105 protein-coding genes, 2 tRNA genes and 1 other RNA gene (1 of these 108 only partly in view) are annotated in these 114,857 nt (G+C 55.1%); 57 read left to right on the top strand and 51 right to left on the bottom strand.

Annotation, left to right across the window (positions count from 1 at the left end):
• Nucleotides 1-90 precede the first annotated feature (90 nt).
• Nucleotides 91-2,463: a glycoside hydrolase family 2 TIM barrel-domain containing protein gene (locus tag D5270_RS02790; RefSeq protein WP_166542644.1), complete on the top strand. Its 2,373-nt coding sequence runs from the start codon at nucleotides 91-93 to the stop codon at nucleotides 2,461-2,463.
• A 117-nt stretch (nucleotides 2,464-2,580) separates the two neighbouring features.
• Here the strand turns inward: D5270_RS02790 and D5270_RS02785 are convergent, their stop codons facing one another.
• Nucleotides 2,581-3,768, bottom strand: coding sequence for a phosphopentomutase (locus tag D5270_RS02785; protein ID WP_166542643.1), 1,188 nt, complete (start codon nucleotides 3,766-3,768; stop codon nucleotides 2,581-2,583).
• Nucleotides 3,769-3,776: 8 nt separating this feature from the next.
• Entirely contained in the window at nucleotides 3,777-4,490 is a 714-nt protein-coding gene (deoD, locus tag D5270_RS02780; protein ID WP_166542642.1) for a purine-nucleoside phosphorylase, read from the bottom strand.
• A gap of 306 nt (nucleotides 4,491-4,796) precedes the next feature.
• On the opposite strand from deoD, the gene D5270_RS02775 reads away from it, so the two are divergent.
• Nucleotides 4,797-5,474: an ABC transporter ATP-binding protein gene (locus tag D5270_RS02775; RefSeq protein ID WP_166542641.1), complete on the top strand. Its 678-nt coding sequence runs from the start codon at nucleotides 4,797-4,799 to the stop codon at nucleotides 5,472-5,474.
• A gap of 79 nt (nucleotides 5,475-5,553) precedes the next feature.
• On the opposite strand, the gene D5270_RS02770 is transcribed toward D5270_RS02775, so the two are convergent.
• Together D5270_RS02770 and D5270_RS02765 are read right to left on the bottom strand one after the other, a co-directional pair.
• Nucleotides 5,554-6,420 carry an EamA family transporter gene (locus tag D5270_RS02770; RefSeq protein WP_166542640.1) on the bottom strand — a complete coding sequence of 289 codons (867 nt, stop codon included), beginning with the start codon at nucleotides 6,418-6,420 and terminating at the stop codon, nucleotides 5,554-5,556.
• A gap of 11 nt (nucleotides 6,421-6,431) precedes the next feature.
• Nucleotides 6,432-7,976: an LTA synthase family protein gene (locus D5270_RS02765; RefSeq protein WP_166542639.1), complete on the bottom strand. Its 1,545-nt coding sequence runs from the start codon at nucleotides 7,974-7,976 to the stop codon at nucleotides 6,432-6,434.
• Nucleotides 7,977-8,105: 129 nt separating this feature from the next.
• Between D5270_RS02765 and D5270_RS02760 the strand changes: the two genes are divergently transcribed.
• Nucleotides 8,106-10,076 carry a DUF2142 domain-containing protein gene (locus tag D5270_RS02760; RefSeq protein WP_166542638.1) on the top strand — a complete coding sequence of 657 codons (1,971 nt, stop codon included), beginning with the start codon at nucleotides 8,106-8,108 and terminating at the stop codon, nucleotides 10,074-10,076.
• Between the two features lie 2 nt (nucleotides 10,077-10,078).
• Here D5270_RS02760 and D5270_RS02755 read toward each other — a convergent pair whose 3' ends face one another.
• From D5270_RS02755 to D5270_RS02735, 5 genes are read right to left on the bottom strand one after another with little or no spacing between them, the layout of a single operon-like run.
• Nucleotides 10,079-11,557 carry an MBOAT family O-acyltransferase gene (locus D5270_RS02755; RefSeq protein WP_166542637.1) on the bottom strand — a complete coding sequence of 493 codons (1,479 nt, stop codon included), beginning with the start codon at nucleotides 11,555-11,557 and terminating at the stop codon, nucleotides 10,079-10,081.
• Complete coding sequence (locus D5270_RS02750) at nucleotides 11,554-12,666, bottom strand: hypothetical protein (RefSeq protein WP_166542636.1); 1,113 nt, start codon at nucleotides 12,664-12,666, stop codon at nucleotides 11,554-11,556. Before D5270_RS02750 ends, D5270_RS02755 begins: the two co-directional genes overlap by 4 nt.
• A 7-nt stretch (nucleotides 12,667-12,673) precedes the next feature.
• The gene (locus tag D5270_RS02745) at nucleotides 12,674-13,765 is read right to left on the bottom strand and encodes an ethanolamine utilization protein EutH (RefSeq protein WP_166542635.1); all 1,092 of its coding nucleotides are present in this window, start codon (nucleotides 13,763-13,765) and stop codon (nucleotides 12,674-12,676) included.
• 35 nt (nucleotides 13,766-13,800) lie between these two features.
• A complete protein-coding gene (locus D5270_RS02740) occupies nucleotides 13,801-15,057 on the bottom strand; it encodes an aminopeptidase P N-terminal domain-containing protein (protein WP_166542634.1) in 1,257 nt (418 codons plus the stop codon).
• A 29-nt stretch (nucleotides 15,058-15,086) separates the two neighbouring features.
• Entirely contained in the window at nucleotides 15,087-16,640 is a 1,554-nt protein-coding gene (locus tag D5270_RS02735) for a cellulase family glycosylhydrolase (protein ID WP_166542633.1), read from the bottom strand.
• 163 nt (nucleotides 16,641-16,803) lie between these two features.
• Between D5270_RS02735 and D5270_RS02730 the strand changes: the two genes are divergently transcribed.
• Nucleotides 16,804-17,022, top strand: a complete 219-nt coding sequence (locus tag D5270_RS02730) for an AbrB/MazE/SpoVT family DNA-binding domain-containing protein (protein WP_166542632.1) — start codon at nucleotides 16,804-16,806, stop codon at nucleotides 17,020-17,022.
• A gap of 9 nt (nucleotides 17,023-17,031) precedes the next feature.
• A complete protein-coding gene (locus tag D5270_RS02725; protein ID WP_166542631.1) occupies nucleotides 17,032-18,090 on the top strand; it encodes an acyltransferase family protein in 1,059 nt (352 codons plus the stop codon).
• On the opposite strand, the gene D5270_RS02720 is transcribed toward D5270_RS02725, so the two are convergent.
• Nucleotides 18,077-18,751, bottom strand: coding sequence for an MgtC/SapB family protein (locus D5270_RS02720; protein ID WP_166542630.1), 675 nt, complete (start codon nucleotides 18,749-18,751; stop codon nucleotides 18,077-18,079). The two genes, D5270_RS02725 and D5270_RS02720, sit on opposite strands and share 14 nt — an antisense overlap.
• A 396-nt stretch (nucleotides 18,752-19,147) precedes the next feature.
• Between D5270_RS02720 and mgtE the strand changes: the two genes are divergently transcribed.
• The 3 genes from mgtE to D5270_RS02705 all read left to right on the top strand — a co-directional run bounded on the left by mgtE (nucleotide 19,148) and on the right by D5270_RS02705 (nucleotide 22,637).
• Nucleotides 19,148-20,506, top strand: coding sequence for a magnesium transporter (gene mgtE / locus D5270_RS02715; RefSeq protein ID WP_166542629.1), 1,359 nt, complete (start codon nucleotides 19,148-19,150; stop codon nucleotides 20,504-20,506).
• A 117-nt stretch (nucleotides 20,507-20,623) separates the two neighbouring features.
• Nucleotides 20,624-21,745, top strand: coding sequence for a Gfo/Idh/MocA family protein (locus D5270_RS02710; RefSeq protein WP_166542628.1), 1,122 nt, complete (start codon nucleotides 20,624-20,626; stop codon nucleotides 21,743-21,745).
• Nucleotides 21,732-22,637: a nucleoside hydrolase gene (locus tag D5270_RS02705; RefSeq protein WP_166542627.1), complete on the top strand. Its 906-nt coding sequence runs from the start codon at nucleotides 21,732-21,734 to the stop codon at nucleotides 22,635-22,637. The genes D5270_RS02710 and D5270_RS02705 overlap by 14 nt, the downstream gene beginning before the upstream one ends.
• Nucleotides 22,638-22,697: 60 nt before the next feature.
• On the opposite strand, the gene ssrS is transcribed toward D5270_RS02705, so the two are convergent.
• Together ssrS and D5270_RS02695 are read right to left on the bottom strand one after the other, a co-directional pair.
• A non-coding RNA gene (gene ssrS, locus D5270_RS02700) (6S RNA) lies at nucleotides 22,698-22,902 on the bottom strand.
• A 15-nt stretch (nucleotides 22,903-22,917) separates the two neighbouring features.
• On the bottom strand, nucleotides 22,918-23,217 hold the full coding sequence (locus tag D5270_RS02695) for a DUF1292 domain-containing protein (RefSeq protein ID WP_166542626.1): 300 nt from the start codon (nucleotides 23,215-23,217) through the stop codon (nucleotides 22,918-22,920).
• Nucleotides 23,218-24,093: 876 nt separating this feature from the next.
• On the opposite strand from D5270_RS02695, the gene D5270_RS02690 reads away from it, so the two are divergent.
• The 10 genes from D5270_RS02690 (at nucleotide 24,094) to D5270_RS02645 (ending at nucleotide 36,039) form a co-directional block, all read left to right on the top strand.
• Nucleotides 24,094-24,576, top strand: coding sequence for a hypothetical protein (locus tag D5270_RS02690; protein ID WP_166542625.1), 483 nt, complete (start codon nucleotides 24,094-24,096; stop codon nucleotides 24,574-24,576).
• A gap of 218 nt (nucleotides 24,577-24,794) precedes the next feature.
• Nucleotides 24,795-25,244 (top strand): GtrA family protein, encoded by a 450-nt coding sequence (locus D5270_RS02685; RefSeq protein WP_166542624.1) that lies wholly within the window; start codon nucleotides 24,795-24,797, stop codon nucleotides 25,242-25,244.
• Entirely contained in the window at nucleotides 25,225-26,400 is a 1,176-nt protein-coding gene (locus D5270_RS02680; protein ID WP_166542623.1) for an LCP family protein, read from the top strand. The genes D5270_RS02685 and D5270_RS02680 overlap by 20 nt, the downstream gene beginning before the upstream one ends.
• A gap of 38 nt (nucleotides 26,401-26,438) precedes the next feature.
• Entirely contained in the window at nucleotides 26,439-27,662 is a 1,224-nt protein-coding gene (locus D5270_RS02675; RefSeq protein WP_166542622.1) for an LCP family protein, read from the top strand.
• A gap of 14 nt (nucleotides 27,663-27,676) precedes the next feature.
• A complete protein-coding gene (locus D5270_RS02670; RefSeq protein ID WP_161473749.1) occupies nucleotides 27,677-28,609 on the top strand; it encodes a sugar phosphate nucleotidyltransferase in 933 nt (310 codons plus the stop codon).
• A 281-nt stretch (nucleotides 28,610-28,890) separates the two neighbouring features.
• On the top strand, nucleotides 28,891-30,921 hold the full coding sequence (gene glgB, locus D5270_RS02665; protein WP_166542621.1) for a 1,4-alpha-glucan branching protein GlgB: 2,031 nt from the start codon (nucleotides 28,891-28,893) through the stop codon (nucleotides 30,919-30,921).
• Between the two features lie 81 nt (nucleotides 30,922-31,002).
• Nucleotides 31,003-32,214 (top strand): glucose-1-phosphate adenylyltransferase, encoded by a 1,212-nt coding sequence (locus D5270_RS02660; protein ID WP_161473751.1) that lies wholly within the window; start codon nucleotides 31,003-31,005, stop codon nucleotides 32,212-32,214.
• Nucleotides 32,215-32,260: 46 nt separating this feature from the next.
• Entirely contained in the window at nucleotides 32,261-33,376 is a 1,116-nt protein-coding gene (glgD, locus tag D5270_RS02655) for a glucose-1-phosphate adenylyltransferase subunit GlgD (RefSeq protein ID WP_243150057.1), read from the top strand.
• A 40-nt stretch (nucleotides 33,377-33,416) separates the two neighbouring features.
• A complete protein-coding gene (glgA, locus tag D5270_RS02650; protein ID WP_166542620.1) occupies nucleotides 33,417-34,844 on the top strand; it encodes a glycogen synthase GlgA in 1,428 nt (475 codons plus the stop codon).
• Nucleotides 34,845-35,001: 157 nt separating this feature from the next.
• Nucleotides 35,002-36,039, top strand: coding sequence for a lipid II:glycine glycyltransferase FemX (locus D5270_RS02645; RefSeq protein WP_166542619.1), 1,038 nt, complete (start codon nucleotides 35,002-35,004; stop codon nucleotides 36,037-36,039).
• On the opposite strand, the gene D5270_RS02640 is transcribed toward D5270_RS02645, so the two are convergent.
• On the bottom strand, nucleotides 36,036-37,142 hold the full coding sequence (locus D5270_RS02640) for an anaerobic sulfatase maturase (RefSeq protein WP_166542618.1): 1,107 nt from the start codon (nucleotides 37,140-37,142) through the stop codon (nucleotides 36,036-36,038). The genes D5270_RS02645 and D5270_RS02640 overlap by 4 nt on opposite strands.
• 114 nt (nucleotides 37,143-37,256) lie before the next feature.
• Between D5270_RS02640 and D5270_RS02635 the strand changes: the two genes are divergently transcribed.
• The 4 genes from D5270_RS02635 (at nucleotide 37,257) to D5270_RS02620 (ending at nucleotide 42,080) form a co-directional block, all read left to right on the top strand.
• The gene (locus tag D5270_RS02635; RefSeq protein WP_166542617.1) at nucleotides 37,257-38,720 is read left to right on the top strand and encodes a sulfatase family protein; all 1,464 of its coding nucleotides are present in this window, start codon (nucleotides 37,257-37,259) and stop codon (nucleotides 38,718-38,720) included.
• A 165-nt stretch (nucleotides 38,721-38,885) separates the two neighbouring features.
• A complete protein-coding gene (locus D5270_RS02630; RefSeq protein WP_166542616.1) occupies nucleotides 38,886-39,266 on the top strand; it encodes a GntR family transcriptional regulator in 381 nt (126 codons plus the stop codon).
• Nucleotides 39,263-40,165: an ABC transporter ATP-binding protein gene (locus D5270_RS02625; RefSeq protein WP_166542615.1), complete on the top strand. Its 903-nt coding sequence runs from the start codon at nucleotides 39,263-39,265 to the stop codon at nucleotides 40,163-40,165. Before D5270_RS02630 ends, D5270_RS02625 begins: the two co-directional genes overlap by 4 nt.
• Nucleotides 40,140-42,080: a hypothetical protein gene (locus tag D5270_RS02620; RefSeq protein WP_166542614.1), complete on the top strand. Its 1,941-nt coding sequence runs from the start codon at nucleotides 40,140-40,142 to the stop codon at nucleotides 42,078-42,080. Before D5270_RS02625 ends, D5270_RS02620 begins: the two co-directional genes overlap by 26 nt.
• Nucleotides 42,081-42,138: 58 nt before the next feature.
• On the opposite strand, the gene D5270_RS02615 is transcribed toward D5270_RS02620, so the two are convergent.
• From D5270_RS02615 to D5270_RS02605, 3 genes are read right to left on the bottom strand one after another with little or no spacing between them, the layout of a single operon-like run.
• Nucleotides 42,139-42,753 (bottom strand): hypothetical protein, encoded by a 615-nt coding sequence (locus tag D5270_RS02615; RefSeq protein WP_166542613.1) that lies wholly within the window; start codon nucleotides 42,751-42,753, stop codon nucleotides 42,139-42,141.
• Entirely contained in the window at nucleotides 42,750-43,238 is a 489-nt protein-coding gene (locus tag D5270_RS02610) for a flavodoxin family protein (protein WP_166542612.1), read from the bottom strand. Before D5270_RS02610 ends, D5270_RS02615 begins: the two co-directional genes overlap by 4 nt.
• 38 nt (nucleotides 43,239-43,276) lie before the next feature.
• The gene (locus D5270_RS02605) at nucleotides 43,277-44,881 is read right to left on the bottom strand and encodes a peptide chain release factor 3 (protein ID WP_166542611.1); all 1,605 of its coding nucleotides are present in this window, start codon (nucleotides 44,879-44,881) and stop codon (nucleotides 43,277-43,279) included.
• Nucleotides 44,882-45,114: 233 nt separating this feature from the next.
• Here D5270_RS02605 and D5270_RS02600 point away from each other — a divergent pair, with 233 nt between their 5' ends.
• From D5270_RS02600 to D5270_RS16685, 13 genes are all read left to right on the top strand, one after another.
• Nucleotides 45,115-45,819 carry a hypothetical protein gene (locus D5270_RS02600; protein ID WP_166542610.1) on the top strand — a complete coding sequence of 235 codons (705 nt, stop codon included), beginning with the start codon at nucleotides 45,115-45,117 and terminating at the stop codon, nucleotides 45,817-45,819.
• Nucleotides 45,816-46,376 carry a hypothetical protein gene (locus D5270_RS02595; RefSeq protein WP_166542609.1) on the top strand — a complete coding sequence of 187 codons (561 nt, stop codon included), beginning with the start codon at nucleotides 45,816-45,818 and terminating at the stop codon, nucleotides 46,374-46,376. Before D5270_RS02600 ends, D5270_RS02595 begins: the two co-directional genes overlap by 4 nt.
• A gap of 221 nt (nucleotides 46,377-46,597) precedes the next feature.
• A complete protein-coding gene (locus D5270_RS02590) occupies nucleotides 46,598-47,521 on the top strand; it encodes a stage III sporulation protein AA (RefSeq protein WP_166542608.1) in 924 nt (307 codons plus the stop codon).
• The gene (locus D5270_RS02585; protein WP_166542607.1) at nucleotides 47,521-47,997 is read left to right on the top strand and encodes a stage III sporulation protein AB; all 477 of its coding nucleotides are present in this window, start codon (nucleotides 47,521-47,523) and stop codon (nucleotides 47,995-47,997) included. The genes D5270_RS02590 and D5270_RS02585 overlap by 1 nt, the downstream gene beginning before the upstream one ends.
• Nucleotides 47,998-48,018: 21 nt before the next feature.
• Entirely contained in the window at nucleotides 48,019-48,213 is a 195-nt protein-coding gene (gene spoIIIAC, locus D5270_RS02580) for a stage III sporulation protein AC (RefSeq protein ID WP_161473763.1), read from the top strand.
• Nucleotides 48,210-48,428: a stage III sporulation AC/AD family protein gene (locus D5270_RS02575; RefSeq protein WP_161473764.1), complete on the top strand. Its 219-nt coding sequence runs from the start codon at nucleotides 48,210-48,212 to the stop codon at nucleotides 48,426-48,428. Before spoIIIAC ends, D5270_RS02575 begins: the two co-directional genes overlap by 4 nt.
• Entirely contained in the window at nucleotides 48,425-49,531 is a 1,107-nt protein-coding gene (locus D5270_RS02570) for a stage III sporulation protein AE (protein ID WP_166542606.1), read from the top strand. Before D5270_RS02575 ends, D5270_RS02570 begins: the two co-directional genes overlap by 4 nt.
• A 20-nt stretch (nucleotides 49,532-49,551) precedes the next feature.
• Nucleotides 49,552-50,016, top strand: a complete 465-nt coding sequence (locus D5270_RS02565; RefSeq protein ID WP_166542605.1) for a hypothetical protein — start codon at nucleotides 49,552-49,554, stop codon at nucleotides 50,014-50,016.
• Nucleotides 50,006-50,554, top strand: coding sequence for a hypothetical protein (locus tag D5270_RS02560; RefSeq protein ID WP_166542604.1), 549 nt, complete (start codon nucleotides 50,006-50,008; stop codon nucleotides 50,552-50,554). Before D5270_RS02565 ends, D5270_RS02560 begins: the two co-directional genes overlap by 11 nt.
• A 36-nt stretch (nucleotides 50,555-50,590) precedes the next feature.
• Nucleotides 50,591-51,163, top strand: coding sequence for a SpoIIIAH-like family protein (locus D5270_RS02555; RefSeq protein WP_166542603.1), 573 nt, complete (start codon nucleotides 50,591-50,593; stop codon nucleotides 51,161-51,163).
• Between the two features lie 189 nt (nucleotides 51,164-51,352).
• The gene (locus D5270_RS02550) at nucleotides 51,353-52,069 is read left to right on the top strand and encodes a ClpP family protease (protein WP_166542771.1); all 717 of its coding nucleotides are present in this window, start codon (nucleotides 51,353-51,355) and stop codon (nucleotides 52,067-52,069) included.
• Between the two features lie 37 nt (nucleotides 52,070-52,106).
• Nucleotides 52,107-53,048 (top strand): undecaprenyl-diphosphate phosphatase, encoded by a 942-nt coding sequence (locus D5270_RS02545; RefSeq protein WP_166542602.1) that lies wholly within the window; start codon nucleotides 52,107-52,109, stop codon nucleotides 53,046-53,048.
• Between the two features lie 59 nt (nucleotides 53,049-53,107).
• On the top strand, nucleotides 53,108-55,816 hold the full coding sequence (locus D5270_RS16685) for an FtsK/SpoIIIE family DNA translocase (RefSeq protein WP_243150055.1): 2,709 nt from the start codon (nucleotides 53,108-53,110) through the stop codon (nucleotides 55,814-55,816).
• Between the two features lie 115 nt (nucleotides 55,817-55,931).
• Here the strand turns inward: D5270_RS16685 and D5270_RS02535 are convergent, their stop codons facing one another.
• Nucleotides 55,932-57,959 (bottom strand): methyl-accepting chemotaxis protein, encoded by a 2,028-nt coding sequence (locus D5270_RS02535; protein ID WP_166542601.1) that lies wholly within the window; start codon nucleotides 57,957-57,959, stop codon nucleotides 55,932-55,934.
• 250 nt (nucleotides 57,960-58,209) lie between these two features.
• Here D5270_RS02535 and D5270_RS02530 point away from each other — a divergent pair.
• From D5270_RS02530 to D5270_RS02505, 6 genes are all read left to right on the top strand, one after another.
• Nucleotides 58,210-58,296 (top strand) — tRNA-Leu (locus D5270_RS02530).
• A gap of 472 nt (nucleotides 58,297-58,768) precedes the next feature.
• Nucleotides 58,769-59,404 (top strand): corrinoid protein, encoded by a 636-nt coding sequence (locus tag D5270_RS02525; RefSeq protein WP_166542600.1) that lies wholly within the window; start codon nucleotides 58,769-58,771, stop codon nucleotides 59,402-59,404.
• A 15-nt stretch (nucleotides 59,405-59,419) separates the two neighbouring features.
• Nucleotides 59,420-60,430: a uroporphyrinogen decarboxylase family protein gene (locus D5270_RS02520; RefSeq protein ID WP_166542599.1), complete on the top strand. Its 1,011-nt coding sequence runs from the start codon at nucleotides 59,420-59,422 to the stop codon at nucleotides 60,428-60,430.
• 17 nt (nucleotides 60,431-60,447) lie between these two features.
• Nucleotides 60,448-60,987 carry a DUF2284 domain-containing protein gene (locus D5270_RS02515; RefSeq protein WP_166542598.1) on the top strand — a complete coding sequence of 180 codons (540 nt, stop codon included), beginning with the start codon at nucleotides 60,448-60,450 and terminating at the stop codon, nucleotides 60,985-60,987.
• Nucleotides 60,988-61,010: 23 nt separating this feature from the next.
• A complete protein-coding gene (locus D5270_RS02510; protein ID WP_166542597.1) occupies nucleotides 61,011-62,501 on the top strand; it encodes an ASKHA domain-containing protein in 1,491 nt (496 codons plus the stop codon).
• Between the two features lie 52 nt (nucleotides 62,502-62,553).
• Nucleotides 62,554-63,807, top strand: coding sequence for a hypothetical protein (locus D5270_RS02505; protein WP_166542596.1), 1,254 nt, complete (start codon nucleotides 62,554-62,556; stop codon nucleotides 63,805-63,807).
• Between the two features lie 45 nt (nucleotides 63,808-63,852).
• Here the strand turns inward: D5270_RS02505 and D5270_RS02500 are convergent, their stop codons facing one another.
• From D5270_RS02500 to D5270_RS02490, 3 genes are read right to left on the bottom strand one after another with little or no spacing between them, the layout of a single operon-like run.
• A complete protein-coding gene (locus D5270_RS02500) occupies nucleotides 63,853-64,785 on the bottom strand; it encodes a uroporphyrinogen decarboxylase family protein (protein WP_166542595.1) in 933 nt (310 codons plus the stop codon).
• Nucleotides 64,734-64,913 (bottom strand): hypothetical protein, encoded by a 180-nt coding sequence (locus tag D5270_RS02495; RefSeq protein WP_166542594.1) that lies wholly within the window; start codon nucleotides 64,911-64,913, stop codon nucleotides 64,734-64,736. The genes D5270_RS02500 and D5270_RS02495 overlap by 52 nt, the downstream gene beginning before the upstream one ends.
• A gap of 32 nt (nucleotides 64,914-64,945) precedes the next feature.
• Entirely contained in the window at nucleotides 64,946-65,725 is a 780-nt protein-coding gene (locus D5270_RS02490) for a tyrosine-protein phosphatase (protein WP_166542593.1), read from the bottom strand.
• Nucleotides 65,726-65,962: 237 nt separating this feature from the next.
• On the opposite strand from D5270_RS02490, the gene recQ reads away from it, so the two are divergent.
• Together recQ and D5270_RS02480 are read left to right on the top strand one after the other, a co-directional pair.
• Nucleotides 65,963-67,813, top strand: a complete 1,851-nt coding sequence (gene recQ / locus D5270_RS02485) for a DNA helicase RecQ (RefSeq protein ID WP_166542592.1) — start codon at nucleotides 65,963-65,965, stop codon at nucleotides 67,811-67,813.
• Nucleotides 67,810-69,153: an MATE family efflux transporter gene (locus tag D5270_RS02480; protein ID WP_166542591.1), complete on the top strand. Its 1,344-nt coding sequence runs from the start codon at nucleotides 67,810-67,812 to the stop codon at nucleotides 69,151-69,153. Before recQ ends, D5270_RS02480 begins: the two co-directional genes overlap by 4 nt.
• Nucleotides 69,154-69,257: 104 nt before the next feature.
• Here the strand turns inward: D5270_RS02480 and D5270_RS02475 are convergent.
• A tRNA-Leu gene (locus D5270_RS02475) sits at nucleotides 69,258-69,343 on the bottom strand.
• Nucleotides 69,344-69,531: 188 nt separating this feature from the next.
• On the opposite strand from D5270_RS02475, the gene D5270_RS02470 reads away from it, so the two are divergent.
• The 3 genes from D5270_RS02470 (at nucleotide 69,532) to D5270_RS02460 (ending at nucleotide 72,023) form a co-directional block, all read left to right on the top strand.
• Entirely contained in the window at nucleotides 69,532-70,488 is a 957-nt protein-coding gene (locus D5270_RS02470; RefSeq protein ID WP_166542590.1) for an ROK family protein, read from the top strand.
• A gap of 4 nt (nucleotides 70,489-70,492) precedes the next feature.
• Complete coding sequence (locus tag D5270_RS02465) at nucleotides 70,493-71,539, top strand: aldose epimerase family protein (RefSeq protein WP_166542589.1); 1,047 nt, start codon at nucleotides 70,493-70,495, stop codon at nucleotides 71,537-71,539.
• Nucleotides 71,540-71,600: 61 nt separating this feature from the next.
• Nucleotides 71,601-72,023 carry a bis(5'-nucleosyl)-tetraphosphatase gene (locus tag D5270_RS02460; RefSeq protein WP_207709277.1) on the top strand — a complete coding sequence of 141 codons (423 nt, stop codon included), beginning with the start codon at nucleotides 71,601-71,603 and terminating at the stop codon, nucleotides 72,021-72,023.
• Here D5270_RS02460 and D5270_RS02455 read toward each other — a convergent pair whose 3' ends face one another.
• The 11 genes from D5270_RS02455 to D5270_RS02405 form a co-directional block, all read right to left on the bottom strand.
• On the bottom strand, nucleotides 72,024-72,671 hold the full coding sequence (locus tag D5270_RS02455; RefSeq protein ID WP_166542588.1) for a sugar O-acetyltransferase: 648 nt from the start codon (nucleotides 72,669-72,671) through the stop codon (nucleotides 72,024-72,026).
• A 72-nt stretch (nucleotides 72,672-72,743) separates the two neighbouring features.
• A complete protein-coding gene (locus D5270_RS02450; protein WP_166542587.1) occupies nucleotides 72,744-73,463 on the bottom strand; it encodes a Type 1 glutamine amidotransferase-like domain-containing protein in 720 nt (239 codons plus the stop codon).
• 7 nt (nucleotides 73,464-73,470) lie between these two features.
• Entirely contained in the window at nucleotides 73,471-74,208 is a 738-nt protein-coding gene (locus D5270_RS02445; RefSeq protein ID WP_166542586.1) for an energy-coupling factor ABC transporter ATP-binding protein, read from the bottom strand.
• 4 nt (nucleotides 74,209-74,212) lie between these two features.
• Nucleotides 74,213-75,028, bottom strand: a complete 816-nt coding sequence (gene cbiQ, locus D5270_RS02440; protein ID WP_166542585.1) for a cobalt ECF transporter T component CbiQ — start codon at nucleotides 75,026-75,028, stop codon at nucleotides 74,213-74,215.
• A complete protein-coding gene (locus D5270_RS02435) occupies nucleotides 75,025-76,080 on the bottom strand; it encodes an energy-coupling factor ABC transporter permease (protein WP_442858585.1) in 1,056 nt (351 codons plus the stop codon). Before D5270_RS02435 ends, cbiQ begins: the two co-directional genes overlap by 4 nt.
• Nucleotides 76,081-76,423: 343 nt before the next feature.
• A complete protein-coding gene (locus D5270_RS02430; protein ID WP_166542583.1) occupies nucleotides 76,424-76,927 on the bottom strand; it encodes a hypothetical protein in 504 nt (167 codons plus the stop codon).
• 22 nt (nucleotides 76,928-76,949) lie between these two features.
• Nucleotides 76,950-77,378, bottom strand: coding sequence for a hypothetical protein (locus D5270_RS02425; RefSeq protein ID WP_166542582.1), 429 nt, complete (start codon nucleotides 77,376-77,378; stop codon nucleotides 76,950-76,952).
• 93 nt (nucleotides 77,379-77,471) lie between these two features.
• Nucleotides 77,472-78,746, bottom strand: coding sequence for a sensor histidine kinase (locus tag D5270_RS02420; RefSeq protein ID WP_166542581.1), 1,275 nt, complete (start codon nucleotides 78,744-78,746; stop codon nucleotides 77,472-77,474).
• Between the two features lies 1 nt (nucleotide 78,747).
• A complete protein-coding gene (locus D5270_RS02415) occupies nucleotides 78,748-79,485 on the bottom strand; it encodes a LytR/AlgR family response regulator transcription factor (protein WP_166542580.1) in 738 nt (245 codons plus the stop codon).
• Between the two features lie 73 nt (nucleotides 79,486-79,558).
• A complete protein-coding gene (locus D5270_RS02410) occupies nucleotides 79,559-80,026 on the bottom strand; it encodes a GAF domain-containing protein (protein ID WP_166542579.1) in 468 nt (155 codons plus the stop codon).
• Nucleotides 80,013-81,284 carry an S-layer homology domain-containing protein gene (locus D5270_RS02405; RefSeq protein ID WP_166542578.1) on the bottom strand — a complete coding sequence of 424 codons (1,272 nt, stop codon included), beginning with the start codon at nucleotides 81,282-81,284 and terminating at the stop codon, nucleotides 80,013-80,015. The genes D5270_RS02410 and D5270_RS02405 overlap by 14 nt, the downstream gene beginning before the upstream one ends.
• A gap of 142 nt (nucleotides 81,285-81,426) precedes the next feature.
• Between D5270_RS02405 and ilvD the strand changes: the two genes are divergently transcribed.
• Genes ilvD through D5270_RS02390 form a run of 3 tightly spaced genes read left to right on the top strand, consistent with a single transcriptional unit; the run spans nucleotide 81,427 to nucleotide 86,114 of the window.
• Nucleotides 81,427-83,187 carry a dihydroxy-acid dehydratase gene (ilvD, locus tag D5270_RS02400; protein ID WP_166542577.1) on the top strand — a complete coding sequence of 587 codons (1,761 nt, stop codon included), beginning with the start codon at nucleotides 81,427-81,429 and terminating at the stop codon, nucleotides 83,185-83,187.
• Between the two features lie 20 nt (nucleotides 83,188-83,207).
• A complete protein-coding gene (locus tag D5270_RS02395) occupies nucleotides 83,208-83,855 on the top strand; it encodes a bifunctional 4-hydroxy-2-oxoglutarate aldolase/2-dehydro-3-deoxy-phosphogluconate aldolase (protein WP_166542576.1) in 648 nt (215 codons plus the stop codon).
• The gene (locus tag D5270_RS02390) at nucleotides 83,856-86,114 is read left to right on the top strand and encodes a beta-galactosidase (RefSeq protein ID WP_166542575.1); all 2,259 of its coding nucleotides are present in this window, start codon (nucleotides 83,856-83,858) and stop codon (nucleotides 86,112-86,114) included.
• 126 nt (nucleotides 86,115-86,240) lie between these two features.
• Here the strand turns inward: D5270_RS02390 and D5270_RS02385 are convergent, their stop codons facing one another.
• From D5270_RS02385 to D5270_RS02355, 7 genes are all read right to left on the bottom strand, one after another.
• A complete protein-coding gene (locus tag D5270_RS02385) occupies nucleotides 86,241-88,007 on the bottom strand; it encodes an ABC transporter ATP-binding protein (protein ID WP_166542574.1) in 1,767 nt (588 codons plus the stop codon).
• Nucleotides 88,008-88,011: 4 nt separating this feature from the next.
• Nucleotides 88,012-89,745, bottom strand: coding sequence for an ABC transporter ATP-binding protein (locus D5270_RS02380; RefSeq protein ID WP_166542573.1), 1,734 nt, complete (start codon nucleotides 89,743-89,745; stop codon nucleotides 88,012-88,014).
• Nucleotides 89,745-91,688 (bottom strand): glycosyltransferase family 2 protein, encoded by a 1,944-nt coding sequence (locus tag D5270_RS02375; protein WP_166542572.1) that lies wholly within the window; start codon nucleotides 91,686-91,688, stop codon nucleotides 89,745-89,747. The genes D5270_RS02380 and D5270_RS02375 overlap by 1 nt, the downstream gene beginning before the upstream one ends.
• Nucleotides 91,689-91,826: 138 nt before the next feature.
• Nucleotides 91,827-92,801 carry a sensor histidine kinase gene (locus D5270_RS02370; protein WP_166542571.1) on the bottom strand — a complete coding sequence of 325 codons (975 nt, stop codon included), beginning with the start codon at nucleotides 92,799-92,801 and terminating at the stop codon, nucleotides 91,827-91,829.
• Nucleotides 92,798-93,565, bottom strand: coding sequence for a LytR/AlgR family response regulator transcription factor (locus D5270_RS02365; RefSeq protein ID WP_166542570.1), 768 nt, complete (start codon nucleotides 93,563-93,565; stop codon nucleotides 92,798-92,800). The genes D5270_RS02370 and D5270_RS02365 overlap by 4 nt, the downstream gene beginning before the upstream one ends.
• On the bottom strand, nucleotides 93,562-95,310 hold the full coding sequence (locus tag D5270_RS02360; protein ID WP_166542569.1) for a glycoside hydrolase family 2 protein: 1,749 nt from the start codon (nucleotides 95,308-95,310) through the stop codon (nucleotides 93,562-93,564). Before D5270_RS02360 ends, D5270_RS02365 begins: the two co-directional genes overlap by 4 nt.
• 41 nt (nucleotides 95,311-95,351) lie before the next feature.
• Nucleotides 95,352-96,248, bottom strand: a complete 897-nt coding sequence (locus D5270_RS02355) for a TolB family protein (protein ID WP_207709276.1) — start codon at nucleotides 96,246-96,248, stop codon at nucleotides 95,352-95,354.
• A 161-nt stretch (nucleotides 96,249-96,409) separates the two neighbouring features.
• On the opposite strand from D5270_RS02355, the gene aroA reads away from it, so the two are divergent.
• The 4 genes from aroA to D5270_RS02335 are packed head-to-tail and all read left to right on the top strand — an operon-like array spanning nucleotide 96,410 to nucleotide 100,444.
• A complete protein-coding gene (gene aroA, locus D5270_RS02350; protein ID WP_166542568.1) occupies nucleotides 96,410-97,678 on the top strand; it encodes a 3-phosphoshikimate 1-carboxyvinyltransferase in 1,269 nt (422 codons plus the stop codon).
• Nucleotides 97,659-98,756: a chorismate synthase gene (aroC, locus tag D5270_RS02345; RefSeq protein WP_166542567.1), complete on the top strand. Its 1,098-nt coding sequence runs from the start codon at nucleotides 97,659-97,661 to the stop codon at nucleotides 98,754-98,756. Before aroA ends, aroC begins: the two co-directional genes overlap by 20 nt.
• A gap of 30 nt (nucleotides 98,757-98,786) precedes the next feature.
• The gene (locus D5270_RS02340) at nucleotides 98,787-99,935 is read left to right on the top strand and encodes a bifunctional chorismate mutase/prephenate dehydratase (RefSeq protein ID WP_166542566.1); all 1,149 of its coding nucleotides are present in this window, start codon (nucleotides 98,787-98,789) and stop codon (nucleotides 99,933-99,935) included.
• Nucleotides 99,935-100,444 carry a GNAT family N-acetyltransferase gene (locus tag D5270_RS02335; RefSeq protein ID WP_166542565.1) on the top strand — a complete coding sequence of 170 codons (510 nt, stop codon included), beginning with the start codon at nucleotides 99,935-99,937 and terminating at the stop codon, nucleotides 100,442-100,444. The genes D5270_RS02340 and D5270_RS02335 overlap by 1 nt, the downstream gene beginning before the upstream one ends.
• A gap of 47 nt (nucleotides 100,445-100,491) precedes the next feature.
• On the opposite strand, the gene D5270_RS02330 is transcribed toward D5270_RS02335, so the two are convergent.
• On the bottom strand, nucleotides 100,492-101,391 hold the full coding sequence (locus D5270_RS02330; protein WP_166542564.1) for a hypothetical protein: 900 nt from the start codon (nucleotides 101,389-101,391) through the stop codon (nucleotides 100,492-100,494).
• A 163-nt stretch (nucleotides 101,392-101,554) separates the two neighbouring features.
• Between D5270_RS02330 and D5270_RS02325 the strand changes: the two genes are divergently transcribed.
• From D5270_RS02325 to lysS, 4 genes are all read left to right on the top strand, one after another.
• Nucleotides 101,555-102,016, top strand: a complete 462-nt coding sequence (locus tag D5270_RS02325; RefSeq protein ID WP_166542563.1) for an S-ribosylhomocysteine lyase — start codon at nucleotides 101,555-101,557, stop codon at nucleotides 102,014-102,016.
• 178 nt (nucleotides 102,017-102,194) lie between these two features.
• Complete coding sequence (locus D5270_RS02320; RefSeq protein WP_166542562.1) at nucleotides 102,195-102,893, top strand: cell wall hydrolase; 699 nt, start codon at nucleotides 102,195-102,197, stop codon at nucleotides 102,891-102,893.
• A 119-nt stretch (nucleotides 102,894-103,012) separates the two neighbouring features.
• Nucleotides 103,013-103,495 (top strand): transcription elongation factor GreA, encoded by a 483-nt coding sequence (gene greA, locus D5270_RS02315; protein ID WP_161473915.1) that lies wholly within the window; start codon nucleotides 103,013-103,015, stop codon nucleotides 103,493-103,495.
• A gap of 44 nt (nucleotides 103,496-103,539) precedes the next feature.
• On the top strand, nucleotides 103,540-105,021 hold the full coding sequence (gene lysS, locus D5270_RS02310) for a lysine--tRNA ligase (protein WP_166542561.1): 1,482 nt from the start codon (nucleotides 103,540-103,542) through the stop codon (nucleotides 105,019-105,021).
• Nucleotides 105,022-105,086: 65 nt separating this feature from the next.
• Here the strand turns inward: lysS and D5270_RS02305 are convergent, their stop codons facing one another.
• The 11 genes in view from D5270_RS02305 to D5270_RS02255 are tightly spaced (at most 36 nt apart) and all read right to left on the bottom strand, a layout consistent with a single transcriptional unit that may run on beyond the window.
• A complete protein-coding gene (locus D5270_RS02305; RefSeq protein WP_166542560.1) occupies nucleotides 105,087-106,373 on the bottom strand; it encodes a Gfo/Idh/MocA family protein in 1,287 nt (428 codons plus the stop codon).
• A gap of 26 nt (nucleotides 106,374-106,399) precedes the next feature.
• Entirely contained in the window at nucleotides 106,400-107,092 is a 693-nt protein-coding gene (locus D5270_RS02300; RefSeq protein ID WP_166542559.1) for a Type 1 glutamine amidotransferase-like domain-containing protein, read from the bottom strand.
• Nucleotides 107,093-107,116: 24 nt separating this feature from the next.
• A complete protein-coding gene (locus D5270_RS02295; RefSeq protein ID WP_166542558.1) occupies nucleotides 107,117-107,905 on the bottom strand; it encodes a TraX family protein in 789 nt (262 codons plus the stop codon).
• An 18-nt stretch (nucleotides 107,906-107,923) separates the two neighbouring features.
• Complete coding sequence (purD, locus tag D5270_RS02290; RefSeq protein ID WP_166542557.1) at nucleotides 107,924-109,198, bottom strand: phosphoribosylamine--glycine ligase; 1,275 nt, start codon at nucleotides 109,196-109,198, stop codon at nucleotides 107,924-107,926.
• A 31-nt stretch (nucleotides 109,199-109,229) separates the two neighbouring features.
• On the bottom strand, nucleotides 109,230-109,913 hold the full coding sequence (locus D5270_RS02285; protein ID WP_166542556.1) for an HAD family hydrolase: 684 nt from the start codon (nucleotides 109,911-109,913) through the stop codon (nucleotides 109,230-109,232).
• Nucleotides 109,913-111,088, bottom strand: a complete 1,176-nt coding sequence (locus D5270_RS02280; RefSeq protein WP_166542555.1) for a phosphoribosylaminoimidazolecarboxamide formyltransferase — start codon at nucleotides 111,086-111,088, stop codon at nucleotides 109,913-109,915. Before D5270_RS02280 ends, D5270_RS02285 begins: the two co-directional genes overlap by 1 nt.
• A gap of 36 nt (nucleotides 111,089-111,124) precedes the next feature.
• The gene (locus D5270_RS02275) at nucleotides 111,125-111,847 is read right to left on the bottom strand and encodes an IMP cyclohydrolase (RefSeq protein ID WP_166542554.1); all 723 of its coding nucleotides are present in this window, start codon (nucleotides 111,845-111,847) and stop codon (nucleotides 111,125-111,127) included.
• Between the two features lie 14 nt (nucleotides 111,848-111,861).
• Nucleotides 111,862-112,347 carry a GyrI-like domain-containing protein gene (locus tag D5270_RS02270; protein ID WP_166542553.1) on the bottom strand — a complete coding sequence of 162 codons (486 nt, stop codon included), beginning with the start codon at nucleotides 112,345-112,347 and terminating at the stop codon, nucleotides 111,862-111,864.
• Between the two features lie 10 nt (nucleotides 112,348-112,357).
• A complete protein-coding gene (gene purN / locus D5270_RS02265; protein ID WP_166542552.1) occupies nucleotides 112,358-112,984 on the bottom strand; it encodes a phosphoribosylglycinamide formyltransferase in 627 nt (208 codons plus the stop codon).
• A complete protein-coding gene (gene purM, locus D5270_RS02260; protein WP_166542551.1) occupies nucleotides 112,981-114,129 on the bottom strand; it encodes a phosphoribosylformylglycinamidine cyclo-ligase in 1,149 nt (382 codons plus the stop codon). Before purM ends, purN begins: the two co-directional genes overlap by 4 nt.
• A gap of 15 nt (nucleotides 114,130-114,144) precedes the next feature.
• Nucleotides 114,145-114,857 carry the 3' portion of an aminopeptidase gene (locus D5270_RS02255; protein WP_166542550.1) on the bottom strand. It continues 505 nt past the right edge of the window, so the window shows 713 of its 1,218 coding nt (coding positions 506-1,218); the start codon falls outside the window, past its right edge — the gene reads right to left on this strand; the stop codon is at nucleotides 114,145-114,147.

Below are 114,857 nucleotides of genomic sequence, written 5' to 3'. Positions count from 1 at the left end.
GTGATTGGACATTGAAGAAAAAGCCTGTCTGGATTATACTAAAGCTATTCCAATACTCTTACTCCTGAATTTGAAAGGAAGGACAGCAATATGAAAAAAATACCCTTTAACTTTGGCTGGGAGCGCACCATGCAGGAGCGCCTGCCCTGGCAGGAGCCCGACGACATTGTAAAGGTTGACCTCCCGGACGACTGTGCCATCGACCTGCACCGTGACCCCAATGCCGTGAGCAAGGCCAGCGTGGGCTTTGTGCCCGACGCCGTGGCAACCTACATAAAGAGCTTCGACATGCCCGAGGACTGGAAGGGCAGGACGGTGCTTTTAAACCTTGACGGCGCGTATATGAACACTCGGGTGACCTTCAACGGCGACAATATAGCCATGCACCCCTACGGCTACACCCCGCTGGTGGTGGATTTGACCTCCAGGATTCGCTCCGGCGTTAAGAACGAGCTCAGTATCCGCACCAGCGCAAACCAGCCCTCCAGCCGTTGGTACTCAGGCACAGGTATATATCGCAGCGCAGAGCTCTGGATTGGCGAGCCCTGCTACCTGGACCCCCGGGACCTGTTTGTCACTACGCCTGTCGCCGGGACAGACCGCGGCGAGGTGCTTGTAAGCGCCGGCATTACCAATACCCTTCATGAGGACAGGGAGGCGGTGCTTTCCGTCAGGCTGGAGCGGGATGGCAAAATCTGTGGGGAGGGCTCGGTAAAGGCCAAGCTTAAAGCCTGCGGCAAGACCAACTGCCAGCTTTCCATAAGCATTGACTCCCCGGCTCTCTGGGACGATATCACCCCCAATCTGTATAAGGCAACTATCTCAGTAGAGGCCGAGGGCCAGGAGCCGGACGTAAATACCGTGAATGTGGGTATCCGCAGGATTGAAGTCAGCGCAGGGGACGGCTTCAGAGTGAACGGGCGTAAGACCAAGCTCTATGGCGGCTGTATCCACCACGACAACGCCATGATAGGGGCCCGGGCCATGCCCAAGGCTGAGGAGCGCAAGCTGCGGCTGCTGAAGGAGGCGGGCTATAACGCCGTGCGCACCGCCCATAACCCGCCGTCAGAGGCATTCCTCGACGCATGCGACAGGCTGGGGCTCTTTGTGATAGATGAATTCTTCGACTGCTGGCGCACAGGCAAAAACCGCAACGACTATAACCTATGGTTTGAGGACTGGTGGCAGAGGGACACGGAGTATACCATCAGGCGAGACCGCAACCATCCCAGCATATACTGCTGGTCCTTCGGCAACGAGATACCCGAGACCAACGGCTACAGCGACTGTGAATACTGGACAAAGCTCCAGGCCGACTATATCCGCACCCTTGACAGCACCAGGCTGGTGACCTGCGGCGGCATGTTTATGCCCAAGTGCATTACCGTGGACGGCTCCATGGCCGGACCGCCTCAGAAGCCTGACTTATATGTGAGTGATGAGGAGCATTTCCGGCTCTTTAAGAGCATGATAGATAATCTTGACATAGTCTCAATCAACTACCAGTTCCAGAACTATGAGAGATTCCACGAGCTGTTCCCGGACAAGCCCCTACAGGGCACCGAGACCCAGGGGAGCAAGAGCTGGGGCAACTGGATGGCGGTAAAGGGCAACGAGCATGTTATCGGCGACTTCATCTGGACATGTATAGACAATCTGGGCGAGGCCGGAGCCGGACGCTGCTTCTATAATGAGGACGAAATGAAGCACGGCCTCACAGCCTACTGGCCCTGGCTCAGCTGCTTCCAGGGGGATTTGGCCCTGGATGGCGAGTGGCTCCCAAGGGCGTATTATCGCAATGTTATATGGGGCAATGATAAGGGAGTGCACCTGTTTGTAAACCATCCGGAGCACGCCGGGCAGACCCAGTACGGCACAGGCTGGCACTGGTACGACGTGCGCCCAAGCTGGACATACGACGAAAGCTACAACGGCAAGCCCATCGACGTGGAGGCCTACGCCGACTGTGACGAGGTGGAGTTTTTTGTCAACGGTGAGTCCTGCGCCAAAGTCAGGCCCGAGGAGATGAGGGCAAAGGCCAGCGTCACATACCATCCAGGGGAGATAAAGGCCGTAGCCTACCGTGGCGGTAAGGTCGTGGCTGAGGATACGCTTATTACCACCGGCCCCGCGGCCCAGGTGGTTCTGGAGCCTGAGACCGCCGTGCTTTGCGCCGACGGCATGGACCTGTGTTATGTTTCCGTCACCCTTGCGGACAGGGAGGGCCGCAGGGTCTACGACCAGGACGTGGAGCTCACTGCCGCCGTCAGCGGCCAGGGAACCCTGCTTGGCTTCGGCTCCAATAACCCCTGCACCGAAGAAGATTACGGCACCGGCAGGAGAAGGACCTGGAACGGCAGGGCCATGATTGTCCTGCGTGCCGGTACAGAGCCTGGAGAGATTGAGCTGACAGTTTCCGGAGGCGGCTTTAAGGCCCAGCAGCTGAGTATCAGTGTGAAATAAAAATAGTATACAGGCTTCCGTAACACTCCGGGTTTGGTTCTAACAGTAAATAAAAGGATAGCAGACAAGAATCATAAGTCTGCTATCCTTACTTTATTTTTTACCGTGCAGGGTGCCCTAAACAAGCCTGTCCAGCAGAGAGCTACCAATCGTCCCTACTGGCATGGGCACCCCGAAGTTTTCAGCCACAGTAACCCCAATAACCCCAAAGGATTTCCCTGTATCAAGCTGCCCGCCCCCGGTCATTCCCGGGGAATACATCAGCAGCGGCACCCGCTCTCGGGTGTGGTCTGTCCCCCTGAAGGTGGGGTCATTCCCGTGGTCGGCAGTTATCATAAGAAGGTCGTCCTCTCTCAGCAGCGGCAGAGCCTCTCCCAGCTTCACATCAAAGCGCTCCAGCTCTTCGGCATAGCCGTATGGGTCCCGCCGGTGCCCCCAAAGGGCGTCGAAGTCCACCAGGTTCACAAAGCATAGCCCGGTAAAGTCCGAACCCATCAGCTCGATAGTCTGCTCCATGCCGTGGACCGAGCTCTTGGAGCGGTTGGCCATAGTAAGGCCCTCGCCGTCGAAGATATCATAGATTTTGCCCACGGATATCACATCCAGGCCAGCCTCCTTAAGGGCATCCAGGCAGGTCCTGCCGTAGGGCTTCAGGGCGTAGTCATGTCGGTTGCTGGTGCGCTTGAACTCGCCGCGCTTCATTCCCACATAGGGCCTCGCTATCACCCGGCCCACCCGCCAGTCCTCACGCATGGTGAGCTCTCGGGCCAGTTCACAGTAACGGTATAGGGTCTCAAGGCCCATTGCCTCCTCGTTGCCGCAGATTTGCAGCACCGAGTCGGCGGAGGTGTACACAATAAGGTGCCCCTTCTCAAGCTCCTCCTCGCCCAGCTCCTCCAGTATCTCCGTGCCGCTTGCGCTCTTATTGCCGACTATCTTCCGACCGGTAAGCCGCTCCAGCTCAGCTATAAGCTCAGGGGGAAAGCCGGTATCAGTGAAGGTGCGAAAGGGCGTGGTGATATGCAGGCCCATCATCTCCCAGTGGCCTGTCATGGTGTCCTTGCCGTTGCTAGCCTCCTCCAAAACCATGCGGTATCCAAGGGGGATGTCATAGGGCGGGAGCCCCAGGAGGGGGCGGAGATTGGCAAGCCCAAGGCGGCAGAGATTGGGTATGCTGAGCCCTGCAGTTCCGGCGATATGTCCCAGGGTGTCGGCACCCTCGTCGCCAAACTTACCGGCGTCCGGCATTGCCCCTATTCCCAGGGAGTCTATCACAACGATAAAAACACGCTTATACTTTCTCATATACGGCCTCAGGCAAGCTCAAGGGCCAGCTTCATCATATCGGTAAAGCTGTTCTGACGCTCCTCAGCGGAGAGGGCCTCGCCGGAGTCGGGGGAGTCTGAAATCGTCAGCAGGCAGAGGGCCCTTTTGCCGGCTCGGGCGGCGTTCATATAGAGGGCAGCGGCCTCCATCTCTACAGCTAGAATCCCCATCTTGTGCCATTTTTTCAGGCTCTCTTTGTCATCGGAGTAGAACACGTCCGAGGAGAGGATGTTCCCGGCAACGGTCTTTATCCCCAGCCTTTCGCCGGCCTCAGCCGCGGCCCGGGCCAGGTCAAAGTCGGCAATGGGGGCGAAGGTGCCGGGTAGGCCGTACTGGTGGGCGTAGTTTGAGTCGGTGCTGGCGCCAACGCCTATCACCACATCACGCAGGCCAGCGCGGGGGTTTAATGTGCCAGCAGAGCCGATACGGATTATCTTCTCCACGCCGTAGAAGTTGAAGAGCTCATAGGTATAGATACCCACGGAGGGCATACCCATGCCGCCGCCCATGACTGTGACGCGCCTGCCCTCATAATCGCCGGTATAGGCCAGCATATTGCGCACGGTGTTCACGCACACCGCGTCTGTGAGGAAATTCTCAGCGATGAACTTGGCCCGCAGGGGGTCACCGGGCATGAGGACGGTTTTGGCAATCATATCCGGGGTGGCGGCGTTATGGGGGGTAGGGGTTAGGTTAGGCATAGCTATCTCTCCTTTGGCAATTTATTTAAGCTGATTCTACCATATTTCCCGTTTTGAAGCAAGACTATATTGGCCTTTACCGGTGCAAAACATACCCATACACCTATAAGAAGCAATATTTTCTCGGTTTGGTTGCATATTTTCTGAAAAAATTTTTAGAATTTTAAAATTTCTCTTTTTTGTACAATCGAGGCCAGTGCGGGGGTATATGTTAATGTATTTTGTGGTATTGCACAAACAGCAAAAAACTGGTACAATATACTCAGTAAAGAACAAGGCCGGAGGGCCGGAAATGGAGTGACTGAAATGAGTGTTCTTAAAGCTGAAAACGTGACCTATGTATACCAGAGCAAATACCAGCAGGTGAAGGCCCTCGACGAGGTTTCCTGCGATTTTGAGGCGGGGAAGTTCTACGCCATAGTGGGACAGTCCGGCTCGGGCAAGACCACTCTCCTGTCCATGCTTGCGGGCCTTGGCACCCCAAACGAGGGGGAGGTTGTGGCTAACGGCCAGTCAGTTAAAGAGTTCGGCAGCGAGCGCCACCGCCGGGAGAATGTGTCTGTTATCTACCAGGCCTTCAACCTTTTCCCAAGCCTCAATATTTTGGAGAATGTAATGTACCCCATGATGATACAGAAGTCCCAGACCGGCAAGCCAAAGGAGCGGGCAAAGGAGCTTTTAGCCGCTGTGGGCCTTGAGGACGTGGACCCTAGGAAGCTCCCCGCAATGCTCTCCGGCGGACAGCAGCAGAGGGTGGCTATAGCCAGGGCCCTTGCCAGCAACAGCCCGGTGCTGCTTGCCGACGAACCCACCGGCAACCTGGACTCTGAGAACGGGCAGATGGTGATAGACCTCCTCAAGCGTCTGGCGAAGGAGGAAAACCGCTGCATAATCGTCGTCACCCACGACCAGGGAATCGCAGCCCAGGCCGACGTTATCTACCATATGCGCGACGGCAGGCTGAATGAGGAGAAGATAGGCTGACCTTCAGAAAAGTAAAACAGTGAAACCCCCGGAGCTTTAAAGCCCCAGGGGTTTTTATTTCTCCCATAAGAACGCTCCCTCAGCAGAACACAGCCATACCCACAGCTGACGCCACCATCATGCACAGGCCCAAAAGGGATTTCCGGCTGAGCTTCTCCCTGAAAACTATGTATGAGAACAGGACCGTCACCACAATGCTCAGCTTGTCAATGGGGACGACTATGCTGACAATGCCGTTCTGTATGGCGTAGTAGTAGCACAGCCAGGAGCAGCCTGTTGCCAGGCCAGACAGGGCTATAAACAGCAGCTCCCTCTTGTCTATGCCCCTGAGCCCCGCTCCTTCGCCCTTGATGAAGACCATGGCCCAGGCCATTATGAGCACCACAACTGTCCGTATAGCCGTGGCCAGATTTGACTCAACGCCGCTGATACCGACCTTGGCAAGTATCGAGGTCAGCGCCGCGAACAGTGCTGAGAGAACCGCGTACACCAGCCAGCCGGAGCGGGCAGATTTCTCCTCACCGGACTTTTTCTCCACCATCAGGAGGATTCCCGCCGCTAATACAACCGTGCATATGAGTTTAACAGCCAGGCGCTCGGTCTCGCCAAAGCATACTATCGCCAGCAGCACGGTGAGGATGGTGCTGGACTTGTCTATGGGCATCACCCGGTTTACGTCCCCCAGGGACAGGGCCTTGAAATAGCAGAGCCATGAGGCCCCTGTGGCAAGGCCGGACAGGGCCAGGAATAGAAGTGACCGGGGCGATAGCTCAGCGATAGTATTCCCCGAGCCCACAATAAGGACCATCACCCAGGAGAATACCGCCACCACTACGGTCCGCAGTGCGGTCGCAACGTCCGAGCCGGTCCGCTTAATGCCGCATTTTGCCAGTATCGCCGTGAGCCCCGCAAACAGCGCCGAGCCCACAGCCGCAGCTATCCACATGCAAAATCCCCCTAGGAGAAATTCTCGATATAGTATTTTGAATACTTCTTTGTCTCTTCCTCAAGGGCCTCAAAACCCATTGTTTCGCAGAGGGAGGGCTCGCCGCTGAACATATCCACCCCCAGCCCTAGCCGGCTGCCCTCTATCTCAAAGCCCATAGAGGATAGGATGGTTGGGAACATGTCGAGGGTGGTGAAATCCCTGTTGGCGGTGCTGCCGGAGGGCTCCTTGGCGCTGTTTATGAAGCAGTTGTACACAGTGCGGTCGTAGTAATCCTCAACGTCCTCAACAAGAAATTTGTCCATGCGTGGGTGGTCGCCGGTGATGACGATAACGCTGTCATTATAGAAATCCTGCTCCATGCACCAGCCGAGGAAGTCCATAAGCTGACTGTCGGCGCAGGCCACCACATTGGCTGTGGGCACATCGTAATCGCTTCGGCACAGGCTGCACACATAGCCGCTCACATAGTGGGTGTCCGCGGTGAGCATGGTGAAGTTGAAGGGCTCCCCGGATTCGGCCAGCTTTGTCAGCTCGTCCCTTGCTATTTTATATAAATGCAAATCCTCATAGCCCCACCACACGAAATAGTTCCGGGGGATATATTCCAGATTCTGGGCCGTGTACAGGTCGAAGATTTTGTAGTCGCCGTGCTGCTTGAAGTAGGTCCTGCGCCCGGCAAAGCCGGAGTTGGAGCCGCAGAGGAATTCGTTTTGATAGCCCTTTTCCTTCAATACGTCCCCGAGGGTGGTGAGCCCACCGGCAAACTCCTCCCACTTGCCCATGGAGTTGCGCTCAGTAGGGAAGGAGTAGGGCACCCCGGAGGTGGTGGCAAGAAGGGCTCCCATGGTCCAGGTAGTGCCGTTTATAGCATGGAAGCCGCCCAATTTGTCTGAGCCTGAGAAGCTTATGTTTTCATCAGCCAGCCTTGTAAGGCCGGGAATATAGTTCACGTCCGGCTGGACGCCGCCAGAGGCAGTGTCGGCGTAGGCTGTCTCCATGCTCTCAAGATATATGCAGATAAGGCTTTTACCCTCCCCTTTTATGTCCACAGCCAAAGGGTCCACATAGTTTTCCTCATACAACAGGGAGGGGGACATGCGCAGCCGTATGTATTCTGTCACCTTAAAGGTGTGCTCAGTAAAAAGGAGCGCCGCAAGTAAGAAAATCCCGCCCGCTGCCATGAGCACTCTGCGGGAGAGCTTTATAATGTCCATGTCACCGCGCTTATCTGAGCGGTATACCACCGTGTACCTGCGCTGTAAAAACAACACTGTTGCAAGGGCAAAGAAGTACAGCAGCAGTAATGTTATCTGGGTGCCGCTGGCGTGTATGCACTGGGCCACCATGTCCAGGTTCGAGCCCTTTAGGGGCGTGGTGAGGGTATATAGCAGCTCCCCGAACTGTATGCGCAGGGTTCTGTCCATCCAGCCCACCGCCGCATACAGCACGGCCCCCAATATGAACAGCAGGCTTGTAAGCGCAAGCCCAAGGGTACCGGGCCAGGTGCGCCCATTCCCGCCGGACTGCTTCCTGACTATATTTAAACGTCCCATTTCCCATTCACCGCTCCCGTTCAATATACCTTATCAGTGGAAGTATACCACATATTCCTCTTGCAGTCAACAAACTGTAATGCTATAATATGTCAGAGGAAACTATTTGAATGAGGGGCGTTGGAGAAGATGAAAAAGGTGGACTTCCGCAGGCAGGGCATATTACTGGCGGCGGTGCTGGTGATGTCCCTGTCGGTCTGGCTGATAAACTGGGCCCGCACGCCGGAACTGAATCCCGAGAGCTTCCCTGGGGACGGACAGCCTGTGCCAAGAAGCCAGTGGCAGCTATATAACTACAGGGAAAAAGGGGAGGCCCTGATGGTGGAAGAGGACGGCCCATACATACTGCTGAAGGGCCTTGAAGGGGAGATACAGTCGGTGTCTGTAAGGCTGAGCTCCCAGCTTCCCCCAAGGACTGTCATAACCCTCCACTATCCCGACGCCTCGGGGGAGCTGAGCCCTGACAGGATGGAGGAGAAGGAGTCCAACGAGGGTATGCTGGAGTACCTGTTCACGCTCCCTCTAAAGGAGTACAGCTTCCTGCGCCTGAGCATTCCCGCAGACTTTATTCCGAAGGAGATACTGGTCTCCCCAAGCCCCGTCGAGTCCCTTACCCATGTTATACCACCATTTAGGGCCAGGGATTTTGCAATGCCCTTCCTGGTGCTTCTGGCTTTGGGGGAGCTGGTACTGAGGTTTTGGCCCGGTATCTCCCCCAGATTACAGGCCCTTTGGGGAAGAAAAAAGCAGCTTTCCCTAAAGCTCCTGGAGTTGGCGGCAGCAGGTATTGCCGCCGGGCTGCTGGCCTGGTCTGTGTGCCGTTTCAGGGGGATACCCTATACCTGGCAGCATATAGCCTATTTCTTCCTGCTGGGGGCAATGGCCTGGGGGCTCTGGCTGTTGAGAGGCCAGGCGGAGACGTACCCCCAGCGGGTCTTTGCCCTTTTAAGCCTTACAATCGGGCTTATGATTATCACGGCCTCGCCACTCACGGCCTATATCCCTGGGGACGGCGGCATACACTACCGGCATGCCCTAAGCCTCTCCTACGGCGGGGAGGCCTATATCACCAAGGCCGAGCGCAGCCTGATGGGGCTTATCGACTTCCCGGCCTATGCCAGCAACGAATATAATGGGATATACTTCCAGCATATGCGGGCCCACGTGCTGAAGGGCGCGCTGTACATAATGGAGGAGAGCCCATTGAGCTTTCCATCGCCCCTATACATCCCCGGTGCCCTGGGCCTATGGCTGGGCCGCTTCTTCGGTATGCACTTTGTGGTGGGCTATGCACTGGGACGGTTTATAAACCTCATTGCCTATACAATACTTATATCCTTTGCCATAAAGCTGGCCCGGCGAGGGAGGGTGCTGCTCTGCGTCACAGGCCTTATACCCTCGGCGCTGTTTCAGGCCTCTACCTACAGTTCTGGGGGCATAGCGATGGCCCTGGCGATGTTGTGCACGGTCCTGCTGTTCCGGCGGCCCGAGAGGGATAAGAGTCCCCGCGCCATGCTCATAAAGTCCGGGCTCATAGCCGCCATAGTCCTGGCAGCGTTCATGACCCCGGCTGTGTCCATGGGCAAGGGACTGGCGCTGACGGCTGGGGACCAGCTTGCGGGCCTGCTCTCCAACCCTTTGGGGACAGTAAAAATGCTTGCCAGGTTCGTATTAAGGGACCTTCCCGCCTCCGGCTTCCTGACGCAGATGGGCAGCTTCCCAAGCCTTGTGGTGAGCGCTCCCGGGGCGATGGTGTTCATGGCCGCCTTAGGTATCACCGCCCTCACGGAGCCTGAGGAGGAGCCTCTGCCGGAAAGGGGCAGTATCACCCTAAAGGCTGGCCTGCTGGCAGGGCTCTGCTTTGCCGTGGGGGTGCTCATACTTTGCGCCTACCTTGTGCTTACCCCGGTAAACGAGGGCAAGATATCCGGCTTCCAGGGGCGCTGGCTGCTGCCGGTGCTGTTCCCCCTGCTGTATATCCTGCGCCTGCCCCAAATAAAAAGCACCTTCCACAGGGGAAGGTACCTTTACGCTATGATAAGCCCGGCGGCGCTGATTACAGTCATGCAGCTTTGGCGGATACTCCGGTGCTATAGATAGGCTCAGAACTGGAAGTAAACAAAGTCCTGGGGGTCATACCCGCTGCCGTAGGAGCCGAATATGATTATGGCGCAGATTAGGAAGAAGTAGACGCAGTACCGCAGGGCCACCCCACGGTTAAGCCTTTCCCAAAGGGACTTCTCACAGATGAACCAGTCTGCAAAGAGCATTCCCACCGAGAACACCTCCAGCATACACAGCGCCCGCAGCCCAAGGCCCAGTCCGCCCCCGGCTGAGAGCAGTCCCGAGAGCCCCAGCTCCGGCAGGCGGGCAATCCAGCCGAATATGCTGGAGTAGACAGCCATGGCGTCCGTAAGGGAGTTGGCCCTGAAGAGCACCCAGGCGAGGCAGGTGAGGGAGAAGGTGATAACGACCCTCAGTGCCGTGAGCCACCAAGCCTTTTGGGGCATGTGGAGCAGCTTAAACATCCTGTCCCTGAGGGGCCTGAGGAGTATCGAGACCGCCTGATACAGGCCGTTTAGCAGTCCCCAGGCTATAAACGTCAGCGCCGCCCCGTGCCAGAGCCCGCTGACCCCGAAGACAATCAGCAGGTTCAGTATGCGCCGCCAGCGCCCGCAGCGGCTCCCGCCCAGGGGGAAGTAGAGGTAGTCCTTAAACCATGAGGAGAGGGAGATATGCCAGCGCCGCCAGAAGTCCTGAATGGAGGTGGCAAGATAGGGGCAGCGGAAATTTTCCATGAGCTCAAAGCCCAGCATTTTGGCTGAGCCCCGGGCAATGTCCGAGTAGGCCGAGAAGTCGCAGAATATCTGTATGGCGAAGGCCCCGGTAGCCAGTATAAGCTGTGGGCCAGTGTGCTCGCCGGGGGAGTTATAGACGGTGTTGACGGCGACCGCAAGGTTATCCGCCAGCACCATTTTTTTGAACAGCCCCCAGAGCACCGGCAGAACTCCGGCGCGGATATTTTCAAAGGAGAAATTGTGTACCTCTTTTAGCTGGTGGAGAATGTTCCCCGAGCGCTCAATGGGCCCAGCCACAAGCTGGGGGAAGAAGGAGACGAACAGGGCGTAGTCCGCGAAGTTCCTTTCCGCGGGCACATCTCCACGGTATACGTCCATTGTGTACCCCAGGGCCTGGAAGGTGTAGAAGGATATGCCCACCGGCAGCAGCACGTCTAAAAGCGGGGCGGATATCCCCAGCCCAAGCATTCCCGAGAGCCGGGTGAACAGGCTTGAGGCGAAGTTATAATACTTGAAGAAGAACAGTATAGAGAGGTTGGAGACAAAGCTTAAAGCCAGCCAGAGCCTCCTCTTTCCAAGCGCTTTCCCCGACACAAGCAGCCCGCAGGCGTAGGTAATCACCGTGGACAGCAGCATTAAAAGGGCGTACTTGGGGTTCCAGCACATATAGAAATAGTAGCTGGAGAGCAGCAGCAGGTAGTTCCGGCACTTGGGCGGCAGGATATAGTAGAGCAGCACATTAAGGGCCAGGAACAGTATATACTGGAGGGAGTTGAAATTCAATTTTTACCCTCCTTATCGTCTTTATCAGCTGTGGCGTTGGCGGCGGTGGAGTCGTCCTTATACTTGGGCTCAGCCTTTAGCGTGCCCTCCAGGCGGCTGCTGAAGAGCTCTCCACGGCTCCTCCAAAGCTCCGGGTCATGGGGAGCGGTGGGGGAGGCCCACCGGGTGAGCTGGCCCCCAAGCCAGCGGCTGAACTTCTCAGCACCCCGGCAGTTCAGGTGGAAGCTGTCGAAAAAATCAGTCTGTAAGTCAAAGCCATAGGAGTCAAAGCTGTCGTTAAAGTCCACAAGCTCTGCTCCCAGCTCCTGGAGGTCTCCTCCTATCCTTTCCCGCCATTTATCAGGCAGGCGGCCCACAGAGGGGGTGATATAGAACACCGGGCGAATGTTCCGCTCCCGGCAGAACTCCAGTATTTTCCCCGCAAACAGGAGGTTTTCTTCATATACTCCGTTATCGAGCTCCTCTGAAACGCCGCGCTCGGTGAAGCCATCCAGCGGGCATATTTCCTCAAGGTAGGTGTACCCGCAGAGCGGGTCGGCCTCCTGGGGCTTCAGGTCACCGGGGCCGAGCTCTGTCCAGCGCCCGTGATAGGCGTAGAGGGGCCAGAGTAGGCCCATGAGGGTGTCGCCCTCGGTATAGTCCAGGGTGGGCCGCAGGCGGTTTTCCGTCCAGGGCATGAAAGTGAGATTGGCCTTTATATCGGTGTTTGTAGTGGGGTCGCTCTCAAAAATAAAACCGGTGCACTCGATAAAAACGGTGACCGGGGATTGCGTTTTACAGCACTCGCGCAGGTAATAATATGTGACAGATATGGGCTGGCGGGGCCCGGCCATCACATATGAGGTGACCCCGGACTCCTCGTACAGCACCCCGGGGACGATGTCACAGTATGCCAGGGACGAGCCCATAAACAGCACGTCCACAGTATTTGGCTCCTCTTTAAGGTACATCCCCCAGGTAGCTCCGTAGTCCTGGCGCTTTGGCGTGAGCAGGCGGGCCGCCCCAACACAAAAAAGCCCCAAGGCCAGCAGCAGGCATAAAAAACCGGCGAGCTCGGCTTTAGGGCTTATTTTCTTATTATCATTATTATGAGAGTTTTGGGTTTTCATGGAAAGATTATAGCATAGAGGGGGAGGCTTTGTCAAGCTCTGGCTTCTGCACACAGAGCGCCAGCAGTACCGCCGCCACAGCCCCGCTGAGCTTCCCGGCTATAAGTGCACCCAAAAGTCCTGGCTCCGTGCTTATCACAAATCCCATATGTGCCGCAAGCAGGCTTGTCCCGCTCACAAGGAAGGCGCCGGCGGCAACCTTGCCCCGGCTGTCCATATCCTTGTACATGGACAGGGTGGGCATGGCGCTCACCAGCCCCACCAGCATCCCGGTAAGGCTCTGGGGCTTCATCCCCAGGCGCTCTCCCAGCCAGGCGAAGGGACGCACTAAAAGCCTTCTTAAAAGCTCAGCCGCCGGTAAGCTGCCCAGCATGACTACCCCTATGGACGCCACCACGGACATGGCCTCCTGAATTGGGGCCATCCCCGGAAGTATCCCGAAGCCTGTCATACTCTCCACAGCAGCCAGGGCAAGGCCGATGGTGACTATCCACCGTATGCCCTCGGCTAAGATACAGAAGCCCTTTATCATCTTTCCCGGGGATATTTTAAGCCCAACGAGCAGCAGGAGGGCCAGGAGGAAGACCGGGATATTCTGGTGCAGACAGGAGAGCAGGGGAATCCCGGAGAGCAGCCCTCCAGCAACCAGGCCCACCGGCATTGCGGAGAGGCCCAGCATTATCCCCCGGGCAAAATACCCCCGGTCGTCCTTTGGTATCATGCCCATGCCCACAGGTATGGTAAACACCACTGTGCAGCCGAATATTGCCGACACCACCAGGCCCGCGTAGCTGCCAATAGCCGGGTCCTCACAGAGCTCCTTTGCAAGCTGGTAGCCGCCCATATCTATGGCCAGCAGGCTCCCGAACATAGCCGGGTCAACGCCTATCAGCCTGTAGAGCGGCACTATGACCCCGCCAAGGGCCTTTGCCAGCACAGGGGACAGGCATATCATCCCCGCCATGCTGAGGCCCATAGAGCCAAGGAGCATGAAGCCGGTCTCGAACTTGTCCCCATAGCCCCATTTGTTGCCCCTAAGCCTGTCGAAGCCACCCAGCAGGGCTCCGGCAGCCATTATAATCATCAGTATATCATTCATATAGTTTAAGATAATTTGAGATAATTTAAAGTTGATTAAAACACAAAAGACTGCTTCATCATGTCCTCAATCTCAGGTATGGTCCTGGGGGTCATGGTAGAGAGATTTTCACAGCCGGTCTCTGTCACCAGGCAGTTGTCCTCAAGCCTGAAGCCGATACCAAATTCCTCATGGTATATGCCGATGTCCACACAGAACACCATATTGGGAGCGATGACCTCAGGGGTCTCAACGGCGTCGTGCACGTCATAGCCAACATGATGGGCCCCGCCGTGCCACATATACCTGCCGATATCCTTCACATCCTCCAAAAGCCCAGCATCCTTCATAAGCTCAGCGCAGTACCTGTGGGACTCGCCGTCCACCTCGGCCATCTTCATCCCGGGCCTGATAATGCTGAACATGTGGTTGGAGGTGTCAAGGGCCATCTCATAGAGCTGCCTCTGGCGCTCGTTAAACCTGCCGTTGCAGGGCCAGCCCCTTGACACGTCGGTTATCATATGGTCGTACCATGCGCCCACGTCGTTGAGCACCATGTCGCCGTCCAGAGCCTGGCCCTTGTAGGAGTAGTAATGTATGCAGAAATTGTTCTTCCCAGCGGAGATAATTGAGGGGAAGCCCGGGCCCTGGGGACCGTACTGGCCTATGGCATAGTCGAATACGGCCTTGTACTGGTACTCGTACATCCCGGGCTTGGAGGCCTTCATCATAGAGGTTATCCCCGCGCAGGTTATCTCCTCGGCCTTCCTCATGGCTTCCAGCTCACAGGGCTGCTTTATGGTGCGCAGCCTTCTTATAAGTATGTTGGCGTTCTCCGGCTTCATAAAGGGGTAGTCTCTGGACATGCGCCCAAGGAGCATATGGGCGGGCTCGTCCCGGTCAGAGGGGGAGACCCGGAACAGGTCGAGGTATATGTGCTCATACCTGCCGCTTGTACAGAGCCTGTGCAAATCAGACTCAAAGCTCTCGGTAAAGGCTATGTCCTCAATGCCGGAGATACCGGCGGCTTCATCGGGCTTTATCCGCTCCCCGGTCCAGCGCTCAGCCATCATGTCCGGGGGGAGTATGTAGGCCTTTTCAGTAACCGCACCCCCCTGCTCCTTGCAGGCGATAAAGGCCAGCTCCTGCTGGTCCAGGCCTGTGAGGTAAAGAAAGTTGCGGCTGGTGAAAAATGGGTAGAACTCGTCGTTGATTTTGCGCACCGGTGAGCCGGAGAAGAGCACCAGCAGGGAGCCCTCCTTCATGCCGGCATAGAGCCGCTCCCGGTTTCCGCGATAGTATTCTTTAGTCATACTTTGCCTCCTGTAGAAAATTATATAAATTAAAAGCTGTCAAACACAAATTTACCCGACTGGCTCAAGTCGCTTCCGGTCCACTCTCTGTCCCCGCTTGTACCGGGTTTCAGGGCCGCGGAGGTCTCGTTCTTGTCGCAGAGGGACCAGTTGGCCCAGCTTATGCCCCGCTTATCCAGGAAGTCCAGCCACTGCCGGGACTCCTCTATAAACACCCCGCCGCTTCCGTCCGCGGCGCTTGTGCCCCACTCGCTGACGAACAGGGGGAGCCCGGCCTTCAAAGCGCTGTCGGCCCGGTCCCGGAGCCACTGTCCGTGGGTACCGGCGTAGAAGTGAAGGGTATACATCAGGTTTTCACCAATGACCGGGTCAGCCGCCGCCAGGTGCACGTCCTGGCTCCAGGTGCTGCTGCCAATCAGGATTATGCCCTTTTCCGAGTGCTTCCTGATAGTCTTCACCAGCTCCACGGCATAGGGCTTAATATCCATGGCCCAGTCCGCGCCGCCGTTTGGCTCGTTGCATATCTCATAGAGCACGGCGGGCTCGTCCTTATAGCGCTCAGCTATTTCGTCAAAGAAGGCCTTAGACTCATTGAGATGGTCCATAGGGTTGCCGTCGGAGAGTATATGCCAGTCTATAATCACGTACATATCCTGCTTTATGGCCCTGTCAACAGCCCCGATTGCCTGCTGCTTCACAACTTCCGGCTGGCTGAGGTATCCCCCCTCGCCGGTGTACATGGCTACCCTGAATAGATTAGCCCCATATTTTGCCGTGTTTCTGATGGACTGCTCGCTGGTGTACTGCCCGAACCAGTGGAGGCCGTGGCTACTCATGCCGTGCAAGGCAACGGGCTCGCCGTCTTCATTGCAGAGCTGTGTGCCCTTCACCTGCAGCCAGCCGTTTTCGCTGACCCCACCGGATATAGTCTCAACCGGCCCCGGCTCAGACGGGCCCACAGGCTGACCGTCCATATATTTCAGCGCCCGCATGACTATGGCGCAGGCCTCGGCCCGGGTGAGGCCGGACTTTGGCTTGAAGCGCCCTTTATCGTCCCCGGCAAATATCCCGCAGGAGTACCCGGCTAAAACGCTCTCGTAGTACCTGCCGTTCAGCTGGGAGAAGTCCGTCATCTTTGCGGACTCGGTGTTATAGTCCCCGCGCTTGTCGGGCAGCAGGGCGCGCATGAGTATCTTTGCAGAGAGCTCCCGGGTGATGGGCTTCTCAAATTTCTCCCCGGTGGGCGGTATCTCGTCCCAGTCGTACCAGCCGCGGCTGAGCCCTGCGGACATAAAGGGCGTGGCCCAGTGTCCGGAGCTTGAAGGGCCACCGGTTATACCGGCGCAGCGGGCCACGATAGTTACGAACTGGGCGGCGGTGATGGTATCGCCGGGATGGAACCTGCCGTCGCCGCAGCCGCTTATAAGGCCCCTGGCTGCCAGCTCCTTCACGTCGTTTTCATACCAGCTCCCGGCCTTTACGTCGGGGAAATTAGGTGTACCGGCATTTGCCGGGACCCCTGATATAAACACCAGCGCCAGTGACATTACGGCGCTCAGGGCCTTTGTAAGTATTTCGCTCATAAACGTGCCTCCCCTTAATTTACTGCGGCTTCTATCATAGTACCGGGAGGCCCGGTTGTCAAGTGGAGAGCGGTAGTTTTTTTATGTACACATTGACTTTTATACAGCGGGCGTGGTATGATTAGTTATACAAATCATACTTTTTGCATAGGAGGGCACAGCTATGGGCAGACCGGAGGGAAAGTACGCCTGGACAGTGACCGTGGGGGAGAAGGGCCAGATAGTGATACCAAAGCAGGCAAGGGAGGTCTTCGGTATAAAACCGGGGGACACTCTGATAGTCTTGGGGGACAGGGATAGAGGGCTTGCCATACCGCCCAAGGCCCAGTTCACAAAATTTATCTCAGCCGTCTTTGAGACTGAGGCTGAGGATGAAAAGTGAGGCGGCATTATGAGAAAAGCTTATATTGACAACCTTAGGGCGGGTACGGTCTGGCTGGTGGTGGCGTACCATGTGTGCTACCTTTATAACGGCGTGGGCATACTGGGGAATATCCCGGGCTCGCCCAATATCCCCGTTATGGACGCCGCCGCAAGTATTGTCTATCCGTGGTTTATGATGCTGCTGTTCACCATAGCGGGCATAAGCGCCCGGTACGCACTTAGTAAGCGCACGACAGGTCAGTTTATCAGGGAGCGGGCCGTAAAGCTGCTGGTGCCCTCTACGCTGGGGCTTTTAACACTCCACTGGGTAACCGGCTGGCTGAACATCAAGCTGGGCGGCGGGCTTGAGTACATCCCCGGGCCGCTGGTCTATCCCATCTCCGCTCTCAGCGGCACCGGGCCCCTATGGTTTATACAGATGCTCTTTGTCTTCTCCTGCCTGCTGGTGCTTTTAAGAAAGCTGGACAAGGGGGACAGGCTGTGGCGGCTGGGGGAGAAGTGCGGGATGACGGCGATGGCACTGCTATGGCTGCCCATATTCCTGGGGGCACAGGTGCTGAATATGCCGGTGCTCACTATGTACCGCTTCGGTATATACTTTATAGCCTTTTTAATAGGCTACTTCATCCTGTCCCACGACAGCGTCCAGGAGAAGCTGTCGGAAAACTGCATGCCCCTAGCGGGTGCGGCTGTTATGTTCGGCATAGCCTATATGATACTCTTTCACGGCAAAAACTTCACAGAGCCCCAGTGCCTCAAAAGTCATGTGACCAACATCTATCTCTGGCTTGCGGTGCTGGCAATAATAGGCTGTGGGAAGAAGTTCCTGGACCGTGAGACTAGGTTCACAAAGCTGATTGTCCCATCAAGCTACGGCATTTATATCCTGCACTACCCGGTGCTGCTCACAACAGGGTATCTTCTATGTACATACCTTCAGCTTCCGGCGGCGCTGAACTACCTGCTCACCATGCTGGCAGGGTTTATCATTACCCCTGCGCTGTACTGGCTGATAAGGCGGGTGCCGTTGATACGCTGGCTGGTGCTGGGGGTCAAAGGTCAATAGACGCAATCTCGGGATAGTTGGCCATGAGGGTCATGGTGTTCTCCGCGCTGAAATCCTTTGGGAAAACTACGGAGAGGCTCACCTCAATGAAGGAGTTGTCAAAAATATTGAGATGGGTTGAAATCACCTGTATATTCATATTTGTAAGGGCGCTGACTATCCTCTCCCGGGTATCGTCGCCCTTTTTCATGTGCAGGAGGATTTTGCCCGCATTGCTGCCATTAAGTATACGCCAGTTTTTGTGGAAGAAAAACTGTATGCCCAAAAGCAGCAGCGTGCTCCCAATGCCAAGGGCCCACATCCCCGCGCCTATCGCCATGCCGATACCAAGGGTTGCCCAAATGCCCGCCGAGGTGGTGACGCCGCTGATACTGCGCTTATGGTTTAGGATTATCCCCGCGCCGAGAAAGCCTATCCCGGTGACGACGCTGGCGGCAATGCGGGAGGCGTCAACAGAGACGCCGTCAATTTTTATCACGTCAAAAAAGCCGTATTTCGACACCACCACCATCAGGGACGCTGCCATTGCTATAATGGTATGGGTGCGTATGCCCGCCATCTTCAGCCTGGCCTCGCGTTCATAGCCTATTACCAGGCCGCAGAGGGCAGCTATAAATATGCGCAGAAGGTAGTCCGCCTGTGTAAGTATGTATTCGCTCATGATAAACGCTCCTTGAGGGTATTTCCCATTATTGTACACATATTCACGTCGTATTTCAAGTAGCATATTCTAAAGCCGGGTATCAATTTGTTCCTCTTATTACAGCCTCAAGGAAAATACTGGCGCCCCAAATATGATGCTTGACTTTTTCCCGAAAACCGGGTAATCTATAATATGTATGGGGCGCGGCCCCAAATCCAGATAAAGCAGAGGTGAGCCAGGTGAACGGTCCACGAAGTAATGACAGCGCTGAACCCCGAGAACCTTCCAGCGGCTCGCTTGTCAACATATATCTAGTAAAAACGTGCTGATTCGCGGGCGCGGCTTAATGGCTCCTGCGGGGCCGGTGCTGTATGCTTCTCATTTTACTCTAAAAAATGAAGGAGGTACACACCGATGGAAAACGATAGGATGACAGAACAGCTCCGGCGGCTTGAAGGGCTGCTGGAGGAGAGGAAATTCAGTGAGGCGGGGGCTATGGTGAAGGATATGAACCCTGCCGATGCCGCCGTGTTTCTGGACGAGCTTCAAGAGCAGAAAATGCCCCTTATGTTCCGGCTGCTGCCAAAGGAGCTGGCGGCTGATACCTTCGCCTATATGTCCCCGGAGAGCCAGGAGGTCCTGGTGCGGGGCTTCAGCGACCGGGAGCTGGACGAGGTGATGGAGCAGCTGTTCTTGGACGACACGGTAGACATGATAGAGGAAATGCCCGCCAACGTGGTAAAGAAGATACTGCGCCACGTGGACAGCGAGACCCGCCGGATGATAAACCAGGTGCTGAACTACCCAAGGGACAGCGCCGGGAGTATCATGACCATGGAGTACGTGGATTTAAAGCGGGGTATGACCGTAGAGCAGGCCTTCGAGCGCATACGCCGTACGGGGGTGGAGAAGGAGACCATCTATACCTGCTATGTCACCGACAGCAGGAGGAAGCTCCTGGGTATAGTTACAGTAAAAGATTTGCTGCTGGCAAAAAAAGACGAGGTCATCCGCAATATAATGGAGACCAATATAAAGTACGTCAGCACCCACACCGACCAGGAGGAGGCCGCAAGGGCTCTGAGCAAGTACGACTTCCTGGCCCTGCCGGTTGTGGACGCTGAGGGGCGGCTGGTGGGCATAGTCACCGTTGACGACGCCATTGACGTTATCCAGGAGGAGGCCACCGAGGATATCGAGAAGATGGCGGCTATTGCCCCGTCAGACAGGCCGTATATGAAAACCGGCGTGTTCGCCACTTGGCGAAAGCGCGTGCCCTGGCTTCTGTTCCTTATGATATCCGCCACATTTACAAGCGGCATACTGGCCTCCTTTGAAGGGGCGCTGGCTGCCAGCATGGTGCTCACAAACTTCATACCCATGCTAATGGACACCGGCGGCAACTCCGGGGGCCAGAGCTCGGCTACCATAATCCGCGGGCTGTCTTTAGGGGAGATACAGTACAGGGACGTGCCGAAGGTGCTGCTGAAGGAGTGCAGCGTGGCTATGCTCTGCGGCGGGACGCTGGCCCTTGCTAACTTTGTGAAGCTGCTGGTGATTGACAGGGTATCCCTTACGGTGGCGGCGGTGGTGTGCGTCACCCTTGTAGCAGCCATACTGGTGGCAAACCTGGTGGGCAGCAGCCTGCCCATATTGGCAAAGCGCCTGGGGCTGGACCCGACTGTTACCGCAAGCCCGCTTATCACCACTATTGTGGACGCGGTTGTGCTGATGATTTACTTTAATGTTGCCAAGGCAGTTCTGGGAATTTAAGGCTTTTACCTCTTGCACAATATTTTTTTCCATGATATAATTAAAACGAGCACCAAATACCGGCCAAATTTCCGGCCGGTATTATTATAATAAAAACAAATTATGGAGGAATGTACTATGTCAAAGATAGTTAATGTGGCTATCGTGGGCTGCGGCGGCATGGGCGGCGGCCACGCCGTAGCCATTGCTACAGGCAGCGGCCAGGCCCTCTGGATGACCGACGGCTCAAAGGGCCGCGAGCTTGCCCCCGGCGATACCGATTTAAAGACGAAGATGGCCCTCTCCGGCACCTTTGATGTGAAGGAGGAGCGCCAGGAATGGGCCCGCAGGCAGGGCTTTAACACCTATAACAGCTTCGAGGAGATACTTGAGGACCCCCAGGTGGACGTGGTGCTGGTAGCTACGCCCAACGACAGCCACAAGGATTTGAGTATAAGGGCTATGAGGGCCGGCAAGCATGTGCTCTGTGAGAAGCCGGTTATGATGAACAGCAAGGACTTTGAGGATGTGCTTGAGGTTGCAAAGGAGACCGGCAAGGTGTTCTATCCCCGGCAGAACCGCCGCTGGGACAAGGACTACCTCACTATGAAGAAGCTTTTTGAGGAGAAGACCCTGGGCGAGGTGTTCCATATAGAGTCCCGCTACCACGGCAGCCGCGGCATACCCGGCGACTGGCGCGGCATTAAGGAAAAGGGCGGCGGCATGATGTTCGACTGGGGCGTGCACCTGCTGGACCGCATGGTGATGATGATTCCCGGGAAGATAAAGACTGTCTATGCCCGTATGACCCATGTCACCAACGACGAGGTCGACGACGGCTTCATTATGAATATGACCTTCGAGAGCGGCATTACCGCCACAGTGGAAGTTGGCACCTGCAACTTCATCGGCCTGCCCCACTGGTACATGACCGGCACCAAGGGCACCGCTATCATCCAGGATTTCCAGGACAAGGGCCATATGGTGCTCCTGCGCAGCTGGGAGGACAAGGACGCCACCCCAATCCTCATGGGCGAGGGCCTCTCCAAGACCATGGCCCCCCGCAGCAGCGACACCATGGACGATATGCCTCTGCCGGACTTTACCTATGACCGCAACGAGCTCTATTCCAATGTCTGCGACGTTGTGCTGGGACAGGGCGAACAGATAGTGAAGAATGAGGAGGCCCTGCGTATACTGAAGCTGATGGAGGCCGCGCTGGAGTCCGACAGGAGAGGTACATCCGTTGAATTCGAGTGAGCTTATTAGGGCGCTGGGCGTACCCGAGGGGCCTGTAGATGTGGTGCTTGACACTGACACCTATAACGAAATAGACGACCAGTTCGCCATCGCCTACATGATGCGCTCACCGGAGCTGCGCACTAAGGCCATTTACGCCGCCCCATTCTTTAATGAGAACTCCTCCGGCCCCGAGGACGGTATGCTCAAGAGCTACGATGAGATATTCAAGGTGCTGGAGCTGCTAGGGGAGAGGGCCGAGGTCTATAAGGGCTCGCCGGAGTATCTGCCCGACGAGGGCACGCCGGTAAAATCCCCCGCCGCCAAGGACCTCTGCCGCAGGGCAAAGGAGTATAGCCCGGAGCGGCCACTCTACGTTGTAGCTATAGGCGCAATTACAAATATAGCCTCAGCCCTGCTTATGGACCCAAGTATAAAGGACCGCATAGTTGTGTCCTGGCTGGGGGGTCACGGCATGGACTTCCATGACACTAAGGAGTTCAACCTAATACAGGATGTTGCCGCCGCCAGGGTGGTAATGGGCAGCGGGGTGCCCTTTATACAGCTCCCCTGCTACGGCGTGGTGACATCTTTCTCCACCAGCCGCCCGGAGCTTGAGTATTGGCTCAAGGGCAAAAATCCCCTTGCCGACTACCTCTGCCGCAACACCATAGAGGCCGCAGAGAGCTACGCCTCCGGTACAGCCTGGAGCCGTGTTATCTGGGACGTGACGGCGGTGGCCTGGCTCTTAAACCGGGATGACCGTTTCATGCTCTCGCGCCTGCAGCCGGTGAGCCTGCCTGCTTATGACGGACAGTACGAGCGCTGCCCCACGGCGCACCTTATGCGGTACGTCTACCATATCAACCGGGACGCCCTGCTCACGGACCTGTTTAAAAAGCTCACGGACTGAGCTTAAAAACCACACAAAAAGGCCCGCCGTTCAGCTGAGAACGGTGGGCTTTAGTTTGCAAGAAAACCCGCTTGACCGTAATGTGCGTCTCAATAACCTGCCTACAAAGGAAACAGGTGGGTGCCCTCCCGCATGGTTCACGCTCCCTTCTTCCAGCCGCGGTCAAAGCCGGGCCGGGAGGTCTGCAATCCGCAGGCGGAGGGGGGCTCCCTAATTGATGAGTGTAGGGTTATATGTGCACAATTCGCGCATCAAGCAGGTTGATGTGAGGAGCTTGCCTTTACTCCTCAGGCTCGTCGTAATAGGCCTCGTTGAAGCGGGTCTCGAAGATTTCAGCCAGCCTATCCAAAAGCTCGTCGTCCTCAAGCTCCTGGAGCTGCTCTTCGCCGTCCTCCTCTATGACCTCGAAGATATAGTAGGTCTCGGCGTCCGAGGCCATATCCTCAGGGTCCTGCCGGGTGGGGACCAGAGCCATAAAGTGGCCGTCGTCAGTCTCCAACTCGTCAATAATTTCAAACTCATGCTCCTGGCCCTCGTCGTCTATGAGGGTGATGAGGTCTGCTTCAAATCCAGTATCCAAAGTAACAGCTCCTTTCCGATACGCCTATTGTACATAAAAACCTCCGGAAAGTCAAGCTGAATTTTGCCGCCGTGAGATAATTTGCCCAAATTCCCTGCAAAATAGCCGTGTCCTGAGAGCTTTGTAATATCTGGCAGAAATTTTTCAAAATATTTTAAAAAAGCTATTGACAAATCCGTGAGGACGGTGTATAATTAAGCCACAACAAAAGAAGATATACAAAATCTTCAAGTCAGTTGCAGGCCGGATGGATCGGAAGTAGCGAGCTGTAAATGGTAAAGCCCAAAAGCTCAGTGAAAACGGTGGGGAGAGGAAATCAGCCGCAGGGCAAAAGAAAAGACCGGCAGGTAGCTCCAGGATGGAGTGAAAGATAAGGCCGGATGCAGGCGGCAGCCAGTAAGGCGGCAAAATCATTGACGGAAAGGCGGGCGAGTCCAATGGACAACAGTATCGAATCACAGCACGGCGGGCTCGTGGCCCGCAAATGAATATAGATGAAGCCCCAAACAACAGAACATAAGAAAGGCAGGTCAATATATAGTTGGACATATTAAAGTCCCGCAATGACCAGCAGGCATAGACCTAATCGGGTTCCGCAAATTACATAGCTTAACAAAGCGAATCAAAAATAAAAATGCGGGCGGATGGATTAGTACAGATATGCCGGAAAAGGAAGATATACCAATGGGCTGTTGAGTGTTCTTTGAAAAGTTCACAGAAAGTGTTAAACTTCATCGATAAATAAGAGGTCCCCGGGTCGCTACCGGGGACCTTTCTCATTTGCATTTTTATCCGTTTTCCAGAAAGTTCACCTTGAATTTCCGCTGGATATGCTGTATAATATAAAATATATACCATATTTCAGGAGGCATCTGAATGGCAAAACACTGGGACTCCGACGCTTTCTGGCGTCACTACACCGACCTTATCAGCGGCTCCAATTTGGGGAGCATGGCTGGATACCCTCAGCATGGGAATACCTGCCGGCTGCTGCACAGCGTGGCTGTTGCATATTATAGCTGCCGTCTGGCGGCACTGCTGGGCGGAAGGTTCCATATGCGGGATATGACAAGGGGAGCCCTTTTTCACGACTACTTCTTCTATGACGCCCAGGACGGCGACCCTGCCCATAAAAAGCACTGGTCCCGCCACCCTGACATAGCCTGGCGCAACGCCTCGAAGGAGCTGGAGCTCACAGGCATTGAGGCGGACATAATACGTACCCACATGTTTCCACTGACACCCCGTCCCCCAAAGTATCGTGAGGGCGCGGTAGTCACACTGGTGGATAAGGGCTGCTCGGTGTATGAGTTCTTCAAGAGAAAGCGGCCCTACCCAAAGCTTGCGGGGAGGGTATAGATGGATTTTGCCGTCCGGTTTTCCGGGCGGTTTTTTGTTTCTCGACTGTTCTTAAGGAAAAGGCCGGCCCCATCCAAATCACAGCACTTGCATTTTTTGGGAAAAAGAGTTATAATATACCGGTTATATCATGCAGGGACAGGCTCCGGGGCGTTTTTTCTCTCAGATTCCGGGCAAGCTATATCTGCCAGGGGTTATTTCCTAAGGAGGCGGCAAAGGTGCGAACACTCTTTAAAAAGTACCGCGAGCTAATACTTTACGTGTTCTTCGGCGGGCTCACCACACTGGTGGACTGGGTGAGCTACTGGCTCATGACGGACCTTATGCACGTGCCCTACATGACGGCGGCGTTTTTATCCCAGGTGCTGTCAATACTCTTCGCCTACGTGACTAACCGGCGCTTTGTCTTTGAGAGCAGGGTGCGGGGGGCCGGGGCGGTGGCCCTGGAAATGGCTAAGTTTTTCGGGGCCAGAGGAGCGTCGCTGCTGCTGAACATGCTTGTGATGTTCGTGGGAGTGGACCTGTTGCATGTGAACGACAAGCTTATAAAGGTGATAGCCAGCGTGCTGGTAATCATCGCAAACTACATTTTCAGCAAGCTCTTTGTGTTCCGCAGCTCGGGGCATGAGGGCGGCGGGGAGGACCCTAATGGCAAAGAGAAGAAATGAACAGGCCTTTCAGGATGTTTCCAGCTATTCAAACGGTGAAGGCAAGAAGCGGCGCAAGGGCCGCAGGGTGAGGATTGCGCTCCAGTGCGTGGCGTGTTTGCTGTGCGTTATAATGATACTGTTCGGCTCGGCGCTGATATACATATCGATGGATGTTATCAGCGAGCTGAGCACCACCACCATCACCAAGGACCCGGCCCTTCTGGGTATCAACGATAACCCGGTGGTAGACTATGCCCAGGATGACAGCATTGTAAATATCGCCATGTTCGGCGTGGACTCCAGAAACAGCGAGTTCAGGGGGCTCTCAGACGTCACCATGATACTCACCGTTGACAATAAGCACGATACTGTAAAGATGACCTCTATTCTCAGGGACAGCCTGGTCTATATTGAGGGCGATGGCTACGGCGGAGCATACTATAATACCAATACCAAGATGAACGCTGCCTACTCCTGGGGAGGCCCGGAGCTTGCCATACGTACCTTAAATCAGAACTTCGGCCTGCGCATTGAGGACTATGTGACCATAAACTTTGTGAATATGGCGGCTATCGTCGACGCCTTCGGGGGCGTGGAGATGGAGGTAACTGCCGACGAGATAGACGAGATAAACCTGAATCTCCGCAACCTTATCTGGGAGGTTGAAGACCAGAAAAACCAGGACTACTATAACGGAATTGAAAATACAAACTACCCCCAGGTGGTAGACAGCGACTTTATGTACGCCACCGGTGACGTAGATACCTATCTCTTAAACGGCAACCAGGCGGTGTCCTATGGGCGCATAAGAAATATAGGAAGCGACTTTGGGCGGGTTGAACGCCAGCAGAAGGTGCTCACCGCTTTGATAAGCCGGGTGAAGAACTTCGGCATGGCCGAGTACCCGAATCTGGTAAAGAAGCTGGCCCCATATGTGGATACGAGCCTCTCTATTAATGATATAATAGGAATGCTCCCCATACTCGCCACTGACCTTTCTGTGGAGCGCATATCCGTGCCGGACCCCGACGCAGAGACGGACCTACAGGATATTGAGTACGACCTGGTGTATAATTTGGAGAACGCGGCGAAGCGTATGAGCGCCTTCATGTTCGAGGAGGGCTCACCGTACTGGGAGGAATATAAGGACATAGTTGAGGCCTCCAAAAAGTAGTTTAGGATAAAAAAGAGAATATTATAGGGAATTGGTGAATGGGACAGAAAAGAGATAACAGGGCGGCAGGCCGCCACGCAGCGCCGACAGGCCGGGAAAGGCCCCGGCGCGAGACCCTAAAGGACAATTATTACTATGAGGACAGGCAGTTTGAGGACGTGTCCAGCTACTCCTCCGAATCCCGCCGGCAGCTGGACCGGGCAGCCGTGAAGCGGGCAAAGAGGGCTCCCAAAAGGCAGGAACCTGCGCGCAGGGGGAGGCCCGCCCCCAAACCAAAGCGCCGGATAAATGCCGGGGCGCTTATAGCATGGATGGTGTTCCTGCTGGTGATAGGCGGGGTGGGGCTGTTTATATACATGTTCTCAGGCTTGAAGGTCACTGACCTGGGCGGCGACCTGGCTGTGGCGGCGGGACAGGCCGGGGTAAAAAATATAGCGATGTTCGGCGTGGACAGCAGGGACGGAGAGAACGTGGGTCGTTCGGACGCTGTGATGGTGCTGAGCATAGACAGCCGGAGCCATACTTTAAAAATGTCCTCGTTTATGCGGGACAGCAACGTGTATATCGAAGGCTACGGCTACGATAAGCTCACCCATGCCTATGCCTATGGCGGGCCGGAGCTTGCGGTGCGCACCATAAACCAGAACTTCAGGCTTGACATAACAGACTATATTACCGTGAATTTCTACGACATGACGGAGATAGTTGACGCCTTCGGGGGCGTGGAGCTGGAGCTTACCGGGGAGGAGATGCTGGAGGTAAACCGCAACCTATTCAACCTCAGCCGCGAGGCCGAGAACGAGGGCTCAAAGGCTCCTATCAGGCACGACGACTACTTCACCGCCACCGACGGCACGCATAATATGATAGACGGAGAGTTTATCGGCGGCAAGTACCTCCTCAACGGCGCTCAGGCTGTGGCATACTCCCGTATCCGCTACATCGGCGGCGACGGCGAGCGTACCAGCCGCCAGCATGAGGTCCTGAAGGGGCTGCTGCAGCGGGCCAAGCAGCGCACTGTGTTTAGCTGGCCCTCTATAGTCCATGGTGTTGTGCCCCACTGTGAGACCTCCATGGACTTTATGGATATGGTGAAGCAGGTGCCATTTGCCTTCGGGCATATTAAAATGGAGAGCGCCACCTTCCCCGGCGCGGCAGAGGGGGCATATGACGCTAATAACGAGAACGGTCAGTATGTTATGGGCTTCGATGAGGAGCTTATGAGGGAGAACCTGCACCGGTTTATTTACGGTGACAAATAAAAGGAGGACAACATATGAGTGAACCTGTACTGGTCATTATGGCTGCGGGCCTTGGAAGCCGCTACGGTGGGGGAGGTCTCAAGCAAGTGGACCCGGTGGGTCCCTGCGGGGAGAGGATAATTGACTTCTCCATGTACGACGCTTATAAGGCCGGATTCCGCAAGGTGGTCTGCGTTATAAAGCGAGACATGCTGGAGGATTTCAAGAAGGAGATAGCCGCCCCCATTGAGAAGTACATGCAGATAGATTACGCCTTCCAGGAGCTCACCGACATACCCGAGGGCTGCGAAATCCCCGAGGGCCGGGAGAATCCCTGGGGCACAGGCCACGCCGCTCTTTGCGGGGCCAGGCTCTGCGGGGACGCGCCATATGCGGTGATAAACGCCGACGATTTTTATGGGCGGGAGGCCTATGAGAAGCTCTATAATTTCCTGAAGTCCGCCAATCTTGAGGGCCCGGTACAGGATTTGTGTATGGTGGGCTATCAGGTGAAAAACACCATCTCCGAAAACGGCTATGTGGCCCGGGGAGTCTGTGCCACTGAGGACGGTATGCTTGCCCAGGTGGTGGAGCGCACCAAGATAGGCCGCACTCCCGATGGAAATATCGGCTACAGTGAGGACGACGGCGAGACCTGGGTGCATATCTCCCCCGAAACCCCGGTGTCCATGCAGTTCTGGGGCTTTACTCCCGGCTTCACCAAATCCCTTGAGGAGGAGTATGCCCGCTTCTTTAGCGAAGACCTTCCGAAAAATCCCTTAAAGGGCGAGTTCTTCCTGCCGTTTGCCGTAAACGCCATGCTCCAGCAGGGCAGGGCAACGGTTAGGGTGCTTGAGACCGGGGGCAAGTGGTACGGCGTGACCTACAGGGTGGACCGTCAGTCTGTGGTGGATGCCCTGCAGGAGCTCACCGACAAGGGGGAATACCCCACGCCGCTTTGGGGATAAGCCTATAATATAGTCCGCAGGCGCCGCTCATTTGGGTGGCGCTTTTTCGTGCCGCGGGAACAGTTACACATAGAACTTGGTCGAATTTTGTGAATTTTTACAAAGTTAAGGTGTCTGTTACGCAATCTTTCCAAAAAATAACTAAAAACCACTTGAAATTTTTTTCAGATATGGTATTATAAGAGCAGGGAAATCTCCCTCCTAGTATGGCTGGCTGTAAAGCGGCGCATTTGCCCGCAGGACTAAAAGGCCGGTCAAAAGAAAGGAACGTGACTGCAGCTATGAATACTGAACTGACCGGTGAAAAGAAGGTCCCTGCTGGCGCGCAGGCAAAGGATGACCCGGAGCAGGTGCCATTATTCCTGTTTCACAGCGGCAAAAACCGGCGCCTATATGAGTATATGGGTGTGCACAAGACCACCCGTAATGGGAAAAGGTGTATGGTGGCAAGGGTTTGGGCTCCAAAGGCCCGGGCAGTGTCCCTTGTGGGCAATTTCTGCAACTGGGATAGCGCCAAGTACCCCATGAAAAAGGTGGACGACAGCGTCTGGGAATGCTATACGGACTTCGAGTTTGAGCCCTATGAGATGTATAAGTTTTATATTAAGACCGCCTCTGGCGAGGACACCTATAAGGCGGACCCCTTTGCCTGGCACACGGAGACCAGGCCTGGCACAGCCTCACGGTGGTACGAGCTGGAGGGATACGGCTGGGGAGACTCCCAGTGGCAGAAGAAAAAGGAGACGGACAAGCACTACTCCCAGCCGGTGAACATATATGAAATGCACGCGGGCTCCTGGCGTAAATACGCGGACGGCTCAGTGTTTTCCTATGATAAGCTGGGGGATGAGCTCATACCATATGTTAAGGAGATGGGCTTCACCCATATTGAGTTCATGCCTCTGACGGAATACCCCTACGACGGCTCATGGGGATATCAGGTGATGGGTTATTTCGCACCCACCTCCCGCTACGGTCAGCCAAAGGATTTAATGAGGTTTGTAGACCGCTGCCATCAGGCGGGGATAGGCGTGATAATGGACTGGGTACCGGCCCACTTCCCAAGAGACGCGGCTGGTCTTGCCAAATTCGACGGCACTCCCTGCTATGAGTACGAGGACCCCAGGAAGGGCGAGCATAAGGAGTGGGGCACGCTGGTGTTTGACTACGGCAAGCCCGAGGTCATAAGCTTCTTGATGTCCAGCGCCGTGTTCTGGCTCAAGGAGTACCACGTGGACGGCCTGCGTGTTGACGCGGTGGCCTCAATGCTGTATCTGGACTATAACCGCCGGGACGGCGAGTGGATTCCCAATAAGGACGGCGGCAAGGAGAACCTGGAGGCGGTCGCTTTCCTACAGGCGCTCAATGAGGCGGCCTTCGCTGAGGTGTTGGACCCGATGATGATAGCCGAGGAGAGCACCTCCTGGCCTATGGTCTCAAAGCCTACCTTCATGGGTGGCCTGGGATTCAACTACAAGTGGAATATGGGCTGGATGAACGATATGCTCAGATATATGTCCATGGACCCGCTATTTAGAAGCGGCAACCATAACAGCCTGACATTCTCATTCTTCTACGCCTTCTCCGAGAACTTTATCCTACCAATCTCCCACGATGAGGTGGTGTACGGCAAGGGCTCTCTGATAAATAAAATGCCTGGCACCGACGAGCAGAAGGCTGCGGGCATGAGGTGCTTTGTAACCTATATGATGGGCCATCCCGGCAAGAAGCTACAGTTTATGGGCACTGAGTTTGCCCAAAAGGACGAGTGGAACTACGAAAGGGAGCTTGAGTGGTATCTCCTACAGTATAAGGAGCATAAGGACGCCCATGACTTCTTCAAGGCCGTAAACCACTTCTACCTTAGCCGTCCCGAGCTTTGGGAGGTGGACTTCTCCTGGGAGGGCTTCGAGTGGATAAGTAACGACGACTATACCCAGAGCGTTATTGCCTTCAGGCGCAAATCCAAGGAAGGCAAGGAGCTTGTGTGTGTCTGCAACTTTGTTCCCGTCCAGCGGGAAAACTATAAAATTGGCATTCCCCAGTGGGGCACCTGGAGCGAGGTGTTCACCTCTGACGACAGCGCCTTCGGCGGCGGCGGTGTCACCAACGGTAAGAGCATAATGACCATCGACGAGCCTATGCACGGCTGCGAGCAGTGCATAGAGCTGACGCTGCCGGCAAACACCGTGTTCTTCCTTGAGTGCACAAAGCCCGGCGTGAAGCCAAAGCCCAAGGCGGTCAAGAAGGAGAAGCCTGAGCCGGCCATAGTTACCGATGCAGGCAGGCACGCGGCTACGGCCAGCGCGTAAAACTTCCAGGCAAGAAAGCACCGTTTCCCATCGCGGAGGCTTTTCGTAATATATAAAAACGAGAATACAGGAGGACGAACAATGTTACCCAAACAAGAGGTCGTAGCCATGCTGCTTGCGGGCGGCCAGGGCAGCAGGCTGGGTGTGCTTACAAAGGACATCGCCAAGCCCGCCGTGCCCTTCGGGGGAAAGTACCGCATTATAGACTTCCCCCTCTCCAACTGCGTCAATTCCGGCGTTGAGACTGTAGGCGTGCTTACCCAGTACCAGCCCCTGGAGCTCAACGAGTACATCGGCTCCGGCCAGCCCTGGGATTTGGACAGCATGAACGGTGGCGTGCATGTGCTCTCTCCCTATGAGAAGCGCAAGAATACCGACTGGTATAAGGGTACGGCTAACGCCATCACACAGAATATCCCTTTCATTGACAGATATAACCCCGACTATGTGCTGGTCCTCTCCGGCGACCATATCTATAAGATGGACTACTCCAAGATGATAGCCTTCCACAAGGAGAAGGAGGCCGCTGTAACTATAGCTGTGCAGCAGGTGCCTATGGCCGAGGCCAGCCGCTTCGGAATCCTGAATACCAACGAGGACGACTCCATCTATGAGTTTGACGAGAAGCCCGCGAAGCCCAAGAACGACCTTGCAAATATGGGCATTTACGTATTCAGCTGGGATAAGCTCAGGAAGTTCCTCTTAGCTGACGAGGAGGACCCCAAGAGCTCCAACGACTTCGGCAAGAACGTGCTGCCCGCCATGCTGAATGCCGGCGAGCGCATGTACGCCTACCGCTTCAACGGCTACTGGAAGGATGTGGGCACCATCGACAGCCTTTGGGAGTCCAATATGGATATCCTGGACCCCAATGTGCCCCTGGACCTTAGCGACCCCGACTGGCGCATTTACAGCCGCAACCCTGTAATGCCGCCGCACTATATCGCCAAGGGAGCCCATGTGCAGAACTCTACTGTTGCCGAGGGCTGCAATGTATACGGAAACCTTGAGTTCTCCGTGCTCTTCGCTGGGGTATATGTAGCACCCGGCGCAGAGGTGTACTCCTCTATAATTATGCCCGGCGCCCGCATTGAGGAGGGAGCCAGGGTACAGTACGCTATAGTTGCCGAGAACGCCGTAGTTGGCGCGGGGGCTGTGGTGGGCCAGAAGCCGGAGGATGTTGAGAACAAAGACGAGTGGGGCGTGGCGGTAGTCGGCCCCGGCTGCAAGGTGCCACCCGGCGGCAGCGTAGCGCCCAAGGAGATGCTGGACGCTGAGGAGGCCGGCAAATGAGTAAACTGCTGAATAATATGACTGAAACGAAAGGGAGATGGTCCATATGATGCGCGGCAATGAAGTTATCGGCATCCTCTTTGCATATGTGCACGAGGAGCGTGTAAGAGAACTGACGGAGAACCGGGTGATGGCCTCCATACCCTACGGCGGCCGCTACAGGCTGGTGGATTTCGCCCTCTCAAACCTGGTGAACTCTGGGGTAAACAAGGTAGGCGTTATCACCGAGCAGAACTACCAGTCCCTTATGGACCACCTGGGCTCAGGCAAGACCTGGAACCTGTCCCGCAAGAGGGAGGGCCTGTTCCTACTGCCGCCGTTTGGGGCGGAGATTAGCCGTACCGACGGCCTGGTATCAAGCCTTGCCTCTATCCACCGCTTTTTAAAGAACTCCAAGGAGGAGTACGTGCTCATTTCCAACTGTGACACAGTCTCCAACATAGACTATAGGGACGTGTTCCGCTTCCACTCCGAGAAGAACGCGGACATCACGGTTATCTACCGCCACGGCACATCCCCTGATACGGATAAGAACGTGGTCTACACAGTGGACCCAGAGGGCTACGTGCTGGATATACTTATAAAGCGCGGAAGCGACCAGAACTGCAATTACGGCATTGGCAAATGTATTATACGCCGCCAGAAGCTGATTGACCTGGTGGACGACTGCATGAGCCGCAACCTGTATGATTTCGACAGGGACATTATGCAGCGCAACCTGAAGGATATGAAGATTTACGGCTATGAGTACACCGGCGCGGCCTACACAATCAGCTCCTTCAAGGACTATTTCGAGGCCAATATGGCCCTGATGGACCCGAAGGTCCGCACCCAGCTGTTCCCGGCGGAGCACCCCATCTACACTAAGGTGAGGGACGATATGCCCGCAAAGTACGGCCTTGGCTCCTCGGTGGAGAACTCCATTGTAGCCGACGGCTGTGTTATAGACGGCGAGGTTGAGAACTGCGTGCTCTTTAGAGGAGTGCGGGTAAAGAAGGGTGCAAAGCTCCGCAACTGCGTCATTATGCAGGACTGTGTCATTGGCGAGGGCACTAAGCTTGAATATGTTGTGGCAGACAAGAACGTAGAGTTCGATATGAACCGCAACATGTCCGGCTCCTCCAGCTACCCGGTCTATGTGGCAAAGGGGAGCAGGGTCTGAGTCCGCGGAAAAAACTTGAGGCAGAAAGGAACTACCAATTATGAAGATTTTGTATTGTGCAAGTGAGGCCCTGCCATTCTCCGCAACAGGAGGACTGGCGGACGTGTCCGGCTCGCTGCCCCAGGCTTTGCGGGCCAGGATGGTGGGCTGCCGGGTGGTGGTGCCGCTGTATGATAACGTATCCCAGGAGCTGCGGGACAAGATGAAGTTCGTCACGAGCATTTCCGTGCCCGTGGCCTGGCGGCGGCAGTATTGCGGCATTTTTGAGGCCAAAATAGGCGCTGTGACCTATTATCTCATAGATAACCAGTATTACTTCAAGCGCGGCAGTCTCTACGGCCACTTTGACGACGCGGAGCGCTTTGCCTTCTTCTCAAGGGCCGTTTTGGAGATGCTGCCCTATATCGACTATAAGCCCGACGTGATACATGCCAACGATTGGCAGTGCGCACTGGTGCCTGTGTATTACAGGCTCTTCTATGCCAATAACGACTGGTACTCCGGCATTAAGACACTATTTACCATCCACAACATCCAGTATCAGGGGCAGTACGGCAAGGATATCCTTGAGGATGTCTTCGGCATTCCGGCCTACGAGAGCCAGCTCCTGGAGTTCAATAAGGATGTAAACCTGATGAAGGGTGCTATCGAGTGCGCCAACTGGGTATCGACTGTCAGCCCAACATACGCCCAGGAGATTCTGGACCCATGGTTCTCCCATAAGCTGGACCCCATCCTCAAGGAGCGCTCCTGGAAGCTGTCCGGCATATTAAACGGTATAGATACAGTGGGCTACGACCCCGAGACCGACAAAGACCTTTTCGCAAACTACAGCAAAGAGGACAAGGCGAATAAGGCGGTAAACAAGAAGAAGCTGCAGGAGCGCCTGTGCATTGAGGTAGACCCTGAGGTGCCGCTGATAGGCATGGTCACCCGCCTTGTGTCCCATAAGGGCCTTGACCTAGTGAAGGATGCTGTGGACAATGTTATGGAATACTCCAACGCACAGATAGTTATTCTAGGCAGCGGGGACCTGGAGTATGAGAACTACTTCAAGTGGATGCAGGAGAAGTACCCAGGACGCTTCGTGCTCTGCCTGGGCTTTGTGCCTGAGCTTTCAAGGAAGATATACGCCGGAGCCGACATCTTCCTCATGCCCAGCAAGTCCGAGCCCTGCGGCCTGTCTCAGATGATAGCCCTGCGCTATGGAACTATACCGGTGGTCCGTGAGACCGGCGGCCTAAAGGACTCCATCACAGACAGTGGCGACGGCGAGGGCAACGGCTTCACGTTCATGACCTATAACGCGGGCGATATGCTACACAGCCTGCACCGTGCCATCTACGCCTATAACTCCGACAAAAAGGGCTGGGGCGTGCTGGTAGACCGGGCTATGAACTGTGACAACAGCTGGGGCCGCTCGGCGGGCGAGTATATCAAGCTGTACAAACAGATAATGGAGAGCTAAAGACTGAAAGATAAGCAGTAATAAATAGGAGCCTGGGCGCTTTGCCCGGGCTCTTTTCGTTTACATTACGAACATATAAGTATTACAACTTTATTACAAAATGCTCCTTACCTTCCAAGTAACCGGGTCGTCTAATAGGTGAAAGGAGTGGAAAGTGATGGAATACCTTGATTTTAACAATAGAGCCGCCATAGAGGAATATGAGGCCTTTTTAAGCAGCAGGAGCGCTCATTTTTTACAGTCTACCCTATGGGCCGGGGTAAAGCACCGCTGGAGGCATGAGGTCATAATATCCAGGGACAGCCACGGAAGCATCCGGGCTTCGGCGCTGGTGCTGGTAAAACGGTTTCCTCCCCCCTTCAAGCCGTTTCTATACTGTCCGAGGGGGCCGGTCTGTGACGTCACAGACCAAGAGTCCCTGAAGGATATCCTTCAGGGACTAGAGGAGCTTGCCGGCAGATATCACGCCTACTCATGCAAGCTGGACCCGCCCATAGACGAGACGGACAGCCGGGCCGTGTACGCACTGCGTAATGCCGGCCTGAGGTTTACCGCCTGGCAGCCGGACGACCTGACAATACAGTGCCGCAATAACTACGTGCTGGACATAGGCGGGCGCTCGGAGGAGGAGCTGCTGGCCTCTTTTAAGAGCAAGTGCCGCTATAATATCAGACTGGCACAGCGCAAAGGGGTTACCTGCAAAGTGTACGGCAAGGAGCGCCTTGCCGACTTCCAGCGGCTGATGGAGGAGACCAAGGACCGTGACGGCTTCGACATGCGCAGCGAGTCCTATTTTGCCCGTATGCTGGACTCACTGGGGGAACACTGCCGGCTATATCTCTGTGAGTACCAGGGGCAGGCGCTGTCAGGGGCCATATGCGTTCAGTATGGCGGCAGGACCACCTATCTGTATGGAGCCTCTACCGCAGCCCACAGAGAGGTAATGCCAAACTATCTAATGCAGTGGGAGATGATGCGCTGGGCGGTAGAGAGCGGCTGTCATACCTATGACTTCGGCGGTGTTCCCCACTGGTACGACCCGGACCACCCCAATAACGGCGTCTATAGATTTAAGACTGGCTTCAACGGCAGGCTGGAGGTATACGCCGGAGAGTTTACCCAGGTGTATGCCCACAAGTATAAGGCCGCTGTGGACCGCGCCCTGGTATGGGCAGGCTATCACAAGCTGCTTTAACCTCTTGGGGAAAAGCCAGCTAATTCCCGGAGCCTCGGCAGGGCATAGGCGAAAAAGTCCCTGTAAGCCGGGCAGAAATAGTTTTCTCCCTGAGTAGAGAGAGGCTCCCTGTCCCGGCGGCAGCCGCCCCGGCAGATAAAGAAATATTCACAGTCTCCGCACTCTGCAGGGTGGGATAGGGAATCCTTCAAAAACTGCCCCGCGGCCTTGTCCAGCTCAGGGTAGCTGTCCTGCAAAATATTCCCCAGCCGCCACTGGTCTAGGCAGTAGAAATCGCAGGGGTACACCGAGCCGTCCGCCTCTATCACATGCTGAGGAGCACAGCGGCCAGACAAGCCACAGTGTTCCGGCGGGCGACCAAGAAGCACACCAAGCAGGTTTTCAAAGTACCGCACATATATAAAGCGTCCGGCAATAACGTCCTGATACCACAAATCAAAAAGCTTCTTTAAAAATCCGGTAAACAGCTCAGGCGTCAGGGAGTATGGAGAGCCGCCACGAGGCTCACAGATGGGGTCCAGGCAGGGGATATACTGCTGGTACAGCAGCTCCTCACGCCGGAAAAAGCGGTATATCTGTGTGATACTTTCCGCCACCTGCCGGGTAACCACTGTAAGTATATTAAAATCCACGCTGTGGCTTCGGAGCAGCCGGGCGGCACGCATGGTGCGGCTAAAGGTGCCGCGTCCGTTAGTATCTTTGCGGCTGCCGTCATGGATGGCCTTGGGACCGTCCAGAGAGAGGCCAATGAGAAAATTATTTTCCTTAAAGAACCTGGCCCAGGAGTTGTCGAGAGTAAGCCCGTTAGTTTGCAGAGCGTTAATTATTTTCACATTCTTAACATTATACCTGCGCTGAAACTCAACGGCCTGCTGAAAGAACTCCAGCCCCCGCAGAGTGGGCTCTCCGCCCTGGAAGCCGAAGGTGCACTGACCGTCGGCATAGTCGAGTGACTTCTTTATAAGTACCTCCAGGGTAGAAAGGGACATATGCCCATAGGAGGCCACGGCGCGGTTTTGGGCCTCGTCATGGTAGAAACAGTAGGCGCAGCGCATATTGCAGCCGCCTGAGGCTGGCTTAATAAGCAGTGAAAGAGGGGGCATGTCTGGTGCTCCTTTCATTTTGAAAAATTTCTCCAGTTATTATAGCATTTTATAAAAAAATATGCTATACTTACAGAGAAATAAGTGGGGAATCCCCAAAAGGAGCGTGCGCTTATGCGTATCATCATGTTCGACATCGACACCCTGCGTCCGGACCATCTGGGCTGCTACGGCTATGCCAGGGACACCTCCCCGGTGATTGACAGTATTGCCGCCGATGGTTTGCGTTTTGACAACTACTACTGCCCAAACGCCCCCTGCCTGCCCAGCCGTGCGTCCCTTATCTCCGGTCGCTATGGCATCCGCACCGGAGTTGTGGGACATGGAGGCACTGCCGCCGACATGCGCCTGCAGGGGACTACCCGGCATTTCCGGGACAGCGTCAGTGATAACGGCCTATTTATGCAGTTCCGCCGTGCCGGTATGCACACGGTAAGCTTTTCCACCTTCGCCGAGCGGCACTCCTCCTGGTGGTTTAACGCCGGATTCAATGAGTGCTTCAACGTAGGTAAATGTGGCAATGAGCTGGCTGGAGAGGTAACTCCCCATGTGCTGGACTGGCTGAAGCGGAAAGGGGACAATGACAACTGGTTTATGCACGTGCACTACTGGGACCCTCACACACCCTACCGGGCCCCGGAGGAATTCGGCAACCCGTTTAAGGATGTGCCTCTGCCGGACAACTGGATAGATGGCAAGATATTTGCCGAACACCTGCTGCATGTTGGGCCTCACGGTGCCAATGAAATCAATATGTGGGATGACACCCATTTCGACCAGTACCCACGCCATCCCGGCGCGGTGCGTACAATGCAGGATATGCGGGACTTTATGGACAGCTACGACTGCGGAGTGCGGTATACTGACGACAATATCGGACAGGTTATAGGACAGCTAAAAGAGATGGGACTATATGAGGATACGGCAATAATCATTACATCTGACCACGGCGAGAATCTTGGGGAGCTGGGGTTATACGCCGAGCACGGCACCGCCGATGAGCCCACCTGTCATATCCCAATGATAATCAAGTGGCCCGGCGGGCCGGAGGGTGAAACAGCCCCGGGCTTCCATGACAACGTGGATTTGGCCCCCACTATCCAAGAGCTGCTTGGCACCAAATTCGTGGGCGAATATGACTATGACGGCGTGTCCTACGCCAAGACCATCACCCAGGGCAAGAACTGCGGCAAGGACCATCTGGTGCTAACCCAGTGCGCCCACGTCTGCCAGCGAAGTGTGCGTTTTGACAACTACCTCTATCTGCGCACAATCCACGGCGGCTACCACCTGTTCCCAAAGGAGCAGCTATTTGATGTGGTGAACGACCCGCACCAGCTCCACAATTTGGCCGACGAGCGCCCGGACCTCTGCGATAAGGGAGCGAGGCTTATTCTCAACTGGGTGGATGAACAGATGAAAAAGTCTGAATTTGACATAGATCCCATGTGGACAGTCATGCGCGAGGGCGGCCCCGAGCACGCAAGGGGAATGCTTGAGAGCTACATCAAGCGCCTTGAAGGTACGCCAAGAGCTTCACAGATACCGCTCCTTCGGGAGATGTATCCCAAAGGTTGAAAGTTTACCGTAACTATATTAAGTTTACATAACCTGATACATTCCAGGCTCCTGATACCACAAATCAGGGCCTGGAATTTTTTTATATTTACCCCTTGACAAATCCTGTGTATGGGTGTATGCTTTAACTGTACTAATCGAACTAGTACAGATGGAGGTGCCAAGATGTTTGTCATCGACTACAAATGCGGCCTGCCGATTTTTGAGCAGATATACCGCAGCGTCATCACCCTGGGGGCTGCCGGAGCTTTCGGGGATAACGGACAGCTGCCGTCAGTGCGGGCCGTGGCAAAGGAACTGGGGGTCAATCCCAACACCGTCCAGAAGGCCTACTCCATGCTCGAGAGGGATGGCCTCATACACTCCCTGCCGGGGAAGGGCTCGTTCCTCTCAAAGCCCCAGGCGGCGGTGGATAAGCGCAGGCGTGACGCACTGGATATGGCGGCTAATGCCATGAGGGAAGCCATATCCTGCGGCATAACCCGGGATGAGCTCATAGAGCTGCTTTCCGGCCTGACGGACCCAGAAAAGGAGGGAAACTCATGATTAAATGTAAACAGCTTACCAAGCGCTTCGGGGAGCTGACTGCCCTGGACCAGGTGGACCTGTCTGTTCAGACCGGCAGTATCTTCGGGCTGGTGGGCTCCAACGGAGCGGGAAAGTCCACACTTCTGCGCATTCTTGCGGGGGTGTACCGTGCCGACGGCGGTACGGTGACCGTGAACAGCCAGTCTGTCTTTGAGAATAGGGCGCTCAAGTCAAAGCTCCGCTTCGTGCCCGACGAGCTGGCGCTTCCGGCGGGGAGTAACCTGCTGGGCATGGGGAAGCAGCTCTCCAGGCTCTACCCAAGCTGGGACGAGGCATGGTTTACGGAATTGTGTCAGCGCTTCCCGGTGAACGAAAAGTCCCGCTTCCAGGCGCTCAGCAAGGGCAACCGGCGGCAGGCCGGGATTATACTGGCCTTAGCCAGCCGCCCGGAGGTACTGCTTTTGGATGAGGTCTTCGACGGCATAGACCCGGTGATACGCAGGCTTGTCAAGCAGCTTATCGCCCAGGAGGTTGCCGACCGGCGCATGACCGTGGTGCTGGCGTCCCATAACCTTCGGGAAATGGAGGACTTCTGCGATACCCTGGCCCTTCTGCACAAGGGCGGACTCATCCTTGAGAAGGAGCTGGACGAGCTCTCCCTGCACCTCCAGCGCGTCCAGGCAGTGTTTGAAAAAATGCCGCCTATCGACAGCCTGAAGCAGAAGCTCTGCATTACCACCTACGAACAGACCGGCTCACTTATTACCTTCGTGGCCCGGGGCGCCAAGGAGGATGTGCTGGCGGCTCTGGAACAGTTCGGCCCCACCTTTAAGGAGACAGTACCGCTGTCCCTTGAGGAAGTATTTATAAGCGAAATGGAGGCGGCAGGTTATGACATTGACAAAATCCTTGGATAAGCGCGGCGGCTTCACATCCGTGTTCATATGGCAGCTAAGGCGCATCCTGCCCGCTGCCGTAATATACTGGCTGCTGATGGCAGGCGTAACCCTCTGGGACTCTATCGTAAGGCGTGGGGTTGAGGACCATGTCCATCTTATGGAGATATTTATTACCGGCTTTGCCTTCTACATGCCCATTATGTGCCTGGGGGACTGCTTCTCCCGCAGGCAGGCCGACTACATCAATGCCCTGCCGGTCCCCCGGGGGGAGCTGTATCTTGCATCCGTACTAAACGGCCTCTGGCAGATACTTCTCCCTATCATACCCTGCCGGCTCTTTACAGCCTGGATGTCATCCTATGGTTTAGGCGGCTACCACATCAGAAGCCTGACTACGGTAGCCATAGCCTTAGTGGGCTTCTCCTTTATGATGGCGGCGCTCTCGGGGACGTATCATGGCTATATTATGGCGTCGGCGGCACATCTTATTTGCTGGCGGGTCATAGTTTTTAGCAGCATGGCCTTGGTAGACCACACCATACCTAGGGTGTATAGCTATGGGAATAGCATGGATTTCTTTCAAATCCTATTCTCACCGGTGGGGGTAGAGTTTCAGCACCCCGACGGCTTCACAAGGACGGCCATATTCATCTGGCTGCCAATCCTCGGGGCCCTCTGCGGCTATGCGGGGTATCATCTCTATAAGCGCCGCAAGAGCGAGTGGGCAGGCCACTTCGGGCAGTGCGTTCTGCTGGAGCGGGTCCTGCGCACAGAGCTGACCCTTGGGGCAGGCCTGCTGACGGTCTCAATATTAGCCGGCAGCTCAAATTACTGGAGAGTGGGCGGCCTTGGCATTCCCATTACCCTTGGGGGCATGGTCCTGGCAATGGTGGTGGTGTTCCTGATACTGGAGCTGGTCTGGCACCGGAGGCTGAAAGCCCTTCTCAGCCACGCCATATCCATCGGCATTTCCGGGGCAATGATGCTCGGGGGGATAATCCTGGTTTCCACAGGCCTGGGCCTTGACACGGATATCCCGGAGGTCTCAGAGATAGAGAATGTGAGCATGAACTTTCATTATCCTGTAAATGTCATCGACATGAACGGATACTGGGGCGCGGAGCCTATTGAGCCCCGGCCCGTAATCAGGACTGAGATATCTGAAGGAGAGGTAATAGATGAACTGGCTCCGTTTAGTCTGACGGATTGTCTCTGGAGCCCGGAGATGCTGGACAAAGTGCACGAGCTCAATAAAAAGTATATAGAACTGGAGCGCGCCGCCCAGTACCCATATCTCCCCGGGCGCTTGGCTTATCGGAATCAGGAGGAAATATTTATATCCTATCACGTCACAAATCATGACCCGGACGGCATGCCCTCCTACAAGAACGTGTCGGTATGCTACAGGGGCCCGGTAAATTCTAAGACCGAGCCCATCCTGGAGGAGATTAGGAACCTGCGCCGGGAGATAATAAAAAGCGACGAGTTCGTATACAGCCAGATGCCCCTCAACGCCATAGACGCGGTAAAGACAGTCAGCAGGTTAAAGCCCAAAGGGGAGTTCTATACTGGACTTACCGTCACCGAGTCGGATATCTCCGCTATTAAGGACTATAAAGGGCTGGACGAGCTGCCCAAGGATTTCCTGACGCGCCTTGAGGAAGCTATGAGCGAGGACTTCCGCAACGGCCGCTTCACCACCTATGACGGTGTGTTGGAAGCCGACTACCAGATATACCAGCTGGGCTACGGCGGCGAGTTCACTGCCCGGGGCGGCCTTGCCATTGACAACGGGGAGTACAAACCGGCAAAGGGCATGAAGCTGAAACTGCACGAGTATGACTACAACGATTCGACTTTCCTGCCAAACGTCCTGCGGGTGACAAAGGAAATGCCAGCCACTTACGGATATCTTGAGACGCTGTACAGCTAAAGGACAGCTAAAATAGAAGCACCCCCTCCGGTGATGAATCGGAGGGGGTGCTTCTGCCTTAGGTTATTCGCTTGTCAAGGTCCCTGGCCCTGCCGCCGTTGGCCTTAATCATCTTTCGCCAGCCCATTTCCCCGGCCAGCTTATACATAAGCCTCGGGATGCCCAGCGTTACATACCTGTTTTCCTGCCTGGAGCCGGAGCCTATATTTTCAGCCAGCTCCCGGAGGGCTGCGTCCACCGGGCCCGCAGGCCCCTTGCCCAGCTTCGCCAGCGTGGAAAGCGCGCCGCCGCCTCCGGCGCCCACGCCGCCGCACCACCGGCAGCCCGCCCTTGCACAGAAATTCTCGATGATTTCCAGCGCGGGCCTGTTCTGCCGCCCCTCGTAAAATCCACAGTTCACCACCGCATACACCTTCGGCTGCTTCTCCCGGGCAAGCTGCTCAAGCTCTGTCAGGCACGCCAGCAGGTGTGAGGGCACGCTGTCTACATATAGCGGGAAGGCAAATACCCATACATCCCCTTCTGCCAGTGTTTTTAGGCTTTCAGTCCCGGGCTCTGGGCCGTGCAGGCATGTCATGACAGGCTCGGCTCTCATATGCCCCTTTAGGATATCCAGCAGAGTTCCGCTGGCGCTGCCGCTGTGTTTGGGGCTGCCGTTTATCAGTACAGTCATAGTGTAACACCCTCCAATTCCTCAGGGCCCTGAAAGAACCTCACCGGCCCCGCGCCGCCGTCATAGTTGACCGCATTTGCCTGTACAATCCTCTCAGCTGTGGCCCGCTCAGCCTCGGTGATATCCGGGCCGTAGAAATATGCCGAGACCGTCAGCCGGTTTTCATACCGGCGCCTATGGTGCATTTCGCCGCCTCGCACGGCAAAATAGGGGTGTATATAGGATATGGCCCGGTCCAGCACATTTTTGACAAAGGGGCTGGTGCAGCCGTACACACATCTGCTCACAAGGATGAGCTCGCTGCATTTGCTCAGGTCCCTACCGGTCATCTCGCAGCCGTCATGTATGACGCACACCCCCGGCGTCTTTATCCAGCAGCCGAAACAGCCCACACAGTGCCGGAAAGGCCTGCCGGGCCTGATGAGCTTGTATTCACCGTCCACGCGGCAGGGGAGGGTCTCAAGGTCGGTTATTATAAGTTTCATATATACACCTCGGCGGATAAGTTTAGCAGAACAGGAATTTAGTTCTCGCTGAACTCTGAAAGCAGCAGTCCATCGTTTCTCTCCAGCGCCCAATTAATGCTCCACTGATTTGAAAACAGCAGCAGGTAACGCCCCTTTAAATCCTGCACCTTCTTGGTATCGGAGGTGAGGTTCAGCTTCCTGAGCGCCGTCTCGTCCATGCCATCGTTATCTATCCAGCGTATAAAGGAGTAGGGGAGGGTCTGCATATATACCTCTACATTATACTCATTTTCCATGCGGTACTGGAACACGTCGAACTGCAGGCTGCCCACCACGCCCACAATAATTTCCTCCATGCCGGAGCTTATCTCCTGGAAGATTTGTATAGCGCCCTCCTGGGCAATCTGGTTTGCGCCCTTAACGAACTGCTTGCGCTTCATTGTGTCCTTCTGCCGCACAAGGCTGAACAGCTCCGGCGCGAAGGTGGGTATGCCCTGAAACCTCAGTTTCTTCCCCGGCGCGCATAATGTGTCGCCGATGGAGAATACCCCCGGGTCGAAGACGCCGATAATGTCCCCGGCATAGGCCTCCTCAATAATCTCCCGGCTCTGGGCCATGAGCTGCTGGGGCTGGCTGAGCTTCATGCGCCTGCCACCCTGCACATGCTCAACCTCCATGCCCTTCTCAAATTTGCCGCTGCAAAGGCGGATAAAAGCTATCCTATCCCTATGGGCCTTGTTCATATTTGCCTGTATCTTAAATACGAAGGCGGAGAAGTTATCGTCGAAGGGGTCCACCGTAGCGCCCTCAGCCTGGCGTGAGAGCGGTGGGGGGGTGAGCTTTAGGAACTGCTCCAAAAACGGCTCCACACCGAAGTTCGTCAGCGCCGACCCAAAGAACACCGGCGAGAGCTTACCGTGCCGAACCCGCTCTAAATCAAACTCATACCCTGCACCGTCCAGCAGCTCCACGTCGTCTTTCAGCGTGCCGTACAGATACTCGCCGATAGCCCCCGGCAGCCCCGGGTCGTCAAGGGTGAAGTCCTGCTCCTGGACCTCCCTGCGCCCGGCGCCGCTCTCCTCGGGGATAAACCTGAGCACCTTATCCTTCTCCCGGTCATAGACCCCCTTAAAATCCACCCCCGACCCGATGGGCCAGTTCATGGGGTAGGTGCCTATCCCCAGCTCCTTCTCTATCTCGTCCAGCAAGTCATATGGGCTCAGGGAGTCCCTGTCCATCTTGTTTATGAAGGTGAAGATTGGGATGTCCCGCATGACGCATACCTTAAAGAGCTTCCGGGTCTGGGCCTCAACGCCCTTGCCGGCGTCTATCACCATAACCGCGCTGTCAGCAGCCATCAGCGTGCGGTAGGTGTCCTCGGAAAAGTCCTGGTGCCCAGGGGTGTCCAGGATGTTGATACAGTAGCCGTCATACTGGAACTGCATTACGGAGGACGTGACAGAAATTCCCCTCTGCTTTTCTATCTCCATCCAGTCGGATACGGCGTGCCTCGAGTTGCGCTTGCCCTTGACCATTCCGGCCAGGGCGATTGCCCCGCCGTACAGCAGAAACTTTTCTGTAAGGGTGGTCTTGCCGGCGTCGGGGTGGGAGATTATTGCAAATGTGCGGCGCTTTTCGATTTCGGCTCTATTATCTGGCATAATATACTCTCCATTCTGAAACTTAAAGTTTAGTACAAATTTATAATATAATACCTGGAATAACTACATTGGTAGCACCTCTTGTATACAGTATCTGACATATTATAGCCCAAAACAGTCCCGGTTGCAAGCTTTTTCCAGCCCCTTTTGCAGGTATCCCATAGTTAGACAGCTTTCTCATGTGAAACGTGGTATTTTATCGTAAACCCTATCCCACGAAAGGAGAATAAAGTATGTACGCAAGGATTAAGCGGCTGCTGAGGCTGTTGCCGCTGGCGGTATGCGCGGTGCTCCTATACATATCCCCCGGCAGCTCCGCAGCGGACGCGGTGTGGCTTCGGGAGACCCTGTTCCTGGGAGAGGCCGTGCCGCTCAGGGTAAACGGCATACACCTAAAGGACCAGGCTGCAAAGGCCTTTGGGGACGAGCCCGGGGAGGTGGAGTGCTGGTGGATGAGTATGGAGGGCCAGAAAGATTTGGAGGACCTGGGCCGCGAGCGCCCGCGAAAGGGGACGGATTACCATATCTCGGCGGTGCTGCACAAAGAGAGCGGCGGCGACGCATGGAGGGACCTTATATACCACATAGACGTGGAGTCCGGCTCCATACGCGTGCTGGCAGAGGGGCCATGTGTGCAGACCGGCTCCGTGCTGCTGGAGCTGGAGGGCCGGGGGCTCTGCCTCTATGCCGAGGCCCGGCCCGACCCTGACCCTCAGGGGGGCATGACAGGCCTTACAGCGGAATTTACCGGCCTGCCCTTCGGCACCTATACTATAACCGCTGTGGGCCAGGATGAGCAGGAGCTGTGCAGCCTTGGGATAAGCGAGGAGAGCGATATGGTGGACCCTAAGCTCAGCAGCCAGACGGTACGCTTCACCCTTGGCGGCTCCACAAACGTGGCCCTTGGGGGCAGCTTCAGACTGGGGGCGGGGCAATGAGGGCCGGGAGGCTGCTGACCGCCCTGGTGCTGGCGCTTTTAGCCGGGCTATGGGGGCTCTGCTTCGTTCTGGGCCCCCATGAGGAGCCGGCGGAGATACAGGTGGTGGCGGTTGGCTCAGAGGACGGCGAGTCCGCCCCGGTACTGCAGCCCGGGGATACGACGGACTCGAGCCTGAGCTTTGTAAATAACGGGCTTACAGGCTGTAAGCTCCGGGTGCGGGTATGCGGGCCTCAGATAGACGGTAAGCCGGTGCTGGAGGCGGGACATATACGCTCGGAAGGCTTTTTGGAATCCGGCAGCGCAGAGGACGGCGGCGGGGAATACTGGACAGCCAAGGGTGCATATCTATACTATAAAAACAGCCGGACAGACGACCTGCTGCCCCCGGGACGGGAGACCCCGCCATTATATACGGCGGTGCGACTGAATGCCCAGATAGACCCGGAAGCCCTGACGGCCCTGAGGGATATAAGCCCACAGCAGCAGCTCTATGTGCTGGCTCAGGCCCAGCCCATGGGCGAGGGCCCCTGGCAGGAGGCCATACCTCCGGCGTAAGGGGGATGGGGTGAGCTTTTTCTACATGCTTTGGGGGTTTGTGGCGGTATCAGTGGGCGCGTCCGCTGTGCTGGCAGGCTTTGCCGGCTGGTACCGCCGCAGGAAGTGAGATAGCTTGAGTAAAGCGGCAGGCTCTGTCTTTTGGCGGGGTCTGTTCTATTTTTGCTTCAAAACACATACATATGGACTAGTCTACGAATCAAGAAAGCGGGTGCTGCTCTATGAGAGCTTTTGACCGTATTGCCAGCCATATTCCCCTGTTCCGGGACGAGCTGCTTGCCCTGCCGGACCAAGTCAAGCTCCAGGCCCAGGACATACATTTTAAGTCCGATGAGCCTATAGCCGTCTGCGGCAGAGAGGGGGTATTCTTTCTGAAGGCAAGAGGCGTGACTCGGGCCCTGGCCCCAGGGCTTCCTACCGTAAGCGCCGGTAAATTACAGGAGCTTTTCATGTATATCTGCGGCCGTTCAGTATTCAGCCACGAGGATGAGATACGCCAGGGCTATATTCAGGTGGACAGCCTATGCCGGGCGGGTATATGCGGCACGGCGGTGCTGGAAGGCGGCAGGGTGAAGGGGCTAAGGGACATCACCTCCATTGTCTTCAGAATCCCCCGGGACATGCCCGGCTGCGGGGACAGGCTTTTTCTCTCAGGGGTAGACTTCACCAAAGGTGCCCTCATAGCCGGTGAGCCCGGCAGCGGCAAGACCACGCTGCTTCGGGACATAGCCCGCTCCCTCTCAATGGGCCGCTTCGGTCAGGGAAAGCGTGTAGCCGTGCTGGATAGCCGGGGGGAGCTGGGGGCTTTCAGCCTTGGCCCCTGTGCCGATGTGCTGAGGAACTGCCCCAAGGGGCCGGGCTTTGAGATGGCTCTTAGAAGCCTCTCCCCGGAGATAATCCTCTGCGACGAGCTGGCCCCCGGGGATACGGAGGCGGTGGAGAGCGCGGCCCGGGCCGGCGTGGGCCTAATAGCCACCGTGCACAGCGGCTCAGACCCCCGCAGCCGCCCCTTCTGCCGGGACCTGCTCAATACTGGGGCGTTTCAAACCCTAGTTGCCCTTCGGGGCAGGGAGTATCCCTGTGAGCCAGCTTTCATTGAGGGGCCGGGGGAACGCTCCATGTTCCGGGAAAGCTGTGCAGTCTGATGAAGCCGTTGGGTTCTGTTTTACTAGTGCTTGCGGGACTGATATGGGGCCTGGGCCGCACATGGGAGCTGAGGCAGAGGGTGACATATTTATCCCAGCTGGAGGTGCTGCTCCAGTGGCTCAAGACCGAGATAGCCTACTCTGCACGCCCTCTGCCGGAGCTGATACAGGCAGGGGACAGCCCATTCTGCAGGGCAGCCGCCCGAAGGCCGGAGTTTTCCTCGGACCCCTGCGGAGCCCTGTATAAAGCCGGGGCCAGCCTTCTGGGAGACGAGAAGGACCAAAAGCTTATAAGGGACTTTGCGGCGGGCCTCGGGGCCAGCGACACCCAGGGGCAGCTCGACCACCTGGAGCTCTGTGCCGCCCGCACCCGCCAGCATTTAACCGAGGCCAGGGGGACATATAAGGAGCGCTCCAGGCTGTATCCGGGGCTGGGGGCGCTGCTGGGGTTGGGGGCGTGGGTGCTGCTAATATAAGACACGGGAGGCCAAAAAGCAATGGAAGTGGAGCTTATCTTTAAGATAGCCGCCATCGGTATCATAGTGGCGGTCTTAAACCAGCTGCTTATCCGCTCGGGCAGGGAGGAGCAGGCGCTGATGACGACTTTAGCAGGGCTTATAGTGGTGCTGATGATGATAATAAATGAGATAGACGCCCTGTTTGAGGCCATCAAGACCACATTTCAGCTATGAACATGGAGGGGCTGTTTGAGCTGTGCGTTACGGTTATGCTCAAGGCCGTGGGCCTTACAGTAGTGGGCCAGCTTGCCTCCCGCCTGTGCAAGGACGCGGGGGAGAGCGCCCTGAGCTATGGGGTGGAGCTGGCGTCAAAAATAGCTGTGCTGGGGGCGGCAATGCCGCTGATGTCAAAGCTCTTTGAATTTCTGGGGGATATCATGAGCATATGAGAGTGAAAAAAGTGGGGAAGTTAGTTATAATTATAATAATTCTTATTGCTTTTGCAGTAATATGTTCCCCGGTGGCCTTGGCCCAGACCGGCGAGCTATATGAAAAAAGCGGCGCCCCCGGACTGTACGACAGCCTGGACGGCGACACCAAAAACCTGCTGGGAGAGCTTGGGGTGGACGGAGCAAACGTGACCGGCGGGCTCTCCGGAGAGGGTATATTCGAGATGGTCTCCTCACTTCTTCGGGACAAGCTGTCGTCTCCCCTAAAGGCCATGGCAGCGCTGCTGGGAGTGGTGATGCTGTGCAGGCTGTCAGCAGGCATGGGAGATGACGGCGGGGTATCACCGCTGGTGGGTGCGGCGGCCTGCGGGCTGATACTTTCCGCGCCACTCTTGGGGATACTCACCACCTGCCGCAGAGTTTCGGGTGCGGCGTCTGTTTTCCTGACTGCGGCGGTGCCGGTATACGCCGGGCTGCTCACAGCCGGGGGAAACCTGGCCACCGGCAGCGGCTACAGCTTCATTACCATGTTGGCGGGAACAGCCATACCTGTCCTCTCAACAGGGGTATTCATTCCAATGCTGCAAATATACCTGGGCCTATCCATAGCCGGGGCAGTCTCGGGAACAGAGCTTGGAGGCCTTGCCGACGCCATGTACAGGCTTGGCAAATGGGCCCTTACAACCCTTGTGACATTATTTGCAGCAATACTCTCCGTGCAGACTGCCGTAAATGCCCAGGTAGACGCTGCAACAGGCAAGGCCGCAAAGCTTGCTCTCTCGGCGGGCCTGCCTATAGTGGGCGGGGCTCTGGGCGACGCGGTGACGGCTATACAGAACAGCGTGCGCATAGTGAAGTCCGGGGCGGGAGCCTTCGGAATGCTGGCGGCGCTGTGTATCTTCGCCCCTGCCATGGCGGAGTGCGCACTTTGGGCAGGGGTCTGCATGGCAGGCAAGGGCCTTGGGGACCTGTTCGGTGTAAAGGAGATAGGCGGGCTTATGAACGCGGCGGCCTCGGCGGTAAAGATGGTGCTGGCGCTGCTGGGCAGCATTTGTGTAGTGTGCGTTGCAAGCGCGGCGGCAGTGCTCTTAGCCGGAGGATAATAAAAGGAGGTGCCTACAAAATGACCGGAACTTTACAGGCGGCAGGGACCGTCTGCGGCGTGCTGATTGCCTCAGAGCTCCTTTCAAAGCTCTGCCCAAGGGATAAAATGCTGGGTTTCGTCCGGGGCCTGGTCGCCCTTATGCTTATAGCCTCACTCTGCGCTTCCATAATATCTGCAGACTGGGACTGGCAGCTGGACACTGACGAAATAGGGAATAATGAGGCGCTGAATGAGTATATGGAGGACCAGTATGCCAAAGCCGCCCGGGAGGACATGGAGGGATATATAAAGGGGCTTTTGGGTGCCGCCGGGATAGAGGCGAAAAAAATACGCGCGGATATCCATATAACGGAGGACGGCAGCATATCATGTACAAAGGCCAGCCTGACCTTCGCCTTTGAGAGTGAGGCAAGGAGGGCCCGGGCGGTGCTCTCAGGCGCTCTGAAAGGCGTACCTCTGGAGGTGACCGTGGATGGAGCTTGATAAGCTTGGGCTTGGCAGGCTCAAAGGCTGGCTTCAAAAGGCCTCAAAGGACCGCAAGCTCACGCGGATAGCCGTTATCCTGGGGATGGCGGGGATAGTGCTCATATGGCTCTCCAGTCTCTCCCCCGGGAAAGAGACTGACCCCGCGCCCACAGAAAGCGGCGCCGGACTCACTGAAGCCCAGTACCGCCAGGAGCTTGAGGAGGACCTTACGAGGATAGTCCGGGCTGTCACCGGTGACCAGAGCCCACAGGTAATGATAACCCTTGAGGACTCGGGGGCAGGGGTATACGCCCAGGACTATGCCGAGAGCTCCGGCGGCGGTTCAAAAGAGCGGGACAGCTCCTACGTGGTCCTGAAGGACAGCGGCGGCTCGGAGCACGGCCTTTCCCTTCAGCAGCGCCAGCCCCGGGTGCTGGGGGTGGTGATAGTCAGCCGGGGGGCGGGGGACCTTGCTGTCCGCGAGAAGCTGGTGAACACCGCCCGGGCTGTGCTGGGGGTGTCCGCCGGACGCATATGCGTGGTGGAGGGCAGGTAAGCAAGCTATAATTTAAGCAAAAAGGTGGGTCATTCAATGATGAAGAAGCTAGGAAGAAAACAGTTAGTATTGGCGTCGCTGGTGCTTGCGCTGGGCGCGGCGGTATACCTTAACTGGCAGTTTGCCGGAACAAACAAGCTGCCGGTAGGCGACAGCTCCAGCGGCGTCAGCAGCCAGCTGGGTGCCGCCCAGCTGGTGAACAACGCTTATGTTGAGACCGTCACCGACGACCTCACAGGCTCAGAGCAGGCGAACACCAAGGCCGACAGCTTTGCCCAGGCGCGCATGGACCGCCAGGCCTCAAGAGACGAGGCACTGGAGCTTCTGGACAAGGTGCTGGAAGACGTAAACGCCGACAGCGACGCAAAGAAAGCGGCGGTGGAGGAGGCCTCGGCCATGGCCCAGAGCATTTTGAAGGAGACGAACGTGGAGGGCGTTTTAAAGGCCAAGGGCTTTGAGGAGTGCGTGGCGTACATAGCCTCCGAGAAGTGCAGCGTCCTGGTCTCGGGGGAGCTTAAGGACACCGACATGCTCATTATCCAGGAGGCGGTTATGGAGCAGACCGGGCTCACAGCGGACAAAATCACCATCATCGGCGGCGGGAAATGATAGATGGGGGGCTTCGGCCCCTCATTTTTCTTACAAATTCCAGACTTGCCCAATGGGAAAAAAAGTGGTATAATACATAACATGGCGGCAGTCCGGGCAGACTCTCTCCGTAAAGGAGAGTGCTGTGCTATGAAAAAAGCTGTATCTAAGAAGGAACAGGTCAGGTCCGCCAAAAACTCCGACGAGGGCATGGAGGCCCCGGAGCAGGAGGGCTGGTGCGACCAGCAGAAGCAGATAAACGAGAGCGGCTCAGTGGTGACCCATAGTAACGGGCACACCATCCACTGCCTCACTATCATCGGCCAGATAGAGGGCCATTATATCTCCCCCTCCCAGAACAAGACCACCAAGTATGAGCATGTGATACCTCAGATAGTGGCTGTTGAGGAGGACCCGGAGATAGACGGCCTTTTAATGCTGCTGAACACTGTGGGCGGCGACGTGGAGGCTGGCCTGGCCCTTGCGGAGCTGGTGGCTGGGATGAAGAAGCCCACTGTATCACTGGTGCTGGGAGGAGGCCACTCTATCGGCGTACCCCTGGCTGTGGCGGCGAAAAGGTCTTTTATAGCCGAATCCGCCTCCATGACTATTCATCCTGTGCGCATGAACGGCCTTGTGCTGGGCATACCTCAGACCCTTGAGTATTTCCGGCGGATGCAGGACCGAATCACAAACTTTGTCACCCAGAACTCAAACATCACAAAGGAGCGCTTCACCACCCTCTCCATGAACACCCAGGAGCTGGTGATGGACGTGGGCACAGTCTTAGACGGTCCGGACGCTGTTGAGGAGGGACTTATAGATTCCCTGGGCTCCCTTTCAGACGCCATGGACTGTCTGAGCTCCATGATAGACAAGAGGAAAAAGAAGCGCGGCCCCGGCCGCCCAAAGAAGAAATCAGACTGAGAAAAGGCGGCAGGCCCGCCTTACATAAGGAGAGATTATGACAATTTTAGACGCAATATTTCAGGGCGTTATACAGGGCGCGACTGAATTCCTGCCGGTCTCAAGCTCCGGGCACCTGTCCATATCCCAGCATATCTTCGGTATAGAGCTGCCCGGGATATTATTCGACGTAATGCTCCATCTTGGCACACTGATAGCGGTTGTGTTCGTATACAGAAAGCTTATCTGGCGCTTACTTAAAGAGTTCGGCCTTTTAGTAGCCGACCTGTTCAGGGGACGTTTCAAATGGAACACGATGAACGAGGACCGGCGGCTGATATTCATGCTCGTTATCGGGCTTCTGCCGCTGTTCCTGCTATTCCTGCCGATTCCGGGCACGGATATGAAGGTAAAGGACCTCTCGGAGCAGCTGGCTTCCGACAGTAGTATCTTAGTCGAAGGCCTGGCTCTCCTGGCTACAAGCCTGCTGCTGTTCTTGGGCATATGGGCAAACCGACGCACGGCAGCCGCCCTTGCCCCCGGGAAGCACTGGGCCAGAGGGGCAAGGGCCGGGCGCACCCAGTACACTGTGGCTGACGCCATAATAACCGGCGTTACCCAGTGCCTGGCGGCTGTGTTCCCGGGGCTCTCTCGGTCCGGCTCAACCATGTCCGTAGGGCTTATGCGCGGAATAGACCAGCAGACGGCCCTCGACTACTCCTTTGTGCTGGGCATACCCTCAATAGCAGCGGCAGCCCTGCTGTCCATAAAGGATGCCGGGAGCGAGGGGGAGGCTATCGGCACGGCGACTCTGATAGTTGGTGTGATAACCGCGGCTATTGTGGGCTTTCTGGCAATAAAGCTGCTCAAATGGATAGTTACCACCAATAAGCTCAGTGTTTTCGCCATATACACACTTATCGCCGGGCTGACGGTGACAGGTATCGCCATCTATGAGATGAGCACAGGGCAAAACCTGTTTACCGGCAAGCCCCTTTAGACCAAAGTTATAGATAAAAGAAAAAGACGTAAAAACCGAGGGATAGGGAGGAAGAAAACTTGGCCGAACAAAAGAAACCGTCAGCCGGGAGCACCCCGGCTAAACGCAATACCCAAAAGCGCGCGCCTGCAAAGACCACTCAGAGCAGGGCGGCAGCCACAAAAAAGACTGGGGCCAAAAGGCACGCCCCGCCAAAGCCCACCGCCGAGGAGATACGCCAGAGAAATCAGGTGCGGGCGGTGGTACTCTTTGCCTGCGCCATCTTTTTCGGGTGCCTGACCATATTCCAGGGTGACAGCCTTTGGAAGTGGGCCCATAATGCCATCCTTGGCCTGTTTGGGGGCTGGGCCATGCTCTGGCCTGTTTTGATGATATATGTGGCGGTGATAACCACTCTGGACCGGCCTATGGGCTCCATCAGCGGGAAGGTCTGGCTTACAGCCGTAGTGATACTGCTTTTCTGCGCTACTGGCTTCATTTTCGGCGGGGCTAAGATATCAGACGGCCTGTCTGTATTTGACTACATAACCGCGCTGTACCGCACAAACGCCGGCGTTGGAGGCGGCGTAATGGGCGGGCTGCTGGGACAGCTGCTGATAGGCGCGGCGGGGAAGACAGGGGCCAAGATAATCATACTATTATTGCTGTTTGTCAGCGTGATGATACTTACCGGAACCACTTTAATCGGCCTGTTCCACACCATCAAGAAGCCCGTTGAAGTGGTAAACGAGGGCATACAGACCGCCCGCCAGCGCCGGGAGGAGGAGAGGGTCATCCTTCAGGAGGACTGGGAGCAGCGCTCCGCGATTGACGTGCCCCTTGAGCCAAACCTGCCATCAGGCCCGGTGAGCAGCAGGACCTCGGCACTGTTTCCCCCGGTAGAGCCCAGGAAGAAGCCGGGGCGCAGCGAGAAGCTGGACAAGCTTGAGAGGGTCTTCGGAATCGAGGCCCCCCGCCCGGAGCTCCAGCCTGAGCTAGAGCCGGAGCCACAGGAGAAGCCGGAGGACGAGCTCCCGCCCTCCCCGGTATTCTCCCCAAACCCGCCTGCTCCAATAGCAGAGCCGGAGCCCGAGCCGGTATCTAAGGCGGTGGGAGAGCCCGAAGCCTCAGAGCCAGAGGAGAGCTCTCAGGAACCGGAGGAGAAATCTGAGCCTGCGCCGGATATCCCCATGCCAAAGCCAAGGATGCAGGAGCCTGAGCCGCGTCAGGCCACCCCACAGGAGAACGCCCTTTATCAGGCCATGGACCAGCTTCAGACTCCCGGCACCTACTGTTTCCCTCCGGTCACCATGCTGGCGACAAGCCCCCAGGTGGACAGGGCTAAGGAGACTGAGGAGCTCCAGACCAACGGCAAGATACTGGTGGACACTTTGAACAGCTTCGGGGTCAGCACCAAGATAATGGACATCTGCCGTGGACCCTCTGTCACAAGATACGAGATACAGCCTGCGGCGGGAGTTAAGATAAGCAAGATAACAAGCCTAGCCGACGACCTTGCCCTAAACCTTGCAGCCACAGGCGTGAGGATAGAGGCACCTATCCCAGGCAAGGCGGCGGTGGGTATTGAGGTCCCCAACCGCGCCCGAAGCTCTGTGCGTATGCGCGACCTTATACAGTCCAACGCCTTCCAGACCTCAAAGAGCAAGCTCTCCGTGGCCCTGGGCCGGGACATAGCCGGACAGCCTGTAGTGGCGGACCTTGCCAGAATGCCACATATACTTATAGCCGGCACCACCGGCTCAGGCAAGTCTGTGTGTACAAACTCAATGATAATCAGCATGCTCTATAAGGCCAGCCCCGACGAGGTGCGCTTTTTGATGATAGACCCCAAGGCCGTGGAGCTCACCGGCTATAACGGCCTGCCGCATATGCTGGTGCCGGTGGTCACCGACCCCCATAAGGCAGCCGGTGCTTTGGGCTGGGCCGTAAATGAGATGATGAAGCGTTACAAGATTTTCTCGGAGAACAATGTCAGAAACCTCCAGGGCTATAATAACCTTGCCGAGGCCCAGAACTACGAGGACGAGAACGGTCAGCCCATGCCCGCCATGCCTCAGATAGTCATAATAATTGACGAGCTTGCGGACCTTATGATGGCGACCCCTAAGGAGGTGGAGGATTCCATCTGCCGTCTGGCCCAGCTTGCCCGTGCCGCAGGAATGCACTTGGTGGTTGCAACTCAGCGCCCGTCAGTAGACGTTGTGACAGGCCTTATCAAGGCCAATATCCCCAGCCGCATAGCCCTCACCGTTTCAACGGCAGTGGACTCCCGCACCATTATAGACACCGTTGGCGCAGACAAGCTCCTGGGCCAGGGGGATATGCTCTTTGCCCCGGTGGGCAGCAATAAGCCGGTGCGCGTCCAGGGCTGCTATGTGAGCGACGAGGAGATTTCCTCCATAGTTGAGTTCGTGAAGAAGACCAAATCTATGGACTATGACGCCGACGTTATTGAGGAAATCGAGCGCAATGCCGCCAGTACCGAAAGTGCCAAGGACGACGGCGGCGAGCGCACTGGCGACGCCGACCCCATGATGGACGAGGCCATAAAGGTGGTGGTGGAGGCAGGACAGGCCAGTACCTCACTGCTGCAGCGGAGGCTGCGCCTGGGCTACGCCCGTGCAGGACGGCTCATAGACGAGATGGAACAGCTGGGGATTGTGGGCCCGCACGAAGGGTCTAAGCCCCGGCAGGTGCTCATGACCTACACCCAGTGGCTGGAGCGGAATATGCAGAAGCCGGACCAGCCTGAGGATAGTGAAGAATAGTGCAAAAGAAGCTGTCGTGAGGACAGCTTCTTTTCATATAGAAAGATAGGCCGCTGCATAACACAGCGGCCTATCTTTCTTGTATTCACATTTCTAACAGCGTAGCTTGGATATATCACTCAACCCTAAACCGGCTGATAAGCTGATTCAAGGTGCGGGCCTGCCCGGACAGCTCCTGAGATACGGCTGCGCTCTCCTCTGCGGCAGAGGCGTTTTCCTGCACCACCTGGGAGATATCCTTGATTCCGCTCTCCACCAGGTCTATCATCTCAGACTGCTGTACGCTTGCAGAGGCAATCTCATCCATAAGGCCTTTAATAGACTGCACACAGCTGTGAATGACCTGCATGGCGGAAACTGCTGAATCTGTGGACTCCGCGCCATTCTTTACGTCCTGAATGGAGCGGTTTACCAAGCCGCTGGTATTCTGGGCGGCCTCAGAGGACTTGGACGCCAAATTCCGTACCTCGTCAGCAACGACCGAGAAGCCCTTACCTGCTGTGCCTGCCCGAGCCGCCTCAACGGAGGCGTTCAGCGCCAGGATATTTGTCTGGAAGGCGATATCATCTATGGTTTTGATTACCGTTACGATGTGTGCGGAGGATTCCTCAATGTTTTTGGTGGCCTTCATAAGCTGTTCCATCTTTATATCGGCTTCTGCGGCATAGCCGGTGGCCTTGTCTACCTGCTGGCTGGCGCTCTCGCACCGCATACTGCTGGTCTGAATCTGGGCGGTAATTGCCGCCACATTTTCTACCAGCTCATTAATGGAGGCCGCCTGCTCTGCAGCTCCCTGGGACAGGGCCTGGGCGCCGCCGGACACCTGGCCTGCGCTGGTATTAACCTGGCCCGCCACCTGGGAGATATCCCGGATAACCCGGGCCAGATTATCGCGGATTGAGTGCAGGCTCTCCCAGAGCACCCGGAAATCTCCTATGTAAAGGCTTTCGTTTTTCTCCAAATCCACGTTCAGGCGGCCGTCCGCCATCTCCTCCAGGATACGTCCTGCGTCGTCAATCGCCTCACGCAGGCAGTTGCACACTTGGCTGGCCGTGTTGGCTATTTTGCCTATCTCGTCCTCACGGTCGTGGAAGGCCTCCAGATTTTCATCGGCGGCAAGGTTCAGGTCTCCAAGGCGGCGGATGGCTCCCTCTACCACCATTAGCTCCCGGCCCTCGCGGTGCAGTACCAGCAGGGTGATAAGCACAATTATAACTGCAACTATGGCACACAGAACACCCACAATAATACGTATAGAGGTCACAGCCCGGAAGACATTAGCGGCATTTTCCCGCACCATAAAGGCCCAGCCGCGGTCCTTCAGATATTTATAGACCACAAGCTGCTCCTGTCCGTTTCCGTCACGGTAGGAATAGGTGCCCGCCTGGGTGCTCCCCTCCTCACGTATCCTGCGAAGAATCTCCTGATAGCCTGTGTCTTCGGTCTCGGTATTAAGGAGCTCCTCGTCCTGATGGTACAGGTACACACCGGATTCCACATTCAGAAAGGCATATTCGCTGTCCGGCATACCCTTGATATCCAGGTTTAACAGCGCGTCCATAAGGTGGCTGGCAAAAACACCCGCCCCCACATAGCCCATGCACTGCTCCCCGTCAAAGACGGGGTAATACATAGACAGTATCATGCTCCCGGTACCAGGGGACTTCATTATCCCCAGATTTGTGAGCTGCTGCTGGGCAAGGATGGTGTTCTGAAATTCCTTCAGGGAGTCCCCGGAGCGGGTAGTCATGCCGATTGCCCCCGCCGATGTGTGGGTAAGGACGTGGGTTTCAGGAGTGGCGATATAAAGCCCCTCGAAGACACCCTTGACAGAGGCGAAGTCCTCAGTATATGTCTGGGCTTCCTTCACAAGCTCCGGGTTATCAGGGTCCTGCAGGAGCTCCCGCACCTCACCGCTAAGGGCAAAGGCCCGGACATACTCCTCAGTTGAGGCCACATAGCTGTTGATGATAGCTGCACGGGATTCCACCGCGTCGGTCAGCTGGTTGGTAATATTCGCCTGTACCGTAGCGGACGCGTTTGTAGAAACGATAAGCCACAGCAAGAGCATTCCCACCAGGATAAGCACTGTCGTCATGATGCCAATGCGCACGGCAAGCTTTTTGTTTGAAAGGAACTTCATGAACTCCCCTCCGCGAAAATAGTTTTAAAAAGGCTGATAAATATTATAGCACATAACGCGGATATTGTCTAGGGGTGATTGACAAAATATGTGAGCTGGCTCCAAATGCGACAGGGTAAGTCTGGGAATTTCCTGCGGTACGCCTGGATTTCACTCCATGGGTACACTTTTTATTTCGAAAACACTTGCAATTTTTACAAAAAAGTAGTATAATATAAAAACTACACTTGGCAATAACAAAAGAGTATACGCCGGAATGATGGAATTGGCAGACGTGCTGGACTCAAAATCCAGTGGTGGCGACACCGTGCGGGTTCGACCCCCGCTTCCGGCACCAGTAGAAAGAGAATTGGTAAGTCCAACTCTCGTGTACCAGCAATTCGTGTGTCCGCTTTTGCGGATGCGCGAATTTTTATTTGCAATAAAAGTATCCTTCTGAAATTAATCTGGTTTTTGCCGCTGCCGAAAACGGCAGAGTAAAGGGATAGCAGCCTATGTTGCAAAAGGACAGCGGTGTGTCCGGCTTGAAAAGCGCAAATATTAGAAAGCACCTCGGCCTTATTCACTGCGGTTAATCTATGAAAAAGGCTTAGCTTTTCCGACATTCTGCGTATACCTCAAAAGCACACAAAGCAAAGCGGAATTGATGAATTGGTATATATGAAAAAGGGCAGAGACTAAAAGATATTTATTACCCCAACTTTTTCTCCGGTTTCCCTTGACATTTCCAATAAATACGCTATAGTAGATAGTCAAGGGGCGCACAAAAATTATCCACAAAATCTAAGAAAAATAAACCAGGAGAAAATATGAGTATTCTAAAGGAAATTTCAGAAAACCTGCAAAAAGGCAAGGCAAAAATCGTAAAGCAGCTGGTGCAGCAGGCCATAGATGAGGGTATACCTGTTCATCAGATATTGGATGAGGGTCTGCTTAGCGGCATGGGCGTTGTCGGTGAGAAGTTTAAGCGTAACGAAGTATTTGTTCCGGAGGTACTGGTGGCGGCGCGGGCCATGAATATGGGCACTCAGCTTTTAAAGCCGCTGCTTGCAGAGGCCGGGGTAAAGGCCACGGGCAAGGTGTGCATTGGCACCGTGAAGGGGGATCTGCACGACATCGGCAAGAACCTTGTGAAGATGATGATGGAGGGCAAGGGCCTTGAGGTCATTGACCTGGGCACGGATGTTGCGCCTGAGACCTTTGTGGAGACCGCCAAAAATGAGGGCTGCCAGATAATCTGCTGCTCGGCTCTGCTGACAACTACCATGGGCGTTATGGAGGAGGTCGTGCAGAAGGCGGTGGAGGCAGGTATCCGCGATAATGTGAAGATTATGGTTGGCGGTGCGCCGGTCACAGAGGCCTTTGCACAGAAAATTGGGGCGGACAGGTATACTTCAGACGCTGCCAGCGCCGCTGACTGCGCTGTTGAGCTGTGTAGCGCCTGAATGGGTGGTGACTATATGAAGCGGGATATGAGAATCTGGCTGAAGGACCTGCTTGAGGCCCCGGTAAAAAAGGCCATGCCCATTCTGTCCTTCCCTGCCATCCAGCCTATGGGGGTTACCGTAAGGGAGCTGATTTCAGACAGCGGGCTTCAGGCAAAGGCTATGGAGCTGGTGGCGGAGCGCACAGATGCGGCGGCAAGCGTCAGCCTTATGGACTTGTCTGTTGAGGCCGAGTGCTTCGGCTCCGCTATCCGTGTGACCGACGGCGAGGTGCCCACTGTAGTGGGGAGCATTGTCTCCACAGAGGAGGAGGCCCGGGCTCTGGAGATACCGGCTGTGGGCTCATGCCGCACAGGGCTCTACATAGACGCCATTAAATATGCCGCCGAACATATTACGGACCGTCCGGTATTTGCCGGCGTAATCGGCCCGTTTTCACTGGCGGCGCGCCTGCTGGATGTGACAGAGATAATGATTGACTGCTATGAGGAGCCGGACATGGTGCACACTGTGCTGGAGAAGGCTGTAAGCTTCATTATAGACTATTGCAAAGCATATAAGGAGGCGGGGGCAGACGGCGTTATGATGGCTGAGCCTGTGACAGGCCTTTTGTCCCCGGCTTTAGCTGAGGAGTTCTCTGCGCCATATGTAAAAAGGATAGTTGAGGCCGTGCAGGACGACACATTCCTTGTGATTTACCATAACTGCGGCGGCAGCACTATTTCTATGATTGACTCGATACTTGATACCGGCAGCGCCGCGTACCACTTCGGCAATGCTATTGACATGGCTGAGATGCTCTCCCATATTCCTGAGGACATAGTGGTAATGGGCAATGTAGACCCGGCGGGAGAGTTTCGCAACGGCACGCCGGAATCTGTGCGGGAGGCTACACTGAAGGTTATGGAGAGCTGCTGCGGGCATAAAAATTTTGTTATATCCTCCGGCTGCGACATTCCGCCCCTCTCTCCATGGGAGAATATTGATGCCTTCTTTAAGGCGGTCCGGGAATTTTACGCCGGATAGGGAGGTTATATCGGAATATGGACCATAGGGCAATGGCAGAGCACGCGGTTGAAATGGGGGCTTTTAAGGCGGAGGTAATAGGCCTCGAAAACTTTACCTTCGACCCGGCCTTTAGGGAGATGTGCAAGGCAAATCTATGCGGAAATTACGGCCTCTGCTGGACATGCCCACCGGACGCGGGGGATATCAGCCAGCTGATTGCAGAGGCAAAGACCTATAATTGGGGCCTGGTATACCAGACAGTTAATAAGCTTGAGGACAGCTATGATTTTGAGGGCATGATGGAGGCGGGCAGGCTGCATAATAAGCTGGCCCAGAAAATTGCAGACTGGGCGGCGGGGCAGGACTTCTCCCGCTGGCTTCAGCTGGGCGCGGGCGGCTGTCACATTTGTGAGACCTGCGCGAAGCGTACAAACGAGCCCTGCCGCCACCCTAAACTGGCACTGAGGTCACTGGAGACATATGGGGTGGATGTATCAAAGCTGGCTGAGGCCAGCGGCATGAAGTACATAAACGGTCAGGACACGGTGACTTATTTTGGAGCGCTATTGTTTTAGCGGGCCTTTTGGAGGGGAAGACGTTGGCAGTTGTAAAGGTGAACGGAAAGCCCATAGAGGCTCCGGCCGGCAGTTTACTAAGTGATATTCTGCCTGAAAACTCTATTGAGACCCCATGCGGTGGTCGTGGCAGTTGCGGCAAATGCCGGGTCATAGCCTATGGTATGCTGAGCAAGCCCTCTCTGGAGGAACTGGCGTGCCTCACAGCCCAGGAGCTGTCGGAAGGTCTGCGCCTGGCCTGCTGCACCCGGATTGAGGGCGACTGTGCTGTAACCCTGAAAGCTGCCGGTGAGAGCTGGATAAAGATGGATAACGAGTTGCCGGAGCTTGAACTGCACCCGGCCTTTACCCGCTATGGTGCAGCGGTGGATGTGGGTACGACAACCCTTGCCGCCTGCCTCTATGGAGCGGACGGCGAGAGGCTTGCCCAGGCAGGGGGGCCAAATCCCCAGCGTAGCTGGGGTGCGGATGTTATCTCCCGGGTGGAGGCCGCTCTGAAAGGGGAGGGGCCGGCACTGGCAAGGTCCGTTAGAGAGGGCATAGGTGAGCTCTTGTGCGAGCTTTCCCATAAAGCGGGAATCGGGCCGGAGCTTATAGACCAGGTGGTGATAACCGGGAACACGGTTATGCTGTACCTACTGACTGGAACAGGCCCGGACAGCCTTGCCCGAGCACCATTTATGGCAGACAGGCTCTTTGGAGAGGAGCTCGCTGCGGCTGAGCTCAGCCTGCCGTGTATACATGGGACGGTGTATCTTCCCAGATGTATCTCTGCCTTTGTGGGCGGTGATATAACCACCGCCCTGGTGTACAGCGGCATTTGCAATGGTGCGGGGACTAAGCTGCTTGCAGACGTGGGCACAAACGGGGAGATGGCCCTCTGGCATAAGGGCAGGCTGACCTGCTGCTCCACTGCAGCTGGTCCTGCATTTGAAGGGGCTGGACTATCCATGGGCCTGCCTGGTAAGGAAGGTGCTGTGGACCATGCCTGGGTGAAGGACGGCAGTATTGTCGCCCATGTGCTTGGAGAGAGGGAGCCGATAGGTATATGCGGCAGCGGCGTGGTGGACGCATTGGCCTGCCTGCTGGAGTTGGGAATTCTTGACAACAGCGGCTTTTTAGAGGAGGACCCGTTCATGATAGCGCCGCCGGTTTGCCTGACACAGCAGGATATCCGTATGGTACAGCTGGCAAAAAGCGCAGTCTCGGCAGGCATTCGCACGCTTATACACCGGGCCGGTATAACCTGCCGGGAGATAGACGAGCTGGCGGTTGCGGGGGGCTTCGGCAGTTACCTTGATGTAGGTAATGCCGGGAAGCTTGGGCTGCTGCCCGAGGAGCTGGTGCAGAAGGTGAGGGTGATAGGCAACGCAGCGCTTAGCGGGGCCTCCATGCTTCTGCTCAACAGAGACCTGCGCAAATACAGCGAGAGCCTGGCGGCACAGGCTGAAACTGTGGACCTGTCCACTGACAAATTTTTCATGGAGGCATATACGGAAGGAATGCTCTTCTGAAAGGCTGGAACTATTCGGGAAGGAGGGCGGCCGTACAGGACGCCGTGACAATATGAATATATTCGGGAAAGATTTAGAGATACTTCGGGACCTGGTAAAGCAGCAGAAGGAGCTGGCCCTGAGCCCGGAAATGGACAGGCTCCGGGAGGACTGGAGGGCCCACGGTTCATTTAAGAACGGCAGCCGCCCCATGGTTACCATAGAGCTGGGCACCTTCGCGGGAGATATTATCCCAGACTTAATGCGCTGCCAGGGGGAGGAGGCCAGGAAGCTGGAGTGGGAGCTTCTGGGGCGCATGGTAAACCATAAGTTATTTGGGGATGACTCGGTGATACCGGCCTACATGCCGGTTACTATACCGACTTCCTTTGTGCCATTCGGCCTGCCCGTAACAGCGGAGCATGCCATTGATACCCAGGGTGAGGACCTTGGGCACCATTTCAACGCCCAGATTTCAGACTTGGAGGAGGACTTTCACAAGCTTGGCCCCTCTGTCTACAGTGTATACCCCGAGGAGGCGCGGAAGCGGCAGGCTGAGCTGGAGGAATTATTCGGGGATATCCTGTCCGCCCGGCTGGTGGGCCACTCCCTGTACTTCTGCCCAACCCAGGATATTGTACATATTATGAGCATGGAGGACATGTTCTTCGCCATGTACGATTACCCAGAGCTTTTTCATAAGATGATGGAAATGCTCAGCACTGATTATATTGCGTTCATGGACCTGATGGAGCGGGAAAACATCCTGCTGCCAACAACGGCAGAGGAACACCTGGCCCAGGGCAGCTACTGCTTCACAGACGAGCTCCCGGCGTCAGCTGATGGGCCGCTGACTACCCGGGATGTGTGGGGGTATATGGACTCCCAGGAGAGCGCGGGTATTTCCCCGGAAATGTATGAGGAGTTTGTATTCCCCTATTATGAGAAGGTATCGGAGAGATTTGGGCTCTACTCCTACGGCTGCTGTGAAGCGGTGGACCCATTCTGGGACAGGTGTCTCTCAAAGGCCAGGAATCTGCGCAAGCTCTCTATCTCGCCCTGGTGCAACGAGGAGAAAATGGGTGAGATACTAAAGGACAGAAAGACCGTCTATCTGCGCAAGCCCAGCCCAAACCTGCTGGGGGTGGGCAGCGAGCTTGAGGAGGACGCGGTGCGTGAGCACTTTTGCAGAACGGCAAAGGCCGCGTCAGGCTGCAAACTGGAGATAGCCCAGCGGGATGTGTACCATATCAACAACACCCCGGAGAAAGTCAAGCGCTATGTACAGCTTATAAGGGAGATTCTGGAAGATAACTGGAAGCCGTAAAATAATAAGCCCCTTCGCCTTTTGTATTGGCGAAGGGGCATTGCGTTAACTATAACTCCCGACCTCTTTCACGGTCTCGATAATACTGCGCATATTCTCAAGGCTCACGGCATTGGGGATGGAGTGGTCGGAGGCGAAGATATAGCCGCCGTTCTCCTTCAGCACAGGGACAGTCTGGCGGATGGCCTCGGTGATGGCCTCCTTATCGTCCCAGAGCACCGCGTTTATGCCGCCATGCAGCACCAGCCGGTCACCATACTGTTTCTTCAGGCCGAACACATCCATACCGGCCTTAATCTCAATGGGGTTCAAAGCGTCAATGCCGGTCTCCAGGATATCGGGAATCAGGGGCATAATGTCCCCGCAGGAGTGCAGCCGGGCGTAGATACCCTTGCTGTGGGCCCAGTCCACAGCTCTTTTATGGTACTTCTGGAGCAGCTCCCGGTACATGCTGTTAGAGAAAAAGGTCGTGCCCTTATAGCCCATATCGTCAGGCCAGGTGATGGAGTCAAACCGGTAACCGGCGTCCCATATCATGTCAAAATGGGCGATACAGCGGTCGAGATAGGTCTCGAACATGTCCATTACCCACTCGGGTTCCTCTATCATGGCTATAAGCAAAGTCTCAGTGCCGGCCATCCAGGAGTGGGTCACGTCAAAGCCAAACCAGAAACCAGCCTCTATCCAATCGCCGTTCTGTACCCACCTGCCGTAGTTCTCCTCGAGATTCTTCCAGTCTATCCTGTCCCGGCTAACGGTCATCCGCTCCTTGGCCTCCTGCCAGGCCTCAGGGGTAGTCACCTTAAAATCCAGAAACTCCGGGGTTGAATCCAGCTCCTTGAACTCCTTAATTGTCACGCCCCAGCCGGTGGTATGTATAATATATCTGTCCGTCTCCTCCAGGACCCTTTCATCAAACTGTGGGGTTATGTCAATGCCGATGGTCTGCACCTTGTCCACGTCAAAATACCCCGCCAATCGACGCCCTTGGGCATCCCCTCCCGCTCCCAGCGGGCGATAGTTCCGGCCCAGGGGCTGTCAAAAACCGGCACCCGGTCGGCCTCCTTGTGCTGATAAATCCTCTCGAAACGCTCTTTGGTAGTCATAGGGTCTCCTTTAGTTTTAAAATATCTCTTTGTCAATGCAGTACGCTTATGCGGAATTTTTCAATAGCTCCCTCAGGTATATACAGTCCGTCCCGCAAAAAGCTGTCCATATCTGGATAGTGCTCATCAATGGCAGAGAAGGCGGCATCTAAATATGACTCTCTGGCAAGGAAGACGTCTCTCACCATTTCCGCCTCATTAGTAGGCCTGCCGGCTGCAAGCACCTGTTTATAGTACATCTCTGCTTTGGGCCTGTTGACCTCATTTGTCAGAAGGTAATCCTCGCGTATCTGCTGACGGTCTACACAAAGGGCGGACAGCAGTATAACAGTAAGCAGCCCGCAGCGGTCCTTGCCCTCGGTGCAGTGCCAGAGGACGCTGCCGCTGGTAAAGTCATGCTCCATCACACAGGCCGCCGCCAGGCCAAGGCTTCTTCTGCAGGATTCATTGGTCACCATCAGACGGTACAGGCCGTCAAGCTTTGGTATAAGCTTTTGAAGCTGGCTGGCGTCGGTGCCCTTTTCATGGGAGATACCCGCCAACTGCTCAGAAAAAACAGGGATATGCCGGACGGCTACGCCTGAAATGGACGCATCCGGCCTCTCCTCACGCTCGGCTGCCGTCCTCAGGTCTATGACTTTAGAAAGCCGGTACTCCCGCCGCAGGGTTTCCATATCACCCCTTGAGGCATTTGCCAGATTTGCGGAACGCAGAAGCAGCCCGGAAGTTATTGTGTGCCCCTCCAACGTCTTCAACCCACCCAGGTCGCGGGCGTTGGCAATGCTTTCAAAGTTGAGCCACCTATTGTCCATTGGATTTACCTCTCTGTTTGTACAGGGACGGGAGGAAATAATCTCCCGTTTGTCTCCAAGCCCCTGCTGACTATATGGTGTTATTATACCATGGAGTTTTGGGTTGTCAATATATAATTATACAGAAGCTTCAGACGCTGAAATTTTGTCCTGATTCTACTTTCTAAACCTTGCCATCCCATTATAAATATGATAAAATATCTCATGCAAATTTCTGTTGGAAAGAGGCGGAGCATTATGGAAAAGATATCCCTGCTCAAGACGTTTTTCGGGCATGAGGGCTTTCGGACCGGACAGGAGGCGATGGTGGACGCCATATTGTCCGGGAGGGATGTGCTTGGGGTCATGCCTACCGGGGCGGGGAAGTCGGTCTGCTACCAGCTTCCGGCGCTGATGCTTCCGGGAGTAACATTGGTAGTGTCGCCGCTTATTTCGCTGATGAAGGACCAGGTGGGCGCCCTGCTGCAGTCCGGGGTGCCTGCGGCATATATCAACTCCTCTCTCTCACAGGAGGAGTATTTTGATGTAATCGACCGGGTGCGCCGGGGGGCTTATAAGCTCCTCTATGTAGCCCCGGAGCGCCTGCTGACCGACGGATTTTTAAACCTTGCAAAGAAAATGCGTATATCCATGCTGGCAGTGGACGAGGCCCACTGCGTGTCACAGTGGGGCCAGGATTTCAGGCCCAGCTATCTGCAGATACCGGAGTTTATCAGGCAGCTTGATAAGCGGCCTGTGCTGGGAGCTTTTACCGCCACAGCTACCCGGCAGGTGAAGGAGGACATAGCGCGGCTCCTTTTGCTGGAGGACCCGCTGCAGATTACCACCGGCTTTGACAGGCCAAACCTGTTTTTCCGGGTGGAGAAGCCAAAGAATAAGAGCGCGTGGCTGCTGAAATTTTTAGAGGAGAGGCCCGGGGAGAGCGGCATTGTGTACTGTGCCACAAGAAAGCTTGTGGAGGCGGTCTCTCAGGAGCTGAGTATTCGGGGGATACCGGCGGTGAAGTATCACGCAGGGCTTCCCGACGAGGAGCGCATACAGAATCAGGAGGACTTTGTAAACGACACCGCCCGGGTGATGGTTGCGACTAACGCTTTCGGGATGGGGATTGACAAGTCAAACGTGAGCTTTGTGGTGCACTACAACATGCCAAAGGATATGGAGAGCTACTACCAGGAGGCCGGGCGGGCGGGACGCGACGGCTCAGCCGCCCAGTGCGTGCTTTTGTTCGCGCCGGGGGACGTGTCTACCGCAAAATACCTGATACTCAACTCCCAGGACAACGAGACGCTGACGGAGGAGGAGCAAGAGCTTGTGCGCCGGCGGGACCTGAACAGGCTCAGCCAGATGGCAGCCTACTGCAGGACTCACCAGTGCCTGCGGGCGCATCTTGTGCGGTATTTTGGTGAGGACTATCCCGAGGGCTGCGGAAGCTGCGGCAACTGTAAAAGCGGCCTTGAGTCCAGGGATATTACATTGGAGGCGCAGAAGATACTCTCAGCCGTGGCGAGGGCCGAGCGCAAGTACCGGCGGGGCGTGGGTGTGAACTCCATTATACTTATGCTGTCCGGCAGTAAAGAGCGCCGCGTGTCCCAGCTGGGGCTGGACAAGCTGCCCACCTATGGCATTATGAAGGACGTGGACCGAAAGTTGATTCGGGACTATATGGATTTTCTCATACAGGAGGAATACCTCTGTACCCAAGGGGACGAATACCCGGTGGTACGTCTGACGGGAAATGCCAGGGGAGTGCTGTCAGGGGAGGAAAAGGTTACATATCTATACAGAAAGACCGAAAAGCCGGAGAGCTTGCCTGCCAGGTCTGCCGGGGCTGTGGAGAGCGGCGGGCCGCTGTTTGAGGAGCTGAGGGCCCTGCGGCGGAAGCTTGCACAGGAGGAAAGGATACCGCCGTATATGATATTCAGCAACGCCACCCTGGAGGATATGGCCCGGCGAAGGCCGGGGGACATGGCGGGCTTTATGGAGGTGTCCGGAGTAGGCGAGGTAAAGGCTGGGAAGTACGGCAGGGCTTTCCTGGATAAGCTTCGGGAGTGGGAAGAGAATGAACAGGAGGGACAGACGGCATGAACCAGGACCTTACAAGGGGCCCGGTAATGGGCGGGCTGCTGCGCTTTGCAGTGCCGATGATAATGGGGGATTTGCTGCAGCAGTGCTATAATATAGCCGATACCCTGATAATGGGCCGCTGCCTTGGGCCAAACGCCCTGGCTGCGGTGGGGTCATCGTTTACACTGATGACATTTCTTACCTCAATACTTTTGGGGCTCTGTATGGGCAGCGGGACCGTGTTCTCCATACGCTTCGGCCAGCGGGATGAGAAAGGCCTGCAGGAGGGAGTGCTGGCGGCATTCGCACTGGTAGCCGGACTTACGGCTGTGCTCATAGCTGCCGCATTTGCCTCACTAGACGGCATTAGGGCCTTTCTCAGCGTGCCCGGGGAGGTTTGGGGGATGATGCGGGAGTATCTGTTCGTGATATATATCGGCATATTTGCGGTGTTTCTCTATAACTTCTTTGCCTCGTTTTTAAGAGCAGTTGGGAATTCTATAGTGCCGCTGGGATTTTTGGCGGTGTCTGCGGTACTGAATATTGTCCTGGACTTATGGTTTGTGATAGGGCTGAACAGGGGAGTGGCAGGGGCAGCGGAGGCGACGGTCATATCCCAGTATCTGTCGGGACTTGGCATAATGGCATACACTTTGATTAAGTTCCCCCAGCTGAGGCCCAAGAAGGGCATGCGCCTGCGCCTAGGAAGCGTGAGGCAGATAGCCGGGTTTTCAGTGCTAACCTGTGTACAGCAGTCTGTTATGAACTTAGGTATCCTGCTGGTGCAGGGGCTGGTGAACAGCTTCGGGCCCACGGTGATGGCGGCTTTCGCGGCGGCGGTTAAGGTGGACGCCTTCGCCTATATGCCTGTGCAGGACTTCGGCAACGCCTTCTCCACATATATTGCCCAGAACTACGGCGCGGGAGAGGAGGCACGTATCAGAAAGGGTCTCCGAGGCGCGGTAATATCCGCCTTTGCCTTCTGTATAGTTGTGTCAGCGCTAGTATTCATCTTTGCCGGGCCATTAATGGGCCTATTTGTGGAGGCAGGGGAGAGCGCCATAATTGCTGAGGGCGTGGTATATCTGCGCATAGAGGGCGCTTTTTACTGGGGCATAGGCTGCCTGTTTCTGCTGTACGGCCTGTACCGCGGCCTTGGCAGGCCCGGGATGTCCGTGGTACTTACAGTGGTGTCTCTTGGCACCCGAGTTGCGCTGGCATATATCCTGGCGGGCCCGGTAGGGGTGACAGGGATATGGTGGGCTGTGCCTATAGGATGGGTTCTGGCAGACCTAGTTGGGCTTGTATACTATCTTCTAAGGGTAAAGAAACCACTCCCAAAAGAACACAAACTAAAATAGCAAATACACACATACACAGACTATAAAAGCACCACAAAAGCCAAAGTTCCTGGAATCTTTGATTCCAGGAACTTTTAAATTTGGCCCATTATGGGGCCAAATTTTGGTGCCGCTGACCGGACTTGAACCGGTACGGTATCGCTACCGAGGGATTTTAAGTCCCTTGTGTCTGCCATTCCACCACAGCGGCTTATCTATGGTATTTTAACATGCCTGGATGGAAAAATCAAGAGCGGTGTGAGATTTTTGCTAAAAAAATTTTTGAAAAACTTCTTGAAAATATTTGCTTTCACGCCGGAAATATAGTATACTACTAACAGAGGAGGGCCTTGCCCCGAAAGTCGGTCGGCCCCAATTATCGTAAAGGAGTATTTACTTATGTATTATCTGGGAATTGACCTGGGCGGTACAAATATCGCCGTGGGAGTTGTGGACGAGGACTGCAAAATAGTCGCGAAAGCCAACTCCTCCACCGCCACTGAAAACGCCGAGCAGATAGCCGACGCTATGGCGGCTACCGCAAGACAGGCCCTTGAGAAGGCTGGTATCACTTTAAACGATGTGCCCTGGGTTGGCCTTGGCTCACCCGGCACTGTGAACAAGGCAACCGGCATTATTGAGTACGCAAATAACCTGCCCTTCCGGAACACCCCCATGCAGAAGATGCTCTCCGAGCGCCTTGACGGTAAGCCGGTGTATATGGAGAACGACGCAAACGCCGCGGCCTTTGGCGAGTATATGGCGGGTGCCCTTAAGGGCGCCAAGGTCGCCATGGCTATAACCCTGGGCACAGGCGTCGGTGGCGGCGTTATCATCGACGGGAAAATCTTCTCCGGCAGCAACTTCGCCGGGGCTGAACTGGGCCACTGTGTTATCGTAGCGGACGGCTGGCCCTGCACCTGCGGGCGCCTGGGCTGCTGGGAGGCCTATGCCTCTGCGACCGGCCTTATCAAGCGCACAAAAATGCACATGGAGGAGGCCCCCAAGGATTCTGCTCTGTGGAAGATAGCCGAAGGCGATATCGAGAAGGTCAACGGACGCACAGCCTTTGACGCCATGCGCCAGGGCGACCCCACCGGTCAGAAGATAGTGGACGAGTATGTAAAGTACCTGAGTGTAGGCCTTATCAATATGATAAACATTTTCCAGCCCAGCATTCTCTGTGTTGGCGGCGGCGTTGGCAACGAGGGCGAGAACCTGCTGGTACCCGTGCGCGCTATAGTTGAGAAGGAGCAGTACGGCAATAATCCTGACGCAGCTACCAAAATCTGCAAGGCACAGCTGGGCAATGACGCCGGTATAATCGGCGCAGCCATGCTGGGCAAGGAAGGCTGAGCCTATGGCGGTAGAGATTAAGGACTTTGGTACCCTGCCTGACGGCAGAGCGGTCCACGCCTATATCCTCAGGGGCAAGGGAAAATTGGAGCTGACTGCCAGCGATTACGGCTGCCGCATACTACACCTGATGGCCCCAGGCCGTGACGGTGTGCCCGGAGATATGCTGCTGGGGCATAACACCCTGGAAGGGTATCTTGGGAAGAATTTCCAGGGTGCCATGATAGGCAGGGTTGGCAACCGCATTGGCGGCGCGGGCTTTAGCCTGGAGGGTAAGGAATATCATCTAGCAAAGAACGACGGAGAGAACTCCCTGCACGGCGGCCCGGGTGGCTTTCATCAAGCCCTCTGGCAGGCCGAGGTAAAGGACGGCGACGAGCCGGAGATAGTATTTACCCTGGAGAGCCCAGACGGAGAGGAGGGTTTCCCTGGGAATATTAAGGTGGAGGTCAGCTACCAGCTGAGCGCGGAGGATATCCTGCACATCACTTATAGAGCCCAGACCGATAAGCTTACCCTCTTTAACCCCACAAACCACAGCTTCTTCAACCTTTCAGGCGACCCGGAGAAGGACGTGCTCGGAACATATCTCACTATAAACGCCACCAGATATACTGCCGTGAGCGACGACCTGATACCCACCGGGGAGCTGCTGCCGGTCAGCGGCGGGCCGCTGGACTTCCGGAGCCCCAAAAAGCTGGGGGACGATATGTTCAGCCAGGACCATCTCATAAACCTCTGCGGCGGATTCGACCACAATTTCTGCCCGGACGGGACCGGCTACCGCAAGATAGCCGAGGCCTATGAGCCGGACAGCGGCAGGGTTATGGAGGTCTTCACCGATATGCCCGGCGTGCAGCTGTACACCTTCAATAGGCCCGATGATGGGCTTATCGGGCGCAACGGTAAGCAGATGGGCCACCACACGGCCTTCTGCCTGGAGACCCAGTTCTACCCGGACACTGTGCACCATAAGGACTTCCCCGGCGGCTATCTGCGCCCGGAGGAGGAGTTTGTAAGCAGGACTTCCTATAAGTTCTCGGTAAAATAAAAGTAAAAATTTGAGGGCCGGGGCTTGTCTGCCCGGGCCCTCATTACGTGGAGGCGATTTGATGGAACTTGATATCAAGCTGGAGAAGTCCTGCGGGGCCATAATCTGGCGGGAGAAGGAGGGCAGGCCACACGTTCTGGTGCTGCAGCATCAGAACGGCGGGCACTGGGCCTTCCCAAAGGGCCATGTGGAGGATAATGAGACTGAGGAGCAGACTGCTGTGCGGGAGATATTTGAGGAGACCGGCTTGAAAGTTAAGCTGGATTCAAGCTTCCGCAGGGTGGTGACCTTCTCTCCGAAGCCCAGGGTGATGAAGGATGTGGTATACTTTGCCGCAAAGCCTACAGGTGGCAAGCTGAAGCGCCAGGAGGCAGAGGTCATAGATATCCGCTGGCTGACACTGGGGGAGGCTCTGAAGTTTATCACATATGAGACGGACAAATCCGTGCTGCGCTCCTTTGCCGCAGGCTACGACTTCCCCTGATTACTCCGGCTTATGGGCTGTGTACCCGCCCAGGATTTCCGGCTGATTTTCCACAGAGTCCGCCTCGGTTATCTCCCTGATAACCCGGCAGGGCGTTCCGGCAGCAAAGGAGTTTGCAGGGATATCCCTGGTGACGACGCTTCCGGCGCCTATCACGCAGCCGTCACCTATGGTGACTCCGGGGCAGACAACCACGTTTGCACCAAACCAGCAGTCGCTGCCGATATGTACCGGCTTTGCCCAGCAAAGGTGCTTGGGGTTTCCTTCAGAGTCGTAGAGCTCCTTGCGCTCACCGGGGAGCATGGGGTGCACCGGCGTGACAATTGTGACGTTGGGCCCGAAGTTGCAGTCGTCGCCGATGGTGACTTCGCCGTCATCCTGTATAGTGAGGTTGAAGTTGGCAAAGAACCGCTTGCCTATCTTCGTGTGCTTTCCGTAGTGGAAGGCAATGGGTCCCTGAATGCGCCCGCCCTCGCCAAACTCACCGATAATTTCGTGGAGTATGGCGCTGCGCTTTTCATACTCATCCTCATGGGTCATATTATAGTCCACATTCAGATTATGGGTGCGCAGTTTGATGGCTACAAGCTCCGGGTCGCCGGGGGCAAACAGGACGCCCGCATTTATTCTGGCTTCTTCCTTAGTCATGTTGGCATCTCCTTTTATTAGTTTTGGATATATTGTACACCCCCTTGCGCGGAAAAGCAAGGGGGTGTTTTGCTATAGTTTTTCCAGCAGTTTCAATTTGCCACAATGAAACAGGTACGCCTCGCCAAAGAGTTCAGTTTTACCGTCATGTGTATAAAAATATGAGCCGTCGGGGAGGAGATAAACCGGCACTTTAAAGGTATCGGGACTGACGATATCCTCATAAAACCGCTTGCCGTCTAAAATGAGGCTATGGTTATCATTATAGTGGGGTATGATATTGATGTCAGTTAGTCCAAGCCCGGGCCGAAACCGCTCAAAATTTAGGTCTAAACTCTCGCTAGGAAGTTCCGGGCAGACATAGACAGTCTCCGCGCAGTTCATGCTGCCAGCGCTCTGGGCCACAATTATTCCGTCAAACCTGGTGAGAATATCCCGCAGGCCAATCCTCTGAAAGAACAGATTCTGTGTAGGCAGGTGCCCGCCGGAGAGGAATATTACGTCTGTTTGCGTGATTGCATCTTTCAGCATAGAGGCGTTATGCCCATTGACTAAAGAACATCTATCAAACCTGATACCTTCTTTTTCCAGTGCCTCTACGGTGTTCTGAAACCATTCGGACACTCTTTCATTAGGCTTGGGGTCGCTTGAAATATACAGCATTTGCCCGGTTTTATGCAGGCATTTCTTAAAATTAGTCAGGAAGCCGAAACGGTTATCTATCATTCCGGCAGTACGCCTGCCATTCAAGTGGACTGTCGCCCCGATTTTGCTTGTTATAAATAAATCCAATATCTATTCATCCCCTTTTGCCGGTCCAGCACCTCTGCATCCCCAGCGGCAGCTCCAGCCCATTTTTTTCTAGCAGCTCTTTATCACCAAGCACATCCCTGGCAGCGCCGTCGGCCACTATCTGCCCGGAGCCTATGAGCAGCACCCGGTCGCAGGTATCCAGAATCATATCCAGGTCATGGGAGGCGATGAGCTTTGCAATAGGCAGAGAGTTGACAGTGTGAATGAGGGTGCGGCGGTTTTTAGGGTCCAGGGAGGAGGAGGGCTCGTCCATCAGGACCGCCTTGGGGGTGGACATAAGGACGGTAGCGATGGCAGCCATGCGCTTTTCTCCACCGGAGATTTTATGATTTTGGCGGTGCTTCAGATGGGCAACGCCAAGGCCGGATAGGATGCTGTCGGCCAGGGCCTCAGCCTCGGTACGGCTCATGCCATAGTTCATGGGCCCAAAGACCATGTCATCAAGGACAGTAGGCATAAACATTTGGTTGTCCGAGTCCTGAAGCACGTAGCCAAGAGCTTTGCGCACAAACGGCAGAGTATTTCGGCTGAGCCCGGTGCCGTCTACGGTGATGGAGCCGTCTGCGTCAACAAGCCCCAGCGCAGCTTTTAAAAGCGTGCTCTTGCCAGCTCCGTTTGCACCGATAAGCCCCACCCGCTCGCCCGGGGAGATGTGAAGTGAGACACCGTTCAGCACGGACCGGCCGCCTGGATATGAGTATGAAACATTTTTAAAGATTATCACAGGCTCAGCCTCCAATAAGTAATTTGCCCAGCAGGGCGGGCAGGTCGTACATCCGGGACAGAACCATCAGTGCGGCACAGATTCCGGCGGCTGTCCATGACAGCGGTGACACGGCAGAATTAAAACTCCTCGGAAGCTCACCGGTGAATCCGCGCAGGAGCATACTGCTATAGAGGCTTTCGGCACGGTCCATACTACGCAGCAGGAGCTGCCCTAAAAAGGAGCCCCACGCAGATATGTGCACCCCCCGCTGCCCCGGAGCCCGCAGGCTGTAAGCCTCGGTCATAAGGCTGGCCTCGTCAAGAAGCACTGTGATATAACGGAAGGTCAGCAGCAGGAGGCTTACCATCACCTTAGGACAGCGGAGCTTTCCCAGGGCCCCGCATATGCCTTCAAGTGGAGTTGTGGCAATGAGCAGGAAGGCGGCGGTTAAGGCGAACACACCCTTTAGCAGGAGCGTCAGCATGGAGATAACTCCTCCACTTACGGGCAGATTTCCCAGAAAAAAGAGTGTCTCCCGGTCAAAGAATGGGTTGAAAAGACCCACAGCGCAGACCAGCGGCAGTATAAACCGCAGACGCCGAAAGCATACCAAAAGGGATATTCCCGCCAGCTGATAGCCGAAAACAGGAAACAGTGCCATAACACTGAGGCCTGAGAGAGCGTACTTGGGGAAAGAGAGGGTCAGGGACACATATAGCACAGTCAAAAGGAGCTTGGGCAGTGGGGCAAGCCGGTGCATGGGAGAGTCCAGCGCCGCCAGCTCGTCCACCAGCCGCAGGCTCTGTCCGGCTTCACCGGCTGGGTTAAAGCGGCTCACTTTTTGCCGGTCCCGCGCCTTCTGAGCAGGCTACCGCAGAGACAGACAAGCCCCGCCAAAACCGCCACCATAGCCGCGCCGGCTATGCCGGAGACGCTGGTGCCCAACGGCTCCCCGGAACCGCCGGCAAAGCCGTAGTCAGGCAGGAAAGCGGTCTTCTCCTGTATCACGCCCGCTGTCCTGGAGGCAGGGCTATCTATGCCGTAAGCGTCCTCATCAAGCCCCATATTCTCGGAATATCCAGCCTCACTATTGCCGAAAAGAGACCACTCAAGGCCGTCCGGGTTGCCGCTGGCAATCAGAGAGAGCCCTCCGCCGGTGACAGCGGCCACTATTGCCAGCACAGCCAGGGTACTCCGCAGGGAGAATTTCCCTGGACTGCTCTCGGAGCCCTGCAGGTCCGGCAGGAGCTCAGGACGGGCATTATACACAAACACCAGCACAGCGGCGGTTATGAGCCCCTCAACTGCGCCGATAGCCAGGTGAATGGGCTGCATTAGGGCCAGAAATGCCCCGAAGGGCAGCTCGGTGACCTCGGAGAGTGAGGTCTCGATTACAACTGATAATGCTCCAAGCTGCAATGAGAGCACACAGCCCAAAACTGAGGCGAGGGTAAGTTTCACAGGGGCTTTTAACCGTTTTGCACCCAATATGGGCCGATAAATAAGGTAATAGCCCGCAAAGCAGCCATAGAAAGCCATATTCCACAGGTTGGCTCCAAGGGCAAGCAGGCCTCCGTCGGCAAAGAAGAGACACTGGATAATGAGCACCGCCGCCATAGAGAGGAAGCCCGCCCATGGGCCCAGCAGGGCAGTGAGCAGCAGCCCGCCGCATAAATGCCCTGAGGAGCCGGTGCCGGGGATGGTGTAGTTTACCATCTGTCCCGCGAAGACCAGAGCGGACATCACCGCCATGGTGGGCAGGCGTTTAGAAGTGAGCTCCGGGCGTAGCCTGTCCTCACTTTTAAGCCTGTAGATAGATATGCCCGCTGTCGCTGCCGAGGCAGCGTACATCGCCGCGCCTACAGCGGGAGATATAAGAGCGTCTGCCATATGCATGAAAATCATTCCTTTCAAAAATAAGTAATAAATAACAAAAAATATAAAGGCATACGTCTGCGTCTTCTGACCGGTAGCGTATGCCTTCTTTGGCATGATAAAATAATACGTGCTCGGGGTAATTGGGGAGCTTCATGCTCCTAAAAGCGGCTTCATGCCACTAAATATAAATTGTATTATACATGGGCTTTTGCCGCTTGTCAAGAGTTGAGGGTAATTTTGGGGCTTTTGGAAGATTGGGAACAGCAAAGTGGGGAAACTATCGACCGTCTTCTAAAATAGGTAAATTAAGAAGCAAGCCCCGGAGCATACAGGCTCCGGGGGGCTTGCTTCTCATTCAGGCCATCTGTGTGAACTTGGAGTGAGCCTTCCTATAGGTGTCGTTGTCCTTTTGACGAAGCTCCTGCTCCACCTGGGAAAGCTGTTTTTTCAGGGCTTCAGCCTTAGCTGGGTCCTGCTCGGAGTTCAGCTGCTGTTTGAGTTCCTCCTGCTTCTTTTTAAGCTGGCGTATCTCCCGGTCAACGTCGTCGGTATTGCCTACGCAGGTCTCAGGCTTTCTGCCGCCGCTTTTTTGCGGACCTTCTGCTCCACTGTCTTTATCGGGCCCACTGGATTTTTCAGGGTCGTCAAAGTAAATCTTCGGACTGCCGTCCTTGTCACGGCCCATCCAGTATTGCCCGGCGGACTCAGGCTTTTTCTCTGGTGTATACTCATCCACAACAGGCTTTGACGGGTCTTTTTTAGCTTCTTCCCCGGCGCGCTTGATATCCTCGGGCCCTTTCCTATCCAATGGGGCCAGGGGGTTAAGTGCGCGGCTGTTTATGCCGGAAATAGGCTGCATAAATTATCCCTCCTTTATAATTTCATGCATTGAAAATAACCGCAGGCTTCGCTGCCGGTAGAGGCGAAGCCTCGCCTGAATTTGTATAGACGACCGGTTCTGTGGCCATTTCCACAGGCTCGTTGGCCTGGGCAGCTCTAGCCTCTTCGCTTATCTCCACGGTATCTGTACACTTGGGCTTAGGATTATTCTGCTCCTCCAGCCGATTATCAAGCTCGGCCTCCTTATCCTTCTTAGCCTCCTCGCGCTCGGCCTTTATGCCCTCGTCCAGCTTCTCCTGATACTTCGCCGCCCTCTGGGTACACTCACCGGCATAGCCCAGGGCACGCTTCATCTTCTCAGTGTCGCCCTCTGCAGAGGCCTGACGGTATACACTCATAGGTGTGCCAGCCATTTTTATGTTGGCGCTGGCACCCATAAGGCCATCTATAATCTGTGGGTTCACCTGCATATCACCTGTCCCTTCATATGAATTTTGGCAGCTGCCATATGCCAAGTTTAGCAGGCTGAAGGCAGGGTTTCAAGGCCTTTGCACTGAAATGCCCTATCGGTGTCGTGAAATGTCCAACAGGACACTGAGGGAAAAGCTTCTGCCGGACTTTTCAAAAAGGGCCGCGCCGTGGTATTTTTCAGCCGCGGCGCGTATATTGGCAAGGCCTGTCCCGGAAACCGGCGTGGGGCCGTCGGTGCAGGAGTTCTCAAAGGTGAGCATGAAAAAATCCCCCTGCTGCTGACCGGAGACCTGAATATGCTTTTCACCCTCCAATGACTGGCAGGCGATAATGGCGTTGTCCAGAGCGTTGGCGAAGATGACGCATAAATCCAAATCGTCTATACCGCAGGGGTTTGGGAGAAGCAGGGACACCTCTGTGCGGACATCTTTAAGTAGCCCCAGCTTCTCGCCCAGCAGGATATCCACGACGGCATTCCCGGTCCGGCAGGGAAAGGAGAGGGAGTCGGAGACCGTCGAGAGCTTCTGAAGGTATTCCCTGCTCTCCTCAATTTTTCCGCTGTTTAAGAGGCTGCTGAGCACTGCAAGATGGTTTTTTACATCATGGCGGAAGGCCATAGTCTGCTCATAGCGGCTGCGGGCTTCGGAGATATACACCTTCTGGGCCTGGGCCGCCTGGGTCAGGGACTGAAGCGCCGCGCTGTCCCTGAATCCCTGGCAGAGCTGCCGGTAGGCGTACAGTGTGCAGAGCATTGCGGCAAGGCCCATCACCTGTAAAAACAGTAATACGGCGTGCCTGCCTGTTTCCATAGGGGAGACGGACGGTGTGAACAAGCTGTATGATGTGCGCAGGATATAGAGCTCCGCAGCGAAGAAAAACAGACTTGGAAACAGAAGAAGCCCTAGACGCGGCAGGCTGTCAGCACCGGGCATGAGCTTTATGACGCCCCGGTAGCAGCAGGCACATAGCAGGAAGAATATAAGAAGTGCCGCAATTAGGAGCAGGTACAATAATGGGCTCCCGATAAATCTTGGAAATACCACCGCCTCCACTGAGTTGATAACGCCAAAGGAGAGCTGGGAGATATAGAAGGACAGCACCGCTGCAAGCCAGGAAACATGCCAGCGGTTTTTAAGCGCGTACCGGCTGGCACAGGCTAGAGCCAGCACTCCGGCGCCGACCGGCAGTATCCCGCCTTCCGGGAGGAAAATAATGGATACGTGGTCGATAGTCCAGATTAAAAGGAAGTAAACCGGGAAAAGCCAGAGCATGGGTTTCTTCCCGGAGAGTTTTGAAGTGAAGAGCAGGTGCATAATGCTTTGCCCGGCAAGGCAGGCAATGTCGCTGAGTAGGCTGAAATAGTCCATATCAAAGCCCTCCCTCTTTCATATACCTCAGCAGGGAAGAGGCAAGGTCTCCTTCCCTCAGGCGGGATACGGGGATGGTACCGCCATCCGGCAGAATAATCTGTCCCGGGCGGCGTCCTCGGACATAGGCGAGATTCACAAGATAGCTGCGGTGGCACTTGAAGAAGCGCCGGTCCACCCGCTGCTCAAGCTCACCCATTTTATCATAGTAGTCGATAACCGAGCTGTCGCTCTTATGGATATATATTTTGCGGCCCAGCACCTCGCAGTAAACTATCTCAGAGAGGGGGACAACCTCAGAACTGCCGCCGCGCTGGACCACTATGGACTTGAAGGCTTTGTGCTCCAGAGAGCAAAGTGCCCGGTCCATGGTCTGGGAGAAGGATTTGAAGTCTACAGGCTTTACCAGATAGTCGTAGGCCTCCACCTTAAAGGCGTCAAATACCCGCTCCCTGAGAACCGTCACAAAAATCAGCAAAACACCATCTCCCCGGCGGCGCAGGAGCCTTGCAGTGTCCATGCCGTCGGGCTGTTCCATCTGTATATCTAAAAAGACCACATCAAAGCTGTCGGGGCTCTCCAGCAGGGAGCGCCCGCTGGAGAATCTGCTGACGGAGAAAGCTGTAATCCCACGCGACCTCATATAGCCTGAGATAAGCTCCGAGATTTCCCGGGCCATTACCGGCTCGTCATCGCAGACGGCAAATTTTAACGTATCCACCACCACACTTTTCAGCATACAGAATAGCAGAGACCAGCTAAAAAGGCAATTCTACTGTAGTAGAATGTCCGAAAAATGTTGTGAAATGCTGCTATGTTCTTAGCCGGGAAAAGTCTGCGGCGGACTCTATGGCTGCGGTTACCATCATGAGACCTTTCTCATCGTCTTCGCTAAATCGGCCTGTCTCCGGGCTGTCAATATCCAGCACTCCAACTATCTTCCCGCCGCTTCTGATGGGCAGAACTATCTCGGATTGAGACGCGCTGTCGCATGCAATATGGCCCGGGAAATCATGAACATCCTGCACCCTCAGCACCCGCCCCTCCTTCACGGCAGACCCGCATACACCCATACCGACCTCTATCCTCACACAGGCGGCCTTGCCCTGGAAGGGACCAAGCAGCAGGCTGCCATTGTCCATCAGGTAAAAGCCCACCCAGTTTATGCGCTCAAGGCCTTCGTTCAAAATTGCGGAGGCGTTGGAGAGCAGCGGTATGAAGCCGCTGTCAATTTCGGCGAGAGATTCTATCTGCTTTGCCATAAGCTTATAATCCGGCATTTTGGCTCTCCTTCTGCTTTAGCGAAGTGTAGTTATACAGGACGGTGGCAACTTCAGCGCGGGTCATACTGGCCTGCGGGTCAAACAGATTGCCGGGCTTTCCGCTGATTATGCCTTTTTTATGGGCCCAGTCCACAGCTGTGAGGGCGTACACAGATATGTTGCCCTCATCCTCAAAGTCCTGCCCAGGAGTTGCCTCAGGTTCTCCCTCCATCCTCCAGATAGAGGCCACTACCTGCTCCCTGGTGACAGGGTCATCAGTACCGAAAAGGCCGTTGCCATAACCGGCGATAATCCCTGTTTCACTGGCCCAGAGCACGCTGGAGGTGTACCATTTACCAGACTTCACATCAGTGAATGGGATTTCATAGCTGGAGACCTCCGGCTGGCCCGCCGCGCGGTATAGCACGCCGGCCAGCATACTGCGGGTCATCTCGCTGTCTGGCAGGAACTTCTTGTCGCCGACTCCACTCATAAGCCCTTTTTCCCGGCAGTAGGTTATGGGAGTTGAGAACCATCTGTTATCCGGCACGTCGGTATAGCCGCTCTTATAAACCGGCTCTTCTAGTATTACGCACTGCTTTCCCCTGGAACGGAATACGGACTCAAAGCGGCTGCGGCTGTAGGTTACTCTCCCGGCTAAAGGGTCAGCCAGGGTGACAGTGGTGGGGGTATAGCCTATCAGCACCGCGCCGTGGTCATTATGGCTGATACTCATTGGCCTGCCGTCGGGGGTGTACCAGCTAAAATAGGCGTGTCGGTTAACCATATTTATCGTCACCATAACCACCACCGGGGTGCCCTGCTCCACCAGAGCATACAGCTCCCGAGGCTCGGAGCCGGAGATGTCTTTTGCCTTCATATGAATCTTGTTGGCTTTAAAATATCCGTCCGCGGCAGTACAGAGAGCGGTGGGGCCGCAGATATATCCCCCGGAGTTAAAGGGGCTGCCCACAAAGTATTTGTCCATGTCCGGACCGTAGAGCCTGCCGCCGCTTCCATAGTAGAAGTAAGGGGAGACCTTGGGCAGGTAGCGGCTTGCCATAGTGATTTTGCTCACGTTATACCCATAGTAACGCATAGCCATAGTGAGGGCTGTCACCTCACAGCCGGTGGGCAGCTCGGGCATCTGCCAGATTATGGGGAAGCCGCTGATAGTGTGCCTGTCCGAAGCTTTGGCAGCGGCGGGTACATGCAGGCTAACAGCAATGCAGAGCACTGCCAACAGGCAGGCTGTGTATCTCTTGCGCTTTATCATAGTCCTACTCTCCATTCCCGTATTATAGTAGTAATTATACCGCAGGGCACAGAAAATATCAAGTGCAGGTTGAAACCTTCGGCCCGCTATGGTATGATAGGACAAAAGCTTATGTGCAAACGAGAAAGGAGCGCTAAAGCCTATGGAAAACAGCCTTATCAGCCAGAAAATGCGGGAGCTCTCCCCGGAGCTGGACCCTCTGCGCCTGGGCACCGGCTGGAGGCCGGAGGACCTCTCTAAGCCGCAGATTTTTATTGAAAGCACCTTTGGCGACAGCCACCCGGGGTCCGGACATTTGGACAGGCTTGTGGAGGCGGCAAGGGAGGGCATTGCGGAAGCCGGAGGACACGGGGCCCGGTACTTCTGCACGGATATGTGCGATGGCGAGAGCCAGGGCACGGACGGCATAAATTACTCCCTGGCCAGCCGGGAGATGATAGCCAACATGATAGAGATACAGCAGAGCGCCACGCCCTTTGACGCGGGGGTGTACATAGCCAGCTGCGATAAGGGCCTGCCCGGAAACCTGATGGGGCTTTTAAGGGTGGATATCCCGGCGGTTGTGGTGACTGGCGGGACCATGGCTGCAGGGCCCAAGCTGCTCACATTAGAACAGCTTGGCATGTACTCCGCAAGGTATGAGCGGGGGGAGATAGAGAATGGGGAACTGGACTGGGCCAAGGAAAACGCCTGCCCGGGCTGCGGAGCCTGCTCGTTTATTGGCACGGCCTCCACTATGCAGATAATGGCTGAGGCCCTGGGCCTGGCTCTGCCCGGCAGCGCGCTGCTGCCCGCTGGCAGCCCTGACCTGCTGGAGTATGCCAGGAGCGCAGGGAGACTGGCGGTAAAGCTGGCGCACAGCAGGGGTATGAGGCCCTCGGACATTGTGACAATGGAGAGCTTTGAGAACGCCATACTTGTGCACGCGGCAGTCTCTGGCTCTACTAACTGCTTACTTCACCTTCCGGCTATAGCCCACGAGCTTGGGCTGGAGATAACCGGTGAGACCTTTGACAGGCTGCACCGGGGCGCAAGATATCTTCTGGATGTGCGTCCGGCAGGGCGCTGGCCCGCGGAGTTCTTCTACTATGCGGGAGGGGTCCCGGCTATTATGGAGGAGATAAAGCCGCATTTGCACCTGGACGCAATGACTGTCACCGGGAAAACCCTGGGTGAAAATCTTGAGGAGCTGAAGAAAGACGGCTTCTATGAGCGCTGCCAGAGGTGGCTTTTAGAGGCGAATAAAAAGCATAATACAAATATAACCCGAGAGGACGTTATACGCCCATATGATAAAGCCCTTGGCACAGACGGCTCTATCGCGGTTCTAAAGGGCAACCTTGCCCCAGAAGGAGCTGTTATCAAGCATACTGCCTGCCCGAGGGAGATGTTCTCGGCGGTGCTGAACGCCAGGCCGTTTGACAGTGAGGAGGAGTGCATTGATGCGGTGCTGCACCACAGGGTAAAGCCGGGGGACGCAGTGTTTATCCGATACGAGGGGCCTAAGGGCTCGGGAATGCCGGAGATGTTCTATACCTCAGAGGCCATCTCCTCTGATAAGGAGCTGGGACGGAGCATTGCCCTTATTACCGACGGGCGCTTCTCTGGGGCGTCTACCGGGCCGGTTATAGGCCATTGCAGCCCGGAAGCCCAGGCGGGCGGGCCCATTGCTCTGGTGGAGGATGGAGACCTGATACACTTAGACGTGCAGGAGCGCGTGCTGGAGATAGTTGGCGTGAAGGGACAGAGGCAGAGCCCGGAGGAAATAGACGCTGTTCTGGCTGAGCGAAAGAAGCACTGGAAGCCGAAGCCCGCTAAGTATAAACGGGGGGTGCTGCGGCTGTTCTCGGATTTGGCAGCCTCTCCCATGAAGGGAGCGTATCTTGACTATGACAGAGAATAAAATTTTTGGAGGTACAATAGATGGATAAAATTAGTCAGGCAATTTCAGAGATAGGAATCGTGCCGGTGATTAAGCTCACAGACCCGGAGCGGGACGCGGCGCCTCTTGGGAAGGCGCTCTGCGCCGGTGGCGTGCCGGTGGCTGAGGTCACCTTCCGTGCAGCCGGTGCGGACAAAGCCATACGGCTGATGAAGGAGACATGTCCTGAACTGATAGCCGGTGCGGGTACGGTTACGGTGACAGAGCAGATAGACGCGGCTATAGAGGCAGGCGGGCAGTTTATAGTAACCCCGGGCTTCGACCCGGAGCTGGTGGAGTACGCCCAAAATAAGGGCGTGCCCATTTACCCCGGCTGCACAACTCCCACGGACTACCATGCCGCGCTGAAATTCGGGCTTGAGCTTATAAAGTTCTTCCCGGCAGAGCAGTCCGGTGGGCTCGGGAAGATAAAGGCCATGAGCGCGCCATTTCCACAGTTTAAGGTAATGCCTACGGGGGGTATCTCGCTGAAGAACCTGGAGGAGTATATCAGCTGCCCGGTGATAGCGGCCTGCGGGGGCTCGTACATGGTGACCGCACAGCTTATTGAGGGACAGAGGTGGGACGAGATAGCGGAGCTTTGCAGGCAGTCACGGGAGATAATCAAAGCAGTGAGAGGGAATAAATAAATGGACTATAAATTGTCCCTGCGTAATGCGGCAGCAGTTGAGGCGCGCCCTCTCGGAGAGGCCTTTCACGGCAGGAGTAAAGACGGTACAGAGCTGTCGGTAAACAGCTATTATATGGAAAAGGACGGACAGCCGTTCTTTGGAGTGAGCGGTGAGTTCCATTTCAGCCGCATGGAGCCGTGGCGTTGGGAGGATGAGCTCATAAAGATGAAGCTGGGTGGCGTGAATATCGTGGCCACCTATGTGTTCTGGAACCACCATGAGGAGGAAGAGGGCTGCTTCGACTTTACAGGGAGGCGGGACCTTGGCAGGTTTGTGAAGCTTTGCCAAAAGCACGGGCTGTATGTGATACTCAGGTGCGGCCCCTTCGACCATGGGGAGGCGCGCAACGGCGGCCTGCCAGACTGGCTATACGGCAAACCCTTTGAGGTACGGAAGCTCAGCGAGGGCTTCCTCAGCTGTACCAGGCGGCTGTATACGGAGATAGCAGGTCAGGTTAATGGGATGTTTTTTAAGGACGGCGGGCCGGTAATCGGCGTGCAGATAGACAATGAGTATATGGCGTCCTCAGCGCCATGGGAGATAACCACCGGCATATCCAACGAGTGGGCCTTTGGCGGGGATGAGGGTGAGGAGTATCTGCTGCGCCTGAAGGAGCTTGCCGCTGAGTGCGGGCTTACCCCGGTATTTTATACATGTACAGGCTGGGGCAATGCCCCGACTCCGGACTCAATGCTGCCCCTATGGGGAGGCTATGCCTACAGGCCATGGCTGTTCTACTCCCATAAAGGGGAGCACCCTGCTACAGAGCAGTATATCTATCAGGACTACCATAAAAACGGCATTGCCTGTACCGACGATTTTCTGCCGCGCTATGCCCCGGAAGACCGTCCGTATGCCTGCTGTGAGATGGGCGGAGGGATGATGTGCAGCTATAATTACAGGTTTCAGCTGCCCTATAAGTCTGTGGACGCTATGGCGGCAGTGAAGCTTGCCTCTGGCTGCAACTTCCTGGGCTACTATATGTATCAGGGCGGGAGCAATCCCATTGGGAAAAACGGACAGTATCTTAACGAGAGCCAGGTGTGCAAGATATCATACGACTACCAGGCGGCTCTTGGCGAGTTCGGTCAGGTTAGGGAGTCTTACCGGCGCACGAAGCTGCTCCACTATTTTGTGCGCGCGTTTGCAGGAATACTCTGCCCGATGAAGACTGTTCTGCCCGAGGGGGCGTCGCTTATTGACCCAAACGACGTGGATACCCTGCGCTATGCTGTGCGCACAGACGGGCATGGCGGTTTCCTGTTTGTGAACAATTTCCAGGACCATGTGACGGCTAAGGACCGCCTGAAAGAGACGGTCACTCTGGATACAAGTGAAGGGGCGATTACCTTCCGCTTCGGTATTGCCGCAGAGGAGAACGCCATACTTCCGTTTAATATGGACCTGGGGGGAATCAAGCTGGTTCAGGCCAACGCTCAGCCGGTTACGGTGTTAGAAAAGGATGGCAGAGATGTGTATGTATTCTTCATCCCGAGAGGCATGAGAGGCAGCTTTACCTTTGAGGAAAAGGCTAAAATAGACATCGGCAAGTCGAGCACATATGTCTGTCTGGAGAACTTTACTGCGGAAGAATTTACAGTCAGCAAGGGAGAACGCTCCGCCGGTATCCTGGTGCTCAGCAGGGGGCTGGCTGAGCAGATGTATATTGCCGGAGGGAACAGGCTGGTCTTTACAGATGAAGCCATGCTGGAGGATGAAAACGGCTTGAGGCTTGAGACGGTCAAGGCTGAAAATCATATCTGTTGTTACCCGGTGGATGCCCTTTCAGGCAATGCACAGGGCAGAAGCGGGGTGCTGGGAGAATACCTGTACCGGGCAGGCCAGTGGGCCGGAGCAGGTAAGAGACTTTCTGTAGAACAGGTGGCTCCGGGCAGGTATACCCTGGACATTCCCGACGGACTGCTGGAGGGTGTAAAGGATGTGCGTCTGCAAATAGACTACAGCGGTGATATCGGAAGCCTGTTTCTGAACAGCAGGCTCATAAGCGATAATTTCGCCAACGGAGCAGTTTGGGAGGTAAGCCTGCGTGAGTTTGCCAGTGAGCACAGCCAGTTTGTGCTGTATATCACGCCGCTGAAGGAGGGCGCAAACGTGAATGTGGAGTCCGGGATGGCTGCCAGGGTAGAGGAAGTCGGAGGAGCGGTCGCGGTACTACATGGCGCGGAGCTCTGCCCGGTATATGAGATAGAGCTGTAAAGTTTATTATTGGCTGCAGATAATGGCAATACGCAAATGTCAGGTCGTACCGACGTGACAGGTGGCTTACAACATAGAGTTATACCCGCATATGAAATACCCCCGGCTCTGCCGGGGGATTTCTATTTATATCCAACTGCGTTCTCTCTCAAGCCTCATGCGCTCCTCCTGCTGCTGGCCCTCATATATTTCCCTAAACCTGCCGCCAAGGTCTATAAGCTCCTTAAAGCGGCCCTCCTCAATGACTCTGCCGCCCTCCATTACCAGGATACGGTCGGCGTTCTCGATGGTGCTGAGCCTATGGGCCACAGTCACGGTAGTCATGCCAACGGATATCCTGTCAAGGCAGGCCTGGATCTCTTTTTCAGTGGATGAGTCCAAAGCGGCGGTGGCCTCGTCCAACAGCAGCACAGGGGCTTCTTTCAGGATGCCCCTGGCTATGGCGACTCTCTGGCGCTGGCCTCCGGAGAGCTGGCTGCCCCGCTCACCCACCTGGGTCTTATAGCCCTCGGGGAGACTAAGTATGAACTCGTGGATATCAGCCATCCCGGCGGCGCGTTCAAGCTCTTGCTGTGCAGCGCCGGGGCGGGCCATTCGCAGATTGTCCTCTATGGTGCCGTCAAAAAGCGTGCACTCCTGCGGTACATATGCGAACAGGCCGCGTATTGCTGAGAGCGATAGGCCGGTCTGACTGAAGTAGCGTATCTCTCCGGAGGTCGGGGCATAGAAGCCCTCAATCAGCTTTATCACCGTGGATTTGCCCCCGCCGGAGCCGCCGACGATAGCCAGGTGCTCGCCCCGGTGCAGGGTCAGATTCAGATTGTCTATCACATTGTTTTCTCCGTCATAGGAAAAGCTAACAGAGCGCAGCTCCACGGCAATATCTCCATCGGTTTTTGCGGCGTCTATGCCGTCGTGCAGGTCCTCAAGGGGCTGGTCCAGCAGGCTGTGAACCCGCTCCATGGCGACAAGGTCAGTCTGGGTCAGAAGGAGGAATGTGCTGAGCCTGTATATAGAGTCTGCCATCATGCCCATGAGAGTGGCGTTAAACACGGTATTGCCAAGAGTCACGCCGTCCCGGGCAAGTAGGATACAGATTATAAAGCCGATGGCCTGGGCAGACTGGGCAAAGAAATCCACAACGCCGTATGTAATCCCGATGATGTTCTGGTATTTCATGCGCCTGTCTTTGATTATTTCGCATATTCTGGCGTAGCGTTCGGCGAGCACGTGGTGCAGCACGAAAACCCGCACCACCGGGATTCCCCTCAGCGCCTCTACTAAAAATGACGCAGAGTTTGCAATTTCCTGCTTTGCCCGCCGCTCAACGGACTTAGCCAGTGGATTCAGCCAGAGGGAGAGGGCTAGGTTTATGCCGCCGTAAATCACACCGGCAAGGGCTATACGCCAGTCATTGACGAGCAGCAATATAAGTGTTGCCGGGAAGACAACTCCAAACCTAATGAGATGGGTTACAGAGTAGGAGCGAAAGGCGCCGGTAGTGCGGCTGGCGTCATCCCTCAGACGGGTGATATAGTCCCCGGTCTTGAATTTGGTCAGGGTATCGTAGGGCATATGGGTCACGTGCCAGAAAAGCTTTTTGTAGAGCATGCTGCGGCCGAACTCTGCGGCTGTAGTCTGCATATATCTGCCCAGTATCACCGGCGGTACCAGCAGAAGGAAAAGCCCCAGCATAATGAGCAGCATTACCATGATGTTTCCCTGCCGCTCCCCGGCAACTATGTCAATGAGCGCCTGATTCACATATGGGAACGCAAATAAAAGTGCCATCTCACAGGAGGCAAACAGCACCCCGAGCAGATACTTTCCCCGGGCCCGGCCGAGATACTCAAAGCTGCGCCTATAAAGGGTCAGCGCGGATGTCTTTCTCATTTTGTCACCTCCCAATGTCTATAACCAGGCCCTGGAGCCTGCACATATCGTAGTATCGTCCCCTGAGGGCCAGCAGGTCAGCGGGTGAGCCCTCCTCTACTACCCGGCCCTTGTCCATGTAGTAGATATAGTCTGCCCCCTGTACGGTGCTGAGCCTATGGGCTATAATGACTGCCGAGCGGCCCTCTAATAGCTTATCAAGGCTTTTTTGTACCTCGCGCTCTGTCTGCAAATCAAGGGCCGAGGTAGCCTCGTCCAGGAGCACCAGCGGGGCCTCCTTGACCATGGCCCGGGCGATACAAAGCCGCTGCTTCTGCCCGCCGGACAGGGTCTGCCCGCCCTCGCCTATCTGATGGTCCATGCCGCCGCTTAAATTGGAGACAAAGCTCCAGAGCTCCACGTCCTTTAGGGCCTGCTCACACTGTTTCCGGGTGAGCCCCGGTCTGCCGTAGGCCACGTTTTCATAGATACTGCCGTCGAAGAGGAAGGAGTCCTGGGTGACGATTGCCATTCTTGAGCGCAGGTCGTCCGGGCGCCAGTCCAGGGACTCTAATCCAAAGAGCTTCAGGCTGCCGCTCTCAGGCAGATAGAAGCGGCATATAAGCTTAATCAGCGTGGACTTTCCACAGCCACTTTCACCCACAATGGCAATCTTCTTACCTGCCGAGATGTGCAGGGTAAGCCCATCCAGCACCCGGCCCTCGCGGTCATAGGAGAAGGTGAGCTTTTCGGCAGAGCAGGGGTTTTTACTGGCCTCAAGGCCCAGCAGTCCGGGAAGCTCGTCAGGAATGTCCAGCACCTCATAATACCGCTGGGCACAGGCCGTTACCCGACGGACGGTCTGTATCATATAGTCTGAAGCGGTGAGCAGTTCGGTGATATAGTTGCTCATAGTTACAAATGAGATAAATATACCAACAGTGAGCAGCCCCTTTGTTACCAGCCAGGAGCCTACAAGGAACAGGCACATAGTCTGCACCACATTTGCAATGTATTTCACGGCGGTCATCCTCATGCTTATGCGCTCGTTTTCAACCTCAAATTCATACATCCTCTCAGCCATCACGTCGAATTTCTTCTGAAAATGCTCCTGAGCGCCAAACGCCTTTACGGTGGGCGCGCCGAGAAGCATATCCGCGACCAGGCTCATAGCCGAGCCCGCGCTGTCCATGGACTTCTTGCTTTGCTTGAGGATGGGCTTGCTGATAAGTGAGACCAGCCCCAGGGACACCGGCAGGATTACCACATAGGCAAGGGAGAGCTGCCAGGACATGAACACGCAGGCGAAAAGCCCGAACAGGGCAGAGAATATCTGCCGTGAATAGTTGCTTACATGTCCGGCAGAAAAGGTGCTGAGCAGGTCTATATCGCTGTTGAGCCGGGCGGTCACGTCCCCGGTACGGAAATGGTTTTCAAGAACAGCCGGGTCGCCGTGGGTAAGCTTGTGAAAGGCCCGGGCCCGCACGCCAAGGAACATATTCTCGGTGATACGGCCTATAATATGGTAGTGTACGGCAGTGCGCAAACAGTCCGCAAGAATAAATACAGCCATCATGACAGCGGCGAATATCATGTCGTTTATAAGCCCAGCCATGCCGAAATCCACCGCCCGGCCCCAGAAGGTTGCCGCCAGCATTTTCAGCACGCCGGACAGAAGGGATATGCCAACGATAGTGAGGATACCCGGCAGGTATTTCTTATTGTCAATGTAGAATCTAAACAGAGGGTTTATCTCCATCAAGCTTCCTCCTCAGGCAGCAGGGGAAGGGCCTTTATCGCCATGCCGCCCTTGTTTATCCAAAGCTGTACCAGCTCGTTACCTGCCCACTTCTCTTTAAGATACTCCCGGTTTTTCATCCAGCCCGCCCTGAAGTCCGGCTCGGTGTGCAGGCGGTCATAGCTGCGCTTCTCTGCAGGATAGTGTATAGCACGGGCGTCACGTCCCAGCACATACTTTGTGCCGTGCTGAGAGAGCTGTATGCCGAAATCGTTGTCCTCGCAGCCCCAGGTGCAGAAGAAGTCGTCAAACCACACGTTATTCTCACGCATGAACTCCGTGGGCACCGAGAAGTGCAGGCTCCAGAGCACTATCCAGGGGGCCTGCCAGCGGTAGAGCTCGCTGCCTACCACATAGTCACGCTCACGCCCGTCCAGCATACCTTTTTCATGCATGATATCTGCTGCTTCGTCGGGAGTGTTATTGTCGATTATGTCCCGCATTTCCTGCAAGTCCGAGGTCAGGTCGTTGCCGTAGATATAGCCGATAGTTACTACCTTTGGACCATTCTGCTGATAGAGACGCCAGTGCTCAGAAAGGCAGCCTCTGGTGACTATAACCCCACAGTCAAGGAAAACACAGACCTCGCCTTTTGCAGCGCGTATGCCCATGTTCCTGGCCTGACCGGGCCTAAAGCCTTTGTCCTCCTGCCAGAAGTGGCGGATGTCTATACGGACTGTGTATTCGTCTGCAACGGCCTTCATGTCCACAGAGGAGCCGTCGTCTGCGATGATTATCTCTATGTCATCCAGAGGAAAGTCCGAACCCAGCACAGAGTCGATAGTCATGCGTAGCTCCTGGGGGTTATTGTACACAGGAATAATTATTGTCAGCTTTTTCATCAATTCGTCCTCCTTATGGGGTATTTGGGGCCACTGGGATAAGAGCCTGCGCACTTCGCCGGAGGTCTCCGATATCCGGAAAAAGGTGGCGGCAGTGTCAAAAAACTTGGGCATGGACCAGACGGATAAATCCTTGGCCTGACGGCGTAATGCAGATGTAAAGTCATCGTCTGCAAGGCCGGTGGAGATATAATACTCAGCCGCTGCATGAAACCTTTCTTTGAGCCAGGGCAGGTGGGAGTCGTCCGGGCCGAACTCCTCTAATGTCGCCTGATAGAGCTTGACGCAGGTAACACAGTAGTATAGGCTCCAGAGCTTGGCAAAGGAATAGTATCCGGCCTGCCAGCAATATTCCACCTTGCCACGAAATACATCCAGCGCGTCATACCGCTTATAGCTGAAGCGGCCCTTCATAATACTGCCGGGGTTTGAGAAGTAGTGGTAGAGGGGAAGGGCAGTGCAGGCGGTCACCTGGGCACGGTCCAGTATTTTATGGATGGTGGCCTCGTCCTCATGTATCTTTCCTACCGGAAACTGTATGCCCAATAGCACCTCTCTTCGGTATAGCTTGGCGGCTAACATACAGCGCATGGGAGTCGAGGCGCTTAGATATGCGGTCATGCCCTGCATCCGGCTGTTGTAGATATGCGGGTTCGGGGAGCCACAGTCTATAGGGGGAGAACAGTTCATGTCGGTGCGCTCCATAGCGCATTGGACCACGTCGGCATTATGGGCGGCAGCTATCCCCATGAGCACCTCAATAGTGCGCGGGTCTATGTAGTCGTCGGAATCAAGAAAGAAAAGGTATTCGCCGCGGGACATCTCCACCAGCCGCTGGCGGGCATATGACACGCCTTTATGGGACAGGGCCTCCACCGTAATTGGCACAGAACGCTCGCATACATATGTACGCACAACGTCTAAAGTGCCGTCGGTAGAGCCGTCGTCGGCTATACATATCTCAAGGCTGTCGTAGGTCTGTGCGAGCACTGAATCCAGGCACCGGGAGATAAAATTTTCCACCTGGTAAGAGGGGATAAGAACTGAGACGAGAGGTTTCATAAATATCACTCCTTTACGATGAGTATAACAGGTAGAGAAATTATTTCAACCCCTTTTACATGAACGGTCGAAAATCGTGCAGTTTTGGTAGGCATAGAAAGCGGCAGGCCCGGTTTTCAGGTCTGCCGCATGGTTTTGCTAGTGCTTAATGAGTATGACTGTATGGAAAAGCTCTGTGCCGTCATCATAATATTGGCGCAGGGTGCCGTCGTACTTTTTCACGACTCCGGCTATACTTTTGATACCAAGCCCATGGTGTACGATATCCTGCTTGGTGCTGGCGAAGCCGCCCATACCGTCGCTTTTAGGGGGCGAGGCACAGGAGTTCACCAGGGACACCATCAAGGCGCCCCCGGCCCGAAGGTCGCAGAGAAGCTCGATATATGGACTCTCGGCTCCATTAGCCGCCTCTACTGCGTTCTCCATAAGGTTTCCGAACAGGGAGGTCATATCGCTCTGGCTCAAAAAGTCCACGGACTGGTCCCGAACATCAGCGGAGAATCGGATACCCTTCTCGTCGCACACCTCACTGTACCGGGCAAGTATTACATCAAGCAGCCGGTTGCCGCAAATGCGCACCCGCTTCTGGAGGGCGGGGGAGCGCTCAAGCTCCGCCACATACTGCACCACAGCCGTATCCCCGCCGGCCTGGGCCAGGCCGCGTATTGCCCCCAAGTGCTTGCGTATATCGTGTATCAGCACACGCTGGCGGTCATACTGCTCCTCCATGGCCTTATAGTAGCTGATTTCCGTCTGCTGCTTCTGGAGCATTAGCTGGCGTGACAGGTCCTGCCGGTTCATACGCTGGGTTATTCGGTAGCCGATGTATATTAGCAGGTTGTCGAACATCAGTATCATCACGCCAGCCAAGGCCAATGAGCCTATTGTAAGAGGCAGCGCGATAAAGAACGCCGTATAGCTCACCATCAGCAGTATAAACAGTGTTGCCAGAGAAAATCCAGTCAGCATTAAAGCGGCAGGGTCGTAGCTGGAGAAATGGGAGCTCTCACCGGAAAAACGCCGGGTTATTTTGCAGAAGCCCTTATATATGAGCTTACCGCTGAAGGACAGCAGAGTGAATCCCAAAAGCAGGGCGAATGCCTCTTTTATCATCTTGTCGCCTCCACATACAGCATATAGGCGTTCTTGAACTCCTGACAGCGCCGCCGTGCCAGGTATGCCGGGTACTGGATGCCGCCGGGGGCCTCCAGGGTGATAAGGGTGGAGGAAAAGGAGCGCACATATTTCATGTTGATTATATAGCTGCGGTGGGGGCGGTAGAAACTGCCTATATCAAGCAGGGACTCCCAGTACCTCATGCCCTGTGTAGACTCATAGCTTCCGTCCAGAGCGTGTATTACCACCCGCCGCCTCTGGGCCTCCGCCATGATTATCTCCTGGGCGCTGCGCGTAACGGATTTACTGGAGGTCTCAATAAGCACCGGCCTGGTATCCACGCTGAGCTGGTACAGCGCGTCGTCCATGTTGCGGAACAGCCGGGCTTTCTCCAGCGGCTTTGAAAGATAGCGAAACACATGAAACCGCATGGCGTCGTCAAGATAGTCGGCGTGGGAGGTAAGGATAAATATTTTAATATATGGGTATTGGGCCTGTAACCTTGCCCCGGCGTCTATACCGCTTATTTCCGGCATTTCCACATCCAAAAAAGCAATATCAGGGTGGGGCACGCCGGGACGGCAGAGTTCTTCGAGCATGGCCTTCGGGGAAGTATATGAGGCATACTCAGGCTGAGGAAGCTCTTTCACGTTAAAATATTCCCGGAGGCTCATTTCAAGCTGGGCAGGCACGGCAGGGTCGTCATCACAGAACAGTATTTTTAGGGAAAGAGGGGCGTTCTCTGGCTTATTGTCATTCACTTTTCTATCGCCGCCTGTGCAGACATTGCCGCCTTCATGCCCTCATAGATGTGGTCGGAGAATTTGCGGCTCCTGTCGTAGGAATAGAGGCCGTTCTGCTCCTGCTCCACATCGGTGAGCTGGGTGTAGCACAGGGCGCAGACGGCGGGATTCTCCAGCATTGCGGCGGCGAGGCCCGCAAAGCGCCTTAGCACTTCATCCTCACTGTCGGGCCTGTTTCCATAGCCCCAGTTGTTCTCATCCTCAGGATTTGGGTTCCACCAGGTTCCACCGTACTCGCTGACGAAATAGGGCTGGCCCTCGTATTTCTGGCGCTGGGGGAAGGTCTCAAAGGCCTCGCCGCCATCAGCCATAGGAGCAAGCTTTGCCCTGAAAGAATCGGGGTCCTGGTCGTAGTCATGTATATCATAGATATCAGTTATCACATGGAAGTTTCCGCTGGTGTCTATCACTGGGCGCGTGGGGTCAAGGGCTTTTGTGGCAAGATAGGTGGCTCTCAGCACCTCGTTATCCTGTCTTGCGCCAGTCTTTGGGTCGTCCCAGGTCTCGTTAAACGGGCACCAGCCCACTAAAGCAGGATGGTTGAAGTCCCGGGCAACCTCCTCCAGCCACTCTGGCAGGAAGTTCTCAAGTCCGGCGGCGGTGGTGATATCCAAGCCCCAGCTTGCCATCTCCCCCCATACCAGATATCCAAGCTTGTCGGCCCAGTACAGGTAGCGCTCCTCAAATACCTTTTGATGCAGTCTGGCGCCGTTAAAGCCTAAATCCATGCTCAGCTTGATGTCATTAATAAGCGCCTCTTCGCTGGGAGCGGTATATATACCATCGGGATAGAAGCCCTGGTCCAGTATCAGCCGCTGGAATATCGGCTTGCCGTTTATCTCAATAGCCCTGCCGTCCCAGCGGATATCACGGAGGCCGAAGTAACAGTCTACCCTGTCGAGTACAGCGCCGCCCTGCTCTATAACCAGCTCCAAATCATAGAGGTTCGGTGACTCCGGGGCCCAGAGATGGGCTTCGGTGAGCATTATTTCAAAGGCCAGTTCACTGGCGCCGGTGCGTGCACAGGAGCCCATAGGCTTACCCTCAAAGGAAGCAGCGGCCTTGAAGGTACAGCCATCTGTGCAGCCTTTAATGGAAGCCTGCACCATGACGGAACTGTTTGCGGGCTGGGGGTAGACTTTATAGGAGACGATATGTGTCTTGGGCAGGAACTCCAGCCAGACAGTCTGCCAGATACCTGTGGTGCGGGTGTAGTCGCAGGCGGAGGAGTAGAGCCTGTCTGCCTGCTTGCCCTTTGGCTGCCTGCCTGAACGCACATCGTCCTGGGCACAGACGACTATAGTATTCTCGCCGGGCTGTACATGCTCGGTTATATCAAATGCAAAGGACACGTAACCACCCTTATGGCTCCCGGTTTCCCTGCCGTTTACCCAGACGGTGCAGAGGTAGTCGACAGCGCCAAAGCGCAGCATGACAACATTATCGGTTTGTTCTTCCGTCAGATTAACAGTACGGCGGTACCAGACGGCAGGCATAAAATCCGTGTGACCGATGCCGGACAGCTTGCTCTCAGGGCAGAAGGGGACATTGATGGTTCTGGAGAATGGGGTCTCCCACATGCAGCCCTCCTTGCCGCTGTTTCCAAAGTCGAACTCAAACTCCCAGCTTCCGTTCAGGTTTAACCAGCTGCTTTCTCCGCGAGCCATCTGCGGGCGGGGGTATTCAGGACGAGGTATAGACATAGTTGTGCTCCTTTCAAATGCTGTAAATAATATAATATGTTTTAGTATTCGCGTATACGGTAGCTCACAAAGGCAAACCTATTGCTGTCAGGGGCCCAGGAGTTTACATTGATTGTACCCTGCCCGCCGAACAGTTCGGCGATGGTGCGCACAGTGCCGCCGCCGGCATCCATCAGACGAAGCGCCACGTTCTTATGGGGCAGATGCTCCCAAGGCTCCAAATCGCCCTTATGGTAGGACAGCATTACAACCAGCTTCCGGTCCGGGGAGATATGGGGGAACCAGGTGTTCCACTCCTCGTCAAAGGTCATCTGAGTCTGCTCAGAGCCGTCGGCCCTCATACGGAAGGCCTGCATGAGCCCTGAACGCACGGAGTTAAACCAGATATATTCCCCGGCGCTGTCATACTCCGGGCCGTCGTTAAGGCCTGGTGCATCGGTGAGCCGGGTTTCCTCGCCGCCATTAACAGGGATGGTGTAGACATCAAACTCGCCGCCACGCTCCGCGCAGTAGGCAAGGGTCTTGCCGTCCGGGGACCAGCCGTGCAAGTAGCTGGGGGCAAGAGGGGTTATAAGCCTGGGAACGCCGCCGGCCAGCGGGACGGTGTAAACCCTGGACTGACCGTCCTCCTTGGTACCGTGGCTGACAGCAATACTGCAGCTGTCCGGGGACAGAACGTGGTCGTTGTTGCAGCGGGTAACGAAATCAGTGAATACCTCATGGCTCTCGCGGGTATCAAGGTCAAAGCGGTAGATACGGCCGCTGCTGTTATAAGTCAGGAACTTTCCGTCCGGGGACCAGTTAGGGGCCTCAATAAGGTAGTCAAATTCCTTTAGTACCGTCCGGGTTCCGGCACTTACGTCAAAAACCTCAAGTATTGATTGGTCGTCATCCCTATACCAGGGATTCCTACGGTCAGGCTCTGAGATTTTGGGCACAGATATCCTCCTCTCCAGGGGTAAGTGAATTGTACACATCATACCATAACCGGTATAGGTTTGCAATGACTATAAAGACTTTGAGTGTTGTTTTTTCTTGCAAGAAACATAAAAAGCTGGTATAATAAGACGGATAACCGGCGTTATGAAGGAGAATATATATGGACCATGTAAGCTACGGCTCTGCCTTTTCCGGCGGGAGCCTTACCGTGCCGCCCAGCAAATCCGCCGCTATACGCGCGCTGCTCTGTGGGGCGCTGGCAATGCGTACAAGCGGCAGGTGGTGTGAGATAACCAACCTGTTTGACAGCGATGATATCACGTTTACAATGAGAGCTGCCGAGATACTCTGTGCTGATAATGGGGGAGAGGTGGACTGCGGCGAGTCCGGCTCATTGCTGCGGTTTATTATCCCTATTGCCGCCGCGTTGGGCGGCAGATGGCGGTTTACTGGAAGGGGGCGTCTGCCGCAGAGGCCACTTGGCGTGTATGCGGACCTCTTGCCCGCCCACGGCGTGAGCTTTAAAAATGAATCGGAGGGCCAGGGCCTGCCGCTTATTATAGAGGGGCGCTTAACTTCAGGCAGGTTTACTCTGCCGGGAAACATCAGCTCCCAGTTTGTGACCGGACTGCTTATGGCTATGCCACTTTTAGAGGGGGACAGCGAGATTATACTGACCTCTCCTTTGGAGTCTATAGGATATGTAGACATGACGATGGACGTGCTCCGCAACTTTGGCGTTACTGTGCGGGCCATTGAAGGAGGCTGGCAGATACCCGGAGGGCAGAGCTACGAGAGCCCGGCCTATCAGGTGGATGGCGACTGGTCTCAGGCGGCGTTCTTCCTTAATATAGCCGCGCTTTCACCTATAGGGGCCAAGGTGCGTATGGGCGGCCTTAGGCCGGACTCTTTGCAGGGCGACCGGGCATGTATCAAGGTATTTGGCGGCTTTGGACTTGACATCCGCTGGGAAGGTGACGAGCTGGTGGCGCAGAATCTACACGCCGGAGAGCCGTTCGGCGGTTTGAGAGGTCAGAGGCTGGATGTATCGAATATCACAGATATGGTCCCGGCGGCGGCAATATGCGCGGCGCTGAGTCGCGGAGAAACCCGCTTTGAGAACGCAGGGCGTCTGCGCCTAAAGGAGAGCGACAGGCTGGAGGCCATGAAGCAGGCCATAAATGCCCTTGGCGGCAGAGCCTCTGAGGATGGGGATACCCTCATAATAAATGGGGTAGAGAGACTAAGCGGCGGGCTTGCTCAGGGCTGTAATGACCACAGGGTAGTTATGGCGCTGGCAGGGGCTGGTCTTAGAAGCGAGTCGCCGGTGGAGGTTACGGACGCGTACAGCATAAATAAGACCTATCCAACTTTTTTTGACGAGTACCGTAGATTAGGAGGTATAGCAAATGTCTTCCAGTTGGGGTAATAGTATCAGGATATCAATATTCGGGGGGAGCCATACCCAGGCAATTGGGGTGAACATTGAGGGTCTGCCGGCAGGGGAGAAAATAGAGCTGCCCGAAATCCTGGCACAGATGGCACGCCGTGCACCGGGACAGGACAAGACTGCCACAACTCGTAAGGAGAGCGACCAGCCCCAGGTGCTGTGCGGCCTGCTGGACGATGTCACTACCGGTGCGCCCTTGTGCGCGATGATCGAGAATACTAACCAGCGCTCCAAGGATTACAGCCAATTAAAGGTTCTGCCACGGCCCGGGCATGCGGACTATACAGCCGAGGTCAAGTACGGCGGGCACCAGGACGTACGCGGGGGCGGGCACTTTTCCGGGCGGCTTACGGCTCCGCTGGTGTTTGCCGGGGCGGTTGCAAGGCAGATATTGGCTAGGCGCGGTATTACTGTGGGCGCCCATGTGCTGAAAATAGCCGGGGCGAAAATAAACGACCAGCCCTTTCATCCAACAGAGGTCTCTAGGGAGCTGTTGGACAGGCTCAGCAGTGAGTATTTCCCAGTCATCAACCCGGAGGCCAGGGAGAGTATGCGCCAATCGATTGAAAAGGCTAGGCTCAGCCAGGACAGTGTGGGGGGCATAGTGGAGTGCGCTATACTGGGTATGCCTGTTGGGGCCGGAGACCCTATCTTTGACGGTGCGGAAAATCGCATTGCTTCTATTGCTTTTGGTATACCGGCAGTTAAGGGTGTGGAGTTTGGCGCCGGGTTTTCTGTGGCTGATTCAAGGGGCAGCGAGAACAACGATTCAATGTATGTGTCTGAAGACGGCTCCGTCAGGACCCGCACCAACAATGCCGGAGGAATACTAGGCGGAATCACTAATGGAATGCCCCTGATATTCCGGGCAGCATTCAAACCTACGTCCTCTATAAGCCGGGAACAGGATACGGTGGACCTTAGCACCCATACTAACGCGAAGCTGGTCGTTACCGGGCGGCATGACCCCTGTGTTGTGCCCAGGGCGGCCCCGGTTGTGGAGGCGGCCGCTAGTATAGCCGCGCTGGACCTGCTGGCCCAGAGCAGGATGCTGTAAGATAGTAAATAGGGAGGCATAATTTTAAGTATGAAAGAACAGGAATTTCAGGAGAAGCTGGCCCGGGAGCGCCGGGAGATAGACCGGATAGACAAACAGCTGCTGCCGCTGTTTTTAGAGCGAATGGGATGTGTGGAGCGTGTGGGAGCCTTGAAGCAGCAAGCCGGAGCTCCGGTACGCAATGCCGCCAGAGAGCAGGAGATAATCGACAGAGTGAGCCGCCAGGCAGGAGAGCTGGGACAGAGCGCCGCGGCTTTTTACCGGGCTATCATGGCTATCAGCCGGGACCGCGAGCATGCCATAATAGGCGGGGATTCAGATTTGCGGAGGCTGGAGCGTACCGCAGACCGTGAGCTTCCGAGTCCTGTGGGCCGGGTGGTATGCCAGGGCGTGGGCGGGGCTTATTCCCACAAGGCCGCCAGCAGGCTTGTTGATGACGGGGATATCACGTTCGTGCCTGAGTTTAGCCAGGTGTTTCGGGAGGTAGAGAAAGGGGCGCTGGGAGTGGTGCCGGTGGAGAATTCGGCGGCAGGGTCAGTTACAGCGGTGTATGACCTGATTTTGCAGTATAGATTCTACATTGTTGGCGCGGTAGATATCCGGGTGGAGCACTGTTTGGCTACGGCTGCTCCTGGGCCAGTAACTAAGGCAATATCTCATCCACAGGCCCTGGCCCAGTGCTCGGAGCTAATCGCGGCCCGGGGCCTTGAAGCTCAGGAATACAGCAATACCGCAGCCGCGGCCCAGGCTGTAGCGGAGCGGAAGGAAGCGGGACTTGCGGCAATCTGCTCGGAGGATGCGGCAAAGCGGTATGGGCTTACCATCATAGAGCGGGGGGTCCAGAATGTCCGCAATAACACTACCAGGTTTGTGGCGGTCTATAAGAAGCCGGTTTTGCCAAATGGAGCCAATAAGATAAGCCTCTGTTTCTCCCTGGCACATACTACGGGCTCTCTGCACAGCGTGCTGCGCCGCTTTGCTACCCATGGCCTGAACCTGACAAAGATAGAGTCCAGGCCGATTCCGGGCCGTTCCTTCGAGTATGACTTCTATCTGGACTTTACCGGCAGTATACATGACCCGGATACATTGAATCTAATCTGTGCCCTGAACGCCGAGCTGCCAAGGTTTTCTTTCCTTGGCAACTACAGCGAGCTTTCAACTGAGGAGGATGGCTGATGGATATTGAGCTAAAACTGATGAGCACGCCGGAGGAAATAGATACGCTCTGCCGCCTGGCAAAGGAGGCGTGGAAGCAGGCCTACAGTGAGCTGCTGGGATACGAACAAATCAATTATATGGTAGAAAAGTTCCTGTCGCCGCAGGCTGTAGTACAGCAGATGAAGGAACAGAACTATGTGTACTACATAATATACGGCGATAACAGGCCTGGAGGCTTCATGGGTTTTGCGCCAAACTATGAGGGCCGAAAGGAGCTCTTTCTGAGCAAGCTCTACCTTCTGCCAAATATGAAGGGCACCGGCGCGGCCCATGCCGCCTTTGAGCTGGCGGAGCGTGAGGCGGGAAGGCTGGGGCTTTCGAGGATACGCCTGACGGTGAATAAAGGCAATACCCACGCCAAAGAGGTCTACGAGCACTGGGGCTTTGAGACAGTGGAGAGCGCCGTGACGGATATCGGCGGCGGGTTCGTGATGGACGACTATATTATGGTAAAGACGCTGGCATGAGAGAACCCCCGGATACTCTCCGGGGGCCTTTTATTTTCTGTATCAGCTTACCAGCCCAGGGCGTCCTTAGTAGCCTTATAGCTGGTCCGGCAGGATTTGCACATATTGCTGTAGGCAATGCTGTCCTTATTGCCCTTATCGGTAAACTTCTTATGGCAGACCGGGCAGGTGACTGTAGTGACGCCGGGCATCTGGTGGCTGTCGGCATAGGAGGAGTAGCCTATCCTGTCGCCAAACGAAAGTATGACGATGACCGCTAATACGCTCACAAACAGGTTGACTATATTCACTGGGGTGGATTTTTTGCCCTCCTCCAGAAGGGTGGCAGGCAGGTAGAACCCGGCGACAATGAGCATGATGTTCCCGAGGATATTCCCGGCGCTGATGCTGATGGTCGTATCCATGAACGCGGGCATTATAACAAAGATAGCTATCGCGAGCATCAGGTAATAGAAGAGTATCCCATAGGAGCGCATCTTTGGGCGCAGCGTGTCCTTGCTGAGCTTAGAGCCTATCTGTATCATGCCCAGGCCGTATACCAGCAGTGCCGCCACGTCCCCGGCGTGGGGGAAGAAGCCATAGAAATCGCTCTGCATTATGATAAAGTTGGTATAGACACTGATGCCGAATATCACAATAAACGCAATGCCCAGTACAATACACAGCAGGCTGGCGGCCTTTCTCACAGGCTTATGCTTCATTGCAGACAGGGACACCAGCACCAGCAGGGCTATGGGTATCAGTGTGACGGCGGCGTTGGCAAGATAGCTCAGGATTCCTATGACCCCGCCGGCTCCAAAGGTAACGGTCCCGACCACTCCAGTAGGTATGTCGGTACTAAAGTTCAGCAGGCCCGGGAGCCTGCGCCAGTTCAGGACGACGTGTACCGCCAGCAGAAGCATGGAGAGGGGCATTTCCATCTTTTTTACCGGCTGATTTTCGCTCATGTCTAATCTCCTCCATAATATGTAAAACTTTGAGATATATTGTAGCACGAACAAGTTTAGATGTCAATGGGAAAAACTTTTTGTGAGTCCTGCATAGGGTGTGGACATTTATACATTTACGTGCTATAATCTCACTAAAGAACGTAGAAAGGAAATGTATAATATGAAAACTATAGCTAGCTTTACAGTAAATCATGACAAACTGGAGAAGGGTATGTACGTATCCAGGGTAGACGGCGGTGTGATAACATATGATATTCGCATGAAGAAGCCCAATATGGGCGACTATCTGAATAACGGCCAGCTGCATACATTTGAGCACCTGTTTGCAACCTATGCCAGGAACACGGAGCTCAGCGGCAGCGTCATTTATATTGGGCCAATGGGCTGCCGCACGGGTTTTTATATGCTCCTTCGTGACAGTGTGAGTAAGGAACAGGCCATAGCCCTTGTACAGGAGTCATTTGAGTTTATCTCGAAGTTCGATGATATTATTCCAGGCAGCAGGCGTGAGGAGTGCGGCAACTATCTTGAGCATGACCTGCCGGGAGCCAGGGAAGTTGCAAAGGATATGCTGGAGGTGCTTAAAAACTGGACACCGGCGGACATGGAGTACGCCCAGTAAACTCGACAATAAAATCAGCCTGCCGGTGGTAGAATATGAGCCGTTAGTCTTTGGCATATGGAAAATTTTGGAAAGGTTTTTGCATAAATAATCCAGCAAAAACATATACTCCAAACATGTGCCCAGACTGAAATACAGAGGACGAGCTATCGTCCCCTAAGGAAAGGAACGTGCTCATATGAAGAAGAAACTTCTGGCGGCAGTACTGGCAATTACATTGGCGGTAATGCCCATGCTGAGCGTAAGCGCATCGGCAAAAAGCGGGGGTCTTGGCGACTACATCACCGTAACCGGCTACGACCCTGATGTGGACTACATGACGATGATGCTCCGCGCCCTGAAGGACGGCAGCGCATACGCCATGCAGGTTGGCGCTATCTACGAACAGCAGCGCAACTTGAAGATTGAAAAGCTGAACATGTCCTATGCTAAGACCACCTATTTCACCGACTATACCACGGCAAAGGAGATACTTGCGGCGATTGAGGCGGCGAAGCGCCCCAAGCCCTCATACACCGAGGAGGACCTTGACCTTCTGGCCCGGATAATCAACGCTGAGGCGGGCTGTGACTGGATACCTGACTGGGTCCAGAGGATGGTGGGCAGCGTGGTGTTAAATCGTGTGAAAAGCAAGTATTTCCCAAATACTATCAGGGAGGTAATATACCAGCCCGGACAGTATGGCCCGGTGTATAACGGCATGATAAATTATACGCCGACGAAGAAAGCTATAGAGAACGCCAGATATGTGCTTGAGAACGGCAGCACCTGTCCTGCCAATGTCACCGGGCAGAATGGAGTTATCTCCGGCAGCGGGGTGTATACCAGCTATTATGACAGTATACTGGGCACCACAATATATTTCTGCTACACCTAACAGTAAGTATGGAAAAGGCCGGACCTGGTGTCCGGCCTTTTTGCTTGACAAATTAGCGCCCGGATAGTATAATATTCAGATGAGAACGGCATAGCCGCTACGGAAAGGAAAATGCAAGCATGGCAGAGAAGCAGTTTTTTGTTACCAAGGAAGGCCTAAAGGACCTGGAGAAAGAGCGCGACTACCTGATAATGGTGCGGCGCAAGGAGGTCTCGGAGAAGATAAAGGTTGCCCTGTCCTTCGGAGACCTGTCTGAGAACAGCGAGTATGACGAAGCCAAGAACGACCAGGCTGTAGTTGAGGCACGCATTGCCGATGTAGAGATGATGCTGAAAAATGCTGTTGTAATAGATGAGGAGGCTCTGGGCAACGAGACCGTGCATATCGGTTCCACTGTTGATGTGAGCGTAACATCCCCCAATGGAAAGCAGAGTGAGCGTACACTGCGCATAGTTGGCTCCAACGAGGCCGACCCACGCAATGGCAAAATTTCTGACGAATCGGCAGTGGGCCAGGCGCTTATCGGTGCGGTGGTGAACCAGACTGTGGTTGTTGAAGCCCCCGCGGGTATGGCCACATATGTTGTCAATGCCATAAACTGATTTTTTATAGCAGCACATATAATATAGGAAAGGGAGAGGGAAAGATGGCGGAAAAGCAGCCGCAAGAGCTTAGTGAGATTCTACAGATACGCCGGGATAAGCTCAACAATATGCAGGAGCAGGGCAATGATCCGTACCTGCATACACGCTTTGACGTGGACAGAAAGGCTCAGGAGATACTTGACAAATTTGAGGAGCTTGAGGGCAAAGAGGTCAGCGTTGCTGGGCGTATAATGAGCCGCAGAGGTATGGGCAAAGTTGCCTTCATGGACCTGCAGGACAGCACGGGGCGTGTGCAGATATATGCGAAGATAGACGAGATGGGGGAGGAAGCCTATAAGGCCATGCAGGCGGCTCTGGACATCGGCGACATAGTAGGCGTAAAAGGCGAGGTTTTCCGCACCCAGCGGGGGGAGATATCGGTAAAGGCCATGGAGTTGACCATACTCTCAAAAGCGCTTCTGCCCCTGCCGGAGAAGTACCACGGCCTTACAAACACCGACGCCCGCTACCGCCAGAGGTATCTGGACCTTATCATGAACCCGGAGTCCCGGGAGGTGTTCGTAAAGCGCACCAAGATAATCAGCGCCATAAGGGAGTTCCTGGACGGCCAGGACTTTCTGGAGGTGGAGACCCCGGTGCTGCACACCCAGGCGGAGGGCGCGGCGGCGCGGCCCTTTATCACACACCACAATACCCTGGATATGGATATGTACCTGCGCATCGCCCTGGAACTGCACCTGAAGCGGCTGATAGTGGGGGGGTTCGATCGGGTGTATGAGATCGGCCGCAACTTCCGCAACGAGGGCATGGACGCCTGGCACAATCCGGAGTTCACCATGCTGGAGTTCTATCAGGCATATACCGACATAAACGGCATGATGGACCAGACCGAGAACCTTATCCGCTTCGTGGCCCACAGGGTGCTTGGCACCGGCACCGTGGAGCGGAACGGCGTGGTGATAGACCTTGACAAGCCTTTCGGCAGGATATCCATGGTAGAGGCTGTGAAACAGCACGCCGGGGTGGACTTCACCCAGGTAGAGAGCATAGAGGAGGCCCGCCGTCTTGCGGACGAGCACCATATTGAATACGAGCAGAGGCATAAGAAGGGCGAGATATTGAACCTGTTCTTTGAGAAATACTGCGAGGACAAGCTCATACAGCCAACCTTCCTTACAGGCCATCCGGTGGACATCTCGCCCCTGGCGAAGAAGGACCCGGCAAACCCGGAGTATACTCAGCGCTTTGAGCTGTTTATCTGCGGCAGCGAGTACGCCAACGCCTTTAGCGAGCTCAACGACCCAATCGACCAGCGCCAGCGCTTTGAGGCCCAGGCCGCTCAGAAGGCCGCCGGTGACGACGAGGCCTGCGACGTGGACGAGGACTTCCTGACAGCACTGGAGTATGGTCTGCCTCCTACCGGAGGTATGGGCATGGGCGTGGACAGGCTGGTAATGCTGCTCACAGGAGCAACATCTATTAGGGATGTGCTGCTGTTTCCCACGATGAAGCCAATCGAATAAAGAATAAAAAAAGACATGAGCCAAGTGCCCATGTCTTTTTATACTCAAATTATGGAGACTGGATGTTAATTCTTCCGAAATTCCTCTAAATCGATTAGTTCCCCGCCTCTAAGCCGTGAGGCCTCTGCTGCCAGCGCCACATAGTGGCTTTCCATTGAATGTTCTAGGGTGGTGGTGCGCTCTGTAGGCTCAGCTCCATCAATGAGCATGTTAAGGAAATCCTCAATAATGCCGCTGTCGCCGCCGCCGTGCCCCTTCAGGTCGCTGGACAGGGCCTTTAGGTCGATTACCTCTTCGCCTTTGCCGAACACGCGGATGCGGATAATATTGGACTTCATGTCGGCCTCTATCTCGCCTTTAGTGCCCATGGCCTTGAAGTAGCGGTAGCAGTCCTCGGTGAAGGCGCACATAGTAAACTGGATGGTCGTACCATCTTCCATCAGGAGATTGGTCTGCTGATGGTCTACAACATTGTTGTCGCAATGGTAAACACAGCGGCCGTAGGGGCCGTGGCGCAGGGCCTCATAGGTGGACTCGACCGTATTTTCCACACTGAGAACAGAGCTTATCCAGTTGCCGCCATGCATGAGCCCGGTCTTCTCGCCGGTAATGTAAATCCTTTCAGCGTCGAAAATACACTGGTCCTTCACCTTACAGCCGCCAAGGCAGTATTCGGTGGAGCCTTCAGGAGCACACTCCTTTTTGAACAGGTGAATGCCGCCTACAGATGATACTGACTTACACTTCTTTCCCACAAGCCAGGTGAGGATATCCATATCATGGCATGACTTCTGCAGAATCATTGGGCTGGTCTCATCGGAGTTACGCCAGTTACCCCGCACAAAGGAGTGGGCTTGATGCCAGTACCCCACGTTCTCATTTGCGCAGATTGACACAACATCGCCGATTTTACCTGCGCTAATAATATCTTTTAACTTATTATAGAAATTGGTGTATCTTAAAACATGGCAGAGTATGATATGCTGGTCCGGGAGTTTTTTGGATACCTCAAGTATTTCACAGCATTTCTGCAAATCAGGGGAAATGGGCTTTTCCATAAGCACATGGTACCCCAGTTCAAGGGCTGGTATAGCGTGGCCCACATGCTGCCGGTCCATAGTGGATACAACAGCAACATCGGCAAGCTTGCCCTTTGCAAACATCTCCTCGGCGCTGGCAAAGCAGTTTTCTTCGGGAATATTATAGAGCTCCTGGGCCTTTTTTACCTTGTTAGGGTTTAGGTCGGCAACAGCTACAATTTTCATGCGGTCGGGAAAGAGCTTTTGCATGGAGGCGTAGGTGCTGCCCCGGTCGCCGAAGCCGGCGATGGCAAATGTAATTGGTGCATTCATGATAAATATTATCCTTTCAAGATGTTTTAGTCAATAGGCCGGAATACCTCAACGCCAAATCTGGGCGGGTATGTCCAGTCAATAGAGTGGCAGGCCTCAAGGTCCTCCAGCAGCTGGAATCCATCGAAGCTGACAGCCAAGGCCTGGTTAAAATGCAGCAAAATATGGGGAAGAGGGAGCTGCTTAGGGCGCAAATCAGGCTTGAGGTCGCAGTGGCAGTCTATGTAGGCAGGAATCAGCCCTAGAGCGGCGGTTTCCTCGTTCTCCGCGCCGCCATAGCAGCCCATAATATTTGGGGTAGCAATTATACTGCCAGCACTGACCCCCACGTAGACCTTATTGGAGAACACGAATTTTTTTATTATTTCCTCAAAATGCGAAGCTTTTATTTGCTTCAAAAGGTGCTCATACCATCCGCCGGTGAAGAACATCACGTCAAAATCAAGTATAGCAGATTCACTGATGGAGCCATCCATTTCATAGGAAGTGATATGCCCGGGCAGAAACCCCAGATTCTCAAGCTCCCACCGAAGGATATCAGCCAGTTGGCGGGATTCGTCATCACAGGCTGCAACTGGTATGAACAACACCCGGGCCTTGGAAAAAGGCTTGTCTACCATGCGGGATAATCCCTCCACTATGGGTGCAAGAGGCCGCCCGAGGTCAAAGGGGTCGAAAAATCCGGAGTCTGTCAGCAGTACATTCTGCCAGGAATTCATAGATGGACCTTCTTTCTAGGTCTGTTATGGGAGCACTCGGTCCCAGTCTATATCAATGGGGCCTATCCACTGGTTTATCACATAGAACAGCAGCAGGTGTAGCGGGTAGTAGGCATAAAAGAAGTATTGGGAGAATTTGTTCTGCCGTCCCTTTTGACCGTTATACAGTGCCAGAATGCCCACAGCTCCCAAGGCACAGAAAAGGTAGCTCCAATGTAGAGTATAACGCATTATCAACGGGCTGGCAAGGTATAAGACTAGCACCATGCCGCTAAGTGCCGTAAGTTTCCACTTTTTCTGTTGGAACAGGTAGGGCAAGAGCACGAAAAGCACACCTAAACCGCCATAGTCCGTATGATGCATCTCTGCCAGCAGAACCAGGGCGATAATTGGGAAGACTGCAACCCACGCTAGCTTCTTCTTAGAGAAGAAATCCCAGATAAAACAACAGGCAGCACCGAGCAGTAAGGTAAACAGCACATTGCTCATGGGGAGGGGCCAGAGGCGTAAGCGCACCATACCCAGCCCTCCAAGTGCAAGCTGGAAGGGTGCTTCTGCCAATATAGCGAACACCAGCAGCCGCAGAAGAAATTTACTGCGGTTTTTAGTGTATGTACAGCCCTGGGCAATGCCAAATGAGTAGAGAGGGAAGGCAATGCGCCCTAGAGAGTGCATTACACGAAGGGTATACGAAGAAACAGTTAGGCTCATACCCAACTGTTCTATGAGAAAAGGCTGGGTTATGAATGTAGAAGCCGCATGGTCAAGAGTCATTGATATAATGGCGATTATTTTAACAATTTGCCATGACATATAGCTGCTCCTTATAAATTATGAGAGAAAGCATCTACTCCCAATATCCTTTCGGTAAAAAGCCCCGTCAAATGACACTTTTTCGGTAGACTTATAGGCTCTGTCCAAAGCCTCACGGAGGTCCGCGCCCTTGGCTGTAATGCCGAGCACACGCCCGCCAGATGTATAGAACTTACCGTCCTCAAGCTTTGTGCCCGCGTGTATGACTGTTGCGCCGTCAAGTTGACCGTTCTCATCAAGCCCGCTTATAAGCTTTCCCTTCTCATAGCTGCCAGGATATCCGCCGCTTGCAATTATCACACATGCGCAGGCTTCGTCCGACCACTTCACATCTATTTCGCTTAGCTTCTCATTAGCTACAGCCTCGATGATATCCACAAGGTCAGTCTTAAGCCTGGGGAGCACCACCTGGGTTTCCGGGTCGCCAAAGCGGGAGTTGTACTCTATTACTTTGGGGCCGTCAGGGGTGAGCATGATACCAAAATAGAGGCAGCCCTTGAACTTGCGGCCCTCGGCGTTCATGGCGTTCATAGTGGGCAGGAAGATTGTGTCCATACACACCTTCGCTATCTTGTCGGTATAGAAGGGACTGGGGCTGATAGTACCCATGCCGCCGGTATTGGGGCCCATGTCATTGTCATAAGCCCGCTTATGGTCCATAGAGCTCACCATCGGATACACGACATGACCGTCAGTAAAAGCCAGCACAGTGACTTCAGGCCCGGTAAGGAACTCCTCTACCACAACCCGGTCGCCTGATGAGCCGAACTTTCTTTCCTCCATGAGAGAGTGCAGGGCCTCAGCCGCCTCCTGCTCATTTTGGGCAAGGGTGACACCCTTGCCCACTGCAAGACCGTCGGCCTTGATAACGGCAGGGTACTTACCCTGGCTTCTAATATAATCCAGAGCCTCTGAAGGTGAGGTAAAGACCTCATAACCGGCCGTGGGAATGCCGTACTTCTTCATGAGATTCTTCGAGAATACCTTGCTGCTCTCTATCTCTGCAGCCTTTTTATTGGGCCCGAAGCAGGTGAAGCCGCCTGCCTCCAAAAAATCCACCATACCGGCTCCCAACGGGTCATCCGGGGCAACAAATACCATGTCTACATTTTTCTCTCTTGCCAGCGCCAGCATACCCTCCTTGTCCATAGCGTCTACATTGCAGCACTCGGCATCGGCAGAGATGCCGCCGTTGCCAGGGGCGCAGTAGAGCTTGCTTACGCGGGGACTCTCTCGGAGCTTGCGGACGATAGTATGTTCCCTGCCGCCGCTGCCTATCACCAAAATATCCATATTTATCAATCCTTTCAGAAGTTTCAGAAGGTTACAGAAATTTGAGCAGTTCGCTGAGTGACGTAACGGTGACATCGGCCCCGGAACTTTTTGTCCCGGGCTTTGTGATATGCGCCGCATGCCAGCCCGCATTTTTAGCGCCGAGTATATCTGCTATAGGGTTATCGCCCACCATCCAGATGAGTGACGGGAAGTTGGCGATACGCTCGGCAATACGGAATATTCTCTCATCAGGCTTGCAGGCGCCGGCTACACTGGAGTTAATTATCCCTGAGAAAAACTGCCGCAGGCCAAGCTGAATGAGCAGGTTTTCCCACTCTGGAAAATTGTTGGTGAGAATATAATTTTTATAGCCCTTAAAGGCACAGACTGCCAGTGTAGCCGCCGCGTCGGGCCGTACATGATACAGCGTCGCGTCCTGTACGATATTGCGCACTTCCAGCGCGGCATTCCGAGCCTCGGCTTTTGGAACGCCGAGGGCCTCAAAGGCCGCAGAAAACTTGTCGAGCAGTACCAGCCAAAAATCTTCTCCGGTAAGGCTGCTGTCGCCGTTCGGGTGCCAGGGGAAGCCGCTTTTCAGGAATGGCCGGAGCTTTTCCTCAGTCACATCATACCGCTCTGCTAACGGCCCTAGAGCCATTACCATGCAGGAGCGCCAACTGGGTTCCCCGGTGGTAAGAGTGCCGTCAAAGTCCCAGAATATGGCTCTGCGCATTAGTGGTGGAACAGCCTGATGCCAGTAAAGGCCATGGCGATACCGTACTTGTCACAGACCTCTATAACATTGTCGTCACGTATGGAGCCGCCGGGCTGGGCGATGAATTCTACGCCGGACTTGTGGGCGCGCTCAATGTTGTCGCCGAAGGGGAAGAAGGCGTCGCTTCCAAGGGCTACGCCGGTCATGCCGTCCAGCCACTGGCGGCGCTGTTCACGTGTGAAGGGCTCGGGCTTCTCAGTGAAGAAGTTCTCCCACTGTCCGTCAGCGAGCACGTCCATATAGTCGTCGGAAATATATACATCGATGGTGTTATCCCGGTCCGGCCTGCGGATGTCCGGCTTAAAGGGGAGCTCGAGCACCCTGGGGGACTGGCGCAGATACCAGTTGTCTGCCTTATTTCCGGCTAGCCTTGTGCAGTGCACACGGCTCTGCTGGCCTGCGCCAACACCGATAGCCTGCCCGTTTTTCACATAGCAGACGGAATTTGACTGGGTATACTTCAATGTGATAAGAGACACTATAAGGTCTCGCTTGGCGCTGTCCGACAGGGACTTGTTGGCGGTGGGCAGAGTCTCAAGCAGGCTTTCATCTATCTTCAGCTCATTCCTGCCCTGCTCGAAGGTAATGCCAAACACGTCTTTATGCTCGATAGGGGCGGGCACGTAGCTTTCGTCTATCTGTACCACATTATAGTTACCCTTGCGCTTAGTCTTGAGGATATCCAGGGCTTCGTCGGTGTAGCCGGGGGCTATAATACCGTCGGAGACCTCCCGGGCCAGCAAAGTGGCTGTTTCCTTGTCGCACACATCTGACAGCGCGGCCCAGTCGCCATAGGAGGACATGCGGTCTGCACCACGGGCGGCGGCATAGGCGCTGGCTATGGAGGAGAGCTCCAAATCATCTACAAAGTATATTTTCTTGAGAGTGTCGGACAGGGGTACATACACCGCCGCTCCGGCAGGGCTAACATGCTTGAATGAAGCTGCGGCGGGCAGGCCTGTAGCGGTCTTCAGCTCGCGTACCAGCTGCCAACTATTGAAGGCGTCCAGGAAGTTGATGTAACCGGGGCGTCCGTTGAGCACCTGCACGGGAAGTTCGCCATCCTGCATGAATATGCGAGAGGGTACCTGATTGGGGTTGCATCCATATTTAAGAGAGATTTCCTTAGCCATAAGGCACGACCTTTCTTTACTAAAGTAATATAGTATTTATTTGTTCTTGTTGATGATTCTGGTTTCAGCTTCGCCGCTTTCTAAATCAATATATCTGACAAATAAGGAGACCTTGTTGTCCTCATTCAGGCTTTCCCAAAGGCTGTTTGTGAAGGTATCGATGTCACCCAGGATGGATACAGGCTTGGGGTCCCCCTCGAAGGAGGGCACCGGGTCACCGTCACATTTGTAAGTATGGATAAAGTGGCCCAGTCCCGGCATAGGCTCATAGGAGAAGAACTGACGCTGTGCTGCGGCGGGGTCGCCGTCAGTGCTCTTTAAGATGGACAGCCAGTAGCCGCCGTCTTTATAGTCGATAATGCCGGAAATGCGGGGGGTATAGAGGGGCGGGTCCGGCTCAAAGGTGCGGGTAAGCAGGGCGCGGACAAAATAGCCGGGGGCTACGCATTCAGGATGGGAGCAGATAAGGTTATAGATGGTATCGGTCTGGTCGCCGTTGGTGACGATTATGCCGCCGTCAAAGGTGCGCACAGGGTAATATATTACCAGCGAGGGGTCGGTGAGCAGGGCAGGGTCGTGGGCCTGTGTGCGCATGTTCTCGCTTTCGGCAACGAATATCCTATTGCGGCTGTTGACGCTGCGGCCCATGATGAAGTAGGCGGTGACAGCATGGCAGCCATCCTCACTGCGGCCGATGACAATGCCGCGGCCAGGATAGGTGTTCCCCTTCAGGTCTTCAAAAATATTGATAGGTTTCATTTGGCTGGCTCCTTTCACAAATCGGTTCCTTTTATCGGACACAGGCAGTACATCTCGGGCCGCTCAAGGTTTACAGAGTTCTGAGGATAGACCTCCACGGAGAAGCTGTCAGACAAGACAATACCATGCTCACCGGCCCAGCGGGACATATCCTCCCATATAGTCTGCAGTCTTTCATCTACCAGCTCGCCAAAGGAGCCGGCGGAAAAACTGCCTTTTATATAGTCCCCCACAGGAATAGTAAATGAGGTAAGGCCAGAACCCTGGCCCGGAATGAGTGTCTGACAGCCTACAAGGTAATCCTTATTATTTATGCTGACACCTATCTCCACAGGAGGGTCAACGGTGTCCGGGATGCTTTCATTATTATGAAATCTGTCCCATAGCAGGCCAAGGCTCTCAAATGCTGGTGGAAGTCCGGAGGCTACGAGGCTAAGCCCCGTCATGTAAATTGGTGTGTCCAGGCGCACATGCTCTATTACGGCGTTTTCCGTAAGCATAGTGTAATTTCTACTCCTTGATATGGACTATCCCGTTCTGAACGCTGAGCCGCCCACTGCAGTACAGCTCTACTGCCTTGGGCAGCAGATGCCACTCGGCCTCCTCCATCACGCGTTTTTGGAGGATTTCAGGCGTGTCATCTTCTTTAACCGCAACAGCCTTTTGCAGGATAATGGGCCCGCCGTCGCATACCTCGTTGGCAAAGTGCACAGTGGCCCCGGTGAGCTTAACGCCGCGCTGTAAAACGGCCTCGTGCACATGCAGGCCATAGTAGCCTTTGCCGCCAAAGGCTGGCAGCAGCGCGGGGTGTACGTTCATAATGCAGTCGGGGAAAGCCTCTACAAAGCTGTCGCTGGTAATTGTCAGGAAGCCCGAGAGCACCACCAGCTCTACATCGCGCTTTTTAAGAGCGGATATGAGCGCCTGGCTGTAGGCCTCAACGTCCGGGTACTCCTTCCGGCTGAGAGTGACCGCCTCAATACCAGCCCTGCGTGCCCGCTCCAGGGCAAAAACCTCAGGCTTACTGGATATGACGGTGACAATTTTCCCGCCGCCAAGCCTTTCTGCCGCTTGGGCGTCTATCAGCTGCTGTAGGTTCGTGCCGCCGCCAGAGACCAGCACGCCAATCTTTATCATAGCAGCACCCCCTCGTCACCCGGAACTACTTCGCCCAGAACAACAGCGTCCTCACCGGCGGAGCGGAGAGACTCAAGAGCCTTATCCGCAGTATCAGGAGAGACCGCCATACAGAGGCCAACGCCCATATTAAAGGTATTGAACATATCATGCTCGGGGATATTGCCGGTCTTCTGTATCAAGTTAAAGATGGGGAGCACAGGCACGGCGGCCTTCTCTATCTTGGCAGTGAGCCCCGGAGTGAGCATACGGGGGATATTTTCATAAAACCCACCCCCAGTGATATGGCTGATGGCCTTCACATCAGCACATTCAATGGCTGCCAGTGCTGATTTTACGTAAATGCGTGTGGGGGTCAGCAGGGCCTCACCCAAAGTGCAGCCAAGCTCGTCATAGTGCCTGTTTACAATTTCTGTATCATTGTGGAGCATCTTTGCAACTGAAACAGCCAGCCCCATTGCCGCGCCCACAAGGGACTCGCCGCTATCCTCCATCTTGCCGATACCGAAAACCTTCCTCACCAGGGAAAAACCATTGGAGTGTACGCCCGAGGACTTGACCCCGATAAGCACGTCCCCGGGGGATAACCTGCTGCCGTCTATCATTTTTGGCTTGTCCACAATGCCGACGGTAAATCCGGCTATATCATAGTCTTCCAGAGGCATCATGCCTGGGTGCTCGGCAGTCTCGCCGCCTATAAGCGCACATCCGGCCTGCACACAGCCCTCGGCCACGCCGGAGACAATCTGAGCTATCTTTTCGGGATAATTCTTCCCGCAGGCTATATAGTCCAGGAAGAACAGCGGCTTAGCCCCGCAGCAGACTATGTCGTTGACGCACATTGCAACAGCGTCAATGCCGATGGTGTCGTGCTTATCTAAAAGCATAGCTATTTTCAGCTTCGTGCCAACGCCGTCCGTGCCGGACACCAGCAGGGGCTCCTCCATTTCCGAGAGCTCCGGCCTGAACAGCCCTCCGAAGCCTCCAATACCAGATACAACGCCCGGTATTACCGTTCGGGCGACGTGCTTTTTCATTAGCTCCACAGACTCATATCCTGCTGTCACGTCCACACCGGCGGCGGCATAGCTGTCGCTATAGCTTTTCAGATGATTTTCCTGCGGACTGGTCAAATTGCTTTCCATAAGTATTCCTCCAAATCAAATGGCCCAGTTGCCGTCTGTAAATATGGCAACGTCCCTGCCGTCTCTGGTATGTCCAGTTATGTTAAGCTCCTTGCAGCCTATCATGAAGTCCACGTGTATCATGGAGTCATTGATACCGGCCGCCTTTATCTCCTCGTCGGTCATATTGGCGAAGCCATTCAAAGTTTCGTTAAAGCCGCGGCCCAGGGCGACGTGGCAGGCGGCGTTCTCGTCAAAGAGGGTGTTATAGAACAGCACACCGGAGTTGGAGATGGGGGAGTTGTTGGGCACCAGTGCCAGCTCGCCCAACATACAGGCGCCCTCGTCCATAGTGATCATGCGCTCCAGCAGCTCCTGGTGCTCGCCGGCGTGGACGGCTACAGCCTTGCCGTCCTTAAAGTCCATGGAGAAGCTGTCGATAAGCACCCCCTGGTATGAAAGGGGCAGCGTCGCCACAAGAGTACCCTCGCACTTGCCCTTGAGAGGGGAGGTGAAGACCTCTTCGCTGGGCATATTGGGGTTAAAGTCCACACCGGTGGTCTTAAGGGTCTCGCAGCCGCCAACCCATCTGTGGCCGGGTATCAGCCAGCAGGTGAAGTCCGTGCCGTTGGGGGCCTGATAGTGTAAGTACTCCAGATCGAGGGCGTTGAGCTTTTCACATTTGTCGGCCAGCCGCTGATTATGGGAGCTCCACTCGACAACGGGGTCGTTGTCCTCGGTGACGCGGA

Origin of the sequence: Acutalibacter sp. 1XD8-36, assembly GCF_009917525.1 — a bacterium.
GTDB lineage: Bacteria > Bacillota > Clostridia > Oscillospirales > Acutalibacteraceae > Acutalibacter.
This window is presented reverse-complemented; position numbering and strand designations above follow the sequence as displayed.

Excerpts from the sequence above, each read along its gene's own strand:
- D5270_RS02790 (WP_166542644.1), top strand. The coding sequence starts at position 91 with ATGAAAAAAATACCCTTTAACTTTGGCTGGGAGCGCACCATGCAGGAG.
- D5270_RS02785 (WP_166542643.1), bottom strand. The coding sequence starts at position 3,768 with ATGAGAAAGTATAAGCGTGTTTTTATCGTTGTGATAGACTCCCTGGGA.
- deoD (WP_166542642.1), bottom strand. The coding sequence starts at position 4,490 with ATGCCTAACCTAACCCCTACCCCCCATAACGCCGCCACCCCGGATATG.
- D5270_RS02775 (WP_166542641.1), top strand. The coding sequence starts at position 4,797 with ATGAGTGTTCTTAAAGCTGAAAACGTGACCTATGTATACCAGAGCAAA.
- D5270_RS02770 (WP_166542640.1), bottom strand. The coding sequence starts at position 6,420 with ATGTGGATAGCTGCGGCTGTGGGCTCGGCGCTGTTTGCGGGGCTCACG.
- D5270_RS02765 (WP_166542639.1), bottom strand. The coding sequence starts at position 7,976 with ATGGGACGTTTAAATATAGTCAGGAAGCAGTCCGGCGGGAATGGGCGC.
- D5270_RS02760 (WP_166542638.1), top strand. The coding sequence starts at position 8,106 with ATGAAAAAGGTGGACTTCCGCAGGCAGGGCATATTACTGGCGGCGGTG.
- D5270_RS02750 (WP_166542636.1), bottom strand. The coding sequence starts at position 12,666 with ATGAAAACCCAAAACTCTCATAATAATGATAATAAGAAAATAAGCCCT.
- D5270_RS02745 (WP_166542635.1), bottom strand. The coding sequence starts at position 13,765 with ATGAATGATATACTGATGATTATAATGGCTGCCGGAGCCCTGCTGGGT.
- D5270_RS02740 (WP_166542634.1), bottom strand. The coding sequence starts at position 15,057 with ATGACTAAAGAATACTATCGCGGAAACCGGGAGCGGCTCTATGCCGGC.
- D5270_RS02735 (WP_166542633.1), bottom strand. The coding sequence starts at position 16,640 with ATGAGCGAAATACTTACAAAGGCCCTGAGCGCCGTAATGTCACTGGCG.
- D5270_RS02730 (WP_166542632.1), top strand. The coding sequence starts at position 16,804 with ATGGGCAGACCGGAGGGAAAGTACGCCTGGACAGTGACCGTGGGGGAG.
- D5270_RS02725 (WP_166542631.1), top strand. The coding sequence starts at position 17,032 with ATGAGAAAAGCTTATATTGACAACCTTAGGGCGGGTACGGTCTGGCTG.
- D5270_RS02720 (WP_166542630.1), bottom strand. The coding sequence starts at position 18,751 with ATGAGCGAATACATACTTACACAGGCGGACTACCTTCTGCGCATATTT.
- mgtE (WP_166542629.1), top strand. The coding sequence starts at position 19,148 with ATGGAAAACGATAGGATGACAGAACAGCTCCGGCGGCTTGAAGGGCTG.
- D5270_RS02710 (WP_166542628.1), top strand. The coding sequence starts at position 20,624 with ATGTCAAAGATAGTTAATGTGGCTATCGTGGGCTGCGGCGGCATGGGC.
- D5270_RS02690 (WP_166542625.1), top strand. The coding sequence starts at position 24,094 with ATGGCAAAACACTGGGACTCCGACGCTTTCTGGCGTCACTACACCGAC.
- D5270_RS02680 (WP_166542623.1), top strand. The coding sequence starts at position 25,225 with ATGGCAAAGAGAAGAAATGAACAGGCCTTTCAGGATGTTTCCAGCTAT.
- D5270_RS02675 (WP_166542622.1), top strand. The coding sequence starts at position 26,439 with ATGGGACAGAAAAGAGATAACAGGGCGGCAGGCCGCCACGCAGCGCCG.
- D5270_RS02670 (WP_161473749.1), top strand. The coding sequence starts at position 27,677 with ATGAGTGAACCTGTACTGGTCATTATGGCTGCGGGCCTTGGAAGCCGC.
- glgB (WP_166542621.1), top strand. The coding sequence starts at position 28,891 with ATGAATACTGAACTGACCGGTGAAAAGAAGGTCCCTGCTGGCGCGCAG.
- D5270_RS02660 (WP_161473751.1), top strand. The coding sequence starts at position 31,003 with ATGTTACCCAAACAAGAGGTCGTAGCCATGCTGCTTGCGGGCGGCCAG.
- glgD (WP_243150057.1), top strand. The coding sequence starts at position 32,261 with ATGATGCGCGGCAATGAAGTTATCGGCATCCTCTTTGCATATGTGCAC.
- glgA (WP_166542620.1), top strand. The coding sequence starts at position 33,417 with ATGAAGATTTTGTATTGTGCAAGTGAGGCCCTGCCATTCTCCGCAACA.
- D5270_RS02645 (WP_166542619.1), top strand. The coding sequence starts at position 35,002 with ATGGAATACCTTGATTTTAACAATAGAGCCGCCATAGAGGAATATGAG.
- D5270_RS02640 (WP_166542618.1), bottom strand. The coding sequence starts at position 37,142 with ATGCCCCCTCTTTCACTGCTTATTAAGCCAGCCTCAGGCGGCTGCAAT.
- D5270_RS02635 (WP_166542617.1), top strand. The coding sequence starts at position 37,257 with ATGCGTATCATCATGTTCGACATCGACACCCTGCGTCCGGACCATCTG.
- D5270_RS02630 (WP_166542616.1), top strand. The coding sequence starts at position 38,886 with ATGTTTGTCATCGACTACAAATGCGGCCTGCCGATTTTTGAGCAGATA.
- D5270_RS02625 (WP_166542615.1), top strand. The coding sequence starts at position 39,263 with ATGATTAAATGTAAACAGCTTACCAAGCGCTTCGGGGAGCTGACTGCC.
- D5270_RS02620 (WP_166542614.1), top strand. The coding sequence starts at position 40,140 with ATGACATTGACAAAATCCTTGGATAAGCGCGGCGGCTTCACATCCGTG.
- D5270_RS02615 (WP_166542613.1), bottom strand. The coding sequence starts at position 42,753 with ATGACTGTACTGATAAACGGCAGCCCCAAACACAGCGGCAGCGCCAGC.
- D5270_RS02610 (WP_166542612.1), bottom strand. The coding sequence starts at position 43,238 with ATGAAACTTATAATAACCGACCTTGAGACCCTCCCCTGCCGCGTGGAC.
- D5270_RS02605 (WP_166542611.1), bottom strand. The coding sequence starts at position 44,881 with ATGCCAGATAATAGAGCCGAAATCGAAAAGCGCCGCACATTTGCAATA.
- D5270_RS02600 (WP_166542610.1), top strand. The coding sequence starts at position 45,115 with ATGTACGCAAGGATTAAGCGGCTGCTGAGGCTGTTGCCGCTGGCGGTA.
- D5270_RS02595 (WP_166542609.1), top strand. The coding sequence starts at position 45,816 with ATGAGGGCCGGGAGGCTGCTGACCGCCCTGGTGCTGGCGCTTTTAGCC.
- D5270_RS02590 (WP_166542608.1), top strand. The coding sequence starts at position 46,598 with ATGAGAGCTTTTGACCGTATTGCCAGCCATATTCCCCTGTTCCGGGAC.
- D5270_RS02585 (WP_166542607.1), top strand. The coding sequence starts at position 47,521 with ATGAAGCCGTTGGGTTCTGTTTTACTAGTGCTTGCGGGACTGATATGG.
- spoIIIAC (WP_161473763.1), top strand. The coding sequence starts at position 48,019 with ATGGAAGTGGAGCTTATCTTTAAGATAGCCGCCATCGGTATCATAGTG.
- D5270_RS02575 (WP_161473764.1), top strand. The coding sequence starts at position 48,210 with ATGAACATGGAGGGGCTGTTTGAGCTGTGCGTTACGGTTATGCTCAAG.
- D5270_RS02570 (WP_166542606.1), top strand. The coding sequence starts at position 48,425 with ATGAGAGTGAAAAAAGTGGGGAAGTTAGTTATAATTATAATAATTCTT.
- D5270_RS02565 (WP_166542605.1), top strand. The coding sequence starts at position 49,552 with ATGACCGGAACTTTACAGGCGGCAGGGACCGTCTGCGGCGTGCTGATT.
- D5270_RS02560 (WP_166542604.1), top strand. The coding sequence starts at position 50,006 with ATGGAGCTTGATAAGCTTGGGCTTGGCAGGCTCAAAGGCTGGCTTCAA.
- D5270_RS02555 (WP_166542603.1), top strand. The coding sequence starts at position 50,591 with ATGATGAAGAAGCTAGGAAGAAAACAGTTAGTATTGGCGTCGCTGGTG.
- D5270_RS02550 (WP_166542771.1), top strand. The coding sequence starts at position 51,353 with ATGGAGGCCCCGGAGCAGGAGGGCTGGTGCGACCAGCAGAAGCAGATA.
- D5270_RS02545 (WP_166542602.1), top strand. The coding sequence starts at position 52,107 with ATGACAATTTTAGACGCAATATTTCAGGGCGTTATACAGGGCGCGACT.
- D5270_RS02535 (WP_166542601.1), bottom strand. The coding sequence starts at position 57,959 with ATGAAGTTCCTTTCAAACAAAAAGCTTGCCGTGCGCATTGGCATCATG.
- D5270_RS02525 (WP_166542600.1), top strand. The coding sequence starts at position 58,769 with ATGAGTATTCTAAAGGAAATTTCAGAAAACCTGCAAAAAGGCAAGGCA.
- D5270_RS02520 (WP_166542599.1), top strand. The coding sequence starts at position 59,420 with ATGAAGCGGGATATGAGAATCTGGCTGAAGGACCTGCTTGAGGCCCCG.
- D5270_RS02515 (WP_166542598.1), top strand. The coding sequence starts at position 60,448 with ATGGACCATAGGGCAATGGCAGAGCACGCGGTTGAAATGGGGGCTTTT.
- D5270_RS02505 (WP_166542596.1), top strand. The coding sequence starts at position 62,554 with ATGAATATATTCGGGAAAGATTTAGAGATACTTCGGGACCTGGTAAAG.
- D5270_RS02495 (WP_166542594.1), bottom strand. The coding sequence starts at position 64,913 with ATGACTACCAAAGAGCGTTTCGAGAGGATTTATCAGCACAAGGAGGCC.
- D5270_RS02490 (WP_166542593.1), bottom strand. The coding sequence starts at position 65,725 with ATGGACAATAGGTGGCTCAACTTTGAAAGCATTGCCAACGCCCGCGAC.
- recQ (WP_166542592.1), top strand. The coding sequence starts at position 65,963 with ATGGAAAAGATATCCCTGCTCAAGACGTTTTTCGGGCATGAGGGCTTT.
- D5270_RS02480 (WP_166542591.1), top strand. The coding sequence starts at position 67,810 with ATGAACCAGGACCTTACAAGGGGCCCGGTAATGGGCGGGCTGCTGCGC.
- D5270_RS02470 (WP_166542590.1), top strand. The coding sequence starts at position 69,532 with ATGTATTATCTGGGAATTGACCTGGGCGGTACAAATATCGCCGTGGGA.
- D5270_RS02465 (WP_166542589.1), top strand. The coding sequence starts at position 70,493 with ATGGCGGTAGAGATTAAGGACTTTGGTACCCTGCCTGACGGCAGAGCG.
- D5270_RS02460 (WP_207709277.1), top strand. The coding sequence starts at position 71,601 with ATGGAACTTGATATCAAGCTGGAGAAGTCCTGCGGGGCCATAATCTGG.
- D5270_RS02455 (WP_166542588.1), bottom strand. The coding sequence starts at position 72,671 with ATGACTAAGGAAGAAGCCAGAATAAATGCGGGCGTCCTGTTTGCCCCC.
- D5270_RS02435 (WP_442858585.1), bottom strand. The coding sequence starts at position 76,080 with ATGGCAGACGCTCTTATATCTCCCGCTGTAGGCGCGGCGATGTACGCT.
- D5270_RS02430 (WP_166542583.1), bottom strand. The coding sequence starts at position 76,927 with ATGCAGCCTATTTCCGGCATAAACAGCCGCGCACTTAACCCCCTGGCC.
- D5270_RS02425 (WP_166542582.1), bottom strand. The coding sequence starts at position 77,378 with ATGCAGGTGAACCCACAGATTATAGATGGCCTTATGGGTGCCAGCGCC.
- D5270_RS02420 (WP_166542581.1), bottom strand. The coding sequence starts at position 78,746 with ATGGACTATTTCAGCCTACTCAGCGACATTGCCTGCCTTGCCGGGCAA.
- D5270_RS02415 (WP_166542580.1), bottom strand. The coding sequence starts at position 79,485 with ATGCTGAAAAGTGTGGTGGTGGATACGTTAAAATTTGCCGTCTGCGAT.
- D5270_RS02410 (WP_166542579.1), bottom strand. The coding sequence starts at position 80,026 with ATGCCGGATTATAAGCTTATGGCAAAGCAGATAGAATCTCTCGCCGAA.
- D5270_RS02405 (WP_166542578.1), bottom strand. The coding sequence starts at position 81,284 with ATGATAAAGCGCAAGAGATACACAGCCTGCCTGTTGGCAGTGCTCTGC.
- ilvD (WP_166542577.1), top strand. The coding sequence starts at position 81,427 with ATGGAAAACAGCCTTATCAGCCAGAAAATGCGGGAGCTCTCCCCGGAG.
- D5270_RS02395 (WP_166542576.1), top strand. The coding sequence starts at position 83,208 with ATGGATAAAATTAGTCAGGCAATTTCAGAGATAGGAATCGTGCCGGTG.
- D5270_RS02390 (WP_166542575.1), top strand. The coding sequence starts at position 83,856 with ATGGACTATAAATTGTCCCTGCGTAATGCGGCAGCAGTTGAGGCGCGC.
- D5270_RS02385 (WP_166542574.1), bottom strand. The coding sequence starts at position 88,007 with ATGAGAAAGACATCCGCGCTGACCCTTTATAGGCGCAGCTTTGAGTAT.
- D5270_RS02380 (WP_166542573.1), bottom strand. The coding sequence starts at position 89,745 with ATGGAGATAAACCCTCTGTTTAGATTCTACATTGACAATAAGAAATAC.
- D5270_RS02375 (WP_166542572.1), bottom strand. The coding sequence starts at position 91,688 with ATGAAACCTCTCGTCTCAGTTCTTATCCCCTCTTACCAGGTGGAAAAT.
- D5270_RS02370 (WP_166542571.1), bottom strand. The coding sequence starts at position 92,801 with ATGATAAAAGAGGCATTCGCCCTGCTTTTGGGATTCACTCTGCTGTCC.
- D5270_RS02360 (WP_166542569.1), bottom strand. The coding sequence starts at position 95,310 with ATGTCTATACCTCGTCCTGAATACCCCCGCCCGCAGATGGCTCGCGGA.
- aroA (WP_166542568.1), top strand. The coding sequence starts at position 96,410 with ATGGACCATGTAAGCTACGGCTCTGCCTTTTCCGGCGGGAGCCTTACC.
- aroC (WP_166542567.1), top strand. The coding sequence starts at position 97,659 with ATGTCTTCCAGTTGGGGTAATAGTATCAGGATATCAATATTCGGGGGG.
- D5270_RS02340 (WP_166542566.1), top strand. The coding sequence starts at position 98,787 with ATGAAAGAACAGGAATTTCAGGAGAAGCTGGCCCGGGAGCGCCGGGAG.
- D5270_RS02335 (WP_166542565.1), top strand. The coding sequence starts at position 99,935 with ATGGATATTGAGCTAAAACTGATGAGCACGCCGGAGGAAATAGATACG.
- D5270_RS02330 (WP_166542564.1), bottom strand. The coding sequence starts at position 101,391 with ATGAGCGAAAATCAGCCGGTAAAAAAGATGGAAATGCCCCTCTCCATG.
- D5270_RS02325 (WP_166542563.1), top strand. The coding sequence starts at position 101,555 with ATGAAAACTATAGCTAGCTTTACAGTAAATCATGACAAACTGGAGAAG.
- D5270_RS02320 (WP_166542562.1), top strand. The coding sequence starts at position 102,195 with ATGAAGAAGAAACTTCTGGCGGCAGTACTGGCAATTACATTGGCGGTA.
- greA (WP_161473915.1), top strand. The coding sequence starts at position 103,013 with ATGGCAGAGAAGCAGTTTTTTGTTACCAAGGAAGGCCTAAAGGACCTG.
- lysS (WP_166542561.1), top strand. The coding sequence starts at position 103,540 with ATGGCGGAAAAGCAGCCGCAAGAGCTTAGTGAGATTCTACAGATACGC.
- D5270_RS02305 (WP_166542560.1), bottom strand. The coding sequence starts at position 106,373 with ATGAATGCACCAATTACATTTGCCATCGCCGGCTTCGGCGACCGGGGC.
- D5270_RS02300 (WP_166542559.1), bottom strand. The coding sequence starts at position 107,092 with ATGAATTCCTGGCAGAATGTACTGCTGACAGACTCCGGATTTTTCGAC.
- D5270_RS02295 (WP_166542558.1), bottom strand. The coding sequence starts at position 107,905 with ATGTCATGGCAAATTGTTAAAATAATCGCCATTATATCAATGACTCTT.
- purD (WP_166542557.1), bottom strand. The coding sequence starts at position 109,198 with ATGGATATTTTGGTGATAGGCAGCGGCGGCAGGGAACATACTATCGTC.
- D5270_RS02285 (WP_166542556.1), bottom strand. The coding sequence starts at position 109,913 with ATGCGCAGAGCCATATTCTGGGACTTTGACGGCACTCTTACCACCGGG.
- D5270_RS02280 (WP_166542555.1), bottom strand. The coding sequence starts at position 111,088 with ATGGCTAAGGAAATCTCTCTTAAATATGGATGCAACCCCAATCAGGTA.
- D5270_RS02275 (WP_166542554.1), bottom strand. The coding sequence starts at position 111,847 with ATGAAACCTATCAATATTTTTGAAGACCTGAAGGGGAACACCTATCCT.
- D5270_RS02270 (WP_166542553.1), bottom strand. The coding sequence starts at position 112,347 with ATGCTTACGGAAAACGCCGTAATAGAGCATGTGCGCCTGGACACACCA.
- purN (WP_166542552.1), bottom strand. The coding sequence starts at position 112,984 with ATGATAAAGATTGGCGTGCTGGTCTCTGGCGGCGGCACGAACCTACAG.
- purM (WP_166542551.1), bottom strand. The coding sequence starts at position 114,129 with ATGGAAAGCAATTTGACCAGTCCGCAGGAAAATCATCTGAAAAGCTAT.